Here is an 83,403-nt window from a genome sequence, read left to right as displayed (position 1 = left end):
CGCGAAAGCGGAGTATCAGCCAACAGAGATGTTGGATGATAAATTGCCTTCGCGAGCAAGCCCGCTCCCACATTTGATCTCGGTTGTTCTGTCAGAGCGGCGCCGGTTCCTGCGCCGGCTTGGTCTTGTCGATCCCCGGAACCAGCAGTTTGCCCTCGGCGACCTGGTCGCCTTCAAGCTGCGGCTGCGTGACCCAGGTCAGGATGTCGTAGTAGCGCCGGATGTTCGCCACGAAATGCACCGGTTCGCCGCCTCGGGCGTAGCCGTAACGGGTTTTGCTGTACCACTTCTTTTCCGACAGGCGCGGCAGGATCTTCTTCACATCCAGCCATTTGTCCGGGTTCAACCCTTCCTTGGCCGCCAGTTTGCGTGCGTCGTCCAGGTGGCCGCTGCCGACGTTGTAGGCCGCCAGGGCAAACCAGGTACGGTCCGGTTCCTGGATCGACTCGTCGAGCTGGTCTTTCATGTAGGCCAGGTACTTGGCCCCGCCCATGATGCTCTGTTTGGGGTCCAGGCGGTTGGACACGCCCATGGCCTGCGCGGTGTTCTGGGTCAGCATCATCAGGCCACGCACACCGGTCTTGGACGTGACGGCCGGTTGCCACAACGACTCCTGGTACCCGATGGCCGCCAGCAGGCGCCAGTCGACTTTCTCTTTCTTGGCGTACGACTTGAAGTGCTGTTCGTACTTGGGCAGGCGTTGCTGCAAGTGTTGCGCAAACGTGGTGGCGCCCATGTAGCCGAGAACGTCGACATGCCCGTAGTAACGGTCCTTGAGGCGTTGCAGGGTGCCGTTTTTCTTGACCTTGTCGAGGTACTCGTTGATTTCGTTGAGCAGGCTGTTGTCGTCGCCCGGTGCGACGGCCCAGCTCTGGTTGCTGGCGTCACCGAGGTCGAAGGCGACCCGGATGTTGGTGAAGTACACCTGGTTCATCGCGACTTCGTTGGAGTCGACCAGCGTCAGGTCGATCTGGCCTTCGTCGACCATGCGCAGGAGATCGACGACCTCGACCGCGTCAGACTCTTCGTATTCGATGCCGGGAAATTTCTGTTTCAGCTGCGCCAGTTGCTCGGCGTGGGTGCTGCCCTTGAGCACCATGATCTTCTTGCCCACCAGATCCTTCGCATCGGTCGGCCGTGACTGGCCGTTGCGGTAGATGATCTGCGGGGTGACGTCCAGGTAGGAATGCGAGAAACGCACCTGCTTCTTGCGCTCTTCGCTGCTGACCAGGCCGGCAGCCGCCAGCACCGGGCCATTGGGCTTGCCTACCTGGTTGAACAGGTCATCGAGGTTGTCGGCGGTCTCGATCTTGAGCTCGACCCCCAGATCGTCGGCGAAGCGCTTCACCAGCTCGTATTCGAAGCCGGTTTCACCGTTGCGATCCTGAAAGTAGGTGGCGGGGCTGTTTCGGGTAACCACCCGCAGCACACCATCCTCCTTTACGCGCTCAAGCGTGTTGGGTTTATCAACACAGCCACCGAGCATCAGGAAGAGTCCGGTTGCGATCAGCCATTTGGCGTACCGCGGACGTAAAGCCGTTGGGGAAAACATCTGCGCAGTATACGCAAAGGACCACGGGCGCCATATCTCGACAGCGAAGGGCTTGTCTGCTAGCGATCACAAAACCGACCGAAACCCCGCAGGAATGGGCCTGATCTGCATTTTGTTACAGTAAAAATAAGCGATCACCGCACGTCCCGTTAACCTGACTTTCAAGGCAGAAACACAAATCGACACCCGAGTGCAACCGTGCGTAGCGTTTCGGGTGATGTCGCGGGCTGTTTAGGCTAGAATGCACGGCCTCAAAGCACACCCCTTCCCGAGGCTGTCCCGAAGATGTTGATCCTGCGCGGCGCTCCTGCCCTTTCTGCCTTTCGCCACAGCAAGCTCCTTGAGCAACTGAGCCAGAAGGTTCCGGCTGTCAGTGGCCTGTATGCTGAATTCGCTCACTTCGCCGAAGTTACCGGCGTCCTGACCGGCGACGAACAGCAGGTGCTTGCGCGCCTTCTGAAGTACGGTCCAAGCGTTCCGGTACAAGAACCGACCGGTCGTCTGTTCCTGGTATTGCCGCGTTTCGGCACCATCTCGCCATGGTCGAGCAAGGCCAGCGACATCGCCCGCAACTGTGGCCTGGCGAAAATCCAGCGCCTGGAGCGAGGCATTGCGTTCTACGTGGCCGGCCAGTTCAGCGACGCTGAAGCCCGGTTGATCGCTGACGGTCTGCACGACCGCATGACCCAGATCGTCCTGGGCAATCTCGAACAGGCCGCCGGCCTGTTCAGCCACGCCGAACCGAAACCCCTGACCGCCATCGACGTGCTGGGTGGCGGCCGTGCCGCGCTGGAAAAAGCCAACACCGAGCTGGGCCTGGCCCTGGCCGAAGACGAGATCGACTATCTGGTCAACGCCTTCGTGGGCCTTTCGCGCAACCCGCATGACATCGAACTGATGATGTTCGCCCAGGCGAACTCCGAGCACTGCCGTCACAAGATCTTCAACGCCAGTTGGGACATCGACGGCGAAAGCCAGGAAAAAAGCCTGTTCGGCATGATCAAGAACACCTACCAGATGCACAGCGAAGGTGTCCTGTCGGCTTACAAGGACAACGCTTCGGTGATCGTCGGCTCCGTGGCCGGTCGCTTCTTCCCGGACCCTGAAACCCGCCAGTACGGCGCGGTGCAGGAGCCGGTGCACATCCTGATGAAGGTTGAAACCCACAACCACCCGACCGCGATTGCCCCGTTCCCGGGCGCGTCCACCGGTTCCGGTGGCGAAATCCGCGACGAAGGCGCTACCGGCCGTGGTGCCAAGCCGAAAGCCGGCCTGACCGGTTTCACCGTGTCCAACCTGCAGATCCCGGGCTTCGAACAGCCGTGGGAAGTGCCGTACGGCAAGCCCGAGCGCATCGTCACCGCGCTGGACATCATGATCGAAGGCCCATTAGGCGGCGCTGCGTTCAACAACGAATTCGGCCGTCCGGCGCTGACCGGTTACTTCCGTACCTTCGAACAATCGATCACCACCCCGCACGGTGACGAAGTTCGCGGCTACCACAAGCCGATCATGCTGGCTGGCGGCATGGGCAACATCCGTGAAGAACACGTCAAGAAAGGCGAGATCGTCGTCGGCTCCAAGCTGATCGTGCTCGGCGGCCCGGCGATGCTGATCGGCCTGGGCGGCGGCGCAGCTTCCTCCATGGCCACAGGCACCAGCTCGGCAGACCTGGACTTCGCTTCGGTACAGCGTGAAAACCCGGAAATGGAACGCCGTTGCCAGGAAGTCATCGACCGTTGCTGGCAACTGGGCGACAAGAACCCGATCAGCTTCATCCACGACGTGGGTGCGGGCGGTCTGTCCAACGCCTTCCCGGAACTGGTCAACGACGGCGACCGCGGTGGCCGTTTCGAACTGCGCAACATTCCAAACGACGAGCCGGGCATGGCCCCGCACGAAATCTGGTCCAACGAATCCCAGGAACGCTACGTCCTGGCTGTCGGCCCGGCGGATTTCGAGCGCTTCAAGGCGATCTGCGAACGCGAGCGTTGCCCGTTTGCCGTGGTCGGCGAAGCCACTGCCGAACCACAGCTGACTGTCACCGACAGCCATTTCGGCAACAGCCCGGTGGACATGCCACTGGAAGTGTTGCTGGGCAAGGCCCCGCGCATGCACCGTTCGGTGGTGCGTGAAGCCGAACTGGGTGATGATTTCGATCCGTCGACCCTGAACATCGCCGACTGCGTCGAGCGCGTTCTGCATCACCCGGCCGTGGCCAGCAAAAGCTTCCTGATCACCATCGGCGACCGCACCATCACCGGCCTCGTGGCCCGTGACCAGATGGTCGGCCCGTGGCAGGTGCCGGTGGCCGACGTTGCCGTCACCGCCACCAGCTTCGACGTCTACACCGGTGAAGCCATGGCCATGGGCGAGCGTACTCCGCTGGCGCTGCTGGACGCTCCAGCGTCGGGCCGCATGGCCATCGGTGAAACCCTGACCAACATTGCCGCTTCGCGCATCGGCAAGATCTCCGACATCAAACTGTCGGCGAACTGGATGTCCGCTGCCGGTCACCCGGGTGAAGATGCACGCCTGTACGACACCGTGAAAGCGGTCGGCATGGAACTGTGCCCTGAGCTGGGCATCACCATTCCGGTGGGCAAGGACTCGATGTCCATGGCCACCCGCTGGAACGATGAAGGCGTGGATAAGTCCGTCACGTCGCCAATGTCCCTGATCGTGACCGGTTTCGCGCCAGTGACTGACATCCGTCAGACCCTGACCCCGCAACTGCGCATGGACAAGGGCACCACCGACCTGATCCTGATCGACCTGGGCCGCGGCCAGAACCGCATGGGCGCCTCGATCCTGGCACAGGTTCACGGCAAGCTCGGCAAGCAGGCTCCGGACGTCGATGACGCCGAAGACCTGAAAGCCTTCTTCGCGGTGATCCAGGGCCTCAATGCCGACGGTCACCTGCTGGCTTACCACGACCGTTCCGACGGCGGTCTGCTGACCAGCGTGGTGGAAATGGCGTTCGCCGGTCACTGCGGCTTGAGCCTGAACCTCGACAGCCTGGCGGATTCCTCCGCCGACATCGCTGCGATCCTGTTCAACGAAGAACTGGGTGCCGTGATTCAGGTTCGCCAGGACGCCACTCCGGACATCCTCGCGCAGTTCAGCGCTGCCGGCCTGGGCGATTGCGTGTCGGTGATCGGTCAGCCAATCAACAACGGCGAGATCAGCATCACCTTCAACGGTGACACCGTGTTCGAAGGCCAGCGTCGTCTGCTGCAACGTCAGTGGGCCGAGACCAGCTATCAGATCCAGCGTCTGCGTGACAACGCCGACTGTGCCGAACAAGAGTTCGACGTGCTGCTGGAAGAAGACAATCCGGGCCTGAGCGTCAAGCTGAGCTACGACATCAACCAGGACATCGCCGCGCCTTACATCAAGAAAGGCATCCGCCCACAGGTTGCCGTACTGCGTGAGCAGGGCGTCAACGGCCAGGTGGAAATGGCGGCTGCGTTCGATCGCGCCGGTTTCAACGCGATCGACGTGCACATGAGCGACATTCTCGCCGGCCGTGTCGACCTGAACGACTTCAAGGGCATGGTCGCTTGCGGCGGTTTCTCCTACGGCGACGTATTGGGTGCCGGTGAAGGCTGGGCCAAGTCGGCGCTGTTCAACAGCCGTGCCCGCGATGCGTTCCAGGGCTTCTTCGAACGCAACGACAGTTTCACCCTCGGCGTGTGCAACGGTTGCCAGATGATGTCCAACCTGCACGAGCTGATCCCGGGCAGCGAGTTCTGGCCGCACTTCGTGCGTAACCGTTCCGAGCAGTTCGAAGCCCGTGTGGCCATGGTGCAGATCCAGGAGTCGAACTCGATCTTCCTGCAGGGCATGGCCGGTTCGCGCATGCCGATCGCCATCGCCCACGGTGAAGGCCATGCCGAGTTCGCCAGCGAAGAAGCACTGCTGGAAGCCGATCTGTCGGGTTGCGTGGCGATGCGTTTCGTCGACAACCACGGCAAGGTCACCGAAAGCTACCCGGCCAACCCGAACGGTTCGCCGCGCGGGATCACCGGCCTGACCAGCCGCGACGGTCGCGTGACCATCATGATGCCGCACCCGGAGCGTGTATTCCGCGCTGTGCAGAACTCGTGGCGTTCGGATGACTGGAACGAAGATGCACCGCTGATGCGCATGTTCCGTAATGCTCGCGTCTGGGTGAATTAAGCGCCGTGTACAAGCTCAGCTTTTTTGTTCCAGCCAGCCACGTCGAAGATGTGAAGAGTGCCGTATTCGCCGCCGGTGGCGGACGGATCGGCGCTTACGATCACTGCGCCTGGCAGGTGTTGGGCCAGGGCCAGTTTCGTCCATTGGATGGCAGCCAGCCGTTCATTGGCGAAGCAGGGCAGGTCGAGCAGGTCGAGGAATGGAAGGTTGAGCTGGTGGTGGCGGATGAGTTGATTCGCTCGGTGGTGGAGGCTTTGAAACAGAGCCATCCCTACGAGACACCAGCTTATGAGGTGTGGCGGCTGGAGGATTTCTGATCTTCCAGGCTGCTGAATTGAGAAACCCGCTGAAAGTGATTTCAGCGGGTTTTTTGTTGGGCGTGATAATAGGTGACTGACGCCGATTACGGCGCTGGCGTCAGGTGAACCTCTGCCTTGAGTACTTCGATCAGGATGTTCTGGTACTCGAAGCGTCGTGCCGACATGTCCCAGCGGTCGATAAAGAACAATCCGTTATCGTCCACCTGAATCGGCGTGGAAACAATTTCACCGCTGCGGGAGCGGTGCAGCAGGTTGGTCTCGGCAGCCGAGGGGCGTTCGATCAGGAAGTGTCCCGCCTGACGCAGTCTTGACCTGTCGACAGGTAAAAAGGGCGCTGGAACTGGTTGCCGGGCGTTACTGACTTCCAGTTTGAAGTCACTGCGTATCGCCTTCCAGTAAGGCCCCGTGAGATCGGTTTCCCAGTACCCGAGGTGAATGCCTCTGGACAGTGACGGCGCGCTATCCCTGACGTGCAGGCTGACCGTGCCCAGGATTTCGGCCATTCCCGATACGCCTTGGTAGTTGTTGGTGTGGGCGCTGCCGATGAAGGCAATCCACTTATGGGGCCCGTGTGCCTCCTGGTCGGCCTGGATGACCCGGGAAGCGAAGTAGCTGAACATCTGGTTGCGGGCTTTTTCCGGATCAGGCAAGCCCTTGACGTGATAGCTGGCGGTACAGTCCAGTGCCCTGATGCGGATGCCATGTTTGTTGGCGGCCTGGATGACTTCCGAGTAGTTGTCAGAGCCTTTGTAGAACGGCATATGTCCCCGGTCCTGGGTTCTCAGGTAGGCCTTGAGGTTGCCGGGAATCCTTTGGGTTTGATGGAATACCTCCAGTTCAGCCTGGTGCAGGTCGGTGAGCAGGTGTTCGACGTAGAGTGTCTGGTAGCCCTGCTGCTTCAGCTGCTTCATCTGCTTTATCAGAAACGCCTTGCTCGACTCTGCCGAGTGGGCCTCGCCGATAATCAACCCTGGCAAGCGGCTTTCGCTGATTTGTTTCAGGAACGACTCGGGCGTGGTGCTGGCGTCGATCGTCGGCAACGTTGGCCTGGCAGGTGGAACATAGTCGGCAAAGAAGCTCTCGGCCTTGGCACTCAGGTTTTGGCGTAGCTTGATGAATTCAGAGAACGCTTCCAATCGCGATGGCTGTGACGGCACGTAGCGAGAATCCAGGCTGCGTGGCTGGTCGGCCATGCGGGCGATTTCATCTCTGAGCGACGGTGCAATATCGAAGTCGTTGAAATGTCCGGTGCCGGTGAGGGATGTAGAGGCAGTCGGTGCGATAGGCTCGGGCATCTTGTACGGTGTTTGCAGGGTTATGTGGTAGTCGCCTTTGGCGAGTGCATCACCTGGTATCTTGCCGGGGGTGTCTGACCAGATGCCCACCGATTGATTCAAGCCGACGTCTTCGATGCGCAGCGCAACCGCATTGTTCAGGTCAGCCAGGCCAGGCGTCCCGTTGTATGTGGTCATGCGCGATTGATCTACCAGGGCGATCCAGCGTTCGTGCGGTGCATCGGCCATGTCGGTTTCAATGACTTTGTGCGAGTAGTAGTTTCTCAGGCTGTTGGGCTGGGGCGTGGTCGGCGAGCTGTCGCCCATGAGCAGGACATCGTCCAGCCGATAGGAGGTCGAGGCGTCCAGTGCCCTGATTTGCACGCCTTTTTCCCTGGCCTTGCGTACGAGGGCCAAGTATGAGTACTCGGCGTCTTTTGCAATGCCGAAGGACCGGTCTATGGCCTTCAAATGTTCTTTGATGTGCCGCCATGATTTCCCTTGGTTGAACTTTTCAAGCTTGAGCTTGAAAACATCCCCTGGCAGGAACTCCACATACAGGCGCTTGAAACCTTGTTCGACCAGGGCATCCATGTTGGTAATCAGTGCCTGCTTGCTGGCGATGGAGCCTGGCACGGCACCGATGACCAGGTTCTTGTTGCCGGCAAACGCATCGCTGGCGACCAGTCGGGCCAGTGGGGTGCTGGCATCTACGGCAGGCACGCTGGCGCGAGCGGGCAGCGTGTCGAGGTAGAGGAAGAAGTTGTCCGCGTCCTTGGTCAGGCGTTCGACCTGTTGCAGGTAAATCGTACGTAACGAACGCAGTTTATTGGCGGCACTGCCTAGCACAACGCCGACCAAACCTTGGTCAATATCGGTTGCCTGGCTGATCATGAGCGCTCGCATCTGCGGGTCCATGACCGACTCAAGGTTGCTCCAGTACTTCCGTGGCATCCCATAGTCTTTTGACGGTCCGGGGGTTTCAGGCACTGTTTCGTATTTCGGCGCGCCACCGGAAACCCCGGTGCGGGTCCAGATGCCCTCGGTGTTCGGTGCGGCCAGGCGTGTGGTCGAGACCAGCTTTGCGCTGGCCGGATCGAGGCGATACAGCAAGTAGCGACCGATCACATCCGGGGTCTTCGGCGCCCAGAGTACCTCGCTGTTGAACAACACCGGCTGCATGTTGGCAGGTGCTGGGGGGGCTGTCTCCAGCTGGCTGATCAGCTTCATCGCCCGGCACTGCTCGGTGCTGGCAACTGCCAGGCGCGCGGATTTGCCGATGGGTTTGAGCGAGCGCAGGGCCGGACGCAGGTCGGTGAAGATGGCTCCGGCACTGTTGAGCAGATACCCGACGAAGTGCTCAAGGGCGGCCGAGGTGTCGCCCTGGTTGTACGCGTGCAGGGCGAGCATGCCGTCCTTGAAGGCCAGAAGCAGGCCAACGCTCAGGCTCAGAACCGGGAAAGGCGCAGTGGCGATGGTGGCCACGAACTCCACGCACGTCCAGAGAATACTGGTGATCATCTGAGTGCGGCTAGTGGTGGTGGCGGTCACTTCGTCGATCTTGCGTTGCAGCTTCATGTTGTACAGCAAATAACGCAGGTCGGGCACTGGAGGCAGTGCCCGTGTCGAGTCGTAACGTGGGGGGCTGGGGGTGGTTTTATCCAGGTCGTCGGGCAGCCCTTGTTTGGCCGCTTCCAGAAATGCCTGGACCCGGCCCCGGGATCGAACATCGACACGCAGGGTGAGATAGCCGATGAGGCCGGGGAGTTTTTTCAGCAGGTAATTGAACTGCCTGGCCTCGCGAAAGGCGATGCCGTCGGGGGAATGGGGCGTATAGAGCAGCACCGGATTGTCAGCGTGGCTGAACAGGTAGGTGTCGATGACCCATTCGCCGTCGACCAGCAGACGATGGATGGCGTAGTTGCCGCGAGTCTCCTGCGACGTGTCGCCCATGCTGGCGATGCTGCGCTCAAGCCATTGCAGGTCAACTCCGGCGATGTGTCCTTGCAGGCGACACTCCAACGCGGCACTGAGCATCTGTCGTTGAGTAATGGCCAGTACCGCATTGCGTCTGAAAGTAAACGCCGGGCTGTCCGGGTCCAGCAACTCGGCCTTGACCTTGTCGACGTAGCGCTGGCCAATCCAGACGCCGGTGACCGAGCGCGCGACGGCTTCGGGATTGGCGTTCAGGGTGCTCAGGTCAACGCCTTGCGGGCCCCTGTACCTTGCCGCGCGGGAGAATTTTTCGTCGAGAAAACCGACGCCATCGGCGTAGCCATCACGGTAGAGCCTGGTATATGTCATGGGCGCCGGTGTCTGGCTACCGATCAGCGAGGAGGGTGAATAGGCCCATACGGTGTCCGGGTCAACATCGTTCTGAGGGCGACCCAATAGCTGGTTCAAGCGCTCCCTGGCCTTTTCATGCAGGTAGGCATCGAAGCTCTGGAAGCGGGCCTCGGACTGTGGATGGTCGTTGTAGGTCTGCAAACTGCCTTCTGCATCCTCGGCGAGGGTCGAGAGTCTTCGCCTGACATCAAGGGTGGCTGAGCGATACCAATTCGGCGTGTTGAATTCGTAGTTATCGAAACGTATGGCGAGTATGTGTTCAGCCATTGATTTCAGGCATTGGCGATAGCTGCCAGCGTTGAACGTGACCTCGTTGTATTCCTGGTCGTGAAACTTCAGGCTCAGACCGCTCAAGAGGTGCTTCATCGAGTTGCGAAGGCGCAGTGGTGCCTGGCGGATCAAGTAATCGGTCATGGTGCCGGGCGGGGCCTTGAGGCCATTGTCCAGGGTCCAGCCGAGGATGTGCTGCTGGCACGCAAGCTCGCTGTCGAATGCCTGGAACTGGTGCTCTTGTGGTGCCTCGGGGGTGCAGAGCAGTACGCGGTTGACCATCCCGTTGGCATCGGTCTGGCGCATCACCCAGAGGTCCTGAAGTTGTGCGCCGTGCAGCGATAGAGTGCTGGCGCCCAGGGTGTCCGCGCTCAGTTGCGCATCGCTACCCTGACGCAAGCGCTGGATCGCCTGGTAGTCCTCTTCACGGATATGGCCTTGCAGGAAAGCGGTGTAGGCCAGGGCGTTGATCCGCTGGTCGAGCATCTGCTCGATGGCGCCGCTGAACTCGGGCCGGGCGTGCAGTTCCCGTTGCACCTGGGCAAAGTCGATCCGGGGATGCAAGGTCATCAACTGTTCCACGATCCACGCCAGGGTCAGATCCTGGTACGCATCGGGCAAGGGGCCCCCGTTGTACGTGAGAGTGGTCTTCGTCAGAAAGTCGGAGCCGGGCAGTTCGTCGCCGGTATGCAGGCCCCGCAAGGCCAGGTCGATCAGGTTGCGATTGTGTTCATAGTGGCCGACGCTGGCCACAAGCCGTTGGGTTTTGACCTGCAGGTGCTCCGGGTTCAGGTCGTGAATCTCCAGCTCATCGCTCAACCGCTCCAGCCATTGATGACGGGCCAGGGCCTGGGGGGTCGCGGCGGGGCCCAACAGGTCGAGCAGGTGCTGGCGTGCCTGGTTGTAGCTGCCCAGATGTTCAGCCAGCGCGGCCCGGCGTGCCTCGCTGGCGCTGCGATACCAATCGGGTGCGCTGTAACGCAGCAATCGTTCGAGCAGGCGTTGGGCGCGCAGTTCCAGGCGGGCGCTGAGGTCGGGCAGGGCGCTGCGGATGGCGCGGTCGAGAGCCGCGATCAATTGGGCGGGGTCGTGCTGCGGGTTGTCCACCAGGCTCAGGGTCCGGTCGACATCCTGGGTGCGCTTGGCGATCAGTGCACCGACGGTGTGTTCGAACAACGGCTGGTCGTCGATGGGTGATAGTTCCAGGGGCCAGATTCCGGCAGGGCTCAAGGCGTGGTAGCGCGTGGGCAACCTGTCGATGAATTCACTGCGCCCGCTGGCGTGCTCCATGTTTTGCCGCAAGTGGGTGTCGAGTTCGGCCAGGGTGTTGAACGACTCGATCCCTCGCGCAGGTGTGAACAGCAAGATCTGGCCGACGTCCTGCGCGCTCATCAGGTCGTTGACCACAACGCTGTTTTTTTCTGTGGCGACAAAGGCACCGGCCAGCTCGACCTGTTGCGCCTGGTAACTGAACTGCAAGGCGTACAGGCCTGGACGCAAGCTTGGGGGCAGCGCCACGCTTTCGAGCATCTTGCCTTCTTGTGGGTGCAGCAGGCGGTCCTGAACGCCGAGCCTGGCCTCATGCTCCAGGGCCGTGAACCCGGCCTCGAAGGTCATGTAGGATTTGAGTGGCCTGCCATCGATCTGCTCGCGCAGGTCCATGTCCATCAGATGCGTGTTCAAGGTGCTCTTGAGGGTGGTGAGCAGAGTCTGGCCTTCCGGGGTTTTCAGGTCGCTGTTGGCCAATGCCTGATAGTGGGTTCTGGCCTTGCTCAGGAACTGTTCCCGGTAGCGCTTGAGGATGCCGTCCAGGCGTTCCAGGTAGCGTAGTTCGGCTGTGGGCTTATGGTCGGGCAGCAGTGGGGTCTGGGCGTTGAGCAGGTGATGGCCGATTTGGTTGAGATAGCCTTTGATTTCTTCAAAGGACGGTGGGGCGGTGGGTATGCTCATGGGCACGGTCTCCAGTCGGTAGAAAGAGCCGGCAGCATGGAGAGGGAAAGGGAGGCGGTGGCGGTATATATGTATGCCACGATTTGGCGGGGGCTGGAGCCTTCGGTGGCCGGGAGAGTCTCATCGTCGGGTCGCCGTCCGGCTCCGGGCGGCGATCCGACGATGGCGGACTTTCAGTCACCAAAGCATCAAACCTTGGCACTGACCTCACTGCGATTGACCAACGCTTCCAGCGCATCACTCAAGGTCGGTGCCTTGTCGCCAATCAACAGATGCCATACGTCGCCGTCCAGCTGACTGACACCCTGGCAACCCAGTGCTTTCAAATCACATTCCGACAACGCCTTGCCATCGGCCAGTTGCAGGCGCAGGCGGGTCATGGCGATGCAATCGAGTTGCAGCACATTGTCGCCACCACCCAGCGCATTGAGCCATTGCTGCGCCTCGGGTGTCGCCACGGCGGCAGGTGGCGGCGCGTCTGTTTCTGCTGCCGGCGTCGACACGATGGCGCGACCCAATGCCGGCATCGCCAGGCGAATTTCATCGGCAATCGCGTCGGCCATCGGCCCGACCACCACTTGCAAGCTCCCGCCCTTGCCCGGACGCACCACCGCCATGGCACCCAGTGCTTTCAAGTCCGCGTCCGACGCCTTGTTGCGATCCACCATGTCCAGGCGCAACCGAGTGGTGCAGGCGCCGACGGTGATCAGGTTTTCGGTGCCGCCCAATGCCTTGATGTAGGCCCCGGCACGGTCGCTGTCCGCCACTGCGGCTTTTTCAGTGACAGCAGCGTCTTCGCGTCCCGGCGTCTTGAGATTGAAACGACGGATGCAGAAGTCGAACACCAGGTAATAGATCAGCGCATAGACCAGGCCGACCGGGACCACGCGCCAGCCATTGGTGGATTTGCCCCAGCCGAGGATCATGTCGATGAAGCCGCCGGAAAAGGTAAAGCCCAGGTGGATGTTCAACAGGTTGGTGACAGCCATGGACAGGCCGGTCAGCAGCGCATGCAGCAAGAACAGCAGCGGCGCGAGGAACATGAAGGCGAATTCGATGGGCTCGGTAACGCCGGTCAGGAACGAGGTCAGGGCCATCGACAGGAATATCCCGCCCATGATTTTGCGCCGTTCCGGCAGGGCGTTGCGGTACATCGCCAGGCAGGCGGCGGGCAGGCCGAAGAGCATCACCGGGAACATGCCGGTCATGAACTGGCCGCCTTTCGGGTCGCCGGCAAAGTAGCGCGATATGTCGCCGGTCACCAAGGCTCCTGTGGTCGGGTCGGTGAAATTGCCGAACACGAACCAGGCCATGTTGTTGATGATGTGGTGCAGGCCGGTGACGATCAGCAGGCGGTTGAGCACACCGAAAATGAATGCACCGATGCTGCCGCTCTCCAGCAGCAGCGCGCCGAAGCTGTTGATGCCGTGCTGGACCGGCGGCCAGATCAGACCGAACACCACGCCCAGGCCGACCGCGCTGAAACCGGTCGCGATCGGCACGAAGCGCCGGCCGCCGAAGAACGCCAGGTACTCCGGCAGCTTGATGTCCTTGAAACGGTTATACAGCGCACCGGCCATCAAGCCGCTGATGATCCCGGCGAGCATGCCCATGTTGATGCTCGCATCCAACACCTTGAGCGTGGACACCATCACCAGATAACCGATGGCCCCGGCCAAACCGGCCGTGCCGTTGTTGTCCTTGGCGAAACCGACCGCGATGCCGATGGCGAAGATCATGGCCAGGTTGGCAAAGATCACCTGGCCGGCGTCGTGGATGATCGCGATGTTCAAAAGGTCCGTGTCGCCCAGGCGCAGCAGCAGGCCGGCAATCGGCAGGATCGCGATTGGCAGCATCAGCGCGCGGCCGAGGCGCTGCAGTCCTTCGATAAAGTATTGATACATGGCGGTACTCCCTGGATGTTCTTGTTCTTCTGTTAAGAGCTCAGCTCAAAGGCCAGTGCTGGTGGCAGGCGTGACGCACCGCACCGGCGCTGCTCAGCTTGAGCAGGTCCAGGCTGATGCGCCGGCATTGGCTGGCATCGAGATGGCGTACACGATCCTTGATTTCACCGATCTGCACCGGGCTCACCGACAGTTCGCTCACGCCCAGCCCGATCAGCACTGGTGTAGCTAGCGGATCGGAGGCCAGCGCCCCACAAACCCCGACCCAGCGTTTGTGCTGTGCGGCACCTGCACAGGTCTGGGCGATCAAGCGCAGCAGCGCCGGGTGCAGGGCATCGACCCGGGAGGCGAGACCGGCGTGGTCGCGGTCCATGGCCAGGGTGTATTGCGACAGGTCGTTGGTGCCGATGGACAGGAAGTCCGCGTGCTCCGCCAACTGTTCAGCCAGCAGAGCGGCGGCCGGAACTTCGATCATCACCCCCAGCTCCGGGCGCTCACTCAGGCCCAGTTCGGTGCACAAGGCGTCGAGGCGCTGGCGGATATGCAGCAGCTCTTCGACCTCGGTCACCATCGGCAACAGGATCCGGCAACGGGACAACGGCGTGACGTGCAGCAGGGCGCGCAGTTGCTGGTCGAGCAATTCCGGGCGGGCCTGGGCCAGGCGAATGCCGCGCAGGCCGAGCACCGGATTGGCCTCGGCGGGCAGTGGCAGGTAATCGAGTTGCTTGTCGCCACCGACGTCGATGGTGCGGATGATCACCGACTTGTCGCCCATGGCATCGAGCACGGCCTGATAGGCGTGGTGTTGTTCCTGTTCGTCCGGGGCGGTGTGGCGGTCGACGAAGAGAAATTCGGTGCGCAGCAAGCCGACGCCGTCGGCGCCATTGGCCAATGCATCTGCCGCTTCGGTGCTGGACGCCACATTGGCGGCGACTTCGATGCGCAGGCCGTCGGTGGTCAGCGCAGGTGTATGCGCCTGGAGCTGTTGTTCGGCCCGGCGTTGCTGCTGTTGCTGTTGCTTCTGGCGCACGTCCGTCAGGCGCTCGGCGCTGGGTGTCAGTTCGAGGCGACCGCCGTCGGCGTCCAGCACTACCTGTTGCCCCTGTTGCTGATCGAGCAACGTCGAGCCCAGTGCGACCATGCACGGCAAGCCTTTGCCCCGCGCAAGGATTGCCACGTGAGACGTCGCGCCGCCTTCGGCCATGCACAAACCGGCGACACCTTGCTGACTCAGTTGCAGCAGATCGGATGGGGTCAACTCGTGGGCGGCGACGATGGCACCGGGTGGTACATCGTAATGCCAGGCTTCACCGAGCAGGACGCGCAGCACCCGTTGCTTGAGGTCGCGCAGGTCGTTGGCGCGTTCGGCCAGCAGCGTGCTGCCCAACTGCTGGAGCACGTCGCACTGCACCTCGATCGACTGGCTCCAGGCGTGGGTCGCCGCGGTGCCGAGGTCGATGGCCCGGCGGGCCGCGTCCAGCAATGCCGGGTCTTCCAGCAGCGCGAGATGGGCGGCGAAGATGGCTTCTTCGTCAGTTTTCCTGTGTTTTCTGGCCTGGTCCAGGGTGCCGGCGATTTCGCTGCGAACCTGGGTCAACGCAGTGTCGAGGGTTTGCCGTTGCTGCACCGGATCATTGTGCCCGGCATCCGCAGGCAGGCTGATCGCGTTCAAGCGCAACAGCGGCCCGCCGACCAGCCCCGGAGCGGCGCAGACACCGTGCAGCACACCGGCTTCGGCCACTCGGTTGCGCTGGATCATCGGTGCCGGGGCGGTGGCGTGATGCTCTTCGGCCAGTGCCGTGGACAGCGCAGTCAGCAAGGCTTGCAGTGCGGCTTCGGCATCCGGACCCTGGCAGCTGACCTGCACTTCGTCCTGCTCGCCGACGGCCAAACCCATCAGTCCGATCAGGCTATCGCAGGTCGCCGATTTACCGGCGAAATGCAGCCGGGATTTGCTTTTGAAACCCAGGGCGGTCTGACGGATCAACGCGGCTGGCCGGGCATGCAGACCGCCACGATGGGCGATGCGGATGTGGCCGACCACTTCTTCGCCGGCAAGCTCCACGTCCGCCTGCGCACCCACGCCCTGGCGGCGAATGATGTGCAGCAACGGCTCGCCGACTTTCACTGACTTGAGGGTGATGGGTCGTGCCTGAAAGTCCTGGCTGTTGGTGAGGATCAGCAGGCTGACCAGGCTTTTGCATTGCTGCGCGACCTTGTCCAGGTCGTAGCGCAGCAGGGGCTGGCCATTGGCAACCCGTGCACCTTCCTGCACCAGCATCGAAAAGCCCTGGCCTTGCAGTTCGACGGTGTCGAGGCCCAGGTGCAGCAGCAGTTCGGCGCCGTTGTCCGCGCGCAGGGTCACTGCATGACCGGTGCGCGCGACATGCACCACCACGCCCGCGCAGGGCGCGTGCAGGGTATCGTTCAACGGGTCGATGGCGATCCCGTCGCCCATGGCGCCGCTGGCAAACACCGCATCCGGGACTTTGGCGAGCGTGAGCACCGGGCCGCTGAGCGGGGCGCTGAGGGTCAGCTCTTTATTGTTGTTGTGCATGGCTCGGTCTCATCAGGAAAACTATTGGGATCGACGCGGCCCCCCCTGTAGGAGCGAGCTTGCTCGCGATGGTCGTCAACGAAAACGCGCGTTTGCTGGATAACCGCGGCGTTCTTTAGTCCATCGCGAGCGAGCTCGCTCCTACAAGGGTGGTTAGTGCGTACGAGTGACTTTGCTCAGGTGCCGCGGTTGGTCCGGGTCCATGCCGCGTGCAACCGCCAAACCGGCGGCCATCACGTAGAAACTCTGGATCGCCAGGATCGGATCGAGGGCCGGGTGCTCGGCGAGGGTCAGGGTCAGGTCGCGCTCGAGCACGTCATCCGGTGCGGCCAGCAGGACACGGGCGCCGCGCTGGCGCATGTCGGCGGCCAGGCTGAGCAAGCCGGCCTGTTCGGCACCGCGTGGGGCGAAGATCAGCAACGGGTAGTTTTCGTCGATGAGCGCCATCGGGCCGTGACGGACTTCGGCGCTGCTGAAGGCTTCGGCCTGGATCGCCGAGGTTTCCTTGAACTTGAGCGCCGCTTCCTGGGCGATGGCGAAACCGGCGCCACGGCCGATTACCATCAGCCGCTGACAATCGCGCAAGGCGTCGATGGCCGGGCTCCAGTCCTGTTGCGCGGCGTCGCGCAGGCCATCGGGCAAGGCAGAAACTGCCTCGAGCAGTTCGGCGTCTTCTTTCCAGTGGCCGATCAGGCGAGCGCTGGCGCTGAGGGTGGCGATGAAGCTCTTGGTCGCGGCAACGCTGCTTTCGGTGCCGGCACACAGCGGCAGGCTGAATTCGCAGGCGGCCTCCAGTGGCGAGTCTTCGGCATTGACCAGCGAAATGCTCAAGGCTCCGCGCTTGCGCAACAGGCGCAGGCTGTTGACCAGATCCGGGCTCTGTCCCGATTGCGAAAAGGCGAATGCCACCTGGCCGCTGACCTTCAATGGTGCCTGTTGCATGGTCACCACCGACATCGGCAGCGAGGCCACCGGGATGCCCAGCAGTTGCATGGTCAGGTAGGCGAAGTAACTGGCGGCATGGTCGGAACTGCCACGGGCCACAGTCATGACCACTTGCGGCGGCTGGCGGCGCAGGCGTCCGGCGATTTCGATCATCTGTGGGTCGAGTTGTTGCAACTGGACTTGCACTGCCTCGAACGAGGACAGCGCCTCTTCAAGCATTTTTGAAGTCAATGTCTTCTCCTTCGACCATGACGGCGGTCAGTTTCAATGAGCGATCCAGCCGCACGCAGTCGGCCCAGGCCCCCGGTTGCAGGCGCCCGCGTTCGGTGATGCCGAGGTAGTCGGCGGGGAATTGCGACAGGCGCTGCGAGGCTTCGGCGATGGGCAGGCCGATCTTCACCAGGTTGCGCAGGGCCTGATCCATGGTCAGCGTGCTGCCGGCCAGGGTGCCGTCGGGCAGGCGCACGCCGCCCAGGCATTTGGTCACGGTGTGGCTCCCGAGTTTGTATTCGCCATCGGGCATGCCGGCGGCCGCGGTCGAGTCGGTGACGCAGTACAGGCATGGAATCGAGCGCAGGGCCACGCGGATGGCGCCGGGGTGCACGTGCAGCAAGTCCGGAATCAGTTCGGCGTATTGGGCGTGGGCCAAAGCGGCGCCGACGATCCCCGGCTCACGGTGATGCAGCGGGCTCATGGCGTTGTAGAGGTGGGTGAAACTGCTGGCGCCGGCCTCCAGCGCCGCCACGCCTTCCTCATAGCTGCCCAGGGTGTGGCCAATCTGCATGCGGACGCCACGGCTGCTGAGGTCACGGATCAAGGCATCGTGACCGGCGATTTCCGGCGCGATGGTGATCACCCGGATCGGTGCGAGCGCCAGGTAGGCTTCGACTTCGGCCATCAGCGCCGTGTGGGCGAAGTTGGGTTGTGCGCCGAGCTTGCCGGGGTTGATGTACGGGCCTTCGAGGTGCACGCCGAGCACCCGGGCGCAGCCTTGGGGCCGCTGCTCGCAGAATTCGCCGACGGCCTTGAGCACGCTGGATATCTCGTCGCTCGGCGCGGTCATGGTGGTGGCCAGCAGCGACGTGGTGCCGAAGCGCAGGTGGGTTCGGGTGATCGTTTCGAAGGCCGGCGCGCCTTCCATGATATCTTTGCCGCCGCCGCCGTGAACGTGCAGGTCGATGAAACCCGGGAGCAGGTACGGCAGGTCGTTGTCTGCCGGATCGCAGGGCTGGCCTTCGATCGACACGACTTTGCCGTGTGCGTGGACCAGTCGGCCGCGAACCCAGCCGTGAGCGGTGAGGATGTTGTCTTCGGACATGATCGGTCTCGGTTTTAACTGCGCGGCTACTTACCTGCGAAGCTCTGCCACAAAGTCGTAGTAGTCGTTGCGGCAATAGGTGTCGGTGACTTCGATTGGCGTGTTGTCTTCCAGGTAGCCGACCCGGGTCATCAGCAGCATCGCAGTGCCGGGGGCGATGCCGACCAAAGCTGCGAACTCGTCCGAGGCGTTGATCGCCTGGATATGCTGCAGGGCGCGGACAACCGGTTTGCCAATGCCGTCGAGGAATTCGTAGAGGGAGTCGCCGACCGATTGCGGGTTGGCAATGATCGAGGCGGGCAGGGTGCTCATCTCGATGGCCATCACGGTGTCGTCGGCCTTGCGCAGGCGTTTGAGCCGCGCGACCTTGTCGTTGGGCGACAGGCCGAGGCGGATCAGCTCTTCGTGGGTCGGCAGGGTGATTTCCCGCTCCAGCCATTGCGAGCCGGGCACGAAACCCTTGAGGCGGAGCATTTCACTGAAACCGGAGAGGCGCGACAAAGGTTGTTCGAGGCGCGGCGTGATGAAGGTACCGGAGCCCTGGTTACGGCGGATCAGGCCTTGTTCGAACAACACTTCCAGCGCCTTGCGGGCGGTGACCCGGGAGATGCCCAGCGTCTCGCTCAGATTGCGCTCCGACGGCATGGCCTGTTCGGCCTTCCACTGGCCGGCATGGATCGCCGCTTCCAGATTGCGTGCCAGTTGCAGGTACAACGGCGTGGGTTGGGTGTCGTCGGGGCGCAGGGCGCGGAGGTCATTCATGTAGGCATTGTCCGATGCGGTTGCAGGATGGTTGTCGCCCGGTAGTGAGGCGAAACTAATACCACTTGCATACCATGTCAACGCCGCCACCGGGCCTTTGGCGTGGGAAATCCTGCCGTTTTGGCCGGTTTTTCAGAGGGTGGTTCTAAGTGGTATTAGTGCAGGGGGATGCAGCAGCAAAGATCGCAGCCTTCGGCAGCGTCTACAGGTCAGAGTGGTATCACTACTGTAGGCGCTGCCGCAGGCTGCGATTTTTTGAATTTATTTTTCGAGGGCGACCAATGGTCGGGGGAGTTACGGGCGGATCTCGATCATCGTGCCGTCCGGCACCAGGTTCCAGACTTCGCGCATGTCCATGTTGCGCATGGCGATGCAGCCGTCGGTCCAGTCCAGGGTGTGGAACAGGTCTTCCGGGGTGTCCTCGGTGTCCGGGGTGCCGTGGATCATGATCATGCCGCCGGGCTCGACGCCTTCACGACGGGCGCGGGCAGAGTCGCTGATGTTCGGGTAGGAAATGTGCATCGCCAGGTTGAAGCGGTCGCTGACCTTGCGCCAGTCAACCCAGTAGAAGCCTTCCGGGGTGCGTTTGTCGCCCTCCATCAGCTTTGGCCCCTTGGGCCGTTTGCCCAGGGAAATGCGATAGGTCTTGAGCGGCTTGCCGTCATTGATCAATTGCAATTGATGGGAAGACTTGAGAATCAGGATTTTCTCGATGACCTTGCCGTCCAGGGTTTCCACGGCAGAAGCCTGGGACACCGCGACGAACGACAAACAGAACAGGGCAAGCAACCAGCGCATTGAAACGATTCCCCAGGAGGTGTCGCGACTATTCATTTATAGATGTTTTTGTAGGAGCTGCCGCAGGCTGCGATTTTTCAGCGGCTACGAATGATACCAATATGGCATCAAATAATGGCAGGCTGAGCAAGCGGCGGGATCGATTCAGACCGTACGGGATAGACCTCGGTCCGCCGGTCAGCGAAGAAGCATTCTAAGGTACGACCTACCGTGCGGAAAGCCAGCTCATCCCAAGGAATGTCCGCTTCGTCGAATAGTTGCACTTCCAGGCTCTCGGGGCCGGCGGAAAAATCCAGGTCCGCCAGCTCGGCACGGAAGAACACATGCACCTGGCTGATATGTGGCACGTCGATCAGCGTATAGATGCTCAGGTTGCGCACCCGGGCGCAGGCTTCCTCGGCGGTTTCGCGAATGGCGGCCTGTTCGATGGTCTCACCGTTCTCCATGAAGCCGGCGGGCAGGGTCCAGTAACCGCGTCGCGGCTCGATGGCCCGCCGGCACAGCAGCACCTTGGTGCCCCAGGTCGCCACGCAGCCGGCGACAATGTTGGGGTTCTGGTAGTGGATGGCCTGACAGCTGTCGCAGACAAAACGCAGGCGCGAATCGCCTTCGGGAATGCGCTGGGTCACCGGGTTACCGCACTGGCTGCAAAATTTCATGCTGGGGTTCCTGAATGCTGCGCCTATCTTGGCGTGCGGCAGTGTCTGTCGGCAAGTTGTCGTTTCGCGACATGGGGCTGTTGCGGGGGTTGGGCGACCGCAGCGATTGGTGCATGATGCCGGGTAAGGCACAGATCGAGAACACTCATGCTGGACGAGCTACTGCATCGGGTTAGTAACCACACTCCGCGCACATTGGAGACCGACCGTCGTTTTCCCGAGGCCGCGGTGCTGGTGCCCATCACACGCAGTGACGAGCCTGAGCTGGTGTTGACCCTGCGTGCCAGCGGCCTGTCGACCCATGGCGGCGAAGTCGCCTTCCCCGGTGGGCGTCGTGACCCCGAAGACCCCGACCTGATTTTCACCGCCCTGCGTGAAGCCGAAGAAGAGATCGGCCTGCCGCCGGGGCTGGTCGAGGTGATCGGCCCGCTCAGCCCGCTGATCAGCCTGCATGGCATCATGGTCACACCCTATGTCGGGGTCATCCCGGATTTTGTCGAATACCGGGCCAACGATGCCGAGATCGCCGCGGTGTTCAGCGTACCGCTGGAATTCTTCCGCAAAGACCCCCGCGAACATACCCATCGCATCGACTATCAGGGCCGCAGCTGGTACGTGCCGAGCTATCGCTATGGCGAGTACAAAATCTGGGGGCTGACGGCGATCATGATCGTCGAGTTGATCAACCTGCTGTATGACGCCAAAATCAGCCTGCATCAGCCTCCCAAAAGCTTTATCAATATCTGAAGCCATCATTCGCATGGCCTGAATCCTGATTTTGCTGAAAAAAAGCCTGCCTGAGCCTTGAGGAAAACAACAATGAAATATCGTCTGGGCGACGCCCGCGTCGAAACCCATCCACAGAGCTGGGTCGCCCCCAATGCCGTGCTGGTGGGCAAGGTCAAGCTGGAAGAGGGCGCCAACGTCTGGTTCAACGCCGTGCTGCGTGGCGATAACGAGTTGATCCTGATCGGCAGGAACAGCAACGTCCAGGACGGCACCGTGATGCACACCGACATGGGCTATCCGCTGACCATTGGCACCGGCGTGACCATCGGCCACAACGCCATGCTCCACGGCTGCACTGTCGGCGACAACAGTCTGATCGGCATCAACGCGGTGATCCTCAACGGTGCAAGGATCGGCAAGAACTGCATCATCGGCGCCAACTCGCTGATCGGCGAGGGCAAGGAAATTCCGGATGGATCGCTGGTCATGGGCTCACCCGGCAAAGTGGTGCGCGAACTGACCGAGCCGCAAATCCGGATGCTGGAGGCCAGCGCTGCTCACTACGTGCACAACTCGCAGCGTTATGCCCGCGATCTGGCCGAGCAGGAAGAATGAGCACACCCGAACGCCCGGTGCCATCGCCCTGCGTGAACATTTGCGCGCTGGATGACGATGATGTCTGCACCGGTTGCCAACGCACGGTGGAGGAGATCACCCGCTGGAGCCGCATGACCAACGAAGAGCGGCGCCAGGTGCTGGGGTTGTGTCATGAGCGGGCGAAGGCCAGTGGGTTGGTCTGGATGATCGGGGCAAAACCGCGGTTGTAGGAGCGAGCTCGCTCGCGATGGACTGAGGAACACCGCGGGGTGTCAGATTCGCCGCGTTATCGTTCACGACCATCGCGAGCAAGCTCGCTCCTACAGTATCCTGTGCGGCAAATTCACAGGTACTTCCCCGCCCATGTTCTTCCTCATCGCCTACATCGGCAGCGTCGTGCTGATCAACTACGCCTTTTCCACCGCCCCGCACCTGGACATCATCTGGTCGGCCTGGGGCGGGCTGGTGTTCGTGTTGCGCGACATGGTGCAAGCCCGATTCGGCCATGGCGCCCTCGTGGCGATGCTGGTGGCGCTGGTGTTGTCCTATGTCACCTCCGATCCGTCCATCGCCCTGGCCAGCGCCACGGCGTTCGCGGTTTCCGAGTGCATCGACTGGCTGGTGTTCAGCATCACCAGGCGCCCGCTGCATGATCGGCTGTGGATAAGTTCGGCCCTGAGCATTCCCCTCGATACCTTTATCTTTTTCGGCATGATCGACGCCCTGACGCCGGGGGTGATCCTCACTGCCCTGGGCTCGAAATTCGCCGGGGTCACCGCCGTGTGGCTGATCATGGCCTGGCGCCTGCGCAAACAGGCTGTCGTCGGCTGAAGTTCATGTAAAATGCCGCGCTTTCTCCCCATGGATCGCGCCTGGTGCGCCGTATCCTCGATGATCCGCTTCTTGAGGACCTTCAGATGACCCGTATCGGAACTCCATTGTCGCCTACCGCGACCCGCGTATTGATGTGTGGCTGTGGCGAGTTGGGCAAGGAAGTGGTGATCGAGCTGCAACGTCTGGGCGTTGAAGTGATTGCCGTGGATCGCTACGCCAACGCGCCGGCCATGCAGGTGGCGCACCGCAGCCACGTGATCAACATGCTCGACGGCGCTGCCTTGCGTGCCGTGATCGAAGCCGAGAAACCGCACTTCATCGTGCCGGAAATCGAAGCCATCGCCACCGCGACCCTGGTGGAGCTGGAGGCCGAAGGTTTCAACGTGATCCCGACCGCCCGCGCCGCGCAATTGACCATGAACCGCGAAGGCATCCGCCGCCTGGCCGCTGAAGAGCTGGACCTGCCAACCTCGCCGTACCACTTCGCCGACACCTTCGAGGACTACAGCAAGGCCGTCGAAGACCTCGGTTTCCCGTGTGTGGTCAAGCCGGTCATGAGTTCCTCGGGCAAGGGCCAGAGCCTGCTGCGCAGCGTCGATGACGTGCGCAAAGCCTGGGACTACGCCCAGGAAGGTGGCCGTGCCGGTAAAGGTCGGGTGATCATCGAGGGCTTCATCGACTTCGACTACGAAATCACCTTGCTGACCGTACGCCACGTCGGCGGTACCACCTTCTGCGCGCCGGTTGGCCACCGTCAGGAGAAGGGCGACTATCAGGAATCCTGGCAGCCGCAAGCCATGAGCCCGATTGCCTTGGCTGAATCCGAACGCGTTGCCAAAGCCGTGACCGAAGCCCTGGGTGGCCGTGGTCTGTTCGGGGTCGAATTGTTCATCAAGGGTGATCAGGTGTGGTTCAGCGAAGTTTCGCCGCGCCCGCACGACACCGGCCTGGTGACCCTGATCTCCCAGGACCTGTCGCAGTTCGCCCTGCATGCACGGGCCATTCTCGGCCTGCCGATCCCGTTGATCCGTCAGTTCGGGCCATCGGCCTCGGCGGTGATCCTGGTGGAAGGGCAGTCGACCCAGACCGCATTCGCCAATCTGGGCGCAGCCTTGAGCGAGCCGGATACCGCGCTGCGCCTGTTCGGCAAGCCTGAAGTCAACGGCCAGCGCCGCATGGGCGTTGCCCTGGCTCGCGACGAGTCGATCGAAGCCGCCCGCGCCAAGGCGACCCGTGCATCGCAGGCGGTTGTTGTCGAGCTGTAAAAACAGCTGCGGCGGGCCTATACCTTCTAAAGGCTCGCCTACTGATCCTTGTAGGAGCGAGCTTGCTCGCGATGGACTAGAGGGTGACGCGTTCAATCAGAAAGTACGCGTTATCGTTAACGACCATCGCGATCAAGCTCGCTCCTACAGGTCATTTATCAATGCTTCAGGCCTGTACCCCATGAATTCGCAAAGCATCATCGTCCCGAAAATCTCCACACTGCCGGTGCACGAGCCCCGAGCTCGGGCGATCGTGCGCTGGCTGGTGCGCAAGAACATCGTCCAGGAAGAGCTGACCACGTGCGGCCGCACCGGCAATCGCATGGGCCACGCCATCGCCGAGGGTGCCCGTGAGGTGGTGCTGCACCCGGACGCGCTGCCATTCGGCGAGCCGGTCAATGGTCTGGAGATCGTCACCAAGCGCTGCATCTATACGCCGGCCAAGGGTTTTCTTGGCGAAGCGGGTTGCGCCGAGTGCCGCAAGGAAGTGGGTGAAGCCCTGTTCGAAAGCCTGGAAGACTGGATGCCGGGGCGTACCGATAACTTCACCTGTCCGGAATGCGGGCATGAAGACGACATCAACGGCTTCCTGTTCCTGCAGGAATGCGGCTTTTCCAACCTCGGTTTCATCTTCAACAACTGGGCCGAAGCCGGGTTCAAGCAGAGCTTTCTCGATGAATTCGCCGATTGGCTCGATCAGCCGGTCAGTTGGGTGAAAGTCGAACTCTGATGACCGTTGTAGGAGCGAGCTCGCTCGCGATGGTCGTGAACGATGACGCGTGCTGTCTGAAAACAAACGTCGCCTTCAAGCTCATCGCGAGCAGGCTCGCTCCTACAAAAAAGCAGCAATACAGCGGATGGAATCCCCGTATATCAGTAATGCCAATAATAGACAGAGTTTTACATTGAACCCGAAGGGGTGTCTGACTATAATGGCGCGCTTCCATTTTCCCGCTCGGGAGCCCCCGCGATGCTGCGTATCAGCCAAGAAGCTCTGACATTCGACGACATTCTCCTAGTGCCCGGTTATTCCGAGGTGCTTCCTAACGAAGTCAGTCTCAAGACCCGCCTTACCCGTGGCATCGAGCTGAATATTCCACTGGTCTCCGCCGCCATGGACACCGTCACTGAGGCCCGTCTGGCAATCGCCATGGCTCAGGAAGGTGGTATTGGCATCATCCACAAGAACATGACCATCGAGCAGCAAGCTGCCGAAGTCCGCAAGGTCAAGAAGTTCGAAGCCGGTGTGGTCAAGGACCCGATCACCATCGAGGCTGACGCCACGGTGCGTGACCTGTTCGAACTGACCCGCATGCACAACATTTCCGGCGTTCCGGTGCTGCACGATGGCGACCTGGTCGGCATCGTCACTTCCCGTGACGTGCGCTTCGAAACCCGCCTGGATGCCACCGTACGTGAAGTGATGACGCCTAAAGAGCGTCTGGTCACGGTCAAGGAAGGCGCCAACAAGAACGAAGTCCGCGAGTTGCTGCACAAGCACCGCCTGGAAAAAGTCCTGATCGTCGACGACAAGTTTGCCCTCAAAGGCATGATGACCGTCAAAGACATCGAAAAAGCCAAGGCTTACCCGCTGGCCAGCAAGGACGATCAAGGTCGTCTGCGCGTCGGTGCTGCCGTTGGTACCGGTAAAGACACCGGTGACCGCGTTGCCGCCCTGGTCAATGCCGGCGTTGACGTGGTGGTGGTCGACACCGCTCACGGTCACTCCAAAGGCGTGATCGACCGCGTTCGCTGGGTTAAAGAGAATTTCCCTGAAGTGCAGGTGATCGGCGGCAACATCGCCACCGGCGCTGCCGCCAAGGCCCTGGCCGAAGCGGGCGCTGATGCGGTCAAGGTCGGTATCGGCCCTGGCTCGATCTGCACCACCCGTATCGTCGCCGGTGTCGGCGTGCCGCAAATCAGTGCCATCGCCAACGTCGCCGCTGCCCTTGAAGGCACTGGCGTACCGTTGATCGCCGACGGCGGCATCCGTTTCTCCGGTGACCTGTCCAAGGCCATCGTGGCCGGTGCTTCCTGCGTGATGATGGGCTCGATGTTCGCCGGTACCGAAGAAGCGCCGGGCGAGATCGAACTGTTCCAGGGCCGTTCGTACAAGGCTTATCGCGGCATGGGTTCGCTGGGCGCCATGTCCCAGGCCCAGGGTTCCTCCGACCGTTACTTCCAGGACTCCTCGGCAGGCGCCGAGAAGCTGGTTCCGGAAGGCATCGAAGGGCGTGTTCCGTACAAGGGCACCCTGAGCGCGATCATCCACCAGTTGATGGGCGGCCTGCGCTCCTCGATGGGCTACACCGGTAGCGCCAACATCGAAGAGATGCGCACCAAGCCCGAGTTCGTGCGGATCACCGGCGCAGGCATGGCCGAATCCCACGTTCACGACGTGCAGATCACCAAGGAAGCGCCAAACTACCGCGTAGGTTGAGCCTTCAAGCAACAAGCTAAGCAACCGGGGCTGTTTTATTCAGCCCCGAGTTGTTTCTGAATCACGACTGTTTCTGAATGACTTAGACGAGACTGAATCATGGCCCTCGATATTCACGCTCACCGCATCCTGATCCTCGACTTCGGTTCCCAGTACACCCAGCTGATCGCCCGCCGCGTGCGTGAAATCGGCGTGTACTGCGAACTGCACCCGTTCGACATGGACGAGGATGCGATCCGCGAGTTCGCGCCAAAAGGCGTCATTCTCGCTGGCGGCCCGGAGTCCGTGCACGAAGCCAACAGCCCTCGCTGCCCGCAGGCAGTCTTTGACCTGGGCGTGCCGGTCTTCGGTATCTGCTACGGCATGCAGACCATGGCCGAGCAACTGGGCGGCAAGGTTGAAGGTTCCGAGCTGCGTGAGTTTGGTTACGCCCGTGTCGACGTGGTCGGCAAGAGCCGCCTGCTCGACGGCATCGAAGACCACATCGACGCCGACGGCCTGTTCGGCCTCGACGTGTGGATGAGCCACGGTGACAAGGTCACCCGCATGCCGTCCGACTTCCATATCCTGGCCAGCACCCCGAGCTGCCCGATCGCTGGCATGTTCAGCGACGAGCGTCGCTACTACGGCGTGCAGTTCCACCCGGAAGTGACCCACACCAAGCAGGGCGGCCGCATCCTGTCGCGCTTCATCCTCGACATCTGCGAGTGCGAAGCGCTGTGGACCCCGTCGAAGATCGCTGAAGACGCCATCGCCCAGGTGCGTGCCCAGGTCGGTACCGACAACGTGCTGCTCGGCCTCTCTGGCGGCGTGGACTCCTCGGTAGTTGCCGCGCTGCTGCACAAGGCCATCGGCGACCAGCTGACCTGCGTCTTCGTCGACAACGGCCTGCTGCGCCTGCACGAAGGCGAGCAAGTGATGGCCATGTTCGCCGAGAACATGGGCGTCAAGGTGATCCGCGCCAACGCCGAGGACCAGTTCCTCAACAACCTGGCCGGCGAAGCTGACCCTGAGAAGAAGCGCAAGATCATCGGCCGTACCTTCATCGACGTATTCGATGCCGAATCCTGCAAGCTGGACAACATCAAGTACCTGGCACAGGGCACCATCTACCCGGACGTGATCGAGTCGGCTGGCGCGAAAAGCGGCAAGGCCCACGTGATCAAGTCGCACCACAACGTGGGCGGCCTGCCGGAAGAGATGAACCTGAAACTGGTCGAGCCACTGCGCGAGCTGTTCAAGGATGAAGTCCGTCGTCTGGGCCTGGAACTGGGCCTGCCGTACGACATGGTCTACCGTCACCCGTTCCCGGGCCCGGGCCTGGGCGTGCGCATCCTCGGTGAAGTGAAGAAGGAATACGCCGACCTGCTGCGTCGCGCCGACCACATCTTCATCGAAGAACTGCGCAAGGCCGACTGGTATCACAAGGTCAGCCAGGCATTCGTGGTGTTCCAGCCGGTTAAATCGGTTGGCGTGGTCGGTGATGGCCGTCGTTACGCCTGGGTCGTGGCCCTGCGTGCCGTGGAAACCATCGACTTCATGACCGCGCGTTGGGCACACCTGCCTTACGAACTGCTGGAAACCGTCAGCGGCCGCATCATCAATGAAATCGAAGGCATCTCCCGCGTCACCTACGACGTGTCGAGCAAGCCGCCGGCGACCATTGAGTGGGAATGAGGGTGGTTGAACTGCCTATGTGAATCAATGGCTTAGAGGAGGGCTGTCGATGATCGTGAGTACGATATCGATTGCGGCTTCCCAAACTCTAAGCCGTTGAATTCCTTGGGGTGAACGGCAGCGCCTGCGGCTTGATGGGCAAATTCGGCGCAAGCCGAAATGAGTTCATCTACTCTACCCAAACCAGATGATGCGCACGCAGTACAACGCATAAAGTCTGTGAGTAGCTTTTTCGCAAGAGGACGCTTCCATGACTGTTCTGCAATCCGTGCGTAAACTTACCGTCATCGCTAAGGATCCCGGTCTGCGCCTGGGCGACAACGGACCCATAGTGTTCGCGCAGGTCGACGTCCCCGCCGAGATGCTGGATTGGGGCCCCACTGGCTACAGGATCAAGGTGGTCGACTACAACGCGACCGAGCGGCGCGCCTACGCCAATCGCCAACGCTACCAAGACGTCAATGTCTTGCTCGATCCCTTCGCGCCGCAGGACGGCGAAACACTGCACGACAAGGCCTACCAGGCCCGCCTGCTCGCGAATCCCAATTTCCATGCCCAGAACTGCTATGCGATCGCGATGCGCACGCTGGGTCTGTTCGAGCGCGCGCTCGGTCGCCGCGTCCGCTGGTCGTTCGGCGGTCATCAGCTGCACATTGCGCCACATGCCTTCGCGCTGGCCAACGCCTTTTATTCAGAGCCCGACAGGACGCTGATGTTTGGCTACTTCTTCGACGACAAGATGCAGCCGGTCTTCACCGCGCTCAGCCACGACGTCATTGCACATGAGACGACGCATGCGGTATTGGACGGCCTGCGCACGCGCTACACGGAGCCCTCTGGTCCCGACCAGGCCGCCTTCCATGAAGGCTTCGCCGACATCGTTGCGATCCTCTCGATCTTCTCGCTGCCCGAAGTGGTCGCAGCGGGTCTGGGCTTCAATGACAAACTGCCGGGCCTCGGCGAGCCGATGCAGCTGATCCCTGCCGAGAAGGTGACGGGCGATGTCATACGATCGTCGATCCTGCTCGGCATTGCTGCAGAGATCGGCGCCATTGCCGATGGTGGGCGCGAGGCTCTGCGCCAATCAGTCAAGATCGCGCCTGATCCGGACATTCTCAACGCCTCCGAAATGCTGGAGCCGCACCGACGAGGGGAAGTCCTCGTGGCAGCGATGATGCGCGCCTTCGTCGAACTATGGACCGAACGCATCGCCCAGCTCGGCACATTCGAAGGTGGTGGCTACAACCTCAAGTCTGTCGTCGAGGAAGGAGCCAAGGCCGCTGCGCAGTTGTTGCAGATGTCGATCCGTGCGATCGACTACTGTCCACCGACCGATCTCGATTTTGGCCAGTTCCTGGCCGGGCTGCTCACGGCGGATCGCGAGCTGGTGCCGGATGACAGCCGGTTCGGTTATCGCTCGCAGATCAGGAATTCCTTCAAGGCTTATGGCATCGCCCCGCCCTGCGGACAAACTGACACCGACGGATGCTGGTCGCGTTTTTCGACGCCGGATGAGCTGCAGTATTCGCGCAGCAATGCCGAAGCGCTGACGCGTGACCCTGATGAATGCTTTCGCTTCCTTTGGGAAAACCGCGAGGCACTCCGCATCACCGATCGGGGCTATACGGAAGTGCAGTCGATCGACGCGGCCGTGCGTGTCGATCCCGACGGCATTCCGTTCAGGGAAACGATTTGTCAGTACGTCCAGATCGGGCATTTCTTCGGATCCGAGCTGATGTCGGAGTGCGGCATCAAACCCTTGCCCGAGGGCTTCACGACCCGCACGCGGGCCGATCTCTTCGGCGGTGGTGTCGTCGTCTTCGACCAGTACGGTCGCGTCAAGTACCACATCTGCAATGGCCTGCTCGATGGCGCTCGGCAAGTGCGGCGCCTCGAGTACCTGCGCGATACAGGGCAACTGGGCATGCCACGGGAAGAGGCGCGCATGCGCTTCTCGAACATGCATCTGGCGCGCATGGAGGATTGACTCCATGGTCACTACCGCTCACGCCGCAGCACCGCACCCCGTCAAGGCGACAATTCGTGCCTACCAGGTCGGATTCGGCGACTGCTTTCTTCTGCGCTTCGACTACAGCGACGACAGCGCCAGGCACATCCTGATCGATTTCGGCAGCACCGGCATGCCGAAAAACGATCCGAAGGCGGACATGAAGCACGTGGCCGACGACATCGCGCAGCAATGTGGCGGCAAGCTCGATATCGTGGTCGCCACCCACCGGCATGCCGATCACATCAGCGGGTTCGCGACGTCCGACAATGGCGATGGTCCTGGTGATGTGATCCGGGCACTGAAGCCTGATCGCGTGCTGCAGCCATGGACCGAGGCGCCCGAAGCACCTGAGAACTGGGCGGGCCCGACTGATACGGCAGCGGCGAAGAAGGCGTTTGACACGCGTGTTGCCTCGCTCGAAAGCATGCATGCCATCGCCGAATCGGTGGTGCGGCGTCTTGACGGCGAGAAGGGCTTCAACGCCCAGTGGCCGTTCGCCGACCGCCTGCGCTTTCTCGGCGAGGACAACATCAAGAACCTCTCCGCGGTAAAGAACCTGATGACCATGGCCGGTGATGAGACACGCAACGTCTATCTGTTTCACGGCTGTGATGTCGCTCTCGATGAAGTCCTGCCGAACATCAAGGTGCACGTGTTGGGCCCCCCGACATTGCAGCAGTCGAAGTCGATCAAAAAGTATGCGAAAGCCTCGAGCGATTACTGGTTGCGTGCGAATCCCCTGGTGGCTCTCGGTGTGGATGGCGAGCTGGCTACGCAGTCGAACAGCAAGCTGTTCCCACAGCTATCGAAAGAAGAAATGTTTCGCAAGACGAGCCTGCCAAGCGAGATGCGCTGGGTCGCGGAACGGGTCGACAACGCGGAAGCTGATCAATTGCTCGGGATCGTCACGGCGCTGGATGACGCCATGAACAATACGAGCCTGATCCTTTTGTTCGAAGCGGGAACCAGGAAGCTGTTGTTTCCCGGTGATGCGCAACTGGAGAACTGGAACTACGCGCTCCAATCGGAGATGGCGGAACTGCTCGACGACGTCGATTTCTACAAGGTCGGACATCACGGCAGCCTGAACGCAACGCCCAGGGCGATGTGGAGCCGCTTCAACAAACGCAACGAGGAACAGACACCCGATCGCCTCAAGACCGTGATGTCAACGATGGCGGGCAAGCATGGTGGCAAGAAAGGTGCACCGACTGAAGTGCCGCGCATACCACTGGTGGACGAACTGAAGGCCCAATCGGAGCTTCACAACACGCAGGATCTGAAAGCCGGCGATCTTTGCGAGATCATCGTGATCGACCTGAGATGAAGAAAACCATTGGGTGAGAAGGATCCAGCGCCATCCAGGGCATCTCGACCTGAAAGCGCAAATCGTTTTTCACAAACTCGCTCGTATGCAGGTCGGCGTTGTCCTGATCGGTGGCGCGGAAGCGGTGGATCAGCGGGACTCAATTGAGTTCATCGGCTCTCGTTCCTTGAGAAAATGGATGTCGAAGATGCCCCGTACGCTCTAGCAATGTGCACTACATGGTTACGCCCATTTGCGATTCGATTTCGGGTACGGACAGGGCTGTACCGCGTCCCGATTTAGCCTGTATGTCCGATGCCGCCCTGCGTCCATCCGCCGCGCAGCCCTTACTGTTTCGCAATCGCAGGTGTATCGTATTCGCCTTTTGCGGGCCGTGGGCCTGTTGCTGATTTGTGAGGTAGTTGAGTTCATGTCGTTTACCCGTCGCCAAATACTCGGTGGTCTGGCCGGTCTTGTTGTCGTTGGCGTGGGAGCCGGTGGCGCGTCGCGCTACTGGCTGGGCAAGATGGCCGACGCAGATGCCGGTCACGACTATGAACTGATCGCCGCACCGCTGGACGTCGAACTGGTGCCGGGGCACAAGACCGAGGCTTGGGCCTTCGGCCCGTCGGCACCAGGCACCGAGTTGCGCGTGCGCCAGGGCGAATGGCTGAGGGTGCGTTTCATCAATCATCTGCCGGTCGCCACCACCATCCACTGGCACGGCATCCGCCTGCCGCTGGAAATGGACGGTGTGCCTTATGTGTCGCAATTGCCGGTACTGCCGGGTGAATATTTCGACTACAAGTTCCGCGTGCCTGACGCTGGCAGTTACTGGTATCACCCGCACGTGAACAGCAGCGAAGAGCTTGGCCGTGGGCTGGTCGGGCCGTTGATCATCGAAGAGCGCGAGCCGACCGGATTCAAGTACGAGAAAACCTTGAGCCTCAAGAGCTGGCATGTCGACGAGGTGGGCAATTTCGTCGAGTTCAGCATTCCCCGTGAAGCGGCCCGTGGCGGTACGGCGGGGCGTCTGTCGACCATCAACGGGGTCTCGCAGCCGGTGATTGATTTGCCAGCCGGGCAGATCACCCGTGTACGCCTGCTCAACCTCGATAATACTTTGACTTATCGCCTGAACATCCCCGGCGTCGAAGCGCAGATCTATGCACTGGACGGCAACCCCATCGAGCCACGCCCGCTGGGCAAGGAGTACTGGCTCGGCCCCGGCATGCGCATCTGCCTGGCGATCAAGGCGCCAGCGGCCGGTGAAGAGTTGTCCCTGCGCAACGGTCCGGTGCGCCTCGGCACCTTGCGTTCGGTGGCCAATGGCGACGCGCCGACCGAGTGGCCGCCGGCACTGCCGGCCAACCCGATCGCCGAGCCGGACCTGGCCAATGCCGAGAAACTCAACTTCAATTTCGAATGGGTGGGCTCGGTGTCGGTCAATATCGACAACGGCAAGCCGCCAAGCCTGTGGCAGATCAACGGCAAGGCTTGGGACATCACCGACAAGACTTGCGCCGACCGCCCGATTGCCAAGCTTGAGAAGGGCAAGAGCTACATCTTCGAATTGAAAAACATGACTCAGTATCAGCACCCGATTCACTTGCACGGCATGAGCTTCAAGGTCATCGCCTCGAACCGGCACAAAATCATTCCGTACTTCACCGACACCTACCTGCTGGGCAAGAACGAGCGCGCCCAGGTGGCGCTGGTGGCGGATAACCCTGGCGTGTGGATGTTCCATTGCCATGTGATCGACCACATGGAAACCGGCCTGATGGCCGCGATCGAGGTGGCGTGATGCGTCAGATTCGACCCGCCGCCATTATCGACCGCAGCCGTGATCGGGACTTCATGCGTGAAGCCCTGGTGCTGGCCGCGCAAGGTGCCGCCCTCGGTGAAGTGCCGGTGGGCGCGGTGCTGGTGCAGGACGGTGAAATCATCGGTCGCGGCTTCAATTGCCCGATCAGTGGCAGCGACCCGAGCGCCCACGCCGAGATGGTCGCCATTCGCGCTGCCGCCCAGGCCGTGAGCAACTATCGCCTGCCAGGCAGCACGCTGTATGTGACCCTGGAGCCGTGCAGCATGTGTGCGGGCCTGATCGTGCATTCGCGGATTGCGCGGGTGGTGTACGGCGCGCTGGAGCCCAAGGCCGGGATTGTGCAAAGCCAGGGGCAGTTCTTTACCCAGGGCTTCTTGAATCACCGGGTGCTGTATGAAGGCGGGGTGTTGGCGGAGGAGTGCGGGGCGGTGCTGAGCGAGTTCTTCAAGGCCCGGCGCGCCAAGCCCTCAGACTGAACACCGAACCTCTGTAGGAGCGAGCTTGCTCGCGATGGAGTGTCAGGCTAAGTGGTGTCGACTGACACACCTTCGCGAGCAAGCTCGCTCCTACAGATTCTTGCGTTACTTTCTGGCGACGATGACAGCCCGCATCGGTGCCGGTAAACCTTCGATGGTCTTGCTGTGATCTTCCGGATCAAGGAAGTCACTGAGCGACTGATACTTCATCCACTCCGTCCCGCGCTGTTCCTCGATCGTGGTGGTGCTCACATCCACGCACTTCACATCGGTGAACCCGGCACGACGCAGCCACAACTCCAGCGCCGGCACCGATGGCAGGAACCACACGTTGCGCATCTGCGCGTAACGGTCTTCCGGCACCAGTACCTGGTGTTTATCGCCTTCGACCACCAGGGTTTCCAGCACCAGTTCACCACCCTTGACCAGGCAATCCTTCAGCGCCAGCAAATGCTCGATGGGCGAGCGGCGGTGGTAGAACACGCCCATGGAAAACACCGTGTCGAAACCTTCGAGGTTCGGCGGCAGGTCTTCGAACGGGAAGGGCAGGTGCCAGGCATTGGGCTTGGACAGGTAACGTTGCACCGCCTGGAACTGGCAGAAGAACAGCCAGTTCGGGTCGACGCCGATCACGCTGTCCGCGCCGGCGCCAAGCATGCGCCACATGTAGTAGCCGTTGCCGCAGCCGACATCGAGGATGCGCTTGCCTTTCAGATTCAGGTGCGGGGCGACCCGCGACCATTTCCAGTCCGAGCGCCATTCGGTGTCGACGTGCACGCCGAACAGGTCGAACGGCCCCTTGCGCCATGGCGACAGGCCCATCAACGCGGTGCGCATTTGCGCGCGGGTTGCGTCATCGCAATCGGTGTCCAGCTTCAAGCCGTTGAGCAAATCGACTTCAGTTGGCTGGATCTGTGGCAGGGCGTCCAGCGCGCTTTGCCAGCGCTCCAGGTCGCCATGACCTTTTTCCATTTTCTTGTCGAGTTGCGCTTGCAGGGTGTTGGCCCAGTCGGCCAGCGGTGTTCCGGCCAGACGGCGGGCGAGGGGGGACAGATCAATCATGGCAAGGCAATCAACGAGGCAAAGTTAAGACACTGGAACCACGGCACGACTTTCGAGAACCCGGCGGCCAGCAGGCGTTCGCGGTGTTCTTCGAGGCTGTCGGGCTTCATGACGTTTTCGATGGCGCTGCGCTTCTGGGCGATTTCCAGCTCGCTGTAGCCGTTGGCGCGTTTGAACGCCACGTGCAGGTCAGTGAGCAACGCGTGTTCTTCGGCATCGTTGAAGCGCAGCTTCTCCGAGAGGATCAGCGCGCCACCGGGCAGCAGCGATTGGCGGATACGCGTCAGCAACGCGGTGCGCTGGTCCGGGGCGATGAATTGCAGGGTGAAGTTCAACGCCACCACCGAGGCTGGCTGAAAGTCGAGGGCAAGGATATCGCCTTCGATCACCTCGACCGGCAGCAGCTCCTGGAACATCGAATCCTGTCCGTTGAGGTACTCGCGGCAGCGTTCGACCATCGCTGCCGAGTTATCCACAGCGATCACCCGGCAACCGTCGGTGCGCACGTGCCGGCGCAGGGCCTGGGTCACGGCACCCAGCGACGAACCCAGGTCGTACAGCACGCTGCCCGGCTGGGCGAACTGCGCGGCGAGCACACCGAGGTTTTCAACGATGGTCGGATAGCCCGGCACCGAGCGCTTGATCATGTCCGGGAACACCCGCACCACGTCCTCGTTAAAGGCGAAGTCAGGCACCTGGGCCAGAGGCTGGGCGAAAAGGCGATCGGGTTCTTTGCTCACGGCGGTTCCAGCGGTGTAGGTGGAAAAGGCCGGCATTTTAGCCAAGTTGGCGCGCTGATGCGCGGGTTGTCTGATAAACCGGCGGGCAGGTCCGGATTCTTCGTTGGCCGTGAGATTGCTTTCGCGAGCAAGCCCGCTCCCACAAAGACCGCACCAGGCGCGGGGATCAGATTGCAAAATTTAAGAGCTTTCGCACCCAGCCCACTGGCGTTATCCTTGATTTCATCTCAATTGCCCCAGGGCGGCTAAATACGACCTTGAACGCACCCATAGAACCACATCGTTTCATCCTCGAGCCTTTTGAAGCTCGCCGCTTCGCCAATCTGTGCGGGCAATTCGACGAGCATTTGCGCTTGATCGAGCAGCGCCTGACCATCGAGATCCGCAATCGCGGAAACCAGTTCGAACTGATCGGCGAACCCAAACACACCACCTCCGCGGAAAACCTCCTGCGCCGCCTGTACCGGGAAACCAAGGGTACCGAGCTGTCGCCGGATATGGTGCACCTGTTCCTGCAGGAATCCGCCGTCGAACAGCTCGACAACCACTCCCCTGCGGAACCGTCCGTCGCCCTGCGCACCAAGAAAGGCATGATTCGCCCTCGCGGCTTGAATCAGCTGCGCTATGTGAAGGAGATCCTCGGCAACGACATCAACTTCGGCATCGGCCCGGCCGGTACCGGCAAGACCTATCTGGCCGTTGCCTGCGCGGTGGATGCACTGGAGCGCGAGCAGATCCGCCGCATCCTGCTGGTTCGCCCGGCGGTCGAAGCGGGTGAAAAACTCGGTTTCCTGCCCGGCGACCTGTCGCAAAAAATCGACCCGTATCTGCGCCCGCTCTACGACGCACTCTACGAAATGCTCGGTTTCGAATACGTCGCCAAGCTGATCGAGCGCCAGGTGATCGAAGTCGCGCCGCTGGCCTACATGCGCGGCCGTACGCTGAACAACAGCTTCATCATTCTCGACGAAAGCCAGAACACCACGGTCGAGCAAATGAAGATGTTCCTGACCCGGATCGGCTTTGGCTCCACGGCCGTCATCACCGGGGACATCACCCAGGTCGACCTGCCACGCGGCACCAAGTCCGGCCTGCACCATGTGATTGAAGTGCTCAAGGACGTGCCGGGAATCAGCTTCACCCATTTCCAGCCCAAGGACGTCGTGCGCCATCCGCTGGTGCAACGGATTGTCGAAGCCTACGAGCGCTTCGAAACCAAAGCGGCCGATGATGCTGCCGCCAAGGATAGCCGCCGCGATGCTTGAGCTTGACCTGCAAATCGCCACCGAAGCCCCCGCCCCCAGCGAAGCCGAGTTTCGCCAGTGGTGCGAACTGGCTTTGCGCCAGCGCACCGCCGACTCGGAGATGACCATTCGCCTGGTCGACGAAGCCGAAGGTCGCGAGTTGAACCACACCTGGCGGCAAAAGGATTACGCAACTAACGTCTTGTCATTCCCGGCCGATGTGCCGGATGAGTTCCTCGACATCCCGCTGCTGGGCGACCTGGTGATCTGCGTGGCCGTGGTCGAGCGCGAGGCCGCTGAACAGGGCAAGGAGCTCAAGGCCCATTGGGCGCATCTGGTGATTCACGGCTGCCTGCATCTGCTTGGTTACGACCATATTGATGACGACGAAGCCGAAGAGATGGAAGCACTGGAACGAACGTTGCTTGCAGAGCTGGGCATTCCCGATCCGTACGCGGACGACGAAACCGATTTATCCCCTACCGAAACAACAAAGGATTCAGAGTAATCGCTATGAGCGAAGATCGATCGAGCAACGGGCAGAAGTCATGGCTGGGTAAGCTCACCCAGGCTTTTGCCCACGAGCCGAAAAACCGCCAGGAGCTGCTGGAGCTGCTGCGCGATGCACACCAGAACAAACTGCTGGACAGCGAAGCGCTGGCCATTGTCGAAGGCGCCATCCAGGTGGCTGACTTGCAGGTCCGGGACATCATGGTCCCGCGCTCGCAAATGGTCAGCATCAAGGCGAACCAGACACCCCGCGAGTTCCTGCCTGCCGTGGTTGAATCGGCCCACTCCCGCTACCCGGTCATCGGCGAAAGCCACGATGACGTGATGGGCGTGTTGCTGGCCAAGGATTTGCTGCCGTTGATCCTCAAGGAGAACGGCGACAGCTTCAACATCAAGGACCTGCTGCGCCCGGCCACCTTCGTGCCCGAATCCAAGCGCCTTAACGTGCTGCTGCGAGAGTTTCGCGCCAACCACAACCACATGGCCATCGTCATCGACGAGTACGGCGGCGTGGCAGGCCTGGTGACCATCGAGGACGTGCTGGAACAGATCGTCGGCGACATCGAAGACGAACACGATGTCGAAGAAGACAGCTACATCAAGCCGCTGCCCAGCGGTGATTTCCTGATCAAGGCCCTGACACCGATCGAGAACTTCAACGAGTTTTTCGACAGCGAGTTCTCCGACGATGAATTCGACACCGTTGGCGGCCTGGTGATGAGCGCGTTCGGACATTTGCCAAAACGTAACGAAATCACTGAAATCGGCCCGTACCGCTTCCGCATCCTGAACGCCGACAGCCGTCGGATTCACTTGCTTCGCCTGACGCCCATTGCTCGCTAAGGATTGAAATGCGCTGGACAACCCGCCCCGGCTGGCCCGGTAACCTGCTGGCCGTGGCGGCCGGTGCAATCACCACACTGGCCCTGGCGCCGTTCGATATCTGGCCACTGGCACTGCTCGCCGTCGGGCTGTTCTATGCCGGCCTGCGCGAACTGAGCCCACGTCAGGCATTGGGTCGTGGCTGGTGCTTCGGTTTCGGCCTGTTCGGTGCTGGCACCAGCTGGATCTACTACAGCATCCACCACTTCGGTGGCGCTTCGGTATTGCTGGCCGGGTTCCTGATGCTGCTCTTCACGGCGGCGATTGCCTGGTTCTTTGCCCTGCCCGCCTGGATTTGGGCGCGCTGGCTGCGCCGCAATGAGGCGCCGCTGGCCGACGCCCTGGCCTTCGCGGCGCTGTGGGTCGGCCAGGAAGCCTTCCGTGGCTGGTTCCTGACGGGTTTCCCGTGGCTGTACTCCGGTTACAGCCAGCTTGATGGCCCGCTGGCCGGGCTCGCCCCCATCGGCGGGATGTGGCTGATTTCCTTTACCCTGGCCCTGACAGCTGCGTTGATCTACAACGGCATGCGCCTGGTTCGTACGGGGCACAAAGGCTTCATCGCTGCCGGCGTGTTGCTGCTGGTCGGTCCGTGGCTGGCCGGCATGGCGCTCAAGCACCACGCCTGGACTAGCCCTTCGGGCCCGCCACTGAGCGTCGCCGCCATTCAGGGCAACATCGAACAAAGCATGAAGTGGGATCCGGCGCAGCTCAACGCGCAACTGGCGCTGTACCGCGACATGAGCTTCAGCTCCAAACGTGTCGACCTACTCATCTGGCCGGAAACGGCGGTCCCGGTGCTCAAGGAGTCCGCCGAGGGCTACCTGAACATGATGGGCAGCTTCGCCGCCGAACGTAAATCGGCGTTGATTACCGGTGTCCCGGTCCGCATGGAGGTACGCCACGAAAAGCGTTTCTTCAATGCCATCACCGTTACCGGTGAAGGCGACGGCACTTACCTGAAGCAAAAACTGGTGCCGTTTGGTGAATATGTCCCCTTGCAGGACATGCTACGCGGACTGATCGCCTTCTTCGACCTGCCGATGTCGGACTTCGCTCGCGGTCCGGCCGACCAGCCTTTGCTGCAAGCCAAGGGTTATCAGATCGCGCCGTACATCTGCTATGAAGTGGTTTACCCGGAGTTCGCCGCCAGCCTTGCCGCCCGCAGCGACCTGCTGCTGACCATCAGCAACGACACCTGGTTCGGCACCTCCATCGGTCCGCTGCAACACCTGCAGATGGCACAGATGCGTGCCCTGGAAGCCGGGCGCTGGATGATCCGCGCCACCAACAACGGCGTGTCCGGCCTGATCAACCCGTACGGCCAGATTACCGATCAGATCCCGCAGTTCGAACGCGGCATCCTGTACGGTGAAGTGGTGCCGATGCACAACCTGACGCCTTACCTGGAATGGCGTTCGTGGCCACTGATCATTGTCTGTGTGTTGTTGTTTGGCTGGGCACTGATCGCCAGCCGGATGGCCAAGACCGTTTAAAAGCTTCGCGAGCAAGCCCGCTCCCACATTGGACTGTGTAGCTCCTGTGGGAGCGGGCTTGCTCGCGAAGGCGTCATCACAGACACCGCACCAACCAGCGCCGACATCACCTCAATAGAACAACGAATAACCGATCTGCCCCACCGCCTCGTTCATCAATTGCCCGTTCTGCCAGATCGCCTTGAACTCCGGCATCCAGCCACCCAGTGGCCGCGCGTTGTCGCCGCCCAGAAACCCTACCGGCGCCGGCACCACCTCAAACCCGGCCTTGCGGAAACTCCAGGCCGCCCGCGGCATATGCCAGGCCTGAGTCACGACCACCACACGCTTGATGCCCTGAGGCAGCAACACCTCGGCGCTGAACTGCGCATTCTCCCATGTCGTGCGGCTGCGCCCCTCCTGCCAGCGCACGGTCACGCCAAAATCGTCACGCAAGGAGTCAGCCATCATCTGCGCCTCGCTGGGCGGCGTGCCGTAGTGCAGGCCGCCGCTGGTCAGTACCGGCAGGCCGGAAGCCTTGGCCAGCCGCGCGGCAAAGCGCTGGCGTTCCAGGCCGACACCCGTGGGCTGGTCCGCGCCCCAGGCAACGTCACCGCGCTCGCGCCCCGAACCGAGAATCACGATCGCATCCGCGCGTTGCCCCAGGCCTGCCCATTCGTCGCGGGCCAGCGGTGGCTCCCGCTCGAGCAGGCCGGCACTCCACTGCACCACCACCGGCAGGCTCATCAACCAGAACCCCCCCAGACCCAGCGCAAAGCACACACTGGCAAGCCTCGGCCTTGAGCGGCGCAACCACCAGGCAAGCAAAAGCAGCAGCAATAGAATGCCGGGGGGCAAAAGAAGTTGTTTTACGAAATAACGAAATGGCATCGAGCATCTCCCGGAGATGCCCGAAGCCTAAGTGGGTTGACGCAATGCGACAATCAATACAGAAGGACTATGCTTCAAAAATGCCTGGAGCATGGCTCTGTACCCTATTTGAACTGCAAAGACCGGACCTTTACCGCGTCTCTGCCGCGAACCTTGTCCTTGAGCCAGATGATCTTGGCCGAACGTGGTGCATCGAGTTGTTTTACCGCCTCAGACAAGCATCCGTGTGTCTCACGCTCACTGCGATCCAGGTACGCTTTGACCAGTGCAAACTCTGCGGGGCTCAGGCCGCGCAGTTCCAGTTCCAGAGGGCGTTCGTCGCGCAACCGGCTAGCGGTCCTTGCCGCCTCCAGGGCCAAGGCCAAACGATCGATCAGCCTTTCGTACAGCTCCGGTTTTGTAGCTTTTTGCTGTGACTCAACCATCCCTCACCTCATTGGAAGATAAGACCTACTCCCCAGTTAGAGCTTAGCTTCCATGAACAAACCGGCTGAACGCCGCGACCAACGGCCCTCACAGCGGTTTTTGCAGGACGTGCGGCAGCAATCAGGGTTTCCCTCGGCAGAGCGCGGTCATGTATGCTACGGCGCTTCCTGTAACTCCACTTCCAGCTCGGCTGGGCATCGAAAACGCCAATGTGGCGCGATCACCGTCCAGCGTTGCATTGAAGAGGATTAGGCCACCCCTATTCAGTTCAAAAGTAGCCATGCACGAACAATATCAGCCCCGTGAAATCGAAGCCGCCGCCCAGTCGTTCTGGGACGAGCAAAAGTCCTTTGAAGTCAGTGAACAGCCAGGCAAGGAGACTTACTACTGCCTGTCGATGTTCCCTTACCCCAGCGGCAAGCTACACATGGGGCACGTGCGCAACTACACCATCGGCGACGTGATCTCCCGCTACCAGCGCATGCAAGGCAAGAACGTTCTGCAACCCATGGGTTGGGACGCTTTCGGCATGCCGGCGGAAAACGCCGCGATGAAGAACAACGTAGCGCCGGCCAAGTGGACCTACGAAAACATCGCCTACATGAAATCCCAGCTACGCAGCCTGGGCCTGGCGGTGGACTGGTCGCGCGAAGTGACCACCTGCAAGCCGGACTACTACCGCTGGGAACAATGGCTGTTCACCCGCCTGTTCGAAAAAGGTGTGATCTACAAGAAAAGCGGCACCGTGAACTGGGACCCGGTCGACCAGACCGTCCTGGCCAACGAGCAAGTGATCGACGGTCGCGGCTGGCGCTCCGGCGCGCTGATCGAAAAGCGCGAAATCCCGATGTACTACTTCAAGATCACCGCCTACGCGGATGAACTGCTGGAGAGCCTCGACGAACTGACTGGCTGGCCTGAACAGGTCAAGACCATGCAGCGCAACTGGATCGGCAAGTCCCGCGGCATGGAAGTGCAGTTCCCGTACAACGTCGATTCCATCGGCGAAACCGGCACGCTGAAAGTCTTCACCACCCGTCCGGACACTTTAATGGGAGCGACTTACGTCGCCGTGGCCGCCGAGCACCACCTGGCCACCCTGGCCGCCCGCAACAATCCTGAACTGCAGGCGTTCATCGCTGAATGCAAGGGCGGCAGCGTGGCCGAAGCCGACGTCGCCACCCAGGAGAAAAAAGGCCTGCCGACCGGCCTGTTCGTCGAGCACCCGCTGACCGGCGAAAAACTGCCGGTATGGGTCGCCAACTATGTGCTGATGCACTACGGCGACGGCGCGGTAATGGCGGTTCCAGCCCATGACGAGCGCGATTTCGAATTCGCCCACAAGTACAACCTGCCGGTCAAATCGGTAGTGCGCACCAGCTCCGGCGATAGCAACCCGACACCATGGCAAGACGCCTACGGCGAGTACGGCACGCTGATCAACTCCGGCGAGTTCGATGGCCTCGATTTCGCGGGCGCCTTCGACGCCATCGAAGTCGCGCTGATCAAGAAAGAACTGGGCGCCTCGCGTACCCAGTTCCGCCTGCGCGACTGGGGCATCAGCCGTCAGCGTTACTGGGGCTGCCCGATCCCGATCATCCACTGCGGCACTTGCGGTGACGTGCCGGTGCCGGAAGATCAACTGCCTGTCGTGCTGCCGGAAGACGTCGTACCCGACGGTGCCGGCTCGCCACTGGCGCGCATGCCCGAGTTCTACGAGTGCACCTGCCCTAAATGCGGCGCACCGGCCAAGCGTGAAACCGATACCATGGACACCTTCGTCGAGTCCTCGTGGTACTACGCCCGTTATGCCTCGCCGCACTATCAAGGTGGCCTGGTCGAAAAATCCGCGGCTGATCACTGGCTGCCGGTGGATCAATACATCGGCGGTATCGAACACGCGATCCTGCACCTGCTCTACGCGCGCTTCTTCCACAAGTTGATGCGTGACGAAGGCCTGGTGAGCTCCAACGAGCCGTTCAAGAACCTGCTGACCCAGGGCATGGTGATCGCCGAGACTTACTATCGTCGCGAAGCCAATGGTGCTTACACCTGGTTCAACCCGGCGGACGTTGAACTCGAGCGCGACAGCAAGGCCAAGGTCATCAGCGCCAAGCTGATCGCAGACGGCCTGCCGGTGGAAATCGGCGGCACCGAGAAGATGGCCAAGTCGAAGAACAACGGCGTTGACCCACAGTCGATGATCGACCAGTTCGGCGCAGACACCTGCCGCCTGTTCATGATGTTCGCCTCGCCACCTGACATGAGCGCCGAATGGTCCGACTCCGGTGTAGAAGGTTCGCACCGCTTCCTCAAGCGCGTCTGGCGTCTGGCTCAGGCCCACGTGACCCAAGGCCTGCCGGGCAAACTGGACGTTGCCGGCCTGAACGACGAGCAGAAAGCCATTCGCCGCTCGATCCACCAGGCTATCAAGCAGGCCAGCCACGACGTCGGCCAGAACCACAAGTTCAACACCGCCATCGCCCAGGTGATGACGCTGATGAACGTGCTGGAGAAAGCCGCGCAAGGCAGCGAACAGGATCGCGCACTGGTCCAGGAAGGTCTGGAAACCGTGACTCTGTTGCTGGCCCCTATCACCCCGCACATCAGCCACGAGCTGTGGCATCGCCTGGGTCACGCCGACCCGGTGATCGACGCCAGCTGGCCAGTGCTGGACGAAAGCGCACTGGTGCAAGAAAGCCTGCAACTGGTGATTCAGGTCAACGGCAAACTGCGTGGTCACATCGAAATGCCGGCCAGTGCCAGCCGTGAAGAGGTCGAAGCAGCCGCCCGTGCCAACGAGAACGTCCTGCGCTTCGTCGACGGTCTGACCATTCGTAAAGTGATCGTAGTGCCCGGGAAACTGGTCAATATCGTCGCCAGCTAATTGGATCAGGCGCCGGGTGAGCTTGGCGCCGAGTAAAACCTTTCGGGCCGCTTGATCGGCCCACATGGTTTCAAGGGGAGCAACAAGATGATCAAACGCAATCTGCTGGTGATGGGCCTCGCGGTTCTGCTGAGTGCCTGCGGTTTCCAGCTGCGCGGAACCGGCACCGACGAACTGGCGATCAAGGAACTCGACCTGAGCGCCCGTAACGCCTATGGCGAAACCGTGACTCAGTTGCGTCAGGTACTGGAGGGCAGCGGCGTCAAGGTCTATAACGGTGCACCGTACAAACTGGTGCTGACCAATGAACAGGAAAGCCAGCGCATCCTCAGCTACGCAGGTGCCGGTCGTGCAGGCGAGTACCAGATGACCAGCGTGCTGAACTACGACATCCGTGGTCGCGGCGATCTGCCACTGTTGAGCGACAAGCTTGAAGTGCAGAAAATCTACATGCACGACGGCAACAACCTGGTGGGCTCCGATCAGGAGGCCGCAACCGCCCGGGCAGAAGGTCGCCGGGAGATGGTCCAACGCATGATGCTGCGCTTGCAACAATTGACCCCGGGCCAGCTGGATCAGTTGCAGCAGACTGCCGAAGCCAGGGCCAAGGCTGAAGCTGCTGCACTGGAAGCGGCCAAGAAGGCTGAAGCGGAAACTCCGCGCCAGTCGCCAATCGAACTGCCGCAGCAGTAAGACTTACGGGGCGCCCAGGCGCCCCGTTCGCCCCCGCCGATGGAACTCGCCCCCGCCCCCCGCGCCCAACACCGGCCCGGCCCCCGTGCGCCGGTCTACATCATCAGCGGCGATGACCCGCTGTTGTGCCAGGAGGCGGCCGACGCTGTTCGCGCTGCCGCCCGCCAGCAGGGATTCGATGAACGCCAGGTGTTTGCCGCCGACGCCAGTTTCGACTGGGGCACGCTGCTGCAAGCCGGTGCCAGCATGTCGCTGTTCGCCGAAAAGCGCCTGCTGGAACTGCGCCTGCCTTCCGGCAAACCCGGCGACAAAGGTGCCGCCGCGCTGATCGAGTACTGCTCGCGCCCGGCCGACGACACCGTGCTGCTGATCAGCTTGCCGAAACTCGATGGCAGCGCGCAGAAAACCAAGTGGGGCAAAGCGCTGGTCGAAGGACAGCAGACCCAGTTCGTGCAGATCTGGCCGGTCGATGTCGCCCAGTTGCCAAGCTGGATCCGCCAACGTTTGTCCCAGGCCGGGCTTTCCGCCAGCCAGGACGCCGTTGAGTTGATCGCAGCAAGGGTCGAGGGCAACTTGCTGGCCGCCGCCCAGGAAATCGAAAAGCTCAAGCTGATGGCCGAAGGGGGTCAGATCACCGTTGAAACCGTGCAGGCTGCGGTGGCCGATAGTGCGCGTTTCGACGTCTTTGGCCTGACCGATGCGGTTCTCAATGGTGAAGCAGCCCACGCGCTACGCATGCTCGAAGGGTTGCGCGGTGAAGGCGTCGAGCCGCCGGTGATTCTCTGGGCCTTGGCCCGGGAGTTGCGCCTGCTGGCCAATATTTCGCTGCAATACAGCCAGGGTACGCCGCTGGACAAGGCTTTCAGCCAGGCCAAGCCGCCGGTCTGGGACAAACGTAAACCGTTGATGAGCAAAGCGCTGCAGCGCTACTCGGCACAGCGCTGGGCGCAACTGCTGCTGGAAGCGCAACGCATCGACGCGCAGATCAAGGGCCAGGCTGCGGGTTCGCCGTGGATGAGCCTGAGTCGGTTGACGTTGTTGATGGCCGGGCAGCGCTTGTCGTTGCCGGCGGAGTGAAAAGTCCCAGACAATGCAGGGACTAGACAGAAACCTCGCTTGAGCAGATGATTTGCCCCGCAAAATCCACTCACTTGCGAGCAATCATCATGAGCAAAAAGCCATCGAAGCATGGCCCCAACAAGGCCAAATCCATCATCGCCCAGCCATTGTTCCGCAGCCGCCAGGAACGCCCCGGCAAGGGCAAAGGCAGTTACCGCCGCGAAGCCTTCCAGTCTGACAGCTGGGAGGCTTCTTACTTTCTGGCAGCCTGAAAGGCAAGCATCCGCTCAACATGTTAAGGTCTGCACCTGATACGTTTTCCCTGGACCTGTGCATGCCCTTTTGTATTTCCCGTCGTTGGCATCTGCGCCAATTGATTGCTGCCTCCAGCCTTGTTTTGCTAGTCGCCTGCGCGGAAAAACCAACCGCCGCCGACGCACAGCCGCTTCAGACGCTCCCTGTCGCCACCGCTCCCGCAGTCATTGCGCCCGTGGTTCCGAGCGGCGATAACCTCGACATCCAGCCAACCCAGACCTTTGCCGAATGGCAAGCAGGTTTCCGCAAGGATGCCCTGGCCGCCGGTATCCGCGCCGATCTGTTCGACCGCGCTTTTGCCAATGTCAGCTTCGACCCCAGTGTGATTCGTGCCGATCGCAGCCAACCGGAGTTCGCAAAACCGGTGTGGGAATACCTCGACGGCGCCCTGTCACCGTTGCGGGTTCGCAAAGGTCAGGCGCTGGTCAGCCAATACGACGGTATCTTGCAGAGTATCGAACAGCGTTACGGCGTCGACCGTGAGGCACTTGTCGCCGTGTGGGGCATGGAAAGCAACTTCGGCCAGTTCCAGGGCAGCAAGTCGGTGATCAATTCGCTGGCGACCCTGGCCTACGAAGGCCGACGCCCGGGCTTCGCCCACGCGCAATTGATTGCCGCCCTGCAGATCCTGCAACAAGGTGATATCGAACCGGAGAAAATGCTCGGCTCCTGGGCCGGCGCCATGGGCCAGACCCAGTTCATCCCGACTACCTACAACACCCATGCCGTGGACTTCGACGGCGATGGGCGCCGCGATATCTGGGGGAGCTCGGCCGATGCCCTGGCCTCGACTGCACATTATCTGCAAAGCTCAGGCTGGCAGAAAGGCCAGCCGTGGGGCTTCGAGGTGCAGTTGCCAGGCGGGTTCAACTACGTGCTGGCCGATGGCACTATTCGCAAAAGCGTCGCGGAATGGCGGCAACTGGGGATTACGCTGCCCAATGGCGGCCAGGTCCCGGCCGGTTCCGAGCAATTGTCCGCGGCCCTGTTACTGCCTGCCGGTTACCGTGGCCCGGCATTCCTGGTGCTCGATAACTTCCGGGCGATCCTCAAGTACAACAACTCGTCGTCCTACGCCTTGGGGGTGAGCTTGTTGTCCGAACGCTTCAACGGCGCGGGCCTGATCAGCGGCACGTGGCCAAAAGATGATTTGCCGCTGAGCCGTACCGAGCGGATCGAACTGCAAAACTTGCTGAGTGCCCAGAATTACGACGCGGGTAATGCGGACGGAATTATCGGTGCCAATACCCGCAAGGCGATTCGCAGCGCGCAGCAGTCGTTTGGCTGGCCGGCGGATGGGTATCCGACGCACAAGTTGCTGGAAGGGTTGCGCAGCCGCTAAAAGCTTCGTCGGAACGCCGCCCGGAGCAAGCCCGCTCCCACATTTGATCTGTGAACGACACAAAAACAATGTGGGAGCGGGCTTGCTCGCGAAGGCGGACTGTCAGGCGATGAAGACCTACAGCCTGACCACCACATCCTGCTCCAACACCAACTCCTTGTTCCCTGCATCCAGCCTGACCAGCGCGCCCATGGGCAATGTCAGGTTCGGATCGCAATGCCCGCTACGCCATCCGGACAACACCGGTATCCGCAACGGCTCGAACGTCTGCTTGAGCAACCGCTCCAGCGCAGGTACCTCCACACCCGCCACATCCCCCACCAGTACCCCACGCAACTTGCCCAAAGTAGCGGACAGTCGCAATTGGGTCAGCAATCGATCGATGCGATACAGCGGCTCGTTGATGTCCTCGATAAACAGGATGACACCCTCGGCATCGATCTCGTAAGGCGTGCCCATGGTCGCGGCGATCATCGACAGATTGCCCCCCAGTAAACGGCCGTGGGCAATACCTGGCTCGATCGTCGTCAATGGATAGGCAACGGGATGCGCCAACACACTGCCTGCCTTCACCTGCCCGCGCAGCATATTGAAAAACGACGGCTCGGTAGGCTTTTGCTTGTCGCCCAGCAGATCAGCGTTGAGCAGCGGGCCATGGAAGGTCACGAAGCCTGCATAACGGCTGATAGCCAGATGCATTGCGGTAATGTCGCTGTAGCCGATGAACGGCTTGGCGTTGTCGCGCAGCAGTTCGAAATCGATTCGATCAAGCAACCTCGGCGTGCCGTAACCACCGCGCAGGCAAATGATGGCATCGACCTCGTGGTCGGCGAACGCCGCGTGCAGGTCATTGAGCCGCACCTCGTCACTGCCGGCAAGATAGCCATCCTTCTCGTAGACGCCGGGAAATATCTTCAGCGAATAGCCACGGGCGCGCATCCATTGCACGGCTTTACTTGTGTCCAGCGGCGCGGGACCGGCAGGTGCAATAACACCGATCATGCCTTCCGGCGGCAGTGCCGGGACAGGAACGTGAGGGCAAAGGGTGTGGGTCGGTCGAGCGGTCATCCGTGAATCTCCCTGCGTAAAAACTTCAGCACACAGTAGTCAGGAATGGGGACAAACAGAAGAGGAACTGTTGCCCCGCAGGTTGCAGGAAAAAGTGGCCAGTGCCGTAGGACAGGCAAAAAAACACCCGCAAGGCTGAATACCGTGCGGGCGTTTTTCATTTCATAACGCAGATCAGGACGACATCAGCTCGGCCTTGACCAGCTTCGCTTGTTCATCGGCATGGTACGAGGAACGTACCAGCGGACCTGAGGCAACGTTCTTGAAGCCCATCTTGTAGCCTTCCTCGGCGAACCAGGCGAAGGTGTCCGGGTGCACGAAGCGCTGCACTGGCAAGTGGCTGCGCGAAGGTTGCAGGTACTGGCCCAGGGTCAGCATGTCGATGTCGTGCTCGCGCATGCGCTTCATGACTTCGATGACTTCTTCGTCCGTTTCACCCAGACCCAGCATCAAACCGGATTTGGTCGGGATGTGCGGCATCATCTGCTTGAAGCGTTGCAGCAGGGTCAGCGACCACTGGTAGTCCGAACCCGGACGTGCGGCCTTGTACAGGCGCGGCACGGTTTCCAGGTTGTGGTTGAACACATCCGGCGGCTCGGCGGCGGTGATTTCCAGGGCGATATCCATGCGGCCACGGTAGTCCGGGACCAGGGTCTCCAGCTGCACGTTCGGCGACAGCTTGCGGATTTCACGGATGCAGTCGGCAAAGTGCTGGGCACCACCGTCACGCAAGTCGTCGCGGTCCACCGAAGTGATCACCACGTATTTCAGGCGCAAGTCGGCGATGGCGATGGCCAGGCTTTCCGGTTCGTTGACGTCGAGTGGCTTCGGACGGCCGTGGCCGACGTCGCAGAACGGGCAACGACGGGTGCAGATGTCACCCATGATCATGAAGGTCGCGGTGCCGCCGGAGAAGCACTCGCCCAGGTTCGGGCAGGAAGCTTCTTCGCAGACGCTGTGCAACTTGTGTTTGCGCAGCAGGGCCTTGATGCGGTCGACTTCCGGTGAAACCGGGATGCGGACGCGAATCCAGTCCGGCTTCTTCGGCAGTTCGGTGGTCGGAATGATCTTCACCGGGATGCGTGCAACCTTTTCGGCGCCGCGCAGCTTGACGCCGGCTTCAACCTTGGGACGCGGGGCCGGGCGCTCGGAGACATCGAGCGTCGGGATCATGGTTTGCACTGCATCAGTAGTCATATCAGTCGATTCCGCCCGTCAGGGTCGTCTGCTCAGCATAGTCGAGGTGTTTGACGAGCTGCGCGCGCAGCCGGGCACTTACCTCGGCAAATTCAATCGATCCTGCGTGATCGCTCAGCTGGGTCATCGCCAGCCCGGCGTAGCCGCAGGGATTAATCCGTCGAAACGGTTCCAGGTTCATGTCTACGTTCAAGGCCAGGCCATGAAAGGAACAGCCGTGGCGAATCCGCAACCCCAGGGAAGCGATTTTCGCCCCGTCGACGTAGACACCCGGTGCATCGGGCTTGGCCACGGCGGTCACGCCGTAACTGGCCAACAGCTCGATCAGGCATTGCTCCATCCGGCTGACCAGATCGCGCACGCCAAAACCCAGCCTGCGCACATCCAGCAGCAGATAAGCCACCAGCTGGCCAGGGCCGTGGTAGGTCACCTGACCACCACGGTCGACCTGCACCACCGGAATATCACCGGGAAGCAACAGGTGCTCGGCCTTGCCGGCCTGACCCTGGGTGAACACCGCAGGATGTTCCACCAGCCAGATCTCGTCGGCAACATCGGTGCCGCGTTCGTTGGTGAAGCGTTGCATGGCATGCCAGACCGGCTCGTAAGCCATCTGGCCGAGCTCGCGAAAGCCCAGCGTGCCGGACATCACAACACCATGTGCACGAAACCGGTGGCCCGCAGTTCGCTGTTGATGTTGTACAGCTGGTCCTGGTCGGTCGCGACGATGTGCAACTGAATGGTGGTGTATTTGCCGTTGGTGCTTTGGCGCTCATCTACACGGTCATGGTTGATCGTCGCGTGTTTCTTGACGATCTCGATGATCTTGTCCTTGTTGCCCACACCGGTATCGCTGATCACCTTAACCGGGTAATCAACGTTGGGGAATTCGATCTTAGGCGCCTTTACTTCGGTATCGGTCATGGCGTAACGGCCTCGTAAGCGTAAGCCGTGGCGACGGGCATGGCCCCGTGCCGGATCAGCGCGGGGCCATGCAGGTGCACACTATCAGTTGAACAAGCCGTAGAAGAATAGACGGATGCTATCCCACATGCGACGGAAGATACCACCCTCTTCGACGCCATCCAGAGCGATCAGGTCAGCGCTGTGCACCACCTTGTCGTCCAGTTTGACTTCGACTTTACCGATCACGTCGCCCTTGGCGATTGGCGCAACCAGTTGCGGGTTCATGGTCATGCTGGCAGCGAGCTTTTTCAGCTGGCCTTTCGGCAGGGTCATGGTCAGGTCTTCAGCCAGGCCGGCCTTGACTTGATTGGTGGAGCCTTTCCAGACAGGTGCCTGGGCCAGTTCGGCGCCCTTCTGATAGAAGGTCTGGGTTTCGAAGAAACGGAAACCGTAGGTCAGCAGCTTCTGGGTTTCGGCGGCACGGGCCACTTCGCTGCTGGTGCCGAACACCACGGCGATCAGGCGCATGCCATCACGTACGGCCGAAGACACCATGCAGTAGCCGGCTTCGTCGGTGTGGCCGGTTTTCAGGCCGTCGACGGTCTTGTCGCGCCACAGCAGCAGGTTGCGGTTCGGTTGCTTGATGCCGTTCCAGAAGAACTCTTTCTGCGAGTAGATCGCGTAGTGAGCCGGGTCTTCGTGGATGATCGCACGGGCCAGAACAGCCATGTCGTGAGCCGACGAATAGTGCTCAGGATTCGGCAGGCCGGTCGGGTTCATGAAGTGGGTGTTGGTCATGCCCAGATCGGCGACGGTCTTGTTCATCAGGTCGGCGAAGGCGTCTTCGCTGCCGGCGATGTGCTCGGAGAGCGCGACGCTGGCGTCGTTGCCCGACTGGATGATGATGCCGTGCAGCAGGTCGCTGACGGTGACCTGCGAGCCGACCTTGATGAACATCCGCGAACCGCCGGTACGCCAGGCGTTTTCGCTGACGGTCACCGGATCGTTTTCACCGATCTGGCCACGACGGATTTCCAGGGTCGCGATGTACGCGGTCATCAGCTTGGTCAGGCTGGCCGGTGGCAGACGCTGGTCACCATTGTTCTCGACCAGCACGTTGCCGCTGCTGGCGTCCATGAGCACATAGGCCTTGGCGGCCAATTGCGGTGGCGACGGCATCATCTCGACCGCGAACGCGGCAGGTGAGAGGAGCAGCGGGACTAAAAGGCACAGGCGTTTGGCAAAGGTGGTGATGTTCATCCGTCTCTCGAAATCGCTAATGGAAACTTGCCCGAGGGCAAAACTATTCAGACAGCTTCTTAAAGGCTGTCGCGTGTTCAGCTGCTCACTCTTTAACCCTGTGCCGGGCTTTTGTTCTTAGAAGAGCCAACAACATGGTCCGCCCCCCAAATCGCAAGCGAACCGACAATCAAGTACTACGTATTACTCTGTGACCACGCTCGGCGAACCGAGATTGGCCAGGCGCACACTGTTCTGCACCTGCTGGATCTCACCCGGCGATCCGATCGGGCCCATACGAACCCGATGCAGGGTCTGCTGATTGCGCACGATCGAGCTGATGAACACCGGAGCGCTCACCATCCCGCTGAGCTTGGATCTCAGGAGTTCTGCAGCGTCCGGGTTGGCGAACGCGCCCACCTGCAGATACTGGCCAGAGGCTGGTACAGAAGCGTTTTTTTTTGCATCAAGCTGCACCGGTACCACCGCGGCGGCGTGTTGCTGCGGCGGCGGAGTCCATTGCTCGACGGTGCCGGCCGAAGCCGTGATCACCGGGGCGCTATTCTGCGCGACTTGCGGCTCGTTGAGCATCAAAGGCGCCGGACGGCCTTTGGCCGCCCAATACGCCTGTGGATCAATGCCCTCGACCTTGACCCGCGCGGTGCCGATTTCGGCATAACCGAGCTTCTTGGCGGCGGCGTAGGACAAATCGATGATTCGGTCCGAGTAGAACGGCCCACGGTCGTTGACTCGCAGGATCACGCTCTTGTTGTTGTCCAGGTTGGTCACCCGGACATAACTTGGCAGTGGCAATGTCTTGTGCGCGGCACTCATGCCGTACAGGTCATACACCTCGCCGTTGGCGGTGTTCTGGCCGTGGAACTTGGTGCCATACCAGGACGCCGTGCCCGAAGCCACGTAGGTCTTGGATTCTTGCAGCGGGAAATAGGTTTTACCCAATACCGAGTACGGGCTGGCCTTGTATGGGCCGGTGTGCAGGGTCGGCGTGGCGTCCGGAATGCGCGAAACATCGACATCCCACCACGGCGCGCCATCCTTGTGGGCGCGGTTGATGTCCAGCCCCGGCGTCGAGCGCACGGCGCTGGAGGACTTCTGGGCCGGCGCACGGCTGGTCGAACAACTGGCGACCAGCATTGCCAACGCAGCGAATGCCATCAGCTTCAGGGGTTTATTGATAGGCAATGCCCGCATTACTTGACGCCCCGTGCTTGGACCAGCTGTTCAGACAGTTGATGTACGGCCATGGCGTACATCACGCTGCGGTTATAACGCGTGATCGCGTAAAAATTCTTCAGGCCCATCCAGTACTCGGAGCCATTGTCGCCTTCCAGGCGGAAAGCGGTAACCGGCATATCATCGCGCAGCGCATCATGACTTGACCACCCCAGGGCTCGCAACTCCCCGACGGTTTTCGTCGGTTCGATTCCTGCGGTCAAACCTTCGTCGACCTGATCGCCACGGACATCGGCGCGGCTGACTACCGGTTCGCCGGCGACCCAGCCATGACGCTTGAAGTAACTGGCGACACTGCCAATGGCATCGTCCGGGTTGGTCCAGATGTTGATATGGCCATCACCGTCGAAATCCACCGCATAGGCGCGGAAACTGCTCGGCATGAATTGTGGCAATCCCATTGCGCCGGCGTAGGAGCCTTTGAGCGTCAACGGATCGACCTGCTCTTCACGGGCCAGCAGCAAGAACTCACGCAATTCCTTGCGGAAAAACTCGGCACGGGGAGGATAGTCGAAACCCAGGGTCGACAAGGCATCGATCACCCGGAAATTTCCGGTATTACGACCGAAAAAGGTTTCAACGCCGATGATCGAGACAATGACCTGGGCCGGTACGCCGTATTCCTGCTCGGCACGGGCCAGCACCGCTTCGTGCTGACGCCAGAAGTCCACACCCCGGGCTATGCGCGCATCGGTGATGAACATCGGGCGATATTCGCTCCACTGCTTGACCCGTTCGGCGGGTTTCGAGATGGCGTCCAGAATCGACTGCTTGCGTTCGGCTTCGCGGAACACGCCCATCAACTGTTCACCGGCGAAACCGTAGTCGCGGGTCATTTCACCGACGAATTCGGCCACCTGGGGTGAGCCTTCGTAGTCGCCGGCCAACGCTTCCTGCACGGTGCCAAGGATGCTTACCAGGCCGACCCATGGCGCATGTCGAGTCGCCCAGCCACGCATTACTTGCATTGAAAGTTTCACCTTATTCAAACCTGCGCGATCCACTTGCGATGGGTATGGATCGACATCAAAACCCCAAACGCTGACAGCAGCGTCACCAGCGAAGTTCCTCCGTAGCTAATGAACGGCAACGGCACCCCCACCACCGGCAACAGGCCACTGACCATACCGATGTTGACGAAAACATAAACAAAAAACGTCATGGTCAGGCTGCCCGCGAGCAACTTGCCGAACAATGTCTGCGCCTGGGCGGTAATCACCAGACCGCGGCCGATCAACAGCAGGTAGATCAGCAACAGCGCGCAGATCCCTACCAGGCCAAATTCTTCACCCATTACGGCAATGATGAAGTCGGTATGGCTTTCCGGGAGGAAATCCAGGTGCGACTGAGTACCCAGTAGCCAACCCTTGCCGAACACACCGCCGGAACCGATGGCCGCCTTGGACTGGATGATGTTCCAGCCCGTACCGAGCGGATCGCTCTCCGGGTCGAGGAACGTCAGGATTCGCTGCTTCTGGTAGTCGTGCATGATGAAGAACCACATGGCAATCGCCACGGGAACGGCGGCGGCCAGCACGCTGAGGATCCAGCGCCAGCGCAGCCCCCCCATGAACAGCACGAACGCGCCACCGGCCAGAATCAGCAGCGAAGTGCCGAGGTCCGGTTGTCGCACGATCAGAATGAACGGAATGCCGATCAGCATCAGGCTGATACCGACGTGCTTTAGCTGTGGCGGCAAGGTGCGCTTGGACAGATACCAGGCAATGGTTGCCGGCATCAGAATCTTCATGAACTCCGATGGCTGGAAGCGGATGACACCGGGGATGTTGATCCAGCGCGTGGCCCCCATCGCGTTGTGGCCCATGACGTCCACTACCACCAGCAACAACACACCGATCACATAGCCGACCGGCACCCAGCGCGCCATGAAACGCGGTTCGAACTGGGCGATGACGATCATCGACACCAGGCCGATACCGAACGAAGTGGCCTGTTTTGCCAGCAGATCCCAGCTTTTTCCACTGGCCGAATACAGGACGAACAGGCTGCCGGCGGCAAGCGTCAGCAGCAGGATCAGCAACACGCCGTCGATGTGCATTCGTTGCAACAGTGTTGCACGGCGACGCATCACATCCTCGCTGGAGAGCATGCGATCAAAATTATTCATCACGGGCTGTTGCCTCTGCACTGATAGGGCTGGCGTATTCGGGCTTCAACCGACCGTCCTGGTCCAGGAGCCAGGCGTCCATGACCTGACGCACAACCGGCGCGGCCACGCCGGAGCCCGACTCACCGTTCTCGACCATCACCGAGACCACGATTTTCGGATCGTCGGCCGGTGCGAAACCAACGAACAAGGCGTGGTCGCGATGGCGCTCCTGCACCTTGGAGCGGTCGTACTTCTCGCCCTGCTTGATCGCGACCACCTGGGCCGTACCACTCTTGCCGGCAATCCGGTACTGCGCACCGATCGAGGCCTTGCGCGCCGTACCGCGGGCACCGTGCATCACCTGTTGCATACCGTGGTTCACCCGGGTCCAGTCCGCCGGATCGCGCAGGATGATGTCAGGCATCGGGTTAGGATCCACCGGCTTCTCGCCTTCGATGGTCCTGGCCAGGTGCGGACGGTTCCAGACACCCTTGTTGGCCACCAATGCGGTGGCCTGGGCCAATTGCAACGGCGTCGACTGCATGTAGCCCTGACCGATACCGAGAATCAGTGTCTCCCCCGGGAACCACGCCTGACGGCGCGTCGCACGCTTCCACTCCCGGGTCGGCATCAACCCCGGCGATTCTTCGAACATGTCCAGCGAGACTTTCTGGCCGATACCGAACTTGCTCAGGTACGCCGACAACCGATCGATTCCCAGCTTGTGGGCCAGGTCATAGAAGTAAGTGTCGTTGGAACGCATGATCGCCGTATCGAGGTCGACAAAGCCGTCGCCGGTACGGTTCCAGTTACGGTATTTGTGATCGTAGTTGGGCAGCATGTAGTAACCGGGGTCGAACACCCGGGTCGACGCCGTCACCACGCCGGAGTCCAGGCCGGCGATCGCCACCGCCGGCTTGATGGTCGAACCTGGCGGGTACAGACCACGCAACACGCGGTTGAACAGCGGCCGGTCGATGGAATCGCGCAGCTCGGAATAGGCCTTGGAGCTGATGCCGGTGACGAACAGGTTCGGGTCGAAACTCGGCTGGCTGACCATCGCCAGGACCTCGCCGGTTTTCGGGTCCAGGGCCACCACCGCACCACGACGACCACCGAGCGCGGCTTCAGCGGCTTCCTGCAATTTGATGTCCAGGCTCAGGACAATGTCCTTGCCGGAAATCGGCTCGGTACGCTTGAGTACCCGCAATACACGGCCCCGAGCGTTGGTCTCGACTTCTTCGTAACCCACCTGACCGTGCAGTTCCGGCTCGTAGAAACGCTCGATGCCGGTTTTGCCGATTTGATGGGTGCCGCTGTAACTCACCGGATCGAGGGACTTGAGCTCTTTCTCGTTGATCCGCCCCATGTAGCCCACCGAGTGCGCAAAGTGCGCGCCCTGGGGATAGTGACGAACCAGCTGTGCGACCACTTCCACGCCCGGCAGGCGGAACTGGTTCACGGCGATCCGGGCGATCTGCTCTTCAGTCAGCTCAAACAGGATCGGCACCGGCTCGAACGGCCGGCGCCCCTGACGCATGCGCTTCTCGAAGATCACCCGGTCCTCGGGCGTCAGCTCCAGCACCTCGACGATCACGTCGAGCACCTGCTGCCAGTCGCCGGAACGCTCGCGGGTCATGCTCAGGCTGAAGCTGGGCCGGTTATCGGCAATCACCACGCCGTTGCGGTCGAAAATCAAGCCACGGGTCGGCGGAATCGGCTGCACATGGACGCGGTTGTTTTCCGACAGGGTCGAGTGGTACTCGTACTGGATCACCTGCAGGAAATACAGACGCGCGATCAGCACGCCAATCAGCGCCACCACGGCAATGGCCCCGAACACGACGCGGCCACGCACCAGACGGGCGTCTTTTTCGTGGTCCTTGATGCGGATCGGCTGGGACATGAGGGCAGAATTACTTGTGGTAAGGGTGACCGGACAGCACGGTCCAGGCACGGTACAACTGTTCGCCGATCAGGATCCGCACCAGCGGGTGCGGCAAGGTCAGCGGCGACAACGACCAGCGCTGGTCGGCCCGGGCACAGACTTCCGGCGCCAGCCCTTCGGGGCCGCCGACCATGAAGTTGACGGTGCGCGAGTCCAGCCGCCAGCGATCGAGCTCGACCGCCAGTTGCTCGGTACTCCAGGGCTTGCCATGGACTTCGAGTGTGACAATCCGCTCGTTCGGCCCGACCTTTGCCAGCATGGCTTCGCCTTCCTGGCGGATGAAACGGGCCACGTCGGCGTTCTTGCCACGGGTATTGAGCGGTATTTCCACCAGTTCCAGCGCCAGCTCGGACGGAAGGCGCTTGGCATATTCATGCCAGCCTTCTTCCACCCACTTGGGCATGCGTGAACCGACGGCGATCAGTCGCAGTCGCACAGCGGTCCCTTATTCCTGGTCTTTGTTGAGCTTGTTGAAGTGCTCGTGACCAACTTCAGGGCTGTGGTGCTTGCCATCGGCCGCACGGCTCTGCTCGGCACCTTTCCACAGGCGCTCCAGGTCGTAGAACTGACGGGCGTTGGAGGTCATCATGTGGACGATCACGTCGTCCATGTCCAACAGCACCCAGTCGCTGTCGCCCTTGCCTTCTTCACCCAACGGCTTGATACCCAAGGCTTTGACGGCTTCGCGGACCTTGTCCAGCATCGCGCCGATCTGGCGGTTGGACGTACCGGTGGCGATGATCATGTAGTCAGTGATGCTCTGCTTGTCGCGAACATCAATTACCAGCACGTCCTGGGCCTTGACGTCTTCCAGGGCGGCTACGGCGATCTTGACCAGCTCGTCGCCTTTAGGTGGCTCGGCAGCGAGGACCTTTTCAGGCAGCGGGGCACTCTTGAACGTGCCTTTGCGCTTAACTTTGTTTACGTCGTTGTTCGTCATATAAAACTCGTTTTGCTCGTATGTTCGGGCGCTTCAATACACGTTGTTGCCACGTGCCTTGAGGCACTCCTATTCAGTTCGACGCACGGTAGAGTCCGTGCGCATCGATGTAGGCCAGGACCGCGTCGGGCACCAGGAAACGTACCGACTTACCGCTGGCCAGCAGTTGACGGATCTGGGTGGCGGATACCGCGAGCGGTGTCTGCCAGACGAATGCAATCTGTCCGCTCGGCCCTTTGAGGGCCAGCGGGTCGCTCACCGAGCGCGCTGCCAGCAGGTTGCGCAAGGCATCCGGCGGTTCGCTGTCGGCATCCGGGCGTTGCAACACCAGGATATGGCAATGCTGGAGCAACTCTTCCCAGCGGTGCCAAGTGGGCAGGCCGCAAAAAGCGTCCCAGCCCAAAAGCAGAAAAACCTGGTCGGATACGGCCAGTTCGGCGCGCATCAGTTCCAGGGTATCAATGGTGTAGGACGGTTTGTTCCGCTGCAATTCGCGGGCGTCCACCACCAACGGCGCCACACCGGCCACCGCGCACTCGACCATCGCCAGACGGTCTTTCGCCGACACCTGCGGCGTATCCCGATGGGGCGGCCTGGCACTGGGTGTCAGACGCAACTCATCGAGCGCCAGGGTTTCGGCAACTTCCAGCGCACCGCGCAAATGGCCGATGTGCACCGGGTCAAACGTTCCGCCCAGCACGCCAATGCGGCGAGGGGCTGGCTCGCTGACGGTGACCGGGGCTGACAGGTCGAAGTCGCCCAAGTCAGACCGGCTCCTGTCCGCGCAACTGCCCGTCGCCGACCACGATGTACTTCTCGCAGGTCAATCCTTCGAGACCCACCGGGCCGCGGGCGTGCAGCTTATCAGTAGAAATGCCGATCTCGGCACCCAATCCGTATTCGAAGCCATCGGCGAAGCATGTCGGTGTATTGATCATCACCGACGAGGAGTCGACTTCAGCCACGAAACGCCGGGTGTCACCCTGGTGTTCGCTGACAATCGAATCGGTGTGATGGGAACCGTAATGGTTGATGTGCTCGATGGCCTGGCACAGTCCGTCGACTACACGGATCGACAGAATCGGTGCCAGGTATTCGGTACTCCAGTCTTCTTCGGTCGCGACCACCGCATCGATGATCGCCCGGGTGCGTTCGCAACCGCGCAGCTCGACGCCTTTTTCGCGGAACTGTGCCGCCATCGCCGGCAGGAAATCGCTGGCGACGGTTTGATCGACCAGCAGCGTTTCCATGGCACCGCAGATGCCATAACGGTAAGTCTTGGCGTTGAACGCAATGCGCTGGGCCTTGGCCAGATCGGCGTGTTCACTCACATAAACGTGGCAGATGCCGTCCAGATGCTTGATCACCGGTACGCGGGCATCACGGCTGACGCGTTCGATCAGGCCACGGCCACCGCGCGGCACGATGACATCGACGTATTCAGGCATGGTGATCAGCGCACCGACGGCAGCGCGATCGGTGGTTTCGACCACTTGCACCACCGCAGCCGGCAGATCGGCCTCGGCCAGACCACGCTGAATGCAGGCGGCGATGGCTCGATTGGAATGAATGGCCTCGGAACCGCCGCGCAGGATGGTCGCGTTGCCGGACTTCAGGCACAGGCTGGCGGCATCGATGGTCACGTTCGGCCGCGACTCGTAGATGATTCCGATCACGCCCAGTGGCACGCGCATCTTGCCGACCTGAATACCGGACGGGCGGAAACTCATGTCACGGATCGCGCCGACCGGGTCCGGCAGGGCTGCCACCTGACGCAGGCCGACGATCATACCGTCGATACGCGCCGGGGTCAGTGCCAGGCGCTCAAGCAGGGCCGGCTCCAGACCGTTGGCGCGACCGGCGGCCAAATCCAGCTCATTAGCCGCCGTCAGCTCGGCGCGGGCAGCGTCCAGCGCATTGGCGGCGGCCTGCAGGGCGCGGTTTTTCTGCGCAGTGCTGGCTCGGCCGATCACGCGGGAAGCTTCGCGGGCAGCGCGACCCAGGCGGGTCATGTAGTCAAGAACGGACTCAGTCATGGTCTGGCGTGGTCTTTGATTAGGTCTTGGTAAAGAGTAAAGCGGCAGATTATAGCTGTCGCGTCCCGGGACTAACAGCGGTGACGGGCGGATGGTCGAAATGGAGGGGCATTTGCCGATGTTCAGCCGGGATTAAGCTGCAAATTGTTATCATCACGACTCATTCAGCCCTGACAAACACTGGTCATCATGTCCAATCTGACTGTTCGAGCGTCCGCCATGAGCCTGCCAGCAGGCCTTCCGGACGCGTTTTTCGACCGTGACGCCCAGATTCTGGCCCGGGAGTTACTGGGCAAAGTCATTCGCCATCGAGTTGGCGACCTGTGGCTCAGCGCCCGAATTATCGAGACCGAAGCCTATTACTGCGCAGAAAAAGGCAGCCACGCGTCCCTCGGTTACACAGAAAAGCGTAAGGCTTTGTTTCTGGATGGCGGCCACATCTATATGTATTACGCCCGGGGTGGTGACTCCCTGAACTTCAGCGCCCAAGGCCCGGGAAACGCGGTACTGATCAAATCCGCCTACCCGTGGGTCGATCAATTGAGCGGGCCGGCCAGCCTGGCACAGATGCTGTTGAACAACCCCGATGCCCAGGGCCACCCTCGCCCGTCACAAAAACTCTGCGCCGGGCAAACGCTGCTGTGCAAGGCGCTGGGCCTGAAAGTGCCGGTGTGGGACGCCAAACGCTTCGACCATGAAGTGCTACTGGTGGAGCACGTCGGCCAGACGCCCGCCCACATCATCCAGACTACGCGCCTGGGCATCCCCCACGGGCGCGATGAGCACCTGATGTACCGCTTCGTCGATGCGGCTTACGCGCCGTACTGCACACGCAACCCACTGCGACGGGGGCAAATCGAAGGTCGCGACTATTTTGTGCTGACTTGAAATTGGATTGATCCATGTGGGAGCGGGCTTGCTCGCGAAAGCGGAGTATCAGGCGATACCAATATCGACTGAAAGGGCCTCTTCGCGGGCAAGCCCGCTCCCACAGGGCTTTTGGGTGTTTTTGAAGAATTGTGTTTGTCCCCAGGGACCAATTGAACATTAGATGGAGTGGTTTTTATGGGCCAATGGCTCGATAGCCTGACCGGTTGGTTGACGGTCAACCCGCAATGGCTGGCGGCGGCGGTGTTCATTGTGGCCTTCGTGGAATGCCTGGCGATTGCCGGGCTGATAGTGCCCGGCACCGTGCTGCTGTTCGCCGTGGCGGTACTGGCCGGCAGCGGAGCGCTCTCGCTGAGTGAAACACTGCTGCTGGGCTTCCTGGCCGGCGTGCTTGGCGATGTGGTCTCGTACTTCCTGGGGCGCCATTTCCACCAGAATATCCGGCGGCTGCCAGGATTGCGCCATCACCCGGAATGGATCGCCGGGGCCGAGACCTACTTCCAGCGCTATGGCATCGCCAGCCTGCTGGTCGGGCGTTTTATCGGACCGTTGCGGCCAATGCTGCCCATGGTCGCCGGCATGTGCGACATGCCCTTCCCACGCTTCTTCGCCGTCAGTCTGCTGGCTGGCGCGGGCTGGTCGGTGGCTTACCTGCTGCCAGGCTGGGCCACCGGCGCGGCGATTCGCTTGCCGCTGCCCGAAGGCTTCTGGACTCAGGCCGGGATCGTTGCCGGCAGCATTGCGGTCATGGTGGGGTTGAGTGCCACCAGTAGCCTGCGCCAGCATCGCCGGGCTACAGCGTTAATTGCCAGCATGAGTTTTCTGATTCTGGCAGGGCTGTTCATCGGCTATCCGTATCTGAGCGCTCTCGATCAAGGGCTGATGACCCTGGTGCAGGAGCACCGCAGCCCAATGCTCGATGAGGTGGCGGTGGTCTTCACGTTGATTGGCGAATTCCGCAACATGCTGCTGTTCAGTGCATTGTTGGTAGCACTGCTGTTGATTACCCGGCAATGGCGACAGGCAGTTTTCGCGTGCAGTACCCTCCTCTGCACGGCATTGGCCAACACCGCAACCAAACAGTTTTTCGCCCGCGTGCGCCCGGAAGTATTGAGTGATCCACTGACCAGTTACAGCATGCCCAGCGGCCACGCCTCAGGCGCGTTCGCGCTGTTTCTGACCCTCGCCGTGCTGGCTGGTCGCGGGCAACCGCCGCGCATGCGCCTGACCTGGTTGCTGGTGGCCAGCTTGCCGGCGATGGCGATTGCCCTTTCCCGGGTGTACCTCGGGGCACACTGGCCGACCGATGTCATGGCTGGCGCGATGCTGGCGGCATGTGTCTGTGCGGCCAGCCTGTGGCTGATCCAGCGCAAGGCCCCGCTGAACGCCTTGCCACCCAAGGTCTGGTGGCTGGTGTTGCCGGCGCTGGTGGCATTGTTCGGCTTCTTCGTGTTGCGGCATTTGCCGCATACGATGTTACGGTATGCGTATTAGTAAAAACGCTCCTCAGGCAAACAACTCACCCTGCAATTCATCCAGCAGCGCCTGAATCGCATCCAGTCGCTGCTGCGGATCATCAAGTTGTAGCAGGTCGATCTTGTCCAGCTCGGCAAAAGGCAGCAAGTACGCCAACTGATTGGCCAGTGACTGCTGCCCGGTCGCTTCAGTGCCCATGTTCAAGGCCTCGACCATCGGGTGCTCCGCCAGGGCCTTGAGCAATGCCACCAGGTCGGCGTCCTCATCCTGCAGGGGCTGTTCCGGTTCGTCCTCCAGCCACTCGACCTCGGCGACGGTCAACTGATCGCGCTGGACCTCCGCTTTCAATACATGGAAACGCCGCCCGCCCTGAACCCGAATCCCCAGCAGGCCGTTGTCCTGTTGTTTGAAATCGGTGATCAACGCTTCGCAGCCCACCAGCGCGTAGCCGGCCGGCGCGATCCCGACTTCTTCACCTTCAAGAATGCACACCACGCCGAAACCGCCGCCCTGCTTCATGCAGCGGCCGATCATGTCCAGATAGCGCGCCTCGAAGATCTGCAAGTCGAGGATGCAGCCAGGAAACAGCACCGTGTTCAACGGAAAAAGCGGCAGACTCATAGACATTTCCTTACACCACCATCGACACCGCCAGCGGCAGTAGCACCGCCGTGGCCACGCCCATCAAACTCATCGCCAGCGCCGCGAAGGCACCGCACTCTTCACTTTCCTGCATCGCCACTGCCGTGCCGACCGCGTGGGCCGTCATGCCCAGTGCCATGCCCCTGGCTTCCGGGCTATGCACGCCCAGCCGGGTCAACAGGGCCGGACCGAAAATCGCCCCGATCACACCCGTAATCAGGACGAACACCGCTGCCAGCGCCGCGACCCCACCGATCTGCTCAGCCACCAACATGGCAATTGGCGAAGTCACCGATTTCGGCGCCATGGTCATCAGGATCATGTGCTCGGCACCGAACGACCAACCCAGCAACACGCCCATCCCCGTGGCCACCACCCCGCCTATCACCAGCGTAGTAAATATCGGCCAGAACAACTGCCGAATCCGTCGCAGGTTGAGATAAAGCGGCACCGCCAGCGCGACAGTGGCCGGACCGAGCAGGATGCTGAGAATCTCGGTGCTCTTGCGATATTCAGCGTAGGTCAGGCCGCAGCCCACCAGCACGCCGATCACCAGCAACATGGAGACCAGCACCGGCTGCAAAAAGATCCATCGGGTTTTCTCGAACACTCCCAGTACAAGCTGATAGGCGCCGAGGGTAATACCAATGCCGAACAACGGATGGTGAATCACCGACGTCCAGGCGCCGTGCCAGTCGAAGATCATTGGCTGTCCTCGGAGACTGCGTGACGCTTGACCATGCGCTGCATCAGCACCCCGGCGAAGGCCATCGAAAGCAGCAGCGACAACACCAGCGCACCGACAATGGCCCAGAAATCCGCCGCGATGTCAGCGGCATAGACCATCACGCCCACGGCTGGCGGCACCAGCAACAGCGGCAGGTAGCGCAACAGGCTGCTGGCCGCCAGGTTCAGTGGTTCGCCGACCTGTCCGCGACAGATGAGGTAAACCAGCAACAGCAGCAACCCCACAATCGGCCCCGGCAGCACAGGCAAAATCAAATGATTGATCGCAGTGCCGAGCAATTGGAACAGCACCAGCCATGTCAGGCCCCGTAACAACATCAAAGATCTCCCGCAAAATCCATCACCCGCATTGGCCGGGCATTATAAGCATGCCCGCGCTATGGATCGGCATTCGCCAAAAGCATGGTCAGTTGACCTGAGCGTTTGGCCATGTTGATCTAAAGTAGTAAGCCGGGAAGTCAAATCCCCGCAAGCCAAAACTATAAAACCGATGAACCCAAGGAGAGTCTCAATGCCCTATGTTCCAGTTGCAGAGCTCAAAGATTATGTCGGCAAGGAACTCGGACGTTCCGAATGGCTCACCATCGATCAGGAACGCATCAACCTGTTCGCTGAAGCCACGGGGGACTATCAGTTCATCCACGTCGATCCGGTCAAGGCCGCGCAAACGCCATTTGGCAGCACCATCGCTCACGGTTTCCTGTCGTTGTCGCTGATCCCGAAACTGATGGAAGACATCCTCGTCATGCCTGAAGGCTTGAAGATGGTAGTCAACTATGGCCTCGACAGCGTGCGCTTCATTCAGCCGGTCAAGGTCAATTCGAAAGTGCGGCTCAAGGTCGACCTGACCGAAGTCACCGAGAAAAAACCCGGCCAATGGCTGCTCAAGGCCACCGCCACCCTGGAAATCGAAGGTTCGGACAAACCGGCGTATATCGCCGAACCCCTGTCCCTGTGCTTCGTATAGACCTTCCCGGATGCGAAGCAGCTCATGCTGTTTCGCGCCCTCTCGCGGTACCTCGCCCTATATAAGGACACATAGCTGCGGCATACTCCTTCGCCTAATTGCCCGGAATCCGCTATGCGCCCACTTGCACTCCTTGCCTTGACCCTGATGCTCACCGCTTGCGGCGACGGCGAATCGCCTTTGTCCCCCGACGCGCGCCTGCCGGACGGCGGACGCTATCGCGGTGACCTGGTCAATGGCTTGCTGCAGGGCAAGGGGCGCATCGACTACCCGAACGGCAGCTGGTACGCCGGCGAATTCGACAAAGGCCAGTGGCAAGGCCAGGGCGAATGGCATGGCAGCAATGGCGAAGTCTATCGCGGACAGTTCAATCAGGGACTGTTCGACGGTCAAGGGGCATTGACCACCAACGGCAACAGTTACAGCGGCGGCTTCAAGGCTGGCCGGCGCAACGGCGAAGGCACACTCAAAGAAAACGGCATGAGCTATCGCGGAGAGTTCAAGGCCGATCAGTACGCCGGCCTGGGTCGCCTCGAACTCGAGGACGGCAGCGCCTATCAGGGCCAGTTCGCCCACGGCAAACCCAATGGCGAAGGCCAGCGTAGCGACGGCAACGGCAATCAGTTCACCGGGCACTTCGTCGACGGCCAACTGGAAGGCAACGGGACGTTCAACAGCGCCGATGGCGATATCTATGTCGGCGGCTTCAAGAACAATCAACTGCACGGCAAAGGCCGCTACGAAAACGCCGACGGCGATGTCTGGCTGGGTCAGTTCAAGGAAGGTTCACTGAACGGCAAGGGCGAGTTGATTGGTGCTGACGGCAGCCACTACATCGGCCAGTTCAACGACTGGCGCTTTTCCGGCCAGGGCCGACTGAACCTGTCGGACGGCAGCTTTTACACCGGCCAGTTCGACAACGACAGTTACCAGGGGCGCGGCACATTGGTGTTGACCGACGGCACCGTGCTCAGCGGCACCTGGATCAATGGCCAGCGCGTGCGCGACGCCGAGGGCAAATTGTTGCCCGACACTCTGGAGCTCGGCCTGCTGGCGCAGGGGCGCTTGCTCGACTCGGCGCTGACCAGCATTCCGCCCTCGACCCCGGCGGTGGAGCTGTATTCGTTGACCTTGGGCGGTGATGGCAAGCAAAGCGTATTTCTGCGCGAATCCGACTACGTCGCCAATATGCTCACCACCCGTTTCGGCGCCTTTGGCCAGATCCGCCTGGTGAACCATCGCGACCACCTCGCCGACCGCCCGATGGCTACCCGGGAAAACCTGCGCCGAGCAGCCCTGACGCTGGCCGAACGCAGCGGTCCGGAAGACCTGATTTTCATCTACCTGACCAGCCATGGCACCAGCGAACACGAGCTGGTGCTGGACCAGCCGCGCATGGAGCTGGCCGATCTTCCAGCCGACGAATTGGCCGCTGTTCTCGCCCCGTTGAAAAACCGCGACAAGATCATCGTGATTTCGTCCTGCTACTCCGGCGGTTTCATCCCCGCCCTCAAGGATGAACGGACCCTGATCATGACGGCCTCGCGGGCCGACCGGGTGTCCTTCGGCTGCTCGGAGGAAGCCAACTTCACCTACTTCGGCGATGCACTCTTCGCCCAGGCCCTGAACCAGACCGATGACCTGGACCAAGCCTTCAAACTGGCCAAGGCCACTGTCGCCGAACGTGAACTGGCAGACGGTTTCGAAGCATCCGAACCACAGATCTGGGCACCGAAAACCGTCCTTTCGCATTGGCAATTACTGCGCAAACAACAGGCACGAAAAGCCCTGCAAAGTGCGTCTAACGAAAGCAAGGATGCAAACAGCAACTAAGCTGAACAGTATCAAGGGAGAAACACTATGTACTTGACGCCTCAGCACGTGCTGCTCGCCGGAGCCACCGGTTTAACGGGTGAACACCTGCTTGATCGCCTGCTTAACGAGCCAACGATTACCCGGGTTCTGGCCCCCTCACGCCGGCCACTGGCCAAACACCCGCACCTTGAAAACCCCGTCGGCGACCCGGCGGAGTTTCTGCCGCAGTTGAACGGCCGTGTCGACATCGCCTACTGCTGCCTGGGCACCACCATCAAACAGGCAGGCTCGGAACAGGCGTTCCGCGCAGTGGACCTGGACATGGTCGTAGCCTTTGCCAAACGCGCACGGGAGATGGGCGCACGGCACCTGATCGTGATCAGTGCCCTGGGAGCCGATCGCAGATCCTCGATTTTCTACAACCGGGTCAAAGGCGAGATGGAGTACGCATTGCGCGCGCAAGACTGGCCGCAGCTGACTATTTGCCGCCCTTCGCTGTTGCTGGGTGATCGCACCGAACCGCGACTGGGCGAGAAAGTCGCCGGCCCGTTGTCTCGGCTGATCCCTGGCAAATACCATGGTATCGAGGCCTGCCAACTGGCTCGTGCGATGTGGCGCCTGGCGCTGGAAGAGCAGGACGGGGTCAGGATTGTCGAGTCGGATGAGCTGAGGAAGTTGGGCAAGTAATTTTATGATGCCTGAGCGGGCCTCTTCGCGGGCAAGCCCGCTCCCACAGGATTTTGTGTCGTACACAAATTTTGAAATCGCTGAAAAACCTGTGGAAGCGAGCTTGCTCGCGATAGAGCGCGAAGCGCTCTATTACAACCCACCCGTCGCCTGAAAACTCACGCCAATTACCGTCAACAACGACAGCGGCAACAGCAGCGTGTCGAGCAAAGCACTCGCCGGCAGGTCGACACCGGGATAGCCCGGTGCTTCGGCACCGAAACGATCCTTGGCGCAACAACCGCCGTTCATCGCGTACAAATCCAGGCGAGTACCCGAGTACACCACCGGTGCCCCCGGCTTGGCCGCATCGAGCGTGCGCGCCGTGGCGCACCCGGCCAGTTGCAGCGCCAGTACCACCACCAGTAGCTTATTCATCGCTGGTCAGATGATGCTCGCCCCAACGCGGCAACATGTCCTGAGGAATATTCAGCAGGTTAAGGATCCGTGCCACGACGAAATCGATCAGGTCGTCGATGGTTTGCGGCTGGTGATAGAAGCCCGGTGATGCCGGCAGGATTGTCACGCCCATGTTCGACAACTTGAGCATGTGCTCCAGGTGAATGCTCGAATACGGCGCCTCGCGAGGCACAAGAATCAGCTGCCGACGCTCTTTCAGCGTCACGTCCGCAGCACGCTCGATCAGGTTGTTGCAGGCACCCGTGGCGATGGCCGACAAAGTGCCCGTCGAACACGGCACCACCACCATCGCCGCGGGCGCGCCGGAGCCCGAGGCCACCGGCGACATCCAGTCTTCCTTGCCGTACACCCGAATCTGCCCGGCGGCAGCACCGGTGTATTCGGTGAGGAACGCCTGCATCATCTGCGGCTTGGACGGCAGCGTGACGTCAGTTTCGGTGGCCATCACTAACTGCGCGGCCTTGGAAATCAGGAAGTGCACTTCACGATCGTCCCGCACCAGGCAGTCGAGCAGGCGCAAACCGTACTGGGCGCCTGAGGCGCCGGTCATTGCCAGGGTGATGCGGTCCGGGCCGTTGTTCATTTCAGCGCCTCGGCCAGTTTGCCGTGCAGGCCGCCGAAGCCGCCGTTGCTCATGATCACCACGTGAGTGCCGGGTTGGGCCTGGCTCTTCACGCGCTCGATGATGCCTTCAAGGGAATCGCTGACAATCGACGGCACAGTGCACAGCGCCGCAGTGCCCGCCAGATCCCAGCCAAGGTTGGCGGGTGCGTACCAGATCACCTGATCGGCATCGACCACGCTTTCCGGCAATCCGTCACGGTGCGCACCGAGCTTCATGGAGTTGGAACGGGGCTCGATGATTGCGATCAACGGTGCATCGCCGATGCGCTTTCGCAGCCCATCCAGCGTGGTGGCGATGGCGGTCGGGTGGTGAGCGAAGTCGTCATAAATGGTGATGCCACGGACTTCCGCGACTTTCTCCATCCGGCGTTTCACGCTTTTGAAGGCGCTCAACGCGGCGATGCCCATGGATGGCACGACACCGACGTGGCGTGCGGCGGCCAGCGTCGCCAGGGCGTTGGCGACGTTGTGCTGGCCAGTCATGTCCCACTCGACCACACCCTGGGCGACGCCTTCGAACATCACTTCGAACTTCGAGCCATCTTCACTGAGCAGCTTGACCTGCCACTGACCGCCGGCTCCTGTGGTTTGCACCGGGGTCCAGCAACCCATTTCGATAACGCGCTGCAACGCCGGCTCGGTGGTCGGATGGATCACCAGGCCTTCGCTCGGGATGGTCCGCACCAAATGATGGAACTGCCGCTCAATGGCCGGCAGGTCCGGGAAGATATCGGCGTGATCGAATTCGAGGTTGTTCAGGATTGCCGTGCGCGGGCGGTAATGTACGAACTTGGAGCGCTTGTCGAAGAACGCGCTGTCGTACTCGTCGGCTTCGATGACGAAGAACGGTGTGTCACCCAGGCGCGCCGACACCGAGAAGTTTTGCGGCACGCCGCCGATCAGGAAGCCGGGGGCCATGCCTGCGTGTTCCAGTACCCATGCCAGCATGCTGCTGGTGGTGGTCTTGCCGTGCGTACCGGCCACGGCCAGTACCCAGCGACCTTGCAGCACGTGATCCGCCAGCCATTGCGGGCCGGAGACGTAAGGCAGGCCTTTGTTCAGCACGTACTCCACCGCCGGGTTGCCCCGGGACATGGCGTTGCCGATCACCACCAGATCAGGGGCCGGATCGAGTTGCGCCGGGTCGTAGCCTTGGGTCAACTCGATGCCCTGGGCTTGCAGTTGAGTACTCATCGGCGGATAGACGTTGGCATCGGAGCCGGTCACGTGATGGCCCAGCTCTTTGGCCAGAACCGCCATTGACCCCATGAAAGTGCCGCAGATACCAAGAATATGAATGTGCATAGTCGACCTCGTAAAACATGGCCGCAGGTTAGCTTAGGGAGGGGAAATTCGCACCTTGTGTTTCGCCCTCACCGACGCCATTCGCGAGCAAGCCCGCTCCCACAGGAACGATGCGGTCCCTGTGGGAGCGGGCTTGCTCGCGAATGGCGCGACTCGGATTAACGGGTAATTCCGTGTTTACGAAGCTTGCGATAAAGGGTATTTCGACTGACGCCCAGTTGTTCTGCTGTATGCGTCATATGCCAGCGCGTCTGCTCCAGCGCGTTCAACAACGCTAAACGCTCGGCATCCTCCAGCGGATGCTCCGATGGCTCTTCAACGGCCTGCATTACCACCGGTCGGACCTGGCGAATCATGGCCGGCAAATCCTCCAGACCGATCCGTCCGCCATCGCATAACGCTGCCAACGTACGCAGCACATTGCGCAACTGCCGCACGTTGCCCGGCCAGGCGAACCCCAACAAGGCCTCCCGCGCCGGCCCGTCGATCAGCACGGTTTCCGTGCCGGCCTCTTCGGACAGTAAAAAGTCGAGTAACTGCGACTTGTCACTGCGATCGCGCAATGCTGGCAGCGCCACCTCCAGCCCGTTGAGCCGGTAATACAAATCCTCGCGAAAGCTGCCGTCCTGCACGCGATCCAGCAAATTGCGGTGGGTGGCGCTGATGATCCGCACGTTAACCGCTTCCGGCTCGCCACCGATCGGCACCACTTGCCGGTCTTCCAGCACCCGCAGCAAGCGTGTTTGCAGAGCCAGCGGCATGTCTCCGATTTCGTCGAGGAACAACGTCCCGCCGTCGGCTTGTTGCAACTTGCCGCGCATGCCTTCCTTGCGGGCGCCGGTGAAGCTGCCGCCGCGGTAACCGAACAGCTCGCTTTCGATCAGGCTTTCGGGAATGGCCGCGCAATTGAGGGCGACAAAGGCTTTTTCCGCCCGCTGGCTGGCGTGGTGCACCGCTTTGGCAAAGGCCTCCTTGCCAGACCCGGTTTCGCCGTTGATCAGCAGTGGCACGTCACGCTCGTAGACGCGCAAGGCCTTGCGGAAGTCCGCCTGCAACGCCGCATCATCCAGGCAAATGCCTGACAGGCGCGGTGCGTGTGCAACCGTGGGAGCAGTTACCCTCGGAGTCGGCAGCGACCGCCGCGCCTCACCGCGCAATACCGCGAACAGCTTGCGACCATCACGGGTACGCAATGGCCAACTGGCCGCGGCATTGATACTCGCCCGCCCCAGCAACTCATCGAGCGAGCAGTCGAAAAACGCCTCCACCGGTTTGCCCAGCAAGCCGCCGCGAATGTGTCCAAGCAGGTTCAGCGCACTCTGGTTGACCGCGCAAATGCGCCCTTCTCCGTCGAACGCCAGCAAGCCTTCGCTGAACAAACCGACGGACTCGGCCTGCAAGTGAAAACGCAGCAACCATTGATTGTCGAAGCAGCGCAGGAAGTAACAGCTTTCGATCATCTTCGCCGACAGATTGACCAGAGCCATGGTGTGGAACTGACTTTGCCGCGACACATCGCGCCGCGCCGACGACACGTCGAGCACTGCCAGCAATTCGCCATGCGGATCGAAGACCGGGCTCGCCGAGCAGGTCAGGCCGGTGTGGCGGCCACGAAAGTGTTCGTCCTGATGGATGGTCAGCGACTGACGCTCCACCAGGCAAGTGCCAATGCCGTTGGTGCCTTCGCAGGCTTCGCTCCAGTCGGCACCGAGCCAGAGCCCGGCGCGCTCGAAAATCTGTCGTTCGGCGGGCGCGGTGACGCAATTGAGGATCACGCCGCGGGCGTCGGTCAGCAGTACCGCATGACCGGCACCGGAGAGTTGCTGGTGCAGGCTGGTCATTTCATTGCCAGCAATGTGCAGCACCTGCTGCAAGCGTTCGCGACTTTCCAGGACACGGCCATGCTCCAGCACCGTCGGTGCGATGCTCAGCGCCGGATCGAGATGATAGTCCTCGAGGCAGCGCAGCCAGGAACGGGCGATGGACGGATCGCTGCCGGGGCCGTGCAGGTGGGCCTTGCCCTGGGTCACGGTCAATACTTGCTGGGCATGGCGACTCAAATGGTTGTCGTGCATTTCTTATTATTCTCCCCGGGGCTCGGCGTCCCGTGCATGAGGTGATGCCGAGCATCCTCCAGCCGGGCCTGCATTGCAATGCCTGCAAGACTACCCGGTCACAGGCTGTGCCAGAAGCGGTACAAAGTGTCACGCCGGCTGTACCGAAAGCGTCACGGGCGTGCTCCGTACGTCCGACAAAAATCGCGCAAGGTCTTGATTTACCTGAGATGCAACGCACTGGCCCGGCCCTTGCTCTACGCTTAAAGCAAGCGCACATGCGCGTCTTCCTTATAAGCACAAGAACCAAGGAGAAACCATCATGCGTTACGCTCACCCCGGTACTGAAGGCGCTATCGTTTCGTTCAAAGCCAAATACGGTAACTACATCGGCGGCGAGTTCGTCGCGCCTGTCAAAGGTCAGTACTTCACCAATACCTCGCCAGTGAATGGCCAACCGATTGCCGAATTCCCGCGCTCCACGGCCGAAGACATCGACAAGGCCCTGGACGCTGCCCACGCCGCTGCCGATGCATGGGGCGCCACCTCCGCCCAGGCGCGCTCGCTGGTGCTGCTGAAAATCGCCGACCGCATCGAACAGAATCTGGAAACCCTGGCGATCACCGAATCCTGGGACAACGGCAAAGCCGTGCGCGAAACCCTCAACGCCGACATCCCTCTGGCCGCCGACCACTTCCGCTACTTCGCCGGCTGCCTGCGCGCCCAGGAAGGCAGCGCTGCCGAAATCGACGGCAACACCGTGGCCTATCACATTCATGAACCGCTGGGCGTGGTCGGGCAGATCATCCCGTGGAACTTCCCGATCCTGATGGCTGCCTGGAAGCTCGCCCCGGCGCTCGCTGCCGGCAACTGCGTGGTGCTCAAGCCTGCCGAACAAACCCCGCTGGGCATTACCGTGCTGGTCGAACTGATCGGCGACCTGCTGCCACCGGGCGTGCTGAATATCGTGCAAGGCTTCGGCAAAGAAGCCGGTGAAGCGCTGGCCACCAGCAAGCGCATCGCCAAGATTGCCTTCACCGGCTCGACCCCGGTCGGCTCGCACATCATGAAATGCGCCGCCGAAAACATTATTCCGTCTACCGTGGAGCTGGGCGGCAAATCGCCGAACATCTTCTTCGAAGACATCATGAAGGCTGAACCGTCCTTCATCGAGAAAGCCGCCGAAGGCCTGGTGCTGGCATTCTTCAACCAGGGCGAAGTCTGCACCTGCCCTTCCCGTGCACTGGTGCAAGAGTCGATCTACGACGAGTTCATGCAGGTGGTGATGAAGAAGGTCCTGCAAATCAAACGTGGCGACCCGCTGGATACCGACACCATGGTCGGCGCCCAGGCGTCCGAACAGCAATTCGACAAGATTCTTTCGTACCTGGAAATCGCCAAGGGCGAAGGTGCCGAGCTGCTGACCGGCGGCAAGGTGGAAAAACTCGAGGGCAACCTGGCAAGCGGGTACTACATCCAGCCGACGCTGCTCAAGGGCACCAACAAAATGCGCGTGTTCCAGGAAGAAATCTTCGGCCCGGTGGTGAGCATCACCACCTTCAAGGACGAAGCCGAAGCCCTGGCCATCGCCAACGACACCGAGTTCGGCCTGGGTGCCGGCCTCTGGACCCGCGACATCAACCGCGCCTACCGCATGGGCCGTGCCATCAAGGCCGGTCGTGTGTGGACCAACTGCTACCACCTGTACCCGGCCCACGCCGCGTTCGGCGGGTACAAGAAGTCCGGCGTCGGCCGTGAAACCCACAAGATGATGCTCGACCACTATCAGCAGACCAAAAACCTGCTGGTGAGCTACGACATCAACCCGTTGGGCTTCTTCTAAAAAACCGGGGGGCGATGCAGGTATTCCTGTGTCGCCCTTTCGATAGTCATCGCGAGCAAGCCCGCTCCCACAGGGGATTTGTGTAGTCCCACATTAGATAACCGACACAAGTTCAATGTGGGAGCGGCGGTGCGACGATTCGACTTGCCCGCGAAGACGTCCTTCATGACACAACACAAAGGCTGGCCGCTCTGGCACGGGCCTTGCGTACCCGTCATTCAGGATCTGCACCCAACCCGTCGTACCCGAAAGTCCAAAAGATCGAACAATAAAAAATAGAGAGGACTTATGACTACTTCTTCCACACAGCTCAAACCCACACTCGGCACCCTGCACTTATGGGGCATTGCCGTCGGCCTGGTGATTTCCGGCGAATACTTCGGCTGGAGTTACGGCTGGGGCACCGCAGGCACACTGGGTTTCCTCGTCACTGCGTTGATGGTGGCGACGATGTACACCTGCTTCATCTTCAGCTTCACCGAGCTGACGACCGCGATTCCCCATGCTGGCGGGCCATTTGCCTATAGCCGCCGGGCCTTTGGCGAGAAAGGCGGGTTGATCGCCGGCATCGCCACCCTGATCGAATTCGTCTTTGCACCACCGGCCATCGCCATGGCCATCGGCGCCTACCTCAACGTGCAATACCCGGAACTGGACCCGAAGATCGCCGCCGTTGGCGCCTATTTCGTGTTCATGGGCCTGAATATCCTCGGCGTCAGCATCGCGGCCACCTTCGAACTGGTGGTCACCGTGCTGGCCGTCGCTGAACTGCTGGTGTTCATGGGCGTGGTCGCGCCGGGCTTCAGCTTCAGCAACTTTGTGCTCAATGGCTGGTCGGGTGCCAATGAGTTCACGATGGGCTCGATTCCTGGCATTTTCGCCGCCATTCCCTTCGCGATCTGGTTCTTTCTCGCTATCGAAGGTGCAGCCATGGCTGCCGAAGAAGCCAAGGACCCGAAACGTACAATCCCCAAGGCCTACGTCAGCGGCATTCTGACGCTGGTGTTCCTGGCCATCGGCGTGATGGTGATGGCGGGCGGTGTCGGCGACTGGCGCCAGCTGTCGAACATCAACGATCCGCTCCCCCAGGCGATGAAAGCGGTGGTCGGCAACAATTCGACCTGGATGCACATGCTGGTGTGGATCGGCCTGTTCGGCCTGGTGGCGAGTTTCCACGGGATCATCCTCGGCTACTCGCGGCAGTTTTTCGCCTTGGCCCGTGCCGGTTATCTGCCCGCCGGCCTGGCAAAGCTTTCGCGCTTCCAGACACCGCACCGGGCGATCCTGGCCGGCGGCGTGATCGGCATTGCGGCGATCTACAGCGATGGCCTGGTCAATCTGCAAGGCATGACCCTGACGGCGGCGATGATCACCATGTCGGTATTCGGCGCCATCGTGATGTACATCATCAGTATGCTGAGCCTGTTCAAGCTGCGTAAAACCGAACCGAACCTGGAACGCACCTTCCGCGCCCCGGGTTATCCGATCGTGCCGGGTATCGCGCTGTTCCTGGCGGTGGTGTGCCTGGTGGCGATGGCGTGGTTCAACACCTTGATCGGCCTGATTTTCCTCGGCTTCATGGCTGCCGGTTACCTGTACTTCCAGCTGACCGCCAAGCAACGCTCCGAGGCACCGGTAGACGCTATGCTCGAAGGTGTCTGAATGCACCGGCACCGGGCTCACTGACCGGTGCCGGCCATATTGAAGTGCACGCAGTTCCCATGTGGGAGCGGGCTTGCTCGCGAAGGCATCGTGTCAGTCGACATTTATTTGGAATGGCACACCGCATTCGTGAGCAAGCCCGCTCCCACAGGAAAAGCAGATCGCAGTAATTATTGGAGGACTCCGCCCCATGGCCGCATTCGCCCATACCGTCGGCGCCCAGACTTACCGCTTCGACAGCCTCAAGGAAGTGATGGCCAAGGCCAGCCCGGCACGCTCCGGAGATTTTCTGGCCGGCGTCGCAGCCCTCAATGACGGCGAGCGCGTCGCGGCACAGATGACGTTGGCCGACACCCCGCTGAGCCATTTCCTGCAGGAAGCACTGATCCCCTACGAATCCGATGAAGTCACCCGCCTGATCATCGATACCCACGACAAACAAGCCTTCGCCGTCGTCAGTCACCTCACCGTCGGCGGCTTTCGCGACTGGCTGCTCAGTGATGCCGCCGACGAACAGGTCCTGCGAGCCCTCGCCCCCGGCCTGACTCCGGAAATGGTTGCTGCGGTATCAAAGATCATGCGTGTGCAGGATCTGGTGCTGGTTGCGCAAAAAATCCGCGTGGTCACGCGGTTTCGCGGCACCCTGGGCCTGCGCGGTCGACTGTCCACGCGCCTGCAACCGAATCACCCCACCGACGAACCGGCCGGCATCGCCGCAAGCATTCTCGACGGTCTGCTGCACGGCAATGGCGACGCGATGATCGGCATCAACCCCGCCACCGACAGCATCGCCTCGATTTGCGCGATGCTGGAGATGCTCGACGCGATCATCCAGCGCTACGAGATCCCGACCCAGGCTTGCGTACTGACCCATGTCACCACGTCGATCGAAGCGGTCAATCGCGGTGTCCCGTTGGACCTGGTGTTCCAGTCGATCGCCGGCACCGAAGCGGCCAACGCCAGTTTCGGCATCAACCTGAGTATATTGAAGGAGGGCTATGACGCCGGCTTGAGTCTGAACCGCGGCACACTGGGCCAGAACCTGATGTACTTCGAAACCGGCCAGGGCAGCGCCCTGTCGGCCAATGCCCACCATGGCGTCGATCAACAAACCTGCGAAACCCGCGCCTACGCCGTCGCACGTCATTTCAACCCGTTTCTGGTGAATACGGTCGTCGGCTTCATCGGCCCGGAATACCTGTACAACGGCAAACAGATCATCCGCGCCGGCCTGGAAGACCACTTTTGCGGCAAATTGCTTGGTGTGCCCATGGGTTGCGACATCTGCTACACCAACCATGCCGAAGCTGACCAGGACGATATGGACACCCTGCTGACCCTGCTGGGTGTCGCCGGGATCAACTTCATCATGGGGATCCCCGGCTCCGACGACATCATGCTCAACTACCAGACCACCTCGTTTCACGACGCGCTCTATGCCCGGCAGACCCTGGGGCTCAAGCCTGCGCCGGAGTTCGAGCAATGGCTGGCAAAAATGGGCATCTTCACCCAGGCGGACGGCCGGGTTCTGTTTGGCAGCAACCTGCCACCAGCCTTCCGCCAAGCCCTGGCGCAACTGGGATGAGTAATGACATGGACAAACTACCTTTCGATCCCCACAACCCATGGCTGGAACTACGACGCCTGACACCGGCACGAATTGCCCTGGGTCGCACCGGTACCAGCATTCCCACCCACGCCCAACTGGACTTCCAATACGCCCACGCCCAGGCGCGGGATGCGGTGCATTTGCCGTTCGATCACACGGCACTCAGCTCACAACTGGCCGAACGCGGGCACGAAAGTCTCTTGCTGCACAGCGCGGCGATCGACCGCAACAGTTACCTGCAACGCCCGGACCTGGGACGAAAACTGAGTGACACGTCGGCAAAGAGCCTGCGCACGTATGCTTCGGCACATCCTGGCGGGGTCGATTTGGTGATAGTGATCGCCGACGGCTTGTCGGCGCTGGCCGTTCATCGCCATACCCTGCCCTTTCTGGCGCGCCTCGAAGAACAGATTGCAGCCGAAGGCTGGACTGTAGCGCCGGTGATATTGGTGGAACAGGGGCGCGTGGCGGTCGCTGACGAAATCGGTGAATTGCTCGGAGCAAAAATGACCGTAATCCTCATCGGCGAACGTCCTGGCCTCAGCTCTCCGGACAGCCTGGGTTTATATTTCACCTACAATCCCAAGGTCGGCCTTACCGATGCCTACCGTAATTGCATCTCCAACGTGCGGCTCGAAGGCCTGAGTTACGGCATGGCGGCACACCGTTTGCTGTATTTGATGCGCGAAGCCTGCCGACGGCAGTTGTCAGGGGTCAATCTGAAGGATGAAGCACAGGTTCAGACACTGGAGTCGGACGTGGGAGCCGACATGAAGGGTAATTTCCTGCTCGGCCCGCCGAATGCCTGAACCGCTTCTGCATTGCACACTCGTACCAGTTTCAGGCAGGATCGTGGCGCGGCCGCCAAGGGTTTCCCATCGCCGTCATAGACGTAGACAGCCACTTGAAGACGAGACCTACCATGCGGATTATTCAAGCGACCCTCGAACACCTGGACCTGCTGACCCCGTTGTTCGTCAAATATCGTGAGTTTTATGGCTCCCTGCCGTATCCGGACTCGTCCCGGGCGTTCCTCGAAAAACGCCTGCGTCGTAAGGAGTCGGTGATCTACCTGGCGCTGTCCGATGACGACAGCAACAAACTGATGGGTTTTTGTCAGCTTTATCCGAGTTTCTCCTCGCTTTCGCTCAAACGTGTGTGGATCCTCAACGATATTTATGTCGCCGAGGACGCCCGCCGCCAGTTGGTGGCCGACAACCTGATCCGCACCGCCAAAAAAATGGCCAAGGAAACCAATGCCGTGCGCATGCGTGTTTCCACCAGCAGCAACAACGAAGTCGCGCGCAAAACCTACGAATCCATCGGATTCAAGGAAGACACCGAATTCAAGAACTATGTGCTGCCGATCAGCGACGAACTCTGAATCACCTGCACCTGTGGGAGCGAGCAGGCTCGCTCCCACAACGTCTGGTATCAAGCCATCGGTCTTGCCATGACATTCCCCGCTACAATATCGACGCGATTTTCACCTCTCGCCTCGTATAATCCCGAACTTCCCGGCTTGTAAGAAAAACTACCCTTATCCGTAGTCTTACGCGAAGTCATCCGCACAGGCCTGCTGAGTCGGGCCATTACCACAGGTGCTTTCCATGGATTTCAACCCGATCGATATTGTCCTGCATCTCGACGTCTACCTCGACATGCTCGTAACCAACTACGGGGCATGGATCTACGCCATCCTGTTCATGGTGATCTTCTGTGAGACTGGCCTGGTGGTCATGCCCTTCCTGCCGGGCGACTCGCTGCTGTTCATCGCCGGTGCCGTGGCGGCCGGTGGCGGCATGGACCCGGTACTGCTTGGTGGCCTGTTGATGCTGGCGGCGATTCTGGGCGACAGCACCAACTACATCATCGGACGAACGGCGGGTGAAAAACTGTTCAGCAACCCGAATTCGAAGATCTTCCGCCGCGACTACCTGCAACAAACCCACGACTTCTATGACAAGCATGGCGGCAAGACCGTGACCCTGGCGCGCTTCCTGCCCATCATCCGCACCTTTGCACCCTTCGTCGCCGGTGTGGGGAAAATGCCTTATCCGCGTTTCTTCGCCTTCAGCGTCTTCGGCACTGTCCTGTGGGTCGGCGGGCTGGTGACGCTCGGTTACTTCTTCGGCAATGTGCCGTTCATCAAGAAGAACCTGTCGCTGCTGGTGGTTGGCATCATCCTGCTCTCGCTGGTGCCGATGATCATTGGCATGGTACGTAACCGCCTTGCGGCTTCGAGCTCCAAAGCCGAATCGCGCTGACACGATGTGGTCCCTGAGCGCCTGGCGTCGCCGGCGCACCCTGGCAAAGCACCCGATTGCCGATGACATGTGGCAACGGGTGCGCCAGCACCTGAGTTTTCTCGATGGCATCAGTGCCGCCGAAGACCAATGGCTACGCGAAGCTTGCGTGCTGTTCCTCGAAGACAAGCACCTGACCGCCCTGCCCGGCGTCGAATTGCATCAGGAGCAACGCTTGCTGCTCGCTGCCCAGGCGCAACTGCCGCTGCTGCACCTCGGCGACCTGAACTGGTATCAGGGCTTCCACGAAATCATTCTCTACCCCGACGACTTCCTCAGCCCTCAGCGCCATCGCGATGCCAGCGGCGTCGAGCACGAATGGGACGGTGAGCACAGCGGTGAAGCCTGGCAGCAAGGCCCGATCATCCTCGCCTGGCCGGGTGTGATGGCCAGTGGTGGCTGGGAAGGCTACAACCTGGTGATCCACGAACTGGCGCACAAACTCGACATGCTCAACGGCGTCGCCAACGGCCTGCCGCCGTTGCATCCCGACATGCGGGTCAGCGACTGGGCCAACGTCATGCAAAAGGCCTACGACGACCTCGACCGGCAACTGGAGCGCAATCCCGACGCCGAAACGGCCATCGACCCGTATGCCGCCGAAAACCCTGCCGAGTTCTTCGCCGTCACCAGCGAATACTTCTTCAGCGCTCCGGATTTGCTGCACGAGGTTTATCCACAGGTGTACCAGCAGCTGAAGTTGTTCTATCGCCAGGACCCGCTGGCGAGGTTGAAGCAACTAAAGGCGCATGACCCTGTCTATCAGGCAGACCAGTAAGCGCCATACGACTTCTGGTACATGGCGTCGACCCAGGAATATGCCTATAATCGCCGCCACTTTTTGGTCAATCCGGCCAAGTATTTCTGGTCAACTAACGGGGGCAACGCCCAATGAGCTACAGCAAGATTCCGGCTGGCAAAGACCTGCCGAACGACATCTACGTCGCGATCGAGATTCCGGCCAACCACGCGCCGATCAAATACGAAATCGACAAAGACAGCGATTGCCTGTTCGTTGACCGTTTCATGGCCACCCCAATGTTCTACCCGGCCAACTACGGTTACATCCCGAACACCCTGGCTGACGACGGTGATCCCCTCGACGTGCTGGTTGTAACCCCTTACCCGGTTGCTCCAGGTTCGGTGATCCGCGCTCGTCCGGTCGGCATCCTGAACATGACCGACGACGGTGGCGGCGATGCCAAAGTGATCGCAGTCCCACACGACAAGCTGTCCCAGCTGTACGTGGACGTGAAGGAATACACCGACCTGCCAGCGCTGCTGATCCAGCAGATCGAGCACTTCTTCGCGAACTACAAAGATCTCGAAAAAGGCAAATGGGTGAAGATCGAAGGCTGGGCTGGCGCAGACGCCGCCCGCGACGCGATCACCAAGTCGGTTGCTGCCTATAAGGGCTAAAAGCAGCCGCGAGCTTCAAGCTCCAGGCTTCAAGAAAAACCCCGGGTGATCCGGGGTTTTTTGTGGGTGCTTGATAAGCACGCCAAACGGCCCGTTTAACCGTGGCAGCTCTTGGTTTTTGCATGTTTAAAATTCCCCAAGAGCGTCTTACATCCGGTCGTAAATTTCCCGCGAAATTTGAACGAGGCGTTTATTCAAACCCCTACCAGCCGCCAGTAGACTCGTGTTCATGAAAAAGAACACAAGCGGCCCACGCTTTAAAGCGCTCCTCGAAGCAGCGAACATCACAACCACCGGATTTGCCGACTTTCTGGATACGGCTCCGCAAAATGTACATAACTGGTACACCCGTGGCGTGCCCGCCCACTGCATGGAAGAAGTCGCCAGAAAACTCTCCGTCAGCAGCGATTGGCTGAAAACCGGCGAAGGCCTGAAAGACGCCCAACACCTGCGCCTGCTCGACGAATCCGGCAACACCTTCGATGCCCAGACCATTCGCGGTGTCTACACGGTCATCGAGCCTGCCGACGTCGAACTGCCTTTCTATACAGAAGCTTTTATCGCCCCGGGCTCCAACAAAACCCACGTCATAGAAGACCCCAAGCAATCGATCCGCCTGCCCCGCAGCCACCTTGACTCCCTGGAAATCAACCACGCCGACGCCATTTGTGCCTTCATGAGCGGTAACAGCATGGGAGAGAAAATTGAAGACGGTTCGACCCTGGCGATTGACCGAGGCCTGACCCAGATCATCGATGGCGAGATCTACGCCATCGAACATGACGGCATGCTACGCATCAAGTACCTGCACCGATTGCCGGGCAACTCCCTGCGACTGCGCAGCCACAACCGCGCCGAATACCCGGATGAAATCTTCAGGGCCGCACAGATCGAAGAGCAGAACATCAGGGTGCTGGGTTGGGTATTCTGGTGGTCGACCCTGAACAAACGGCGGCCGGCGGTACCGTTTCTTTAAGCGCTCCAGACCACCCATTGCCGCCCCACCCGAGTGGCCCGGCGGCTCTGCCTCGCACTTCCCGCTGGGAATTTCCATCAAACCTGCGTATGCTGCGCCCCACATTTGCGCATCGACCCGCCTTGCGGCTCGGATGCACTGACCTGGCAGATGACTTTCTCACCAGGTCCCACAGCCGGACGCAAGATCCGGGTGTACGTTTTGAAGGCTGGCGCGGTTTACCAAAAATGATCCAAGCCAGTCCCCGAGAAGCCGGCCACAAGCCGGCTTTTTAATGCCTGAAAGAAAGTGAACTGCTCAGCACTTGAATTTGTCGCAGCACTGCTGCGACAAGTAAAACGAATAGTGTCAGCACTGCTGTCACTATCCCCCTCACGGATAACTAAACCCCTTCACCAACGTCAGCTCCCCCACCGCACGCATCGGCACCAGGAACGTCTCCATCTTCTCGCTCGGCGTCCCCTCTTCGGTAATCACCGTTACCTGCGCCGTGGTCAGCGCTTGCACCGCGTCTTCCTGCCCCTCCTCATCACTGCTGTACCCGCCACCGAAGTAGTTCACATACACCAGATATTGCCCCTTGATCGGCGCGGGCATGGCGAAAATTTCCGGGCCGTAGCCGGTGGTGACGTCGACGTCGAGCGCTGCGCCGTTGGGGACGACGCGGTCGCCGTACCAGATGTGCGCGCCGTCGGGGGTGATGAGGTGCAGGTCGAGATCGGTATTGTCGCTGTCCCAGGACAGCAATACGCGCAACTTGGCCGGGGTCGCGCCACCGCTGCTGTTGAGCAATTGCGTGCGGTGACGTTGTTGGCCATCAGGGCTGCGAACCTCGACGCTGTTGCTGCCGTTGGGGAATGAAAACGGGCGGTCGAAACGGCCGGCCGGGTCGATTTTCAGCGGCATGCTCACCCCGTTGACGATCAGTCGACCGGGCTCTGTCGATTTGGCTGTGGCCTTGATCTGCCCGCTGATGCGAGCGGTATTGGCCTGCCCTGTCGGGGTGTTCACCGACGAGGCCGGGTAGTTGACGGTTTGCCGGAAGCTTTCCCCTTCGCCCTCGGGCGCGCCGGTGCGCCAGCCACCTGCGGGGGTGTCGAGCTTGACGCTGTCGGCCGCCATCACCGATGACAGCGCCACCAGCGAACAGAGCAACAGCAAGACCTGTGGATAACGGAGTTTCATGGCCTATTCCAGCAAGAGGTGGCGGGCGAGCCCTTCGATGTAGGTTTCATCCTGGCCGTTGGGGTGTGCTTCGAAGGCCAGGTGCAGGTATTCGTGGGTCAGGTCGAGGCGGTCTTGCAGTGTCTGCGCGCCACGCACGTAGATTCGCTGACGTTCGCGGTCGACATAGGGGCGACCGAAGGCAAGGCGGCATACGGCGAAGGTGCTGACTTCGTTGTAGCCCGTTTCGCTTTCAAGCATTGGGCGCCAGCCGCGCCGTTGTTTCTGCAGCCATTCCTGTGCGGCGGGCAATGCTTCGCAGGACGCGACCGGGTTGTCCCAGCGGCTGAGACTGGCGCGCGGGTAGGCGTGCATCAGGATGGCGTCGTAGCGCTGACCGGCCTGGGCCTGAGTGACGGCTTGCTGCCAGGACAGTCTGTCCGGGCCGGGTTGATCGGAATGGTAGGTGACGGTGCTGCCGGTCAGGACCAGGTCGCTGGTCCACGCGGCGATGTCGCGAGCCCCGGGCGCCGCCGGAC

Annotated in this window: 72 protein-coding genes; 37 read left to right on the top strand and 35 right to left on the bottom strand. The window is 61.0% G+C overall.

What is annotated here, in order from left to right:
• Positions 1-91 precede the first annotated feature (91 nt).
• Positions 92-1,552: a membrane-bound lytic murein transglycosylase MltF gene (gene mltF, locus ACCD00_RS08865; RefSeq protein WP_413423695.1), complete on the bottom strand. Its 1,461-nt coding sequence runs from the start codon at positions 1,550-1,552 to the stop codon at positions 92-94.
• A gap of 285 nt (positions 1,553-1,837) precedes the next feature.
• Here mltF and purL point away from each other — a divergent pair, with 285 nt between their 5' ends.
• The gene (purL, locus tag ACCD00_RS08860; RefSeq protein ID WP_413423693.1) at positions 1,838-5,734 is read left to right on the top strand and encodes a phosphoribosylformylglycinamidine synthase; all 3,897 of its coding nucleotides are present in this window, start codon (positions 1,838-1,840) and stop codon (positions 5,732-5,734) included.
• Between the two features lie 5 nt (positions 5,735-5,739).
• A complete protein-coding gene (locus ACCD00_RS08855; RefSeq protein ID WP_413423691.1) occupies positions 5,740-6,051 on the top strand; it encodes an NGG1p interacting factor NIF3 in 312 nt (103 codons plus the stop codon).
• Between the two features lie 86 nt (positions 6,052-6,137).
• On the opposite strand, the gene ACCD00_RS08850 is transcribed toward ACCD00_RS08855, so the two are convergent.
• From ACCD00_RS08850 to ACCD00_RS08815, 8 genes are all read right to left on the bottom strand, one after another.
• Positions 6,138-11,894: a toxin gene (locus tag ACCD00_RS08850; RefSeq protein ID WP_413423689.1), complete on the bottom strand. Its 5,757-nt coding sequence runs from the start codon at positions 11,892-11,894 to the stop codon at positions 6,138-6,140.
• A 188-nt stretch (positions 11,895-12,082) separates the two neighbouring features.
• Positions 12,083-13,798 carry an N-acetylglucosamine-specific PTS transporter subunit IIBC gene (gene nagE, locus ACCD00_RS08845; protein ID WP_413423687.1) on the bottom strand — a complete coding sequence of 572 codons (1,716 nt, stop codon included), beginning with the start codon at positions 13,796-13,798 and terminating at the stop codon, positions 12,083-12,085.
• Positions 13,799-13,838: 40 nt separating this feature from the next.
• Positions 13,839-16,355, bottom strand: coding sequence for a phosphoenolpyruvate--protein phosphotransferase (gene ptsP, locus ACCD00_RS08840; RefSeq protein WP_413423685.1), 2,517 nt, complete (start codon positions 16,353-16,355; stop codon positions 13,839-13,841).
• Positions 16,356-16,508: 153 nt separating this feature from the next.
• Entirely contained in the window at positions 16,509-17,531 is a 1,023-nt protein-coding gene (locus tag ACCD00_RS08835; protein WP_413423683.1) for an SIS domain-containing protein, read from the bottom strand.
• Positions 17,512-18,618, bottom strand: a complete 1,107-nt coding sequence (nagA, locus tag ACCD00_RS08830) for an N-acetylglucosamine-6-phosphate deacetylase (RefSeq protein WP_413423681.1) — start codon at positions 18,616-18,618, stop codon at positions 17,512-17,514. Before nagA ends, ACCD00_RS08835 begins: the two co-directional genes overlap by 20 nt.
• A gap of 30 nt (positions 18,619-18,648) precedes the next feature.
• Positions 18,649-19,380, bottom strand: coding sequence for a GntR family transcriptional regulator (locus tag ACCD00_RS08825; protein WP_413423679.1), 732 nt, complete (start codon positions 19,378-19,380; stop codon positions 18,649-18,651).
• A 294-nt stretch (positions 19,381-19,674) separates the two neighbouring features.
• Positions 19,675-20,178 (bottom strand): L,D-transpeptidase family protein, encoded by a 504-nt coding sequence (locus tag ACCD00_RS08820; RefSeq protein WP_413423677.1) that lies wholly within the window; start codon positions 20,176-20,178, stop codon positions 19,675-19,677.
• 107 nt (positions 20,179-20,285) lie between these two features.
• A complete protein-coding gene (locus ACCD00_RS08815) occupies positions 20,286-20,837 on the bottom strand; it encodes an NUDIX hydrolase (protein WP_008016748.1) in 552 nt (183 codons plus the stop codon).
• A 147-nt stretch (positions 20,838-20,984) separates the two neighbouring features.
• Here ACCD00_RS08815 and ACCD00_RS08810 point away from each other — a divergent pair, with 147 nt between their 5' ends.
• The 12 genes from ACCD00_RS08810 to tadA all read left to right on the top strand — a co-directional run bounded on the left by ACCD00_RS08810 (position 20,985) and on the right by tadA (position 34,000).
• On the top strand, positions 20,985-21,584 hold the full coding sequence (locus ACCD00_RS08810; protein WP_413423675.1) for a CoA pyrophosphatase: 600 nt from the start codon (positions 20,985-20,987) through the stop codon (positions 21,582-21,584).
• A gap of 72 nt (positions 21,585-21,656) precedes the next feature.
• A complete protein-coding gene (locus ACCD00_RS08805) occupies positions 21,657-22,181 on the top strand; it encodes a gamma carbonic anhydrase family protein (RefSeq protein WP_413423673.1) in 525 nt (174 codons plus the stop codon).
• Entirely contained in the window at positions 22,178-22,393 is a 216-nt protein-coding gene (locus ACCD00_RS08800) for a DUF1289 domain-containing protein (protein WP_413423671.1), read from the top strand. Before ACCD00_RS08805 ends, ACCD00_RS08800 begins: the two co-directional genes overlap by 4 nt.
• Positions 22,394-22,526: 133 nt before the next feature.
• Complete coding sequence (locus ACCD00_RS08795; RefSeq protein ID WP_413423669.1) at positions 22,527-22,994, top strand: preQ0 transporter; 468 nt, start codon at positions 22,527-22,529, stop codon at positions 22,992-22,994.
• A gap of 86 nt (positions 22,995-23,080) precedes the next feature.
• Positions 23,081-24,262, top strand: a complete 1,182-nt coding sequence (gene purT, locus ACCD00_RS08790; RefSeq protein ID WP_413423667.1) for a formate-dependent phosphoribosylglycinamide formyltransferase — start codon at positions 23,081-23,083, stop codon at positions 24,260-24,262.
• A 181-nt stretch (positions 24,263-24,443) separates the two neighbouring features.
• Positions 24,444-24,992 carry a sugar ABC transporter ATPase gene (locus tag ACCD00_RS08785; RefSeq protein WP_413423665.1) on the top strand — a complete coding sequence of 183 codons (549 nt, stop codon included), beginning with the start codon at positions 24,444-24,446 and terminating at the stop codon, positions 24,990-24,992.
• A gap of 240 nt (positions 24,993-25,232) precedes the next feature.
• Positions 25,233-26,702: an IMP dehydrogenase gene (guaB, locus tag ACCD00_RS08780; protein ID WP_413423663.1), complete on the top strand. Its 1,470-nt coding sequence runs from the start codon at positions 25,233-25,235 to the stop codon at positions 26,700-26,702.
• A gap of 99 nt (positions 26,703-26,801) precedes the next feature.
• Positions 26,802-28,379: a glutamine-hydrolyzing GMP synthase gene (guaA, locus tag ACCD00_RS08775; RefSeq protein ID WP_413423661.1), complete on the top strand. Its 1,578-nt coding sequence runs from the start codon at positions 26,802-26,804 to the stop codon at positions 28,377-28,379.
• Between the two features lie 250 nt (positions 28,380-28,629).
• Positions 28,630-30,366 carry a hypothetical protein gene (locus tag ACCD00_RS08770; RefSeq protein ID WP_413423659.1) on the top strand — a complete coding sequence of 579 codons (1,737 nt, stop codon included), beginning with the start codon at positions 28,630-28,632 and terminating at the stop codon, positions 30,364-30,366.
• A gap of 4 nt (positions 30,367-30,370) precedes the next feature.
• Complete coding sequence (locus tag ACCD00_RS08765; RefSeq protein ID WP_413423657.1) at positions 30,371-31,717, top strand: hypothetical protein; 1,347 nt, start codon at positions 30,371-30,373, stop codon at positions 31,715-31,717.
• Between the two features lie 409 nt (positions 31,718-32,126).
• Positions 32,127-33,503 carry a multicopper oxidase family protein gene (locus tag ACCD00_RS08760; RefSeq protein WP_413423655.1) on the top strand — a complete coding sequence of 459 codons (1,377 nt, stop codon included), beginning with the start codon at positions 32,127-32,129 and terminating at the stop codon, positions 33,501-33,503.
• A complete protein-coding gene (tadA, locus tag ACCD00_RS08755) occupies positions 33,503-34,000 on the top strand; it encodes a tRNA adenosine(34) deaminase TadA (protein WP_413423653.1) in 498 nt (165 codons plus the stop codon). The genes ACCD00_RS08760 and tadA overlap by 1 nt, the downstream gene beginning before the upstream one ends.
• Before the next feature lie 105 nt (positions 34,001-34,105).
• Here tadA and cmoB read toward each other — a convergent pair whose 3' ends face one another.
• Positions 34,106-35,062 carry a tRNA 5-methoxyuridine(34)/uridine 5-oxyacetic acid(34) synthase CmoB gene (cmoB, locus tag ACCD00_RS08750; RefSeq protein ID WP_413423651.1) on the bottom strand — a complete coding sequence of 319 codons (957 nt, stop codon included), beginning with the start codon at positions 35,060-35,062 and terminating at the stop codon, positions 34,106-34,108.
• The gene (cmoA, locus tag ACCD00_RS08745; RefSeq protein WP_413423649.1) at positions 35,059-35,838 is read right to left on the bottom strand and encodes a carboxy-S-adenosyl-L-methionine synthase CmoA; all 780 of its coding nucleotides are present in this window, start codon (positions 35,836-35,838) and stop codon (positions 35,059-35,061) included. The genes cmoB and cmoA overlap by 4 nt, the downstream gene beginning before the upstream one ends.
• Before the next feature lie 221 nt (positions 35,839-36,059).
• Between cmoA and ACCD00_RS08740 the strand changes: the two genes are divergently transcribed.
• From ACCD00_RS08740 to lnt, 4 genes are read left to right on the top strand one after another with little or no spacing between them, the layout of a single operon-like run.
• Positions 36,060-37,067 carry a PhoH family protein gene (locus ACCD00_RS08740; protein WP_008022966.1) on the top strand — a complete coding sequence of 336 codons (1,008 nt, stop codon included), beginning with the start codon at positions 36,060-36,062 and terminating at the stop codon, positions 37,065-37,067.
• Positions 37,060-37,554: an rRNA maturation RNase YbeY gene (ybeY, locus tag ACCD00_RS08735; RefSeq protein WP_413423647.1), complete on the top strand. Its 495-nt coding sequence runs from the start codon at positions 37,060-37,062 to the stop codon at positions 37,552-37,554. Before ACCD00_RS08740 ends, ybeY begins: the two co-directional genes overlap by 8 nt.
• Before the next feature lie 5 nt (positions 37,555-37,559).
• Entirely contained in the window at positions 37,560-38,399 is an 840-nt protein-coding gene (locus ACCD00_RS08730) for an HlyC/CorC family transporter (protein ID WP_413423645.1), read from the top strand.
• Between the two features lie 8 nt (positions 38,400-38,407).
• Positions 38,408-39,931 carry an apolipoprotein N-acyltransferase gene (lnt, locus tag ACCD00_RS08725; RefSeq protein ID WP_413423643.1) on the top strand — a complete coding sequence of 508 codons (1,524 nt, stop codon included), beginning with the start codon at positions 38,408-38,410 and terminating at the stop codon, positions 39,929-39,931.
• Between the two features lie 111 nt (positions 39,932-40,042).
• Here lnt and ACCD00_RS08720 read toward each other — a convergent pair whose 3' ends face one another.
• Together ACCD00_RS08720 and ACCD00_RS08715 are read right to left on the bottom strand one after the other, a co-directional pair.
• A complete protein-coding gene (locus ACCD00_RS08720) occupies positions 40,043-40,801 on the bottom strand; it encodes a YdcF family protein (RefSeq protein ID WP_413423641.1) in 759 nt (252 codons plus the stop codon).
• A gap of 104 nt (positions 40,802-40,905) precedes the next feature.
• Positions 40,906-41,226 (bottom strand): hypothetical protein, encoded by a 321-nt coding sequence (locus ACCD00_RS08715; RefSeq protein ID WP_008022948.1) that lies wholly within the window; start codon positions 41,224-41,226, stop codon positions 40,906-40,908.
• Positions 41,227-41,507: 281 nt separating this feature from the next.
• Between ACCD00_RS08715 and leuS the strand changes: the two genes are divergently transcribed.
• From leuS to ACCD00_RS08690, 5 genes are all read left to right on the top strand, one after another.
• Positions 41,508-44,114, top strand: a complete 2,607-nt coding sequence (gene leuS / locus ACCD00_RS08710; RefSeq protein ID WP_413423639.1) for a leucine--tRNA ligase — start codon at positions 41,508-41,510, stop codon at positions 44,112-44,114.
• Between the two features lie 87 nt (positions 44,115-44,201).
• On the top strand, positions 44,202-44,807 hold the full coding sequence (gene lptE, locus ACCD00_RS08705; RefSeq protein ID WP_413423637.1) for an LPS assembly lipoprotein LptE: 606 nt from the start codon (positions 44,202-44,204) through the stop codon (positions 44,805-44,807).
• Positions 44,808-44,846: 39 nt separating this feature from the next.
• Positions 44,847-45,884 (top strand): DNA polymerase III subunit delta, encoded by a 1,038-nt coding sequence (gene holA, locus ACCD00_RS08700; protein ID WP_413423635.1) that lies wholly within the window; start codon positions 44,847-44,849, stop codon positions 45,882-45,884.
• Positions 45,885-45,973: 89 nt separating this feature from the next.
• Positions 45,974-46,138: an alternative ribosome rescue factor ArfA gene (gene arfA / locus ACCD00_RS08695; protein WP_008022942.1), complete on the top strand. Its 165-nt coding sequence runs from the start codon at positions 45,974-45,976 to the stop codon at positions 46,136-46,138.
• A gap of 62 nt (positions 46,139-46,200) precedes the next feature.
• Complete coding sequence (locus ACCD00_RS08690; protein WP_413423633.1) at positions 46,201-47,523, top strand: lytic murein transglycosylase; 1,323 nt, start codon at positions 46,201-46,203, stop codon at positions 47,521-47,523.
• A gap of 117 nt (positions 47,524-47,640) precedes the next feature.
• On the opposite strand, the gene ACCD00_RS08685 is transcribed toward ACCD00_RS08690, so the two are convergent.
• From ACCD00_RS08685 to ACCD00_RS08625, 13 genes are all read right to left on the bottom strand, one after another.
• On the bottom strand, positions 47,641-48,591 hold the full coding sequence (locus tag ACCD00_RS08685; RefSeq protein WP_413423631.1) for a S66 peptidase family protein: 951 nt from the start codon (positions 48,589-48,591) through the stop codon (positions 47,641-47,643).
• A 174-nt stretch (positions 48,592-48,765) separates the two neighbouring features.
• Entirely contained in the window at positions 48,766-49,764 is a 999-nt protein-coding gene (lipA, locus tag ACCD00_RS08680; protein WP_162130451.1) for a lipoyl synthase, read from the bottom strand.
• A 25-nt stretch (positions 49,765-49,789) separates the two neighbouring features.
• On the bottom strand, positions 49,790-50,437 hold the full coding sequence (lipB, locus tag ACCD00_RS08675) for a lipoyl(octanoyl) transferase LipB (protein WP_008022935.1): 648 nt from the start codon (positions 50,435-50,437) through the stop codon (positions 49,790-49,792).
• Positions 50,437-50,712 carry a DUF493 domain-containing protein gene (locus ACCD00_RS08670; protein ID WP_003215438.1) on the bottom strand — a complete coding sequence of 92 codons (276 nt, stop codon included), beginning with the start codon at positions 50,710-50,712 and terminating at the stop codon, positions 50,437-50,439. The genes lipB and ACCD00_RS08670 overlap by 1 nt, the downstream gene beginning before the upstream one ends.
• Positions 50,713-50,796: 84 nt before the next feature.
• Entirely contained in the window at positions 50,797-51,954 is a 1,158-nt protein-coding gene (locus ACCD00_RS08665; RefSeq protein WP_413423629.1) for a D-alanyl-D-alanine carboxypeptidase family protein, read from the bottom strand.
• Between the two features lie 183 nt (positions 51,955-52,137).
• Positions 52,138-53,145, bottom strand: coding sequence for a septal ring lytic transglycosylase RlpA family protein (locus ACCD00_RS08660; protein ID WP_413423627.1), 1,008 nt, complete (start codon positions 53,143-53,145; stop codon positions 52,138-52,140).
• On the bottom strand, positions 53,145-54,155 hold the full coding sequence (mltB, locus tag ACCD00_RS08655; protein WP_413423625.1) for a lytic murein transglycosylase B: 1,011 nt from the start codon (positions 54,153-54,155) through the stop codon (positions 53,145-53,147). Before mltB ends, ACCD00_RS08660 begins: the two co-directional genes overlap by 1 nt.
• A gap of 17 nt (positions 54,156-54,172) precedes the next feature.
• Positions 54,173-55,276, bottom strand: a complete 1,104-nt coding sequence (rodA, locus tag ACCD00_RS08650) for a rod shape-determining protein RodA (protein WP_052037671.1) — start codon at positions 55,274-55,276, stop codon at positions 54,173-54,175.
• A gap of 31 nt (positions 55,277-55,307) precedes the next feature.
• Positions 55,308-57,203: a penicillin-binding protein 2 gene (gene mrdA, locus ACCD00_RS08645; RefSeq protein ID WP_413423623.1), complete on the bottom strand. Its 1,896-nt coding sequence runs from the start codon at positions 57,201-57,203 to the stop codon at positions 55,308-55,310.
• 10 nt (positions 57,204-57,213) lie between these two features.
• Entirely contained in the window at positions 57,214-57,681 is a 468-nt protein-coding gene (gene rlmH / locus ACCD00_RS08640) for a 23S rRNA (pseudouridine(1915)-N(3))-methyltransferase RlmH (protein ID WP_003185785.1), read from the bottom strand.
• A 9-nt stretch (positions 57,682-57,690) separates the two neighbouring features.
• Positions 57,691-58,185 (bottom strand): ribosome silencing factor, encoded by a 495-nt coding sequence (gene rsfS, locus ACCD00_RS08635; RefSeq protein ID WP_008022922.1) that lies wholly within the window; start codon positions 58,183-58,185, stop codon positions 57,691-57,693.
• A gap of 73 nt (positions 58,186-58,258) precedes the next feature.
• The gene (gene nadD, locus ACCD00_RS08630) at positions 58,259-58,948 is read right to left on the bottom strand and encodes a nicotinate-nucleotide adenylyltransferase (RefSeq protein ID WP_413423621.1); all 690 of its coding nucleotides are present in this window, start codon (positions 58,946-58,948) and stop codon (positions 58,259-58,261) included.
• Between the two features lies 1 nt (position 58,949).
• Positions 58,950-60,221, bottom strand: a complete 1,272-nt coding sequence (locus ACCD00_RS08625; protein WP_413423619.1) for a glutamate-5-semialdehyde dehydrogenase — start codon at positions 60,219-60,221, stop codon at positions 58,950-58,952.
• A gap of 189 nt (positions 60,222-60,410) precedes the next feature.
• Here ACCD00_RS08625 and ACCD00_RS08620 point away from each other — a divergent pair, with 189 nt between their 5' ends.
• Together ACCD00_RS08620 and ACCD00_RS08615 are read left to right on the top strand one after the other, a co-directional pair.
• Complete coding sequence (locus ACCD00_RS08620; protein WP_413423617.1) at positions 60,411-61,109, top strand: DNA-3-methyladenine glycosylase; 699 nt, start codon at positions 60,411-60,413, stop codon at positions 61,107-61,109.
• A 177-nt stretch (positions 61,110-61,286) separates the two neighbouring features.
• Positions 61,287-62,603 (top strand): bifunctional DedA family/phosphatase PAP2 family protein, encoded by a 1,317-nt coding sequence (locus ACCD00_RS08615; RefSeq protein WP_413423615.1) that lies wholly within the window; start codon positions 61,287-61,289, stop codon positions 62,601-62,603.
• 12 nt (positions 62,604-62,615) lie between these two features.
• On the opposite strand, the gene ACCD00_RS08610 is transcribed toward ACCD00_RS08615, so the two are convergent.
• From ACCD00_RS08610 to ACCD00_RS08600, 3 genes are read right to left on the bottom strand one after another with little or no spacing between them, the layout of a single operon-like run.
• Positions 62,616-63,206: an LON peptidase substrate-binding domain-containing protein gene (locus ACCD00_RS08610; RefSeq protein ID WP_008022910.1), complete on the bottom strand. Its 591-nt coding sequence runs from the start codon at positions 63,204-63,206 to the stop codon at positions 62,616-62,618.
• Between the two features lie 10 nt (positions 63,207-63,216).
• Positions 63,217-63,933: an LrgB family protein gene (locus ACCD00_RS08605; RefSeq protein WP_413423613.1), complete on the bottom strand. Its 717-nt coding sequence runs from the start codon at positions 63,931-63,933 to the stop codon at positions 63,217-63,219.
• Entirely contained in the window at positions 63,930-64,292 is a 363-nt protein-coding gene (locus ACCD00_RS08600) for a CidA/LrgA family protein (protein WP_413423611.1), read from the bottom strand. Before ACCD00_RS08600 ends, ACCD00_RS08605 begins: the two co-directional genes overlap by 4 nt.
• Positions 64,293-64,485: 193 nt before the next feature.
• On the opposite strand from ACCD00_RS08600, the gene ACCD00_RS08595 reads away from it, so the two are divergent.
• The 3 genes from ACCD00_RS08595 (at position 64,486) to ACCD00_RS08585 (ending at position 67,443) form a co-directional block, all read left to right on the top strand.
• Positions 64,486-64,941 (top strand): MaoC family dehydratase, encoded by a 456-nt coding sequence (locus tag ACCD00_RS08595; RefSeq protein ID WP_057400579.1) that lies wholly within the window; start codon positions 64,486-64,488, stop codon positions 64,939-64,941.
• 114 nt (positions 64,942-65,055) lie between these two features.
• On the top strand, positions 65,056-66,774 hold the full coding sequence (locus tag ACCD00_RS08590; RefSeq protein WP_413423609.1) for a C13 family peptidase: 1,719 nt from the start codon (positions 65,056-65,058) through the stop codon (positions 66,772-66,774).
• Between the two features lie 27 nt (positions 66,775-66,801).
• Entirely contained in the window at positions 66,802-67,443 is a 642-nt protein-coding gene (locus ACCD00_RS08585; RefSeq protein WP_413423607.1) for an oxidoreductase, read from the top strand.
• Positions 67,444-67,575: 132 nt separating this feature from the next.
• On the opposite strand, the gene ACCD00_RS08580 is transcribed toward ACCD00_RS08585, so the two are convergent.
• From ACCD00_RS08580 to ACCD00_RS08565, 4 genes are all read right to left on the bottom strand, one after another.
• Complete coding sequence (locus ACCD00_RS08580; RefSeq protein ID WP_413423605.1) at positions 67,576-67,860, bottom strand: YceK/YidQ family lipoprotein; 285 nt, start codon at positions 67,858-67,860, stop codon at positions 67,576-67,578.
• The gene (ubiX, locus tag ACCD00_RS08575) at positions 67,853-68,485 is read right to left on the bottom strand and encodes a flavin prenyltransferase UbiX (protein ID WP_008022902.1); all 633 of its coding nucleotides are present in this window, start codon (positions 68,483-68,485) and stop codon (positions 67,853-67,855) included. The genes ACCD00_RS08580 and ubiX overlap by 8 nt, the downstream gene beginning before the upstream one ends.
• Complete coding sequence (gene mpl, locus ACCD00_RS08570; RefSeq protein ID WP_413423603.1) at positions 68,482-69,831, bottom strand: UDP-N-acetylmuramate:L-alanyl-gamma-D-glutamyl-meso-diaminopimelate ligase; 1,350 nt, start codon at positions 69,829-69,831, stop codon at positions 68,482-68,484. Before mpl ends, ubiX begins: the two co-directional genes overlap by 4 nt.
• Positions 69,832-69,989: 158 nt before the next feature.
• Positions 69,990-71,906 carry a sigma-54-dependent Fis family transcriptional regulator gene (locus ACCD00_RS08565; RefSeq protein WP_413423601.1) on the bottom strand — a complete coding sequence of 639 codons (1,917 nt, stop codon included), beginning with the start codon at positions 71,904-71,906 and terminating at the stop codon, positions 69,990-69,992.
• Positions 71,907-72,207: 301 nt separating this feature from the next.
• Here ACCD00_RS08565 and ACCD00_RS08560 point away from each other — a divergent pair, with 301 nt between their 5' ends.
• The 9 genes from ACCD00_RS08560 to ACCD00_RS08520 all read left to right on the top strand — a co-directional run bounded on the left by ACCD00_RS08560 (position 72,208) and on the right by ACCD00_RS08520 (position 81,700).
• Positions 72,208-73,728 carry an aldehyde dehydrogenase family protein gene (locus ACCD00_RS08560; protein ID WP_007994183.1) on the top strand — a complete coding sequence of 507 codons (1,521 nt, stop codon included), beginning with the start codon at positions 72,208-72,210 and terminating at the stop codon, positions 73,726-73,728.
• Between the two features lie 288 nt (positions 73,729-74,016).
• Complete coding sequence (gene eat, locus ACCD00_RS08555) at positions 74,017-75,390, top strand: ethanolamine permease (protein WP_413423599.1); 1,374 nt, start codon at positions 74,017-74,019, stop codon at positions 75,388-75,390.
• A 190-nt stretch (positions 75,391-75,580) separates the two neighbouring features.
• Positions 75,581-76,975, top strand: coding sequence for an ethanolamine ammonia-lyase subunit EutB (locus ACCD00_RS08550; RefSeq protein ID WP_413423597.1), 1,395 nt, complete (start codon positions 75,581-75,583; stop codon positions 76,973-76,975).
• A gap of 8 nt (positions 76,976-76,983) precedes the next feature.
• The gene (gene eutC / locus ACCD00_RS08545) at positions 76,984-77,808 is read left to right on the top strand and encodes an ethanolamine ammonia-lyase subunit EutC (protein ID WP_413423595.1); all 825 of its coding nucleotides are present in this window, start codon (positions 76,984-76,986) and stop codon (positions 77,806-77,808) included.
• A 113-nt stretch (positions 77,809-77,921) separates the two neighbouring features.
• Positions 77,922-78,383 (top strand): GNAT family N-acetyltransferase, encoded by a 462-nt coding sequence (locus ACCD00_RS08540; protein ID WP_413423593.1) that lies wholly within the window; start codon positions 77,922-77,924, stop codon positions 78,381-78,383.
• 226 nt (positions 78,384-78,609) lie between these two features.
• Entirely contained in the window at positions 78,610-79,266 is a 657-nt protein-coding gene (locus ACCD00_RS08535; RefSeq protein ID WP_413423591.1) for a DedA family protein, read from the top strand.
• A gap of 4 nt (positions 79,267-79,270) precedes the next feature.
• Positions 79,271-80,083, top strand: coding sequence for a zinc-dependent peptidase (locus tag ACCD00_RS08530; protein ID WP_413423589.1), 813 nt, complete (start codon positions 79,271-79,273; stop codon positions 80,081-80,083).
• 113 nt (positions 80,084-80,196) lie between these two features.
• Positions 80,197-80,724 (top strand): inorganic diphosphatase, encoded by a 528-nt coding sequence (gene ppa / locus ACCD00_RS08525; protein ID WP_007894323.1) that lies wholly within the window; start codon positions 80,197-80,199, stop codon positions 80,722-80,724.
• Between the two features lie 229 nt (positions 80,725-80,953).
• The gene (locus ACCD00_RS08520) at positions 80,954-81,700 is read left to right on the top strand and encodes a LexA family transcriptional regulator (RefSeq protein ID WP_413423587.1); all 747 of its coding nucleotides are present in this window, start codon (positions 80,954-80,956) and stop codon (positions 81,698-81,700) included.
• Positions 81,701-82,072: 372 nt separating this feature from the next.
• On the opposite strand, the gene ACCD00_RS08515 is transcribed toward ACCD00_RS08520, so the two are convergent.
• Entirely contained in the window at positions 82,073-82,885 is an 813-nt protein-coding gene (locus ACCD00_RS08515) for a YfaP family protein (RefSeq protein ID WP_413423585.1), read from the bottom strand.
• Between the two features lie 3 nt (positions 82,886-82,888).
• Positions 82,889-83,403: DUF2300 domain-containing protein (locus ACCD00_RS08510; RefSeq protein ID WP_413423583.1), on the bottom strand; the 515-nt coding region annotated here is incomplete at its 5' end.

Source organism: Pseudomonas sp. Pseusp3 (assembly GCF_047304225.1).
Taxonomy (GTDB): Bacteria; Pseudomonadota; Gammaproteobacteria; order Pseudomonadales; family Pseudomonadaceae; genus Aquipseudomonas; species Aquipseudomonas fluorescens_CD.
The sequence above is the reverse complement of the archived record's forward strand: the minus strand, read 5'-3'. Positions and strand labels throughout refer to the sequence as shown.

Coding starts and splice junctions, on each gene's coding strand:
- nagA (WP_413423681.1), bottom strand. CDS start 18,618: ATGTCCGAAGACAACATCCTCACCGCTCACGGCTGGGTTCGCGGCCGA.
- ACCD00_RS08535 (WP_413423591.1), top strand. CDS start 78,610: ATGGATTTCAACCCGATCGATATTGTCCTGCATCTCGACGTCTACCTC.
- ACCD00_RS08560 (WP_007994183.1), top strand. CDS start 72,208: ATGCGTTACGCTCACCCCGGTACTGAAGGCGCTATCGTTTCGTTCAAA.
- ACCD00_RS08670 (WP_003215438.1), bottom strand. CDS start 50,712: ATGACCGATACCGAAGTAAAGGCGCCTAAGATCGAATTCCCCAACGTT.
- ACCD00_RS08825 (WP_413423679.1), bottom strand. CDS start 19,380: ATGAATGACCTCCGCGCCCTGCGCCCCGACGACACCCAACCCACGCCG.
- ACCD00_RS08715 (WP_008022948.1), bottom strand. CDS start 41,226: ATGGTTGAGTCACAGCAAAAAGCTACAAAACCGGAGCTGTACGAAAGG.
- ACCD00_RS08600 (WP_413423611.1), bottom strand. CDS start 64,292: ATGTTGTTACGGGGCCTGACATGGCTGGTGCTGTTCCAATTGCTCGGC.
- ACCD00_RS08665 (WP_413423629.1), bottom strand. CDS start 51,954: ATGAACATCACCACCTTTGCCAAACGCCTGTGCCTTTTAGTCCCGCTG.
- nagE (WP_413423687.1), bottom strand. CDS start 13,798: ATGTATCAATACTTTATCGAAGGACTGCAGCGCCTCGGCCGCGCGCTG.
- mrdA (WP_413423623.1), bottom strand. CDS start 57,203: ATGTCCCAGCCGATCCGCATCAAGGACCACGAAAAAGACGCCCGTCTG.
- ACCD00_RS08520 (WP_413423587.1), top strand. CDS start 80,954: ATGAAAAAGAACACAAGCGGCCCACGCTTTAAAGCGCTCCTCGAAGCA.
- lptE (WP_413423637.1), top strand. CDS start 44,202: ATGATCAAACGCAATCTGCTGGTGATGGGCCTCGCGGTTCTGCTGAGT.
- leuS (WP_413423639.1), top strand. CDS start 41,508: ATGCACGAACAATATCAGCCCCGTGAAATCGAAGCCGCCGCCCAGTCG.
- lipA (WP_162130451.1), bottom strand. CDS start 49,764: ATGATCCCGACGCTCGATGTCTCCGAGCGCCCGGCCCCGCGTCCCAAG.
- ACCD00_RS08820 (WP_413423677.1), bottom strand. CDS start 20,178: ATGCGCTGGTTGCTTGCCCTGTTCTGTTTGTCGTTCGTCGCGGTGTCC.
- mpl (WP_413423603.1), bottom strand. CDS start 69,831: ATGCACATTCATATTCTTGGTATCTGCGGCACTTTCATGGGGTCAATG.
- arfA (WP_008022942.1), top strand. CDS start 45,974: ATGAGCAAAAAGCCATCGAAGCATGGCCCCAACAAGGCCAAATCCATC.
- ppa (WP_007894323.1), top strand. CDS start 80,197: ATGAGCTACAGCAAGATTCCGGCTGGCAAAGACCTGCCGAACGACATC.
- ACCD00_RS08795 (WP_413423669.1), top strand. CDS start 22,527: ATGTTCTTCCTCATCGCCTACATCGGCAGCGTCGTGCTGATCAACTAC.
- ACCD00_RS08530 (WP_413423589.1), top strand. CDS start 79,271: ATGTGGTCCCTGAGCGCCTGGCGTCGCCGGCGCACCCTGGCAAAGCAC.
- lipB (WP_008022935.1), bottom strand. CDS start 50,437: ATGTCCGGCACGCTGGGCTTTCGCGAGCTCGGCCAGATGGCTTACGAG.
- guaA (WP_413423661.1), top strand. CDS start 26,802: ATGGCCCTCGATATTCACGCTCACCGCATCCTGATCCTCGACTTCGGT.
- ptsP (WP_413423685.1), bottom strand. CDS start 16,355: ATGCACAACAACAATAAAGAGCTGACCCTCAGCGCCCCGCTCAGCGGC.
- ACCD00_RS08810 (WP_413423675.1), top strand. CDS start 20,985: ATGCTGGACGAGCTACTGCATCGGGTTAGTAACCACACTCCGCGCACA.
- ACCD00_RS08730 (WP_413423645.1), top strand. CDS start 37,560: ATGAGCGAAGATCGATCGAGCAACGGGCAGAAGTCATGGCTGGGTAAG.
- ACCD00_RS08615 (WP_413423615.1), top strand. CDS start 61,287: ATGGGCCAATGGCTCGATAGCCTGACCGGTTGGTTGACGGTCAACCCG.
- ACCD00_RS08800 (WP_413423671.1), top strand. CDS start 22,178: ATGAGCACACCCGAACGCCCGGTGCCATCGCCCTGCGTGAACATTTGC.
- lnt (WP_413423643.1), top strand. CDS start 38,408: ATGCGCTGGACAACCCGCCCCGGCTGGCCCGGTAACCTGCTGGCCGTG.
- cmoB (WP_413423651.1), bottom strand. CDS start 35,062: ATGATTGATCTGTCCCCCCTCGCCCGCCGTCTGGCCGGAACACCGCTG.
- guaB (WP_413423663.1), top strand. CDS start 25,233: ATGCTGCGTATCAGCCAAGAAGCTCTGACATTCGACGACATTCTCCTA.
- ACCD00_RS08660 (WP_413423627.1), bottom strand. CDS start 53,145: ATGCGGGCATTGCCTATCAATAAACCCCTGAAGCTGATGGCATTCGCT.
- ACCD00_RS08785 (WP_413423665.1), top strand. CDS start 24,444: ATGAATTCGCAAAGCATCATCGTCCCGAAAATCTCCACACTGCCGGTG.
- mltB (WP_413423625.1), bottom strand. CDS start 54,155: ATGCAAGTAATGCGTGGCTGGGCGACTCGACATGCGCCATGGGTCGGC.
- ACCD00_RS08720 (WP_413423641.1), bottom strand. CDS start 40,801: ATGCCATTTCGTTATTTCGTAAAACAACTTCTTTTGCCCCCCGGCATT.
- ACCD00_RS08590 (WP_413423609.1), top strand. CDS start 65,056: ATGCGCCCACTTGCACTCCTTGCCTTGACCCTGATGCTCACCGCTTGC.
- ACCD00_RS08580 (WP_413423605.1), bottom strand. CDS start 67,860: ATGAATAAGCTACTGGTGGTGGTACTGGCGCTGCAACTGGCCGGGTGC.
- ACCD00_RS08765 (WP_413423657.1), top strand. CDS start 30,371: ATGGTCACTACCGCTCACGCCGCAGCACCGCACCCCGTCAAGGCGACA.
- ACCD00_RS08625 (WP_413423619.1), bottom strand. CDS start 60,221: ATGACTGAGTCCGTTCTTGACTACATGACCCGCCTGGGTCGCGCTGCC.
- ACCD00_RS08585 (WP_413423607.1), top strand. CDS start 66,802: ATGTACTTGACGCCTCAGCACGTGCTGCTCGCCGGAGCCACCGGTTTA.
- holA (WP_413423635.1), top strand. CDS start 44,847: ATGGAACTCGCCCCCGCCCCCCGCGCCCAACACCGGCCCGGCCCCCGT.
- rsfS (WP_008022922.1), bottom strand. CDS start 58,185: ATGACGAACAACGACGTAAACAAAGTTAAGCGCAAAGGCACGTTCAAG.
- eat (WP_413423599.1), top strand. CDS start 74,017: ATGACTACTTCTTCCACACAGCTCAAACCCACACTCGGCACCCTGCAC.
- ACCD00_RS08815 (WP_008016748.1), bottom strand. CDS start 20,837: ATGAAATTTTGCAGCCAGTGCGGTAACCCGGTGACCCAGCGCATTCCC.
- ACCD00_RS08595 (WP_057400579.1), top strand. CDS start 64,486: ATGCCCTATGTTCCAGTTGCAGAGCTCAAAGATTATGTCGGCAAGGAA.
- purT (WP_413423667.1), top strand. CDS start 23,081: ATGACCCGTATCGGAACTCCATTGTCGCCTACCGCGACCCGCGTATTG.
- cmoA (WP_413423649.1), bottom strand. CDS start 35,838: ATGCCGGCCTTTTCCACCTACACCGCTGGAACCGCCGTGAGCAAAGAA.
- ACCD00_RS08610 (WP_008022910.1), bottom strand. CDS start 63,206: ATGAGTCTGCCGCTTTTTCCGTTGAACACGGTGCTGTTTCCTGGCTGC.
- ACCD00_RS08620 (WP_413423617.1), top strand. CDS start 60,411: ATGTCCAATCTGACTGTTCGAGCGTCCGCCATGAGCCTGCCAGCAGGC.
- ACCD00_RS08760 (WP_413423655.1), top strand. CDS start 32,127: ATGTCGTTTACCCGTCGCCAAATACTCGGTGGTCTGGCCGGTCTTGTT.
- ACCD00_RS08805 (WP_413423673.1), top strand. CDS start 21,657: ATGAAATATCGTCTGGGCGACGCCCGCGTCGAAACCCATCCACAGAGC.
- ACCD00_RS08540 (WP_413423593.1), top strand. CDS start 77,922: ATGCGGATTATTCAAGCGACCCTCGAACACCTGGACCTGCTGACCCCG.
- mltF (WP_413423695.1), bottom strand. CDS start 1,552: ATGTTTTCCCCAACGGCTTTACGTCCGCGGTACGCCAAATGGCTGATC.
- ACCD00_RS08690 (WP_413423633.1), top strand. CDS start 46,201: ATGCCCTTTTGTATTTCCCGTCGTTGGCATCTGCGCCAATTGATTGCT.
- ACCD00_RS08685 (WP_413423631.1), bottom strand. CDS start 48,591: ATGACCGCTCGACCGACCCACACCCTTTGCCCTCACGTTCCTGTCCCG.
- rodA (WP_052037671.1), bottom strand. CDS start 55,276: ATGCGTCGCCGTGCAACACTGTTGCAACGAATGCACATCGACGGCGTG.
- ubiX (WP_008022902.1), bottom strand. CDS start 68,485: ATGAACAACGGCCCGGACCGCATCACCCTGGCAATGACCGGCGCCTCA.
- ACCD00_RS08550 (WP_413423597.1), top strand. CDS start 75,581: ATGGCCGCATTCGCCCATACCGTCGGCGCCCAGACTTACCGCTTCGAC.
- ACCD00_RS08850 (WP_413423689.1), bottom strand. CDS start 11,894: ATGAGCATACCCACCGCCCCACCGTCCTTTGAAGAAATCAAAGGCTAT.
- ybeY (WP_413423647.1), top strand. CDS start 37,060: ATGCTTGAGCTTGACCTGCAAATCGCCACCGAAGCCCCCGCCCCCAGC.
- eutC (WP_413423595.1), top strand. CDS start 76,984: ATGGACAAACTACCTTTCGATCCCCACAACCCATGGCTGGAACTACGA.
- purL (WP_413423693.1), top strand. CDS start 1,838: ATGTTGATCCTGCGCGGCGCTCCTGCCCTTTCTGCCTTTCGCCACAGC.
- ACCD00_RS08565 (WP_413423601.1), bottom strand. CDS start 71,906: ATGCACGACAACCATTTGAGTCGCCATGCCCAGCAAGTATTGACCGTG.
- ACCD00_RS08605 (WP_413423613.1), bottom strand. CDS start 63,933: ATGATCTTCGACTGGCACGGCGCCTGGACGTCGGTGATTCACCATCCG.
- ACCD00_RS08770 (WP_413423659.1), top strand. CDS start 28,630: ATGACTGTTCTGCAATCCGTGCGTAAACTTACCGTCATCGCTAAGGAT.
- tadA (WP_413423653.1), top strand. CDS start 33,503: ATGCGTCAGATTCGACCCGCCGCCATTATCGACCGCAGCCGTGATCGG.
- ACCD00_RS08515 (WP_413423585.1), bottom strand. CDS start 82,885: ATGAAACTCCGTTATCCACAGGTCTTGCTGTTGCTCTGTTCGCTGGTG.